Raw genomic sequence first — 87318 nt, forward strand, 5'->3', positions numbered from 1 at the left:
AAATAGAACCGCCATTAGTTCCTACCATTGTAGGGAATTTCCACGCATTTCCAAGTCCAACTGCAGAACCTGCCATCGCTAAAATAAAGCCAATTTTAGAAAATTGTTCTCTCATTTTTATCCTTTAAATTTAAAATACACAATAACAAGCACAGCAATAGGTGCAACAAATCTTGCAAAAAATATCCATATTTTAAAACCAAGTTCACCCATATAAGGGATAAAAGTTTCTTTTAAATCTTGCTTGCTAATAAAAAACCCAACAAAAATTGCAGCCATAAATGAGCCAAAAGGCATAATGATATTTGAGCTAACATTGTCTAAAATATCAAAGAAATTCATTCCAAAAAATGTTAAATTATTTTTATAAGCTTCAATGCCTGAAAATATACATAAAAGCCCTAAAATATACACAACTACCCCAATTAAAACAATAGCTTTTATTCTTGAGAAATTGAATTTATTTATTAGATAAAATACAAAAGGCTCTATCATTGAAACCGCACTAGTAATCCCTGCAAAAAATAAAGCTATAAAAAATGTAACAGCTAATATTTTGCCTAAAAGTCCAAGTTTTGCAAAAAGCGAAATCAAAGAAATAAAAATAAGCCCAGGACCTTGTGCGCTAGGGTCAGCATTAAACTCAAAAATAAAACTAAATACAATAAGCCCCATCATAAGACCTATTAAAAGATTTATAAAAATTATATAAAAAGTTGAACTTACAAAATTAGTTCTTTCAGGTAAGCTAGCTGAATAAGTAATAATGCTACCTGCTCCAATACTTAAAGAAAAACAAGCAAGTCCTAAAGCGTCTAAAAAAGAATCTTGATTAATCTTGCTAAAATCAGGCATAAATAAGAAATTAAAAGCATCTTTAAAACCATCTTGAGTAAAGCTATAGCAAAGCATTAATAAAAGCATTATAAATAATGTTGGCATCATAAATACATTTAGCTTTTCAATACCATTTTTAACACCTTTTGCCACCGTATAAAAGGCTATAAAAAACACTATACTAAAACATATTATCAAAGCACTTAAATTAGTTTCCACTAAATTAATAAAAAGCTCTTTATTATCAGCGATTTGAGTGCTAAGTGTATTTATATTAAAAATAGTAGATAGTGAATAATAAATATAATAAATTATCCAGCCAATAATCACACTATAAAAACTAACGATTAATAAAGCCCCAATCATTGTAAAGCCTACTAAAGACCAAGGTTTTTTATACTTAGGTGCTAAAAAATAATAAGCACTAGCAGGGTCTAGCCTTGATGCTTTACCGATATATAACTCGCACAAAAATATAACAAATCCAACGCCTAAAGTAAGCAAAATAAACAGCATTACAAAGGCTGAACCACCATTAGTTCCTACCATTGTAGGGAATTTCCACGCATTTCCAAGTCCAACAGCAGAACCAGCAACTGCTAAAATAAATCCAATTTTAGAAAATGTATTATTCAAAATAAGCCCTTTTTTTGGTTTTTTAAGGTTAAAACTTTCATTCTATAATAATTTTTAAAAATTTGTATAAATAAAAATTAAAAATATATAAAAAAAGGCAAAAATTTGTGTAAAAATACTAAAGAATTTACATACAAACTAATCTTAAGCTATGATGGTTCAAGATTTTTTGGTTCAGCAAAGCAACCAAATTTAACTTGCGTTCAAAATACACTTGATAATGCTTTAAAATGTGTTGGGGTATTTAAACCTAGTATATTTGCTAGTAGGACTGATAAAGGAGTTCATGCAAATTGTAATGTGGCAAGAATTAGTTCAAGTTATAAATTAAATAAAGATTTTGTATTAAAAAAACTCAACAATACTCTAAATGGTATTTATATAAAACATATAAAAGAATGCGAATTTGAACCTAGATTTGATGCAAAACTTAGAAGCTATAGATATATAATCTCGCCTTATTTTAACGCCTTTAATAAAGCATATTGCTGTGATTACTCAAAAGAAATTGATATAAAATTATTAAAAAACGCTTTAAAAGTATATGAAGGAGAGCATGATTTTGCTAATTTTTGTTTAAGCCTTGATGATGATAAAAATAGCATTAGAACTATTTATAAAACTAGAATTTATAAGTATAAAGATTTGGTTGTTTTGAACTTTTTTGCTAATGGATTTTTAAGGGGTCAGATTAGATTGATGGTTGATTTTTTACTTAAAATAAATGAAAAAAAATTAAGTATAGATGAATTAAAAGAACAATTAGCTTGCAAGGAAATTCACTCAAGAACCCTTGCAAAACCAAGCGGACTTTATCTTAAAAGCATAATGTATTAGAAGTTGTATCCTATACCAACTAATAGATTTGAGTTAGAAAAATTACTTCTACCTTGATAGCCTAATTTAGCATTTACATATAAGCTCTCATTAATATCATAAATTCCCTCAACACCAGCACTAATATATGTGCTATTTAAATCTTTAAAATCATGATGCAAAAATATTTCTCCACCTGCTGTTACATTATCAATAATTTTTACAGAATAATGCACTCCAGCTTGAATACCAAATCCATTTAAAGTAGAGCTTGAAATACCATCATATTTTGGCTTTATTGAGTAATAATAAGCTCCAGCTAATATATTTAACGCATCATCTAATTCTTGATAAGGTAAGCCAATCGCATAACCACCTAAAGCACCAAATGAATAAATGTTATATTTATACTTACCATAATAAGTTTTGCTCTCTTGCTTTGATACGCTTATATTTGCACTATATACTAAATCATCTATATTGTTATAATTTTTATAATAAATATTAGAATTTAATACATTATCACTTCCCACACCAAACTCAATTCCCGTATGATTGTAAGCGTTAGCATAAGAACTTAAAAACCCTAAAGTTAAAACAGAATATAAAATCTTTTTCATAATCTTCTCCTAAAATAAAAAAACGATGAATACTAAATATTTTTAGACAATAAACAGCTATATTTTTTAAAAAAACTAGTAAAAATATATTATTTTTTGTATTATTAAATCACATTTTAAATTCCTTATATTTTGAGTTATCATTTTGTAACCAAAAATAGGAATAATTTTGTCTTATTTTTAAAAAAGGAGATTTTATGAAAGTTAATTTTAAAGGTAGCCCTGTTGCAATTAGTGAAGCAATTAAGCTAGGAGATAGTATTAAAGATGCTAAAGTAGTAGGTAAAGATTTAAGCGTAATTAATCTAAATGAAGACGCTATCATAGTAAGCGTTCCTAGTATTGATACAGGTGTATGTGCTAAAGAAGCTAGAGAATTTAATGTAAAAGCTAACAAACTTGGAATGAAAGTTTATGTTGTAAGTATGGATTTACCTTTTGCTTTTGCAAGATTTTGCACTGCTGAAGGCTTAGAAAATATAATTCCAGTTAGTGATTTTAGATACGGCGAATTTGTTAAAAACTACGGCTGTAGAATACAAGAAGGTGCTTTAGAAGGACTTACAACTAGAGCTGTTTTTGTTCAAAAAGGTGGAAAAATAGTTTATAGCGAAGTTTGTGCTGAAATTACAGAACTACCTAATTTTGACGCTTTAGAAAAAGCTCTAGCGTAATTAATAAATATCTAAATCTTAGGATTTAGATATTTAAATTCCTATTTTAAATTCCTTAGAATTTCAAGCAAATTAATTTGAATTTTATCTTATTGTTATTTTATAAAGATACTTTATCTACTATTAAATGATTATTTTTTATCGTAAGGTAGTTTTTTTAATTCTACTTGTTTATTCAATATAAATTTATTAAAAAAACTTTCTAAATACGAAAAATCGCTTTTTATATTATTTTTAATATTCTCATAGTTAGCCAAAACTAATGCGTCTCTAAAATACTTTGAGTTGTTTTTGAAAATATCATTATTAGCTTCAAAACCTTTGCTTTGTAGATATTTGATTGCAAAAACAGCGATTGTTCTAGTATTACCTTCACGAAATGGATGAATTTGCCAAATATCACTTATAAATTTTGCTATATTTAAAACTTGCTCTTCTTTACTCATTAGAAGATAATTTTTCTTTTTTTCCTTATCAAAATCATATTCAAGAGTATCGCTAATCTCATTAAAATCAACATATTCTACGCTTTTATCTCCCCCTAAAATATCTTCATTTTTAGCAATATTTACATCTCTAAAAACACCAACATATTTTTCAAGCCCTTGAACAAAAGCATCTTGAAATATATTTTTATGAATAATTTTTAAAGCAATCGGAGAAAATCTAAAGCTATTATTGTCTAAAAACTTAGCAATATTTATAGATACCAAATCGCATTCTTTTTCACATATTTGTTGAATATCAAGTTTTTTATTTTGATAATATGTTTTAACACTAATTTCTAATTCTTGATATGTTTTTGCTGTTGTTAAAGTTTGTTTAAAATATTCAGATGGTTTAAGATTATCAACCAAGCTAAGCCCAATGCCTATTTCAATATAATCTTTATTTATATTTTCTTTATTTTGTATTTCCGTATATTGAGCTACCATTTTTTATCCTTTTTTCTTATTTTACAATAATTTTTTGTATTGTTAATTTTATAAAGCGATATATAACTTCTTAAATGACCTTTACAATTTAAGCCCTTTTTTCTCTAAAGTAATTTATAAAATATACAAATTCAAAATTAATCACTAAAAAAGATAATTTGACATAAGAATTTCATTTTTCTTAAAAAGGTTTTTTTAATTTTTTATATTTTTATAATTCATATTTTAAATTCCTTTAAAATTAAAGTGAATAATAAAGGAATTTAAAAAAACGAATTTTAGATTTAAATTCCGTGCCAAAAAGCACGAAATTTATAAATTATTAGTTAAATTAAAAATGAAAACCTAAACCAAGATTTATATAAAGGTTATTATTCTTTTGTGAAAATAAATTATCTTTAACACCCACTTTAGTGCTAACATAAGGGCTATAACGAGATGGTGTAGTATTAAACAACATACCTAAAGATATATCATAAGCATTTCTATTCTTTTTCACACCAAATTCATTTTGAACATCTCTAAAATAATTATTACTTAAATAAAAATTATAATAAGCATCAAGAGTTACCATATATTTTTTTGTATCAAATGGTTTTGATAAGGCACTTAAACCAAATTTTAATCCCTTAATATCATAAATAGCACCGCCTCTAATACCCATATTATGATACGCAAGACCACCCATTAAGTTCAAACTAAGCTCATCTTCATATTCATCATTAACATACATTCCATAACCAATCAAAACACTAAAATCAAATTGATTATTTCTTATAATTGGAATTAAGTCATCAAATCTATCTTTGTAATTATTCCAAAAATAATTAGCCTCAAAACTCCAAACAAATTCAGAATCTCTTTCGTGCTCTTTATAAGTTCTAATATAGCCATTAATATCCCAATTATTATTGCCTAAATATTCTTTATTATTGATAATAAACATTGTTTTTGAAGTAGATAAAAAGCCAAAATTAATACCAGAATAAGTTCCCGCATTAGCAGCTACACCTAAAGCACCTAAACAAAGTGTTGAAAACAATAATTTCTTCATTTATTCTCCTTTTTTGATAAAAAAGAAAATAATACCCCCCCCATTCTTAAAAAATACTTAATATTGTAAAAATTTATATGATTTGTTTAAGAATTAAAACAAATTAATCAATATTATCTTTAACACTAAATTTTTTTATCATATAAGAACTAGCAAAATTAACACCTTTTAGTGTTACTAATGCACCTTTTTCTTGAAATCTATCTTTTATCTTATCAAGCATATAAATAGCACTAATATCCCAAAAATGTGCGTTGCTAACATCAATTAATACATTTTTACAATTTTCATTAAAATCAAATTCACTATAAAATTTATCAGCACTTCTAAAAAATATTTGCCCGTAGAATTTATAAACTCTAATATCACCATTTAAAGTTTTTTTGCAATTTAAAAAATACGAAACTTTATTTGCAAAAAATAAAGCTTCTAATAAAACCCCAATTAATACACCTATAGCAAGATTATGTGTCAAGATAGTAGCAATAACGGTAGCAATCATTACAGCATTTGCTGAAAATGGAAATGATTTTAATTGCCTAATAGATATAAAATCAAATGTGCTTATAGAAACCATTATCATAATACCAACTAATACTCCCATAGGAATATAATTCACAAAATCAGCACAAAATAATATAATCAAGCATAAATATACCCCTGCTAAAAATGTAGAAAGTCTAGTCCTTGCACCTGATTTTACATTTATCATAGATTGACCAATCATTCCACAACCTGCCATTCCACCAAAAAATCCCGTGCTAATATTTGCTAAACCTTGCCCTATACATTCACGATTTTTATTGCTTTTTGTAGCGGTTAATTCATCTAATACATTAGAAGTCATAAGACTTTCCATTATCCCAACTACTGCAAGGCTTAATGAATAAGGTAAAATAATTTGTAAAGTTTGTATATTTAATGGAACATTAGGTATTAAAAAATGTGGTAATTCACTTGGCAATTCACCTAAATCCTTAATCATTCTAACATCAAATCCAGCATTTATACTAATAATAGTAAGTATTATAATCGCTACCAATGAGCTTGGAATAATTTTGCCGATTTTAGGAAGTAATGGAAATAGATAGATTATGCCTAAAGCAACGCACATTATCACTAAACCAAGTAAGTTTGATTTAAAAATTTCATCAAGTTGAGCCATAAAAATTAAAATCGCCAAAGCATTAACAAAGCCAACCATAACCGAGCGTGGGATAAAACTCATAAATCTAGCTATTTTTAAAACACCAAAAAGAATTTGAAAAATCCCTGCTAAAATCCCCGCTACCATTAAATATTCAAGCCCATAGCCTTTAACTAAATCAATCATAAGCAAAGCCATTGCACCCGTTGCAGCCGAGATTAAAGCAGGTCTTCCACCCGCAAATGCAGTTACTAAAAGTATGCAAATACTAGCATATATTCCTACCTTAGGATTAACTCCTGCAATTAGACTAAAAGCTATTGCTTCAGGAATTATCGCAAAACCTACTACAAGCCCTGCTAAAGCTTCTTTTGTAATATTGTTAAGATTAAATAAATATTTTTTTTGCAATGTTTGTCCTTAAAAAGTTAATATAAATAAAATGGAGTGTAACAAAGTTATGTTATTTAAAGTAATAATATTAATTAAACAATTTTTAGTATCAATTAAGATTAAAAGTTATTTTTAACTTTATATCATTAAAGCTAATTAGGAATTAGCTAATTCCTAATCTTGCCTTAGAGTTATCACTAATTTTCATTAATTCATCTAATAATTTATCTTTTTCTTTATCAAAATCAAATTTAAAGCTTTGTTGCATTAATTTTTCTTTATCTACAAATTCATCCATTGAAATTCCATGTTTGTTAAAAATAGCTTGTAATTTAGGGTGGTCAAGCCCTACGCTACCTGATGGTAAATCAAATTTATTCATAAATTCTTTTGATGATTTTTTAGCAAATTCAATTATTTTTAACTCCAAATCAGGTGTGATTTGATAGTTCTCTATGATTTCTTCTGCTACTTTTAAACCTTCATAATCTAAATTATTTTTAACTGATTCTAGTTTTTTAGTCTCAACTATCCCACAAGCTTCTAAAAACATCATTACCCCTACATCTTCTTTAGGTAATCTTGCCATATAATCATCTGAAGTCTCTTTATCTTTTCTAGGAGTATGCCATTCTGTGGGAAAAAATAAACAATTTCCATAGTGCATCCAAGCAAAATCATCTTTAGAATTTGATATACACTTATTAATTAATTCATCATTTATATTGCTTGCTGCTTTACTTTGAGCTTGTAAAGCTTCTTCAAATGAAGTGTTTTTATTATCTTTTAAATTATTTGTCTTAGTAAAAGAACTAAGAACAATCCTATCATTTATTAACATTTGCTCTCCTTTAATTTATAATAATTAAACAAGAGCAAAATGTGTTCCAAAAACTTGAATAATTATTAATCTCTATTTATAAAAGTTTTTGCTTTTGTTTCACCCCAATATCTTACCTCAAAAAATCCAGAGCTATTTCCCGCTAAAGAACAACGATATTGAGTTCCTGTTAAATAACCTGTAATCCTACTAAAAAGACCATAAGGTTTGCAATTTATGCTAGAGTTATTATAAATTACTGTAACTCCGGTTAAATCTTGCCCCATTACTGTTGCAACCCCTTCTCTAGCCGTACTACCCGCTACACTAAAGCTAGTAGGACCATAAGCAGGACCTGCAAATACCAAAACCGACAACACTGAAACAAACATAAGTTTTTTCATAAAATCTCCTTTTAAATAAAATACATTTTATTATATAAAATATATTAAAATTTTCTAATAAAAACATATATTATTTTTATTTATTGTTTATTTTTGTAACATTTTTATATTTTACTTAAATTTTCATATCTAAATATTTAATATTTTAATTCATTCAATAGTAAGTATTTAATTAGAAATTAATTCATAAATCAATATAATTCAAATTATTTTTAAGGAGAGTTTATGAAAAAGATATTATTAAGTTTAGCTTTAATTTCAGGCTTATTTGCTGTTGATATTAGTAATATTGATAAAGCTTGTAAAAATCAAGACCAATCAAATTGTGCTTTTGAGCTTGATGAATACTGCAAAAAAGATTTGAAAGCTTGTTATCAATACTCAAAAGATTTATGTGCTAAAGATAATTTTAGTGGTTGTTTAATGACAGCTATTGCTAATGTAAAATTAGTGAAAGAACAATTAATTGATATTAAAGAAGCCTATATTGATGCTCAAAAAGCTATAAGTAAATTATGCGAATTACCAAATATAATAGTAAAAAACGAATCATCTCATAACAAATTTTGCGTTGTAGCAGGAGATGGATTGGTTTTAAAGGATGGTAAAAATTATGGTTTAGAAACAAATCCACAAAAAGCCTTAAGTTATTACAAAAGAGCTTGTGATGCTCAATCTAGTGTGGGTTGTGAAAGATATAATAGTTTAAAAACTTTTTTAAATAAATAATTCTAAAATTATCAAGGAAATGGCTTAAAAAGTCCTTTCCTTTTAAATCTTATTAATATTTACACTTATAAAATGCTTTTTGTTTTATTGCTTGATTGTTGTTGTTATATCCTTGATAATACTCATCTTTAGAATACTCAAAAAACTCAAGATAAAAATCTATATGCTTATTTTGTGTTTTTATATTTTTCATCATATTACAAATTTCATTGCTTGTAGTTCTATCTACATTGTTATAAATATTTAAATAAATATTATTAAAAGACGAATCGTATAGAATATAAGTTCTACTAATACAATCTTCTTTAGAATTGCAATAATTATTTTTAATAAGTTTTTCTTCTATTTTATCAATTGATAAGCTAACAATACTTATGATATTGCTATCAGCTTTGCCGTAACTTAAAAAAACTAAAAAACCAATAATAAAAAATATTAAAAAAATCATTATATAAAATATTGTTTTTAGCATTTTAAAGACCTTTCTAAGCTTTTAAATCTAGTAATTTATAAGCCTTTAGCTCATCAATTAGCTTTATGCTAAACTCGCAAAATTCTTCTAAATTATTTTTGTCTTTTAATTCTTTTTCTTTATCTTCATTTATTTTTAAAGAATTTGAGTTTTTAAATAATTTTATATCTTGCTTTAGTTTTCTTATGTGATTGTTTTCTTCATTAATAGCGTATTCTTTTAGCTTTAAATCTATTTTAGGCTTTTTATCAATCTGATTTTTTTCAGTGTATTTATATAGATTTTCTAATTCTTCTAAATATTTTTCTTTACTCTCATTTAACATAAGTTCATCTAGTGTTAATGAACCATCTTTATTTTTATCCTTTAAAATAGTATCACTTAAATCCTTTGAAATAGTATTATGAGCTTCATACATTTCATCGCTAATATCATCTCCTTTAGCATTAAGTTCTACGCTAGTAATTTGCAATAAATTATATTCATTTATCTCGCCATCAAGCCTTACTCCTAGCCTTGAGTTTAACATCTCTTCTTTACTAAGCACTGCATTTTGGCTAACTTCTAAAAATTTATTAGCAATCTCACTAAACCAACCTGCTACATAATTAGCAGCGTCGCCTTTTAAAATAGTTTTTCCATTTTCTTCTAAAAAATCATTTTTATTAAAAAAGCTTTTTAAATCTTTTAAAGTATCTTTATCTAAGCTAATCCCTACGCTTTTATTATCAAGGCTAAAAAATACATTTAATTCTTTATCACTTGTTTTATATTCAAAATTATTTGTTTTTATATCTTGTCTTATTTGGCTTAGATTAATAGTGCTATTTACATCAGCTTTTTTACTAATACTTGTATTTATACAAGAGCTTAAATCTACATAAAATCCATCTATTTTTAGCATTATTTCTCCTTTAACTTAAAGAATTAATTAAGCTTTTAAATCTAGTAATTTATAAGCCTTTAGCTCATCAATTAGCTTTATGCTAAACTCGCAAAATTCTTCTAAATTATTTTTGTCTTTTAATTCTTTTTCTTTATCTTCATTTATTTTTAAAGAATTTGAGTTTTTAAATAATTTTATATCTTGCTTTAGTTTTCTTATGTGATTGTTTTCTTCATTTATTGCGTATTCTTTTAGCTTTGGATTGGCTTCTATTTTTTCTTTTTTATTTTTTAATTCTTCTTTTGCTTGATTTAAGTTTTTAAAATACTCACTTTCATCTTCAATATATTGCTCTTTTACTAAAATTTCTCCATCTTTATCTTTATCAAAAAATATTCTATTATTAATCATTTTTGAAATAGTGTTTATATTTTTTTCGCCAACTTGACTTAAATATTCTTCATTTGCTTTTTCATTTAAAACTATTTTATCTAAAACATATATTCCATTTTTTTGTTGATTAAAATAAAGCCCATTAGTAAATGTATTTATTAATTCATCACTATTTAGCACCCCATTATTATCGCTATCACTTTCAAGATATTTTAAATCAAAAGCAATCTCACTAAACCAACCTGCTACATAATTAGCAGCGTCGCCTTTTAAAATAGTTTTTCCATTTTCTTCTAAAAAATCATTTTTATCAAAAAAGCTTTTTAAATCTTTTAAAGTATCTTTATCTAAGCTAATCCCTACGCTTTTATTATCAAGGCTAAAAAATACATTTAATTCTTTATCACTTGTTTTATATTCAAAATTATTTGTTTTTATATCTTGTCTTATTTGGCTTAGATTAATAGTGCTATTTACATTTTTTATTTTATGTAGGCTAGAATTTAAAAACCCACCCATATCACAAATATTTAAATCCATATTTAACTCTCCTTTAACTAAACTTATATCGGTTAATTTTCTTTTTCTTTAAGAGTTTTTAGTAATAATTTACTAAATTTTAAAAAAAGGAGAGATTATGAAAAAATTATTATCAGCTATTTTATTATTATTAGCTTTGTCATCTATTGCTGATGCAAGAACAAGACCTTATAATCACTGCACGATTACTTGGTATGGCAAATTATATTGCAGCCCACATATCAATGATTAATCAAAAGAATTACGAATTTATTCGTAATTCATATATAAGTTTTACTGCATTTATAAAATACAAAATTATTAAAAATTAAAAGAATTTAAATCTATTTATTTTTTATAAATATATCTAAACCACAAATTAGCATAATCAATCAAAGCACTTCTTTTATTTTTTGCAAAAAACTCATCATATTCATTGATTTTTACATATACGCTTTTAATGAATTCTCCATTATCAACGCCGCCACCAACTCCTACAATATCATCATCACTAACCCTAGCAAAAAATAAATGTTGAGTATTTACCCCACTACCAAATCCTGTATAAAATTTATTAATATAAAATAATTTTTTAGGCTTAAATCCTAATTCTTCTATACATTCATCTAAGGCGATTTCTTCTAAGCTTTTGTTTTTATCAATTATCCCACTACATAATTCAACCGAAAATCCACTCTCATAATCTTTACAATTTTCGTAATAATATAAAGGTGCTCTAAATTGTTTTACAAATATAAAACTATCCTTGCTCTCGTGATATAACATAATACTAACAGAATCAAAAGACTTTATAAAATCCCAATCTACCTTATGCTCGTTTATAACAAAACTAGCTCTTAAAGGTTTTATAAAATCTGATTTTTTAAACTCAACTATTTTAAAATCACTTATATCAATTTTCATTCAAGCTCCTTTAAAACCTTAAGCCCTATTTCATCAAATTGTTTATTTTTATAATGATTTTGCATTAGATTATCAATACTTGCAGCAAAAATCATATAAATATATGACAAATCTTGAGTATTTAATGCTTTATAAAAATACTCATCATCAAGCCCACTAGCTATAATATCTATAGCTTCTTCGTAATTATTAAACTCATAGCCTAATAGTTCTAAAAATCTTTTAGCATTTGAATTAACCACAAAAATAGGCTTTTTTAAAAGAAAATTACTAAGCATTAAAGCCGTATCAAAACCAATGCCTTTAATATCCATAATCCAATCAAAACTAGCATTATTAATAAAATCATCAAAACTGCTAAAATCATTCACAATTGCCTTTGCTAAATCGCTAATTTTTTTTGCTTTTGTATTATAAAATCCACTTGCTTTTATTAACTCGGCTAGTTCTTTTACATCAATTAAAGCAAGTTTGTTTATAGAATTTGAAATAGGAATTTCAACATTTTTTAATGCTTTTTGAGTGTTTTGCCACTTGGTATTTTGACCTATTAAAAGAGCTAAAAATTTTGAAAAATCATCATAATTTTGCCATTCATAAGAACCTTGTAAATTATGTTTTAATAACGCTTTAAAAATACTAGCTCCATTAATCATTCAAATCCTTTTTTAGTTCATAAAATTGTTTAGCGATACGACCATTTTTTGTGCCTTTTAAATTTGCAAATTCTAAAGCCTTAGCCTTTATCTCATCACTAAATTCATCTTTAAATAATGATTTTACAATGCTTAAATACTGCTCTTGGCTCATTGAATAAAAATTAAGCCATATTCCAAATCTTTCTTTTAAAGCAAATCTATCATCGCTTTCATCTTTAAAATCAGCGTCTTGATAATTTATATTACTTGATTTTAAAAGATTTTTATAATTTGAACTTAAAATAAACATTATATTATCACTTAATTTCTCGCATCCACCATCTAAAATCGGCTTTAATGCCTTAAAACTATCATCATTTATACTAAAGCTTATATCATCTAAAAATATTACGAATTTGTATTCTAATTCGCTTAAATCATCAATAATATATCTTAAATGCGATAAATCTTCTTTAAAAACCTCAACTATTCTTAAATCACTTTTAATAAATTCATTAAAAATAGCCTTGATTAAACTAGATTTGCCACAACCTTTTGCACCGGCTAATAAACAATGCTGATAGGCTTTGTTTTGTAAAAAATTATTCATATTATTTTTTAAGATATTAAATTCTTTATCCAAAAACAAAAGGTCTTTAAAATCAACCAAATCAAGGTTTTTAATAGGCTTAAAGCTACTAGTTCTTGCTCTATAACTAGCAGCTTTAAATTCTTTAAACAATGCTATCAAAACTAACTTCTTTTAAATCAGCCACACAAGCAATGTGCTTATAAATGCTATAAACTAATGCTAAGCGATTATTTTTAATCTCTAAATCATCAACATTTATCATAACATTATCAAAAAACTCATCAATGATAGGTTTAAGTGCAAAAATCTTACCTAAATTATCACTCACATCATCACTAAAACTAATATCTTTATAAGCTTTATATAATTTAATCTCATATTCATTACTTAATTTGCTTTCATCACAATATAAATCTTTACTATCTTTTATGATATTTGCAAGTCTTTTAAATGTTGAGATTTTGCTCTCATAATCTTTATCTTTTGCTAGATTTATAAGTGCTTTTATATTCTCATCAATTACTACTAAATCATTATTATTCACATTTAAAACTGCTTTTATAAAAGATGAATTTACGCTATATAAAGCATTAAATCTATCTGTAATAAAATTAAGCAATTTAACTTTATCATAATCTTTATAAAGACCTTTAAACTCGTTTAATAAATCTAATAAATTAAATTTAACGCCTAAATCAATTAGAATTTTAATAATACTTAAAGCTGCTCTTCTTAATGCGTAAGGGTCTTTATTACCACTTGGAAGCTTGTTTATACTAAATAAAGCCATTAAAGTATCAAGTCTAGTTGCTAAGATTACAATTTTACTTAATTTTGTGCTTGGGATAACATCATATAAATATTGCTCTTTAATAGCAGTGCAAACTTCACTAGAATACCCCATATTAGCAGCATAATATGAGCCTACAATTCCTTGTAATTCAGGGAATTCGCCTACCATTTGTGTCCTTAAATCAGCCTTGCTAAGCGTGATTGCATCTTTTATATTTTTTGTATTGTCATAAGCAAATAATTTTGCTAATCTTAAAGCAATTTCTTCTTCTCTTTGTTCTTTTTGTGCTATTGTGCCTAATTCTTGCATATAAATTGTATTGTTTAATAATTCAGGTTGTAAGCCAAGTTTTAAGTCATTTTCCCAGAAAAACAATGCATCGCTAAGCCTTGCTCTTAACACCTTTTCATTACCTTTTTTTATAGTTTCTAAATCAGGATTGAATGAATTTGTAATTGTTATAAAATTATTACTTAAAGAATTATCCTTATATACTGCAAAATAGCGTTGATTTTCTTTCATTGAAGTAATTATTACTTCAGGTGCAACTTGTAAAAATTCTTTATCAAAACTACCTAAAAGCGCTGATGGATATTCAGTAATTGCTACAACTTCTGATAATAATTCTTCATCAATTTCAGCTTTTAAATTCCATAATTTTTCAATATTTCTTATCTCACTTAAAATGATTTCTAATCTATCTTTAGGATTTAAGATAACTCTGCCTTCTTTTAAAGTCTTAAAATACTCATCTTGGGTATTAAAAGAGATTTTATCCATACTAATATTTCTATGAACGAAAGTGCTTTTACTTGATTTTAAGTTAAACAAACTTGCATTAATTAATTCATCATCCATCATAACGCATAGTCCAGTAATTGGGCGAATAAAACTAAAAGTATTTGCACCCCAACGCATACTTTTACCAAAATTAAGACTTGTAATAAAGCTTTCTAAAATATCATTTATTAATTCGCTAAATAATTTACCTTTTTCTATTTTTTCTACATATAAACAAACTTTTCCTTTAATTTCTTTAAAGTTAAGTTCGTTTTCACTAATATCTGCTTTTGCTAAAAAGCTCTCACCAGCTTTACTTAATTTCCCATCTTTATAGGCTACTTCTTTAGGAGCTCCGATTAATTCTATAACGCTATCGTTTGCTCTTTCGTTTGCTTTAAATGTAAAAACAAATCTTCTAGGAGTGTATAAAAACTCTAAATTACTAAATTCAATATTATTTGCTTTTAAAACCACTTCTAATTTATCTTTTATATTTGGTTCTTCTTTTAAAAAAGGAATTGCAGGTAATTCTTCTGTAGTTATTTCTATTAAAAACTTTCTCATTTTATCTCCTTAAATGTAAAACCTTGCTCTTTAAGAATTTTTCCAACTTCTTCTTGATGAGCTTTGCCTTTAGTCTCAAGTGTGATTGTAATATTTGCATCACCAAAATCAGTGCCTAATCTATCATAATCAACTTTTATTATGTTTGCTTGTGCGTCTTTTAAAGCCTTAGTTAAATCAAGTAATGCCCCTGCTTTATCAATTAAAGTTACGCATATTTGCATTTTTCTATAACTTTTAATAAGACCTTTTTCAATAATATTATTTAGCATTGTAATATCTATATTCCCACCACTTAAAATACAAACTACATTGCCACTTAGATTAGGAATTTTGCCGTGCATTACAGCAGCTACACTTGCTGCTCCTGCACCTTCAACTACTTGTTTATGTTGCTCTAATAAAAATAAAACCGCATTAGCTATTTCTTCATCGCTAACCATAACCATATCATCTACATTATTTTTAATTATATTAAAGCTATCTTCATTAACATCTCTTACAGCTATACCATCAGCTATTGTTTTTACCTTGTTTGAGTTTATGATTTTACCTTCATTAAAGCTATTTAGCATAGCACTAGCACCCTTGCTTTGCACTCCTATTACTTTAATATTTGGATTAATTTGTTTTGCTGCACTAACAATACCGCTAATTAAACCGCCACCGCCTACTGGAACGATGATATAAGAAATATTGTTTAATTCTTCAATTAGTTCTAAAAATATAGTCCCTTGTCCTGCCATTACAAACGGGTCAGCAAATGGGTGAATAAAGGTTAGATTTTTAGTCTTTTCTAACTCTTTTGCGTAAGCGTAAGCTTCATCAAAATTATCGCCTTTAAGTATTACATTAGCACCTAAATTAGCTGTGCTGCTTACTTTATTTACTGGTGTTGATTCTGGCATTACGATATGAGCTGTTATACCAAACTTTGAAGCAGAAAATGCTACCCCTTGAGCGTGATTTCCTGCACTTGCTGCAACTACTCCTAGTTTTTTTTGCTCTTCATTTAAACTTGCAATCTTATTATAAGCGCCCCTTATTTTATAAGCTCCAATTGTTTGAAGATTTTCACATTTTAAATATATATTATATTTATCATTTGATAAAAATCTTGAATAATTAAAAGGCGTTTTAATTGCCACATCATATACTTTTTCTTTAGCCGCATATATTTTGCTAAGCTCTATCATCTTTCTTCCTTTCTAGGTAAAATCCACACTCTAAATGCTCTGAATTTATAAATTGGTCAAACAAAACAAATCTTTTTAACTCGTGAGTTTTGTATAATTTTTCTAAATCTATTTTAGCCGTTAATGGATTGCACGAAATATAAATTATATTATCATAGTTTTTTACTAAATTAACACATTCGCCTAAGCCACATCTTGGCGGGTCTATTAAAATATGTGAAAAACAAAAATCATCTAAATTTAAATCTTTTAGCCTATTAAAAGCTCTTACCTTATTAAAAGCGTCTTTTACTTCACTATCTTTTAGCCTTGCTGTAAAAATATTATTTACATTATTTAATTTGCAATTTTTATTTAAAAATGCCACATTTTTTTTACTAAGTTCTGTTGCAAAAACTTTTTTAAAAAATGGTGCAAGTGCTAAGGTAAAATTACCATATCCACAATAAAGCTCTAATAAATCATCGCATTTTTTATCTTTAAGACAAGATTTTGCAAACTCAAGCATATTTTCATTCATACTTAAGCTAGGTTGGATAAAACACTCATCATTAAACTCATACTTAATACCATTGCTAAAATGCTCTAAAATATCGCTTGGATATGATATTCTTTGTTTTCTTGATTGCATTATTAAATTAAGCTTTAAATTAGTTAATTTGCTTAATTTTTCGTAATAATTTTCTATTTTAAATTCTTTTATGTCTTTATGATATAAAAGCAAAACATTTAAAGTATAAAAGCTCTTAAAAAATCTAATCTCAAATAATTTATCTTTTAAAACTTCATCTAAAGCCTTAAGCAATTTAGGCATAAATTCTCTTATCTCATCACATATAAAAGAAGTATCAAAATCAGTTATTTTTACCTTATCTTTAAACATAGCATAAGATATTTCGCCGTTATTTTTATATAAAGCAAAATTAACCCTAGTTCTTAAGCCATCTTTATAAATCTTCTCGCAAGGAATTTGAAATTCCTTGCAAACTAAGTCAAATTTATTCAACTTTTTTTCCTATTAAGCGAAGTGCTAAGCTCATCATAACAACACCTAAAATAATTGTTAAATACACATTTAAGCCAAGACTTACAGGAATATATCCAAAAATTACGCTAATAGCACATACTAAAAGAGCATAAGGCATTTGAGTTTTAACATGCGCACTTAATTCACATTTTGCACTCATTGCACTTAAAATTACGGTATCAGCTATCGGAGAACAATGGTTTCCAAAAATAGCACCTGTTAAAACACAAGAAATATTTATAACCATATATTCATGAAGCTCATTTCCACTCATACCAGCTTCAAGACCAACTGCGTGTGCGAGTGGGATTGCTAAAGGCATTAAAATACCCATAGTTCCATAACTTGTGCCTATTGCAAAACTCATAGCCGAGCCAATTAAGAAAATTAAACTAGGAAGTAATACATGCGGAGTTGAGCCTGATAGTAATTGAACTATGTATTTATGAGTGCCTAATTCTTTTACAATTGCAGCTAAGCTCCAAGCAAAAAGTAGCATTGCAATTGTAAATATCATACTCTTCCAGCCATGTAGCCAAGTCTCTACTGCTTCTTTGTGATTAATTTTTTTGCGAACTAGACCTAAAATAACTGCTACAACACTAGCAAATAATGCAGCTTGAAATAATGCCAAGCTTGAGTTTGCTTCACCTAAAGTAGTTCTTATCGCATAAAAACTTAAATAATTTTCTTCAATCTTACTTAAAATGTCTGCTTTATCAGGGTCATCTATAATTGCATTTAAACCACTAAAATAAAAACTTGCTAAAGCTGTAATAATAAGAGTTAAAATAGGAATTAAAGCATCACTAATTTTATGCTCTACTCCATCATTTGGTTTTAATTCACGCTCAAGTTCAGCTCCAACATCAAGTGCAGCTTCACTTACTATTCCTGCACGAGCATTTTTTTCAGCTATATACATTGAGCCAAATTCTCTTTGCTGAATAGCTGTTAAAACAACGAAAATTAGCATAAAGATATTATAAAATCTATAAGGAATTGTTTGCATAAATACTCCAAAAGCATTTACATCGCTAATTCCTACTAAAGAATAAGCAGTTTTAATAAGTCCAACTTCAATACCTATCCAAGTAGAAATTATCGCAATTCCTGCAACAGGTGCAGCGGTGCTATCAAGTATGAAGCTTAATTTCTCACGAGAGATTTTAAACTTATCAGCAATTGGTCTCATAATAGGACCAACGGTTAAACTATTTGCATAATCATCAAAGAAAATACAAAGCCCTATAAGCCAAGTGCTAACTTGAGCTGAAACAGGACCTTTTACAAAACGAGTAAGCGCAAGTGCAACTGCGTTTATTCCACCCATTTTAGTAATTAATGCAACCACACCACCTATACAAAATACTTGTAAGATTACTCCTGCATCATCGCTATCTATCATAGCATCTAGCAAATGTTTTACTATATTTGAAAATGACGCTAAAAATAAATTTACCCAATCCATAAAAGATGGATTATTATAAGTAAATGTATAAGTATCATTTACAATATTTGCTGTGTAAAAATTAGCAAAAGCTAGAAGAAAAGTCCCCGTAAAAACACCTATAAATAAAGATAAAATTACTTCACGAGTAATAAAAGCTAAAATAATAGCCATTAAAGGCGGTAAAAGTGTTAAAACGCCATATAATTGCATATTGCTAACGCTTGTATCAGCTGCGTTTGCAAATATACTAAAAAACATTAAAAACAAAAATCTCATTTTAAATTCCTATTTTAAATTCTACATTCTTTTTGATACTAAACAAGCCGTAATAAAGGCAACAAATGCTACTAAAACTATATAAGCTCCACCACCGATTTGATATAAAAATGGTGGATTTTCACCAATTGCAACTTTGTTTAAAAACGGCAATAATATAGGAGTTATAAATCCTGCTATTGCGTAAGCTAGGTTGTAGCTAAAGCTAATTCCACTATAACGAATTTTTGCAGGGAAAATCTCAACCATAATTAAAGGCGTAAAGTTCATAAGTCCTGCACTAAGAGTTGCTAATAAATAAAAACTCACAAGTAAATTAATATCCTTGCCTATATACAACTCATAAAAATACAACGCACCAAAAACACCCCAGAGAATGGCAAAAATCTTATAAATCCTACTAATTCCAAATTTATCACTTAAAAATCCTGTTAAAACACAACCAATCATCATAGCAAGTATTCCATACATTTGAAAAAGGGTATTATCAACAGGGTCTAATTTCATAACAGCTTTTACGAAATTTGGAGCAATTAATAAAAATACAACCACACAAGCAGTTAAAACCCAAGTAACTAAAATAGAAATAAATATCCCAAATCTATGATTTTCTATAACATCTTTTATAGGAAGTTTTACTAAAGAATCGCTTTCTTTCATCTTTTTAAATACAGGAGTTTCATTTAAATAGCGTCTAAGATATAAAGAGATTATTCCAAAAACACCACCTAAAGCAAATGGAATTCTCCAACCCCAATCCTTTAGCTCTTCAGTCGTAAAATTAAGCTGCATAATAAGTGCAACCAAACAACCAAGTAAAATTCCACCAACAACGCTTGAAGTTAATAAGCCTATAAATAGACCTTTTTTGTTATCTTCACTATGTTCTCTTACGAATACCCAAGCACCAGGTAGCTCTCCACCTATTGCCATACCTTGAAAAATACGAACAAATAAAAGTGCAATAGGGGCTGCATATCCAATTGTCTCATAGGTCGGAATAATAGCAAGTGCAAAAGTAGGAATTACCATAAGCAAAATACTTAGCATAAACATATTTTTTCTACCAAATTTATCTCCAAAATGTGCCATCACAACACCGCCTAAAGGACGAGCTAGATAAGCTGCTGCAAATGCTCCATAAGTATTTAGCTCTTGCCAAAACGGGCTAAGCGTATTTGGGAAAAAATGATGTGCAAAATAAGATGAAAAAAATACAAATATAATAAAGTCATAAAACTCAAGAGTGCCACCAAGTGAGCTTAAGGCTAGAGTTTTTACTTCTTCTTTGTTTAATTTTTTTGTCATATATCTCCTTTTTCGTAATTTAATTTATCTCTATTAATAGCCAATTCTTCATAAGCTTCGCTAATAAATTTATTTATTTGATAATCAAATGATGAAGTATGAGATAAACCTACAATTACTTGAACTTTAGCACCTTTTACTCCAAAACGATTTTTCATAGCTTCTTGCTTAACTTCATCTATATAACTTTTAACAACAACCTCATCTTCATTAATAATAAAAACCAAAAACTCATTACCACTCCAGCGAGATATGTATTTTTCGTAGTTTTCGCTATGCTTTCTAAGAATGTATGCAAATTCTTTTAAAACTTCGTTACCTAATTCTGTTGTATATTCTTCGTTAATTTTTCTTAAGTTATTAATCTCTATTACTATTACACTAGCTTGAGTAATTACATCTTCATCAGCATTATGCTCAAGTTTTGCATTCATAATTTCTAAGAAAGAATATTTATGATAAGTTTCAGTTAAGGTATCAAAACTAGTAAGTCTTTTTAAATGATTTTTTCTGTTTTCATCGTTTACAAACCTAATAACCTGACCTAATTCCATAATAATTTGAGTAAAAAATATAGCACTAATTACAAAAATAATATTAATAACATAAATAATTACTTGACCTGGCTCTTGATAAGCCTTACTGCTATAAAAGAATATAAATAAATATATTACAAAATAAACAAAAGGGAAAAGAAAAATTAAAGGGGAATATTTTCTTAAATTAAGATAATAATACGATGTAAGCATTATTAAATATAAATCAAATCCATAGCCCCAACCTATACTTAAAGAAAAATAAGTAGCTGTAAAAATTGATTCTAATTGAAATAAATACCAAACATAATGCCTTACACTAATAAAATTAACTCTAATAATTTTTTTAAATAATGATGATTTAAAAGATTTTTTACCATTTAAAATTTTTCTATATTTATTATAAAAATAATTTTTCTCTCCAAAACTTCTATAAAGTTTCCTACCTATGTATAATAAAATTAAAAAAGCTAAATAAAATATAGCTAAAAGGAAAAATTCATAAGCAGTGCTTGTAAAATTATTATAATAAAAAACTAATCCAGTAAAAAATCTAGCGAAAAATAAAAAAAGACTATTTACTAATATTAAAACCTCATATTTAACCACTTTAAACCTTTTAAATTATATCGTCATATCCACTTTTGTATAAAATATATTCACGACCCATTGTTTTTGTTTCATACTTTAATTTAATAGTTTCGTTTATTTTTTCTAATAAAACTTTAGGTCGTTTTTGAGTATCAATAAACTTATGATATTTTGCAACAATTTTTAAATAAATGTCAAAATTATCCTTTTTCTTTCTAATCATTTTATCAAAATCTTTGCTTATTGATTCAAGTAAAAAATAAAACTTAGAACTTTCTTCTTCTAAAATTAATACAAAAGTATTTAAATCCCATTTAATTATAATTTCATCATTAGGATAATAAGCTCTTAAAAGACTTAAAAACTCTTTCATTACTTTGTTTTGATAGTAATAATCCGTTCTAAAAAAAGAATCTTGGTCTTTTTGAAAAAAAGTTATTTCAAAAATACACACATTAAGATTATTATAATAATTTTGTTGTCTTTGTAAAAGCAATTGAGTAAAATCTTTTTTATCAATTAAATTAAATTTAGTATGAACTTGTTTTGTGATTTTGGCATTATTTTTATTAGCTGATAATTTTTCTATATCTTCAATTGATTTTAGACCTACTACATAATTGCTAAATACAATACTAGAAAACACAACAACAACAGAAATTACAAATAATAAATTAGAAAAAAAACTTTCTTTATGATAAGAATGCCAAAAATAATAATCAATTAAAAATACAATTACAAATGTCAAAATTAAAGCAACATAGGTTATATTTGCTATTAATAATCTCTTTTTAGAATCATTAATAAACATTATATAAATTAAGGTAGCTAATAAAATAATGTATAAATGAGCCCCGCCTGCCATAGAATATAAATATATATTACAACAAATAGCAATGATTATACATACTCCACCACCCATAAAGCTAAACCAGTCAAGATACCTTGCTACTGATTTTTTCTTTCTATTTAAAAGTAAAGCATAAAACAAACAAGCACAAATAATATATAGACTTGATATAAAAAATTCTTTGGCAAAAAGCATAGTAATACCTAAAAAGCCAAATGTAACAATAATAGTTAGTATTAAAATTACATAAATTCTTTTTAGGGTAATATTATGGTTTTTTATATCTTCATAAGTATCATAAAGTTCTTGTATAAATTCTACTTTTTGACTATCGTATTCTCGCATTATGCCTCGTCATAACTATAATCATCGTCATCATACATATCTTCATCATATATATTATATTCATCAAGACTGCTTAATTCATCATCAAAATCTTGCTCAAATTCGTCATCAAACTCATCTAACTCATCATCAAATTCGTCTAATTCATCATCAAAGTCATCATATTCACTAAAGCCATCTAACTCATCGTCTTCGTAATCTAAAAACTCATCATCATCGTAAGCCATATAATTTTCCTTAATAAAATTAAAAACGCTAATATACCATTTTATTTATATTATTTGTTAAAATCTAAGCAAAAATAAAGGAAAAAAATGCAACTTACACACATAAACGAGCAAAATAATCCTACTATGGTTGATGTTAGTGATAAACAAATTACTAAAAGAAGAGCTTTAGCAAGTGGCAAAATCACAATGAACGAAGAGGCTTTTAAAGCAGTTTTAAACGGAAATGCTAAAAAAGGAGCGGTAATAAATACAGCTATTGTTGCAGCTGTTATGGGAGCTAAGCAAACATCAAATTTAATTCCAATGTGCCATCCACTACCAATTAGTAAAGTTGAAGTAGATATTGAGCCAATTGAGAATGAATTTGCTTTTAGACTAAATGCAGTGGTAATCACCGAAGGAAAAACAGGTGTAGAAATGGAAGCTTTAAATGCTGTTAGTGTAGGCTTATTAACGATTTATGATATGGTTAAAGCAATTGATAAAACAATGGTTATTGATGATATAAAATTATTAGAAAAAGACGGAGGCAAAAGTGGTCAATTTAGAAGAAATTAAAGCTGATTTAAAGATAGAATATCCTTGCAACTGGAGCTATAAAGTAATACTTGATAAAGATGATGATATAAATGAATTAGTAAAAAAACTAGATATTAAAAATGCAAAAATTGAAAGTTCAAAATCTACAAGTAATTACAAAAGCTATAACCTAAGCCTAGAAGTGCCAAATGAAGCTTATAGATTAGAATTATTTTCTACTCTTAAAAAACATTCTAAATTTGTTTTATAAGGAAAAACTATGAAAAATATATTATTTAATGAAATACAAGAAAAAGCAAAAAAAGAATTTATTAATTCAAACGATGATGGATTAATCGCTAGATTATATACCAAGTATTGTGAAGAGCTAGAGAATTTAGAAGCACTTACAAATGAGAATAAAAATATAGTTTTAAAAGCCCTTTTAAGAGCAAAAATGTCTATAAAAGAGCAAGAGATTTATACTCTTACAAATGAGCTTGAGATGATTAGAAAAGAGATAAAATCAAAAGAATTAGAGCTTTATAATATTACAAAATCAAGTTTTAATGAGCTAAGTAAGGTAGTTCAAAATGATATTCAAAAAGAATACCTTGAAGAACTTATGTTAAATGAAGCAAACTCATTGCAAATTCTTTACGAAACTTCTCAAAATGCTTTTATAAATGTTCTTGAAACAAATATAATGATAGAAGAAAGATGCTTTTTAATAAGTAATTTTATGTTAATTAATGCACTTGAATATGCTAAGTTTAATAAGGATAAAATAATTAATGCAGCTGAACTTATCTTAAAAGCAGCACTTGAACTAGCAAATGAATGGCAAAGCTATGCTGAAGAGCTTTTAACTGGGGTTTTAAATGGACTTTTAGAAGGTATATTTGCTATCTTAGAAAGGCTTAAAAAGGATTTAGAAGTTAGCTTAAGTGATAATGAACTTGATAATATGAAATTATCTCTTCTAAGCCTTGAGAGTGATTTTATAGCTATGATTAAGACAAATCTAAATAACGATGCTTCAGGTAAGGCTCTTGAAAATATTTTAAACAATAAACTTGATAATAATTTTGCTAAATTTGCAAGATTAGTAAGAGAAAACAAGCAACTACTAAATATAAAATTAATTAAATTTCAAAATAGCGAACTAAACGAAAAAATCAAAAAAGAATTAAATACTTTAGAAAAAGCTTATAATGAATTTGATGTAAAAAAATTAGCTTCAAATATTTTCACAAAGTTTAAGAAGAACTAAAAAAAGAATTTGAAACTCTCGTTTCAAATTCTAAAAATTATTTAACTTTTATATTACTAAAAATTGCTGGAGTATAATTTACACCCATATTAAATACTTTTTCATCAACCTTTTTAGCATATTCATTTTTTCTATCTTGGTCAATTTTTTTGTATTCAACACCATCTTGATAATATTTTCTTAATATTGCGATTTTTTCTTCATCAGTTTTAGCTGTTTTGATTTCATCAAAAATATTAAGCGATTTATCTAAAGCATTCTCGTGCATTGGAAGTGGAGTTAAAACAAATTTAATATTAGTTTTTTTCAAATCTTCTTCTATATTTTTTAAATGTTCTCTACAATAAGGACAATCAGGGTCACTAAATACTACCATTGCAGTATTGCTATTTTGCTTTCCTAGATTAATAATCATATCAGGATTTTCTTTAACAAAATCTGTTAATAATAAGCTTAATTTCTCTTGTTTTTCTTTTTCTTTTTTAGCCATAAAACTAGCTTTTAAATCTATACTTTCTTTCATATTAAGCATAGTTGGTGTTCCATAAACTCCATCACTAAAGAAAACATCAGAGCCAACTACAACTCCATCTTTTAATAAATTAAACTCTACCATTTCAAATTTTGAATCAGGAACTTTATCAACTTTTACTAATTCTACTTGAATATTTTCTGGTGTAATTGTTTTTACAAATTCTATAACTTTATCACTAATTTTGCTAGCACTTAAAGCGCTTACAACCGACATTGCTAATATTATTTTTTTCATACTAATCTCCTTAAAAAAATAAAAGTTTAATTTTGCATTAAATAGCGTTTATTGTCAATATTTTTTACACCCTTTAAAGTGTCTAAATACTCAAGTAAAGCAATGGCATATTTTCTACTTAAGTCATATTCATTTTTAAGTTCTTGCACTCCTACACCTATTTTTAAAATAGGGCTTATGTTTTTTACAAATTCTTCAAGTGCTTGTGTGCTAATAAAATAATTATGTGCTAGTCTTTTTACCTTATTTTGAGAACATAATTTCTTCATAATATCATCGCCACTTTTTCTATCTAAATTAAGCTCATCATAGATATTATAAGGAGCTTTTGGGGTTAGGCAATTTAATTCATCATATATTTTTTCTTCATTATTTTCTAATAATTTTTCTAATTTTTCGCCTTTTTTATAAAAAAGACCATTATTAAATTCTAAAAAATCTAAATCTTTTAAAGCCAAATCACACAAAAATTCATCAATTCCTAATGATTTTTCTAAGCTTTTTGCACTTTGTAATGAATAAGGGTTTTTAGTAAAAAGCTCTTTTATATTATTTTTTGTATCTTCTAGGGCTTTTTTTGAATATACACAAGCACCATTTAAATCTACTATCTCGCCTACTTCTTGAGCATATTCTAAGGCTTTTTGCGTGCTTAGATTAAATCTTTGCGGCGCACAAAAAAGCCCAAAACCTGAACTATGATTTTGATTTAATAAAGCAAAAGCACTTTTAAAATCTTTTTGCTCTAAAGCATTTAATAATTCAATCATTTTTGATTTTTTAAGTGGCTCTGTAAGTGGATTTAACACCACTCCACCAGCAACAGCACGAGCATTTTTTAAGATTATAAAAGGCTCATTAAAACTTAGAGCAATTGGTTTTTTTAATACAAATTTTGCAAATCTATCGTATTGTAAAAATTTCGCTTCAATTTGCTTATTAGCAGCACAAAACAATACATTTTCATCGTGCTTTAATTCACCTTCTAAAGTAGTATAAATCTCATTTGCACTTCTTAAATAACCCTTAGAATAAATGATATTTCCTACTTTTAAATTCCCTTTAAAGACAAAAGCAACCCTAGCAGGTGCTACTACGCTTTCTACATTTTTATGCTGAACTTCAATTGATTTTATTTGAATATTTTCTAATTCATCGCTTAAATAAGTTTTGCATTCTAATTTGCCACTTTTTAAAATACCCGTTGCTACAAGACCAATGCCTTTTACATTAAATACTCTATCAACATTGATTTTTAAAGCAAAATCTTCATAATTTGGAACTTTTAAACTCAATAAATATTTTTTAAGCTCATCTATGCCTAATTTGTTTTTAGCACTTACTAAAAATACTCTAATAGGCGTAAAATCAAGTTGCTTTAAAATCTCTTGCTTTTTAGCATCAATATCTTGGCATAAATCAATTTTATTTAAAACTAAAATTATATTCTTTACACCCATAATTTTTAAGATAAAAATATGCTCTAAAGTCTGTGCTTTTAGCCCTTCGTTAATATCTACAACAAGCATTGCGTATTCACTTTGAATACCACCTATCATTGTCTTAACCAAGCTTTCATGACCTGGCACATCAACAAATGAGATATGCTCTAAGTGTGAAAAACTCAAATCAATAGTAATCCCACGCTTTTGCTCTTCAGGTGTATTATCTCCATCAAAATCATTTAAAGCTTTAATTAATGAAGTTTTGCCGTGGTCAATATGACCTGCGGTTGAAATTATTAACATTTATAAAGTCCTTCCTTTCTCCATAGTGCGAAATTTTTTTCATATCCTATGCCGTAATCTTCGTAAAATTTAGGGCAATTAATAGCCATTTCTTGAGTTTTGTTTGGCTCATCGTGTGGATAAATATAGTATTTTTCTTTATCAGGATGATTATTATCTAAATATGTTGGTATTTGCAAGGCTTCATTGTTATTTACAAATTCTAAGGCTTTATTGATTGCTTTATAAGATGAATTTGATTTTTTAGAATTAGCTAGAAAAACTACACATTGAGAAAGTGTAATCCTTGCTTCAGGTAAGCCAATGTCTTTACATATTTGCAAACACGAATTAGCTATTACTAAAGCATTTGGATTTGCATTGCCTACATCTTCACTAGCAAATATACAAAGCCTTCTAGCAATGTATAAAATATCAATACCTGCATTTATCATTCTAGCAAGGTATAAGATTGCTGCATTTACTTCACTTGCTCTTAAGCTTTTAATAAGGGCTGAAGTTAGTAAAAACTCATCTTCTTTATTGCTAATATAATTTGGTCTTAGTGCTTTTAGCTTTTCTAGGCTGATATTTTTAAAAACATTTGCGTATCTTAAAAGATTTAGCATCGCTCTTGCATCGTTTGAGCTTGATTTGATTAAATAATCTTTTATTTCTGTGCTTAAATTAGGTTGAGCTTTTTCTAAAATCTCTTTTAATTCATCATAACTTAATGGCATAAACTCAAAAAACAATAACCTAGAGCATAAAGCCTTATTTAGTGAATACAAAGGATTATGAGTGCTTGCAGCTAAAAAATAAAAATTATTTTCTTCTAAAGGTTTTAATAATACATCTTGAACGCCTTTATTTAAACGATGAATTTCATCAATAAATACAACAGGCTTAAAAAGGCTATCTTTTTTAATAACTTTTCTAAGTTCTTCAACGCTAAAGCTAGCACCATCAAACTCATAAAAATTAGTTTTTAATTCTTTTGCTATAAATCTTGCAAAAGTGGTCTTACCTACCCCGCTTGGACCATAAAAAACACTATGCGGAATTTCTTTTGCTTTTATAAACTCATCAAAAATTTCTCTTACTTTATCCTGCCCTACCATTACTATCCTTTAAGGGCATTGTAATGATTTATTTTAAAAACTTAGCAAAGCTTAAAGCAAAATTAATATATTTTCCAAATCCAAATTCTTTTAAAATAAACAATGATATTTCTTTTAAAATATCAGGTTTTACTTCTTTAACTTCTACTTCTTTTTTAGGCATAAATTTATTCACTAATTCACTTGCCTTGCTTACAATTACTTGAGTTTTTGTAGCTTTTCTAGGTTTTTTAAAAAGTGCAAAAATTGATTTTGCAAGTTTTTTAATAAACGAAAACATTTTCCAACCTTTATTGATAATAATTTTACAAATTATAATTATTTTTGATTAATAAAGTGATATTATTTTTCATAATCTTTATTGAAATTATTTTTAAATTCATTTTTAACTTTAATTTACTAAAATAAGCGTTTTTTTAATTAAGGAAAGTATATGCAAAATAAACTAAAAGAATATGCAAAATTAGTTGGTAACACGCCTTTAGTTGAAGTTGAATATTTATATAAAAATAAAAAATCAAAAAGCTATTTTAAACTAGAATATTTTAATCCAAGTGGCTCTATTAAAGATAGAATGGCATTAGAAATTATGCAAAATGCTGTTAAAAATAATGAATTTAAAGCTGGTATGAGTATAGCCGAAGCAACTAGTGGAAATACAGGTATAGCTTTTTCTGCTTTAGGTGCTTTTATAGGTGCTAGTGTTGAGATTTTTATGCCTTGCTGGATGAGTGAAGAGCGTAAGAAAATAATTAGAAGTTACGGAGCAAAATTAAGAGAAGTTAGTGCTTGCGAAGGTGGATTTAGTGGTAGTGTAAGACTTGCTGATGAGAGTGCAAAAAATGGCAATGTATTTTTACCTCATCAATTTGAAAACGAAAGCAATGTAAAAGCCCATGAAAAAACTGCAAATGAAATTCTAAACACTCTAAAAAAACACAACCTAAAGCCAGATTGCTTTGTAGCAGGAGTTGGAACAGGTGGGACTATAATGGGAATTGGCAAGGTATTAAGACCACTTGGAGTAAAAATATGCCCATTAGAGCCTGAAGGTTGCGCTAGTATGAGTAATCCTGGAGAAAATTCAGAGCATAGAATTCAAGGCATAGGAGATGGTTTTGTGCCTGATATTGTAAAGCTAAATGAATTAGATGATATCATCATAGTAAATGATATAGATAGCGTTATAATGGCACAAAAACTAGCTAAAATCGGACTTGGAGTTGGAATTTCTAGTGGGGCTAATTTCTTAGGTTGTATTAAGGCTAAGGAGCTTTTTGGAGATTGCGTAAGCGTTAGCGTGTTTGCTGATGATAATAAAAAATATCTAAGCACTGATTTAATGCTAAATATGCAAGATGAAGAAAGATTTTTAAGTAATAAAATTGAATTAATCGGATTTAAAGTATTATAAGGAGAAGATATGAAAAAATTAATTTTACTAAGCATAATTTCAAGTATTGCAATGGCAGATTGCTCTTATAAAATCAACAAATTAGAGCGTGAATTAAGCTATGCAAAACAATATGGCAATTTTAATAGAGTTAGAGGTTTAGAAAACGCTTTAGCAAATGTAAGAGCACATTGTGGTGGCGGTAGTGTTTATAATAATGATTATTACACTAGAAAAAATGAGATTAAAGACACTATTGAAAGATTAGAAGATGAAGCTGAGCGTAAGATTGATAGGATTGAAGACAAGCTTGATGAATTAAATGATATGAAAAATAGTATGAGTAAAGACGAATACAAAAGAAGAAAAGCAGAATTAAAAGCTGAAAAAAATCGTATAAAAGACGAATATAAAAGACAAAAACAAGCTTTAAAAAACTCTTATAAATATTAAAAAAAGCCTAATTTTTTTAGGCTTTAATTCTTTAATAATTGCTTAATCGCTAAAGATGATAATAAAAGCCCCATAGAAGCAGTCATTCCCATAAAAGACCCTAGCCCAACACACATTGGCTCTTCTTCGCTATAAGCCATTTTAAATTTACCTTTAAATCTGCGTTTTTTAAGTTCAAGTCTAACGGCTTTTGCTAAAGCACACATTTTGGTCTTATCCCAATTTGCAACCTTTAATTTTAAAGGGTCAATTCTTTTTGCAGCTCCACCACTGCTAATAAAACTAATGCCTTTTTCATAAGCAATTTCAGCTATATCGCATTTAGCTTTAACATCATCAATACAATCAATTATTAAATCAAATTCTTTATCTTTTAAAAACTCTAAAAAACTTTCTTTAGTAATTAATAACTCATAGCAATTTGCCTTATAAAATTCAGCAAAAACACTAGCCTTACTAAGTCCAATATTTTCAGAATGTAATTGTCTATTTTGATTACTAGCTTCAAAATAATCCTTATCAATTCCACTTACATTAATACCAACTCTAGCAAGTGAGCTAAAGCACATACCACCAACTCCGCCAAGCCCACAAATTAGCACTTTTTTTGAACTCAATTTATCATAATTATCTTGAAATAATAATCTAGCTCTTGCAAATCTCTCACTCATTTTCTAACCATTTCTTTACTTTTTTTAATTCTTTTTTAGCCGTTAGATTTAGCTTAATTGGAGTAATACTTGCATAACCTTGTCTTACATAATCAATATCATCATCTTTTGCTTTTACCTTGCTTAAATCATACAAGCTATCTAGCCAATAATACTCTAATCCTCTAGGGTTTTTACATATTTTACTTGAGAATTCATATCTCATTTTACCCATTTTACAAACTTTATAACCTTTATAATCACTCTCACAACTTGGATAATTTACATTTAAAAATCTTCTTTTTTTAAGTGGATTAAGCTTAAGTAATTTTAAGATTAATTTAACAGCAAGTTTACTTGAACGCTTAAAATCTATATCTTTTTCATAAAGTTGAGAAAAAGCAATCGCATTCACTCCACAAAGCACACTCTCCATACAAGCAGCCGCCGTGCCTGAATAGGTTATATCTTCAGCTAAGTTTGCTCCATTATTAATCCCACTTACTACTAAATCAGGTAATTTATCCTTAAAAATAGTGCAAAATGCAAGATTTACGCAATCACTTGGAGTGCCGTCTTTTAAGGCATAATAATTTTTCTTAATTTTTACAAAACTTAGTGGATGATTTAGTGTAAGCGAATGCGCACAAGCACTCTTATTGCTCCAAGGAGCAACTACAAAAACCTCTAAATCTTTAATCTTTTTAAGTCTTTTTCTAAGTGCTAGAAGACCTGGTGCATCATATCCATCATCATTGGTTAATAATATTCTCATTTTTACCTTTTCATATCAAAATCTATAAATAATTTTATTTTTTTATCATTATTAAATAATTCTAATCTATATCTCATAGTGCTTAATAAACAAGTGCTTACCACAAACTCACTTTCATAATCTCCGTTATCAAGTCTAATAAGCTCGGCATTTATAACACCCATATCCATATTAAGCCCATATAATTTAAGATTTAGATTATCGTATTTAGGTAAGCCTTTAATTATTAATTTAGTTTCTTCCATAAATCTTATCGGACGATTAATAATTTCAAAACTAATTTTTCTACCTTTGAAATCTTTTTCGCATATATCTTTATTAATAGAGCATTTAAGTGGAGTGTTTAAATAATTTTCATCAATTTTTTCATCATCACAAGCTATGAAAAATAAAGCTAAAAATATTAACACAACTCTCATTTTAAATTCCTTCTAATAGCAACTAAACTAAAGATTGTTAGGATAATTACGCTAATTATTAGCCATAATGGGCTTTCAAAATTGCTCTTTTCTCCTGCGTAAGAATGCTTACCTACTAAATAATAATTCACTCCAAAATAAGTCATTAAAATAACGCCAAATCCCCACATACTAAGCAGTGCGTATAATAGTTTTGATTTTAATTTTAAATGTACCAAAATTGCATATATTAATATACTTATTAAAGACCAAGTCTCTTTGCTATCCCAGCCCCAGTATCTTCCCCAAGACTCATTAGCCCAAATTCCGCCCAAAAAATTCCCACAAATTAATAATAATAAGCCTAAATGATTTGCTAAATATATTTGAATATTTGCCTTATCGTAAGGTTTTTTAAATATTACGCACGATAAATAAGAAAAGCTAATTAAAGCACTTAAACCAAAAAATCCATAAGAAGCAGCAATTAAGCTTACATGAATACTAAGATAAGGAGAATTTAAAACAGGCATTAGATTTGTAATTTGTGGATTAATATCATTAAGATGTGCTGTAAATAATGTAGCAACGCTAAACAATAAACACAAGCTAAGTAATAGATTTTTTCTAAAAACAAGTCCAGCAAAAACAGAGCTTAAAGCAATATAAATTAAACTCTCATAAGTATTAGTAAGCGGAGTAAATCCTGCTACAAAACCCCTTAATCCAATGAGAATTAAATGGATTAAAAATAGTATTAAAGTAAGATAAAAAATAATTTTAGTATTTTTATTTATCACAAATAAAGAAAGTATAAAAAGCACTAAATAAGCAAAACACAAACTATAAAAAGCATCATATTTGCTTAAAAATATTTGAGTTTTAATCTGTGCTTGGCTAGGTAAAAAATCAAACTGATTTTGCAAGTTTTTAATCTTAGATAAAATCTCATTAGCCTTGCTATAATCATTAGTTTTTTTAGCAATTACTAAAGAGCTTAAATATTCATTAATTAGCTTTTGATTATCCAAGCTTATATTATTTGCAAATGGGCTTTGCAAGTGGTTTTCATTAGGAATTATCTTAAATAATTCTGCTGTAAAAATTAAATATAAAATATTCACACTCTCATCAACTCTAATCAAATCCTTATCATAATCATTAAAATTCGCTTCTCCTTTAGCATATATTTTTTTAATTTCATCTTTTAATTTATAGCTTGAACCATCGTAAAAATCACTAAATTTTGCTTGTTTTTCACAATTTAAAAATTCTCTTAATTTAGGATTTTTGACCCTAATTAATCTAGCTTCATTTACATAAGTAACATCGGTAATTAATCTAAATATCTCTTCACTTGCAGCGTTTTTATTAGGACAACCAATTTTATTGCATAACTCTAGTGAAAAAGTATAAAATGGCAAAAATCTATCATTTAAATCTTGAATAATTAAAGAATTTAATTCATTTATATGAGAGTTAAAATCATTTGCTTTTAAATTTGGACTAAGAATTACTATAAAAACAACACTTAAAGCCTTAAAATATTTTCTAGTTTTTAGACTAAATAAATTTAAAAAACACCCAATAAATAATAAAGCATAGCCAATATAAGTAGGAGTTTTGCCTAAATCTTTATTAGCACTTAAAATCGTGCCTTTTAAATCTTCATCATAAGAATGCTGAAAATACCTAATACCTTTATAATCAAGCACTTTATTCATAGCTATTTTTACATCTATTTTTTGATTATTATCTAAGATTAATAACTCACTTTCATAATCTTTTGCACTCTTGCTACCTGCGTGGGTTATTAAATTAAATCGTTTTAGATAAATATCAAAATCAAGCTTTAAGCTCTCTTGCTTCCAAGAAATATCATAATCATTTATCTTAATATTATCGTTTAATGCAAGGATTAGTTTTTCTTTTGAAATTCCTGATTCAAATTCCACTCTAATCGCTTGTAAATTACCCCCGCTCATACTAAGTGCGTCTTTTGAATGAACTAAATAATTTAAAGCCGAAAAAGAAAACTCATCTAGCAAATATATACCATCTTTTAATTTAAAATCACTGCTTAGAATTTGATTTAAAAATTTCATTTCTTGATTAGTATTTATATAAAACTCATTATCTTTTATATAAAAATTAACATAATTAGTGCTTGTTTTGTTAAAGCAAAAATCAATATTAGCAACACTAACGCATTCATTATAATTAATCTCAACATCACTATATCCATTATCAAAATTAAATCTTAATTTTAAATAACTAGGGTCGTTTAAATCATCACTTTTTACCTTAGTAATCCCTGCTTCATTGCTAAAATCAACAAACCTTAAACTTGCATTATCAAGTTTTATAATCTCATTTAAATTACTAGTTTTACTGATTTTATCATTGTGTTTTAAGACTAATTCAGTTTTTGTGCTTTTTATCTCATTTGCTTTATTATCAACCCTTAAATGAATAATGCCTTCAAAACCAAAAAAATGAGTTAAAACAGCACCAATAAATATAAAAATAAAAGAAATATGAATTAAAAATAATGAAATATTTTTATAAAGTTTGTATTTAAAAATCGCATAAATCACACTTAAAAACAATAAAACCATAATCAAGTGAAAATACCAAGCATTATAAACTAAACTCATAGCATAACTTGTGCCTTTTGCACTCTCAATAAATGTAGCAACCCCACAAAAAATAGCAAAAATTAGCATATAAACTAAAGAAATCTTTAAATTTAAAAATTTATTTAAAAACATTATTATTAAAACTACTTTCTTTTAAAATCATTCTTAATTGATAAAATTTATTATCTAAACTTAAAGCTATATTTTATAATAAAAGCCTTAAAAAATAAGAAAATTAATTAAAATTATTTAATACATTTTTTCTCCTTTTTGAATTATTTAAATTATATTTTATTTTTTATATTTTTTTAAGAAAGCTTTAAATGAAATTGGATTACACTTCATTGTTGTAATTTTAATTTTAAGGAGAAAGCTATGAAACGCTTGTTAGCACTAGGTAGTGCCTGTATTATGTTATATGCTAATAATATAACACCTCAAGCTGATGGTATCGAGCCTAGAACTCTTCACGATTATGTAAATCAAGAAACTGATTTTATAGAGTTCTTAAAAGACCGCCATCCTATGTTTAAATACGAAAAGGAAGGAAATTTAGTTGGAAAATATTCTATTTCTAATCGCCAAGAAGAATTCGTAGAATTCGGTGGGCACGGAAATTACGAAAAAGACACAGGTCGTTCTGCATCAATTACATATCGTCTAGGTATGGAAAGTATTTTAGATTATCCAAATAAATTCGTAGGACCTAAAAAATGTGGTGAATGTCACCCTGCTCAATATGAAGCTTGGAATCGCTCACGCCACTCAAAAGTTATTCGTTTTCCTGATGAATTAGAAGAAGCTGGAGGAGACCCTAAAAAGCCTATGTATGGAAGCAGCGAAGCTACAATTTTACCAAAAGGTGTTGAAGCTGATGATGTATTTGTAATCGTAGGAACTCCTAGAACAAAATATGGTTTTATTGATAAATGGTTAGTTCGTGGAACTTATCACATTGAAGATGGAAAATTAGCTGATGGAACAGGTAAAATGGTTGCTGGAGGTAATCAATTCTCACGCCTTTGGGTTGAATCACTTACACCTGAAGTTGCGAAAAAAATCGCTGAATTCTCACCTGGCTTTCCTACAAAATTAGAAGATTTTGGCAAACAAACTTCAAGCGTTTGGGGAATAAACTCTTATGGTTCTACTTATAAAGAAAAAATGATGTTTCAACCTGCATCTGCATATTGTGAAGTATGCCATAGCTTTAAATTTGACTTTAAATCTAAAGAAGAATTCTTAGCAGCAATTGGAAATAAAGACGAGCTTAGAAAACACGCAATTTCTAAAGGAATTAGCTGTGAAGAATGTCACGGAGCTGGAGCTCACCTTTATGGAGCAAGGGGTGCTGGTATGCCAAGTAATTGCGAAAGATGCCATCAAAGATTTGCTTATGATAGCGAAGATGCGAAGATTGACCCAAGAAAGCCATTTAATAGCTACTTTAAATCAGCGTGTCCATCTTGTGGAACTGAAGGCTCACAAATGTATAATACTATGCACTATGATAAAGGTATGAGATGTTCAACTTGCCACGACCCACACGAAGTTACTGCAAATGATTGGAAAGACCCTTATACAAAAGTAGGACTTAAAAAAACTTGTAGTGATTGTCACGAAACTCAAGCTGAAATGTTTAAATACGGCGGAGCACACGCTAAAGATAATTGCACAGGCTGTCATATGCCAAATATGATGAGTTGTGAAAACTTTGCGAGCGTTCAAAACCCTGATAAAGGTGGATTTGACAATGTTCGTGCAAGTCATATATGGAAAATTTATGTAGATAAAGATGCAAAAACTCTAAACCCACCAGAAGGAAAACCAAGAGACCCACAAACAACTAAAGGTTGGACAATTGCTAGAAAAGATGGCAAATTCTTTGTGGATTTAATGTGGAGTTGCGGAAGAACTAGCTGGAGTGATGTAAATCTAGTAGGACCTGGGGCAAGTGGATGCCATAGTGCTGTGCAATCAACTTTACCAAAAGAATTACACTTCACAGACCAAGAGCAAATCTATGATAAAGTTATGGAATGGCAATTACCTGTTAAAGAAGGCTTTAAAAAACTAGAACTTGCAATTCGCAAAATTGATAGAGAACAAGCAAAGATGGATAATCTAAGCACAAAAACTAAATCAGAAATTATCCTACTTACAAAAGAAGCAAGAGCAATTTATGAAAAAATTGAAAAAGATGGAAGCTGGGGCGTTCATGGTCCAAAATATGCTCTAAAACTAATAAATGAAGCATTAGTTTATGTAGCACAAGCTCAAGATTTATTAGATGGTAAGAAATAATAAAAGGTTAGGAAAAATCCTAACCTTAGTGAAAGGATAAAATATGTTGCTAAGACTTATTTTTGCCATCTTTTTAAGCTTTAACCTTTTTGCATCGGAAGGCGATTTTGCAGTAGTTGAAGGAGTAATTCCTATATCTATGGCTGATGTAGAAAAAGAATTAGGTAAAAAAGATGTATATATATTTGACGCAAATACAAAAGAAGAAAGAATAAAATACGGCTATTTAAAAGGCTCTATTTTTATTAATACACCTGAATGGGTAAGTTTATTACCTAGCAATAAAGACGCTAAGATTATTTTTTATTGCTTAAATAGAATGTGCTATGCAAGTAGCGATGCTGCATTAAAAGCACAAAAACTAGGATATACAAATGTTCGTGTAATGCTAGATGGAATTGAAAGCTGGATTCTTAGTGCAAGACCTATTGAAAAAGGCGGCATAAAACCACTTGTAAAAAGCCATGATATTAATAGTTGGCACGAAGGAAATGAAGTAAGTAGTTTTAAAGATGAATTACATAAGAATTTAAGATTTGGTAATCTTCCTGCTTGTAGAGATTGTCATGGTGCTAGCGGAATTATCAATGATTTAGCAAACGATAAAGACAATGTAAATGCAAACTGCACTAGTTGTCATAAAGAAGTTAAGGCTGAATTTAGCGGAAGTGTGCATGATAAATTCACAAATCCAAGAGAAAAATCTCCATCATGTTCGGATTGTCATAATGTGCATGATAAACAACAATTAACCTCTTTAGCTGTTAAAAAATTAAGCGATGTAAAATGTGGAAGTTGCCATGAAAAAGAGCAAAAACACTATCACGAAACTTTCCACGGAAAGGCTATGGTTTTAGCAAAAGATGGTGAAAGCAAAAAAATAGCTGCTTGTTTTGATTGTCACGGGGCTCATAACATTCATAAACCAAAAGATGAGAAATCAACTTTATATGGTGAAACTAGAATAAAAACTTGTGAAAAATGCCACGAAGGAGCTAATGATAACTTTAGTGATTTTATAGCTCATGCTGACCATACTGATAAAGAGAATTTCCCTTTACTTTATTGGGCTTATGTGTTTATGACAGGGCTTGTAATATCAGTATTTGCATTCTTTGGCTTACACACATTCTTGTGGAGTATGAAACTAATTTATATGAGTATTAAATATAAAGATGAGTGGCGTGCAGCAAAAGAAAAAATGCATAATGACAAGGTAAATATTAAACGCTTTAGCACCTTGCATAGAATTCAGCATTTCTTTGTAGCTTCAAGCTTTTTAGGATTAAGTTTTTCTGGCTTACCGCAAAAATTCTATACCGCTCCTTGGGCTCAAACTATGATTGATTTAATGGGCGGAATTGTAATGGCTACTAAAATACACCATTTTAGTGCGTTTATTATGATTGCAGTATTCTTAAGCCACATTGCTGAAGTAGTTTATAATTCTTGGACTAAGCGTGATGCTATTCGTGATAATAATGGAAAGCTAAGCTTTAAATTATTCTTAGCAAAATTATTTGGACCTGATAGTTTAATGCCTAGAATGCAAGACTTAAGAGATGTTGTAGCTCATTTTAAATGGTTTATTGGAAAAGGCGAAAGACCTAAGTTTGATAGATTTACTTACTGGGAAAAATTTGATTATATAGCAGTATTTTGGGGTATGTTTATCATTGGCTTTAGTGGTTTAGTATTATGGTTTCCGGTTGAATTTACGAAGATTTTACCTGGCTTTATGCTAAATCTTGCAACGCTTGTGCATTCTGATGAAGCACTTTTAGCTACAGGATTTATTTTTGCGGTGCATTTTTTCAATACTCACTTTAGAGCTGATAGGTTCCCTATGGATATGGTTATCTTTAGTGGAGAACTAACCGAAGAAGAGTTAAAGCACGATAGACCTGAATGGTATGCAAGGCTTAAAGCTAGTGGAAAATTAGACGAACTTAAAAACGAAAGCAATTCTTTTGCTAAGTATTTTTATTTTGCAAGAGTTGTTGGATTTTTAATGTTATTTACTGGACTAATTTTTCTGTTCTTAATAATTTATGCCTTTGCTGATATGTTGATAGGATAAGAGTATGAAAAATAAAGATGCTAATATGATTTTAAGTTTTACGGCATCAAGTTTAATTGCTGCAGCACTAATTCTTAGTGCTTGCGGCAATGAAGCTAAAGAGCCTGAAGCTGTGGTTAAAGACTTTGTGCTTTTATGTGAAGCTGGGAAAATGAGTGATGCTGCTAAATTACTTGCTAGTAAAAATAATGTGGATTATTTTAAGAAGTTTCAAGATAAAGGTAAGGATATGATTTTTATAGATTATGATTATAAAGGTAATGATGATACTATAGAAATGAACTTTACTAAAAAGAACAAAAGTAGCGAAATAGCAATAGTTCAAGTAGATACAAACTACAAAATCCAGCAACATAAATTCAGTAAAGATGTGATTTTACACAACGAAAATGGCGAGTGGAAAATCTATGAATACCCAAGCTTATATCCTGTAAAGGTCAAATAAGTCTAGTTAACTAGACTTATTTAAATTCTTTTTAATTGCTTTTAAAATTACTTGAAAAAATGAAAATATCAAAATAAAAATATCAAAAAAACAATCATTTATATTATCAATGCCTAAGATAAAAGATATTGCTAAAGATAGCAAAAATAAAATTGATAGAATTTGATTTAGCAAATACGAAATTATAAAAATTACAAAAATTATTAAATAATTTAAAAAACCATTTTCATAATAAATATCAAAAGCAATAATATTTAAAAATGATAGAAAAAATAAAAGATTGATAACAAAAATATAAACATAAGCCCTAAAATCAAGCAATTTGCCTTGATTAAAAATTATTAATAGCAAAATTAAAACACTAAAAATACTAAGATTAGAAAATATACTATAAGTATAATCATTCAAACTCAAACCATTAAATATAGATATATTTGTCAAAAAAATTATCGCTAAATATATAAAAATTTTCTTCTTAATTGTAAGTTTTTGAAAAATACTTGCAAAAATTGATAAATAAAGTAAAGTATAAATAAAGTGCATTTTTAATCCTTTTTGTTAAATAAAAATTGTTTGTATTGAATAAAATCACGATTATGTGTGTATGTAATATGAGCTTTATTATCGCTAATAAATACACTTGCGTAGCTCATTTCTTTACCTTTATCAATATCTAAAATCCTATGAAAATCATTATAATCTTTCATAATAGCAAGGCTTAAAGTATTTCTTGAACCATCTTTATCGCTATTAAAAAGCAAGAAAATATCATTATTTACTTTGAATAAATTAATAGAATTATCATAATTTTTTAGATTTGTTTTTGTTAAATCATTGCAGTTTAAAAGATTATCACAAGTCATAGTATAAAAATCATAATTAGCACTTTTGCTAGACCTAAAAGCAAATAAAGCTAGTTTATCATTAATAGCAACGACACTTGGCTGAAATAAATCTTTAGCATTAGTGAGTTTTTTGATTTTTAAAAGTTCGCCTGAATTATTAAATACTAAAGCTAAAGGATATTTATTGGCTAATTCGTGATAAATTGGGAGTAAAAAGCCAAATTCTTTACCTAAATTAATATAAATAGCATTAGCTCTTACAAGATTACTAATATTTGCAAAAGGGCTTAAATGAAGGACTTTTTGGAATTTAAAATCAATAGTATCAATACTGCTAATATAATGATATATTTTGCTATTTGCCCAGCCGCCAAAACTAACTCCTACAACAAATAAATGGATTTTATTATCTGTTTTGACTAAGGTTGGATTTCCGATTTTTTTAATATATTCTTTGCTATCTTTCATAAGCTTTTCTCTAGTAATTAATGCAAAAGGCTCTAAATAATTTGTGCCTTGATAAATACTCGCATAAATTGCTACATCTTTTGCACCTTCTTTAGAACCTGCAAAAAATACGCTAAGCAAATAATCATTATTAAGAGATATTGTGCTTGAAGAATGTGCTGATAATACACCTTGTTTCATTGGTATAGAAATGCTTTTTAATTCTTGGATTGTTTGGGTTTTGTGGTTGGTTGGTTTGGTTAAATAAGTAAAATTTATATCTTTGTTATTTAATAAATACCCCCCCCCATAAAAATAAACTAAATAAAAATAATGTGAGTTTTTTCATCTTTGTCCTTTGTGGTTTTTAAAATCATAACTAATATTCATAAATTAATAATTTTGAAGTTTTATTTTTTCTGAAATTAAATCATTGAACCATTCAATATTTTTTTGTATATCTACTTTTCCATTTGTTATTTTTGCAATTAATTCATAATTTTTAGTGTTATCATAAACCAAAATCTCATCACACAACGGCATAATTTTTAAAAGATTTTGCATACTTTCGTAATATCTTTTATCTATTAAATGTGGTTCTATATCATGTCCACCTTTACTAACTCGTATTTTTACACGCTCTTTTGCTGTTTGTGGGCTATCAAGCCCTACAAAGCGTAAATTTATTTTGTAATTATTCTCTTTTAATTCATCAAATAGATTTAATATAGATTTTCCACAAAGTGTAGTTTCTTGATTGAAATTAAGTTTATCATCTATGTAAACCTTACGCATTTTTATAGCTATTCTTGAGGCACGAACTTGAGTTTGTCTATCTCTATAGTCTCCAATACTTTGAGCTATTTCATCTACATTTATACGATAGCCTAAATTTATTCCTTTTTCTAGTGTTAAAAAATATAAAGTGGTTTTTCCTGCACCATTTACACCAGCAAAAATAGTAACTATAGGTTGATTTATCATAAATTTTCCTTATATAGATTTTAAGTAATTATAATAAAAATTAAATAATTTTATTAATATAAAAAACTAAAAATATTTTATATTTATTTATATCTTTTTTATAAATTTTTAAAAACAATTGCTAACCCGAATACTTAGAATTTAAAAAAAAATCAAATTAAATTCCAAATCCAAAAAAATATCAAAAATAATAATTTATACCTATTTTAAATGTTTCGTTTTTGTGAAAATATTTTTGAAATTCAGCAAAAATCGCAGTGTTTTTATAAATCTTAAAATGAGTTTTGATACTTAAAATATCTTCTAATAAGCCGTGCTTATAAAAATTCTTATGATAACTTAAACTAAGCTTATTTGCTTTATAAGATAGGCTTGTAATTATTTGATTATTAAAGCTCAAACCATCTTTATAAACTCTAAAACCACTTAAAAATGATAATAAAAAATACTCATTAACAAAACTAATCCCACCTAAAAGCTCCATATTTGCTAATTTATCATCTAATACATCATCATAAGCTAATTTAAACAAAAAACTTGGCTTATGATTTATATAGTTAAAATCACTTAAACTTGCAAGTCTTAGCAGGACAAACTCATCTAATTTAGGCTTTTTATCATAATTAATAGTAGTGCTTAAAAATTCTATCCCTATACCTTTATCAAAACCCAAATCATCTTCATAAATATCGTGCAAGGCTGGTCTAATTGATAATAAAGCTTTCTTTTTTGTATCATAAGCAAATGATATTTTGCTAGGATAATTAGCCTTAATTATGCTTTCCTTTGGAGTTTTTAAAGGAAGCTTTGCTATTTTGCTTTGAGATAAATTACTAGATATTTTATGAGTTATTTTTTTGTATTCATCTACACTAAGCTCATTTTTACTAGCATAATACTGACTAAGCTCGTTCGCTAAGGCTAAAATAGAATAATCATAATTTGGCTCAATTTTACCTAAAGCTATATTTTTTGCTAGATTTATCTCATCAAAACTCAAATCTTTTGCTTGATTTAAAATGGTATTTAACTTTGATGCTCTATAGTGATAATCACTAATTAGATTAATGTCGTTGATTTTTTGTATAGTATTGCTTGGGATTACGCTATAAATAAATTTATTTCTTAATTTAATATCAGGATTTGCATTCTCAAGTAACCACAAAATATTATAAGAACAATTTTTATCAAAAAACAAATAAACCGAACTACTATCCTTAATCTCCCATAAATGCAAAATCAGTCTATTTACTTCTTCTTCATTTAATTTTAAATCATACTCGTAAAGGTCTCTATTTTCGCTATCTTTGTATGTTTTTAACATATCATAATAAGGCTTTAAAGAATACTTGCCAATGTATCCGCCAAACAAACCTTTAAAGGCAAACTTTAAGCCATTTTCATCTTTTTCATCAACATCGGCAGCATAATTAATAGCGTAAGATAAAAGCCTTGAATTGTAATTAGAATTAATTAGCAAAAATGTATGCCCAAACATTGAAGCTGGGGAATTTAAATAAGCAGCTGGAAAAACTATGCTAATTGATTTAGGGCTAATATATTCTAAGAAATTATTCAAATCAGAACAATTTAAATCCTGATTTTTAGTAAGTTTTAGAGATTTTTCTATGTATTTTGCCCTTAAAGGAAACTTGCAAATAAAGTGCAAATTATCATTATCGTTGCTAAAAGTTATAGCAGAATCTTTTTGATTTAACTCTTCTTTTTTGCCTAAATATATTTCTTTTTTTAAAAAATACATATATAAATTAAGCTCAAATTCTGATTTTAAATTCCTTTGATTTGAATAAAAAAATTCTTTATTAATTATCTCGCTTTTGTTGTTTGTAAAGTGAAGGAGATTTTTCCATTCTATTGTGTTAAAAACTTGTTTTTGATTAGCTTGTTGAATAATTTCTAAAAACTCATCTTTAGAAATACTTAATTTAGAAAAATCAAGATTTAATAATTCATTATCTTGTGCCTTTGCAAAAATACAAAAGCACAATAAAAATAAAAACTTTTTCAATTATAAAGCAGAAGCTCTATCTAAAACTTGAGCACCTACAACATCGCTTGAATTATAAATAGCTAAGTAATTTGCTCTTAAATTAGCTTTAAATAAATCAGCATCTTTTACTTCTAAAAGTTCAGCTAAAGTATCTAAATGCTCGCCCATTCCTAAAGCAGCTTCATTTGATAAGGCGTCAAGATTTGCATTTACGAAATTAATTGCTTTTTCATTATGAACTAATCTTGTTTCTTGGCAATTTAGTGTTCCTGTAGTAATACCAAAAGTTTGATTACCTGAAGTTCCGTTTGTAGTAGCTTGTAAAGCATACATAATTGCTGAATCAGGGTTTTTAATAATTATAGTTCCAAGTCCGCAACCTGTTTGAGTATTTGCACCTGCAAATAAAGAAGTGCTAATCGCACCAACAACTACCAATGAAGAAAGTAATTTTCTCATTATAACTCCTTTTAAAGTATTAAAAAAACAAATTATAAAACTATATATTAACAATGAGTATGAATGGTGCGCCCGAAGGAATTCGAATCCCTGACCTTTTGAACCGCAATCAAATGCTCTATCCAGCTGAGCTACGAGCGCATAAAATAAGTTTTTGAAATAAAGTGGCGGACAGAGAGGGATTTGAACCCTCGAGCCCCGATTAAGAGCTGCACCCTTAGCAGGGGTGTGGTTTCAGCCACTCACCCATCTGTCCAATAAGTAAAACGCATATTATATATTTTAAAAATTAGATTTAGCTTAAATTATTCCAAAAGTTGTAATTTTTCATCACATAAATTTTTCCAATCACCACTTTTGCATTCTTTTAAAGTTTCTTTTGCTTTTTCAAATTCTTTATTTTTAATTAGCATACTAGCTTCTAAATATTTTGCATTGCTGTATTCTTCTTCGCTTAATTTTAATTTATATAAATCTATAAATATTTCTTTAGCTTCTTTTATATTATTTTTATTAATTAAAGCATTTAAAGTAATTAACTCTATCTTAGGACTATATAAATTAATACCTAAATAATTTTGTATATTAATTGCTTTTTTACCATAAGTAATAGCTGAAATATCAAGATTATTGTTTTTAAAGTAATTCAAAAATTCGTCATAAACCTCAACTAATCTTAATCCATTACCGTATTTTTCAAGCTGTTTTAATGAAAAAATAGCATCATTGTATTTGTTTTGCTTAATTAATGATAATGATAAATAATAATATATCTCAAAATATTCTGGTTTTTTAATATTAAATCGTTTATTTAAAATAGATTTGATTATATTTTCCACATCTTTATACTGCTTATTTAAATATAAAAGTTTTGCTTGTTTGATTTTATAAAACACCAAATCTTCATTTTCAAACTTAATTGCAAAATCTAAAGCTAATTTATTTTCTTTTTTTCTCTCTAAGCACTCTAAATATTTCATTTTATTAATGACTTTTTCATCACTTATAAAATTATTATTTTTTATGTATCCTAAAACTTCATCGCAATCATCATCATCTAATGCAATATTTAATAAATTAATCAAGCTACTATCATATAAAGAAATTAGCTCTTCATTTTCACTATCTTTTATTTTCTTTTCTAGTTTTAAAATCTTTTCATAATCTTTTTCTTTATACAATAATTTAACTTCTTCATAAAGAGCTCTTTTTGATATATTATTATCATATTTAGCCATTAAAAAATTATAATATTCGTGCAATTTAAAGCTATCTTGTTCATCTTTTTCAAAATATAAACTATCAATAGTTTCATCAATGATATTCATATATTCGCCATTTGGAAATAGCTTTTTATATTCATTTAAATATTCATCAGCCTTTTTATAATCATTATTTTTAGCTAAAGAAACACCTAAATTTTTTAACACTCTTTCATAATAAGGGTCTAATTTATTTGAATTTTTAAATAAAAACTCATAAATAGGAGCACTAATATCATACATTTTTTCCTTGAAAAAATCATCAGCTAAACCTAAGGTTTTATCCTTATCTTCTAATAAATATTGCTCATTTGCATTAAAGACTTTTAATACAAATTCCTTAGCTTCCTTTGCTTTATTATGACTAATATTGATTTTTGCTAAAGATATTGCAGCTTTACTAGCCAAAATCGCATCATCTGAACTAAATAAAATATTATTATAAATAATAGTAGCAGCATCTCTTTTGCCGTGAGATAGTAAAAAATCAGCATAGTTTAAACTTGCCAATTTTGTGTAATAAGAATTTGGATGCTCGTTATTTAAAATATCTATAAAATATTCAGCATCACTTCTTTGTTCTAATTTTAAATAAGTTTTTACCATCATTTGCAATATTTCAGTGTAATTCTCATCACTTGGAAAAACCCTTACATAATCTTTTGCACTTGAAATAATTTCTTCGCTTAAAGTGGTATTTTCATTTAGCAAATTAAACATAGCTCTAATTCTATACAAATAAAACTCGCTTATAAAAATACTATTTTTATATTTTTCTAAAGACATATTGCATAAATCTAATAGCTCTTTATATTGCTTATTATCGTAATATTTTTTAATACTCAAATAAGAATTAATATCACTATTATCGCTAATATTTACAGGATTTTGGTCTAAATCAAGCCCTTCTATAAAAGGAGTTTGCAAATCAGGAAAAATCACATCAAAATCAAGTCCATTAGGACTTAACACTCCTTGAGTATATGGAAAAAATATAAAAGTAAAATTTTTAGAAACTTTTTTGCTAGATGCAAAAACCACATTAGTATCATATAATTTTTGCTCGCTATCAACAATACTAACATTTGTTTTAGGGTAAATATATATATCTAAAGTATCTTTTGAATTTTTAAATTCTAATTTGAATAAAGTTAAATCTTGATTTGATAATAACCTTGATTTACCCTTCACACTACATTTAAAATAAAGTTTTAAATTCTCATCTTGTAATTTATCACAAGTTATATCAGTATTGTTTTTAATATGTAAAACTGATATATTTTTATTTATTTCCTTGCCAGAGTTTATATATAGTTCAAAAGAATATAAATAAACGCAAAAGCAAAGAAATAATATTTTTTTCATTATTTAATATAATCTAATCCAACGCTTGCAACAAAAGAAGCAATAACTGCTAAAATTAAAACTATTTTTTGAGCGTTATTAAAATATAAAAATCCTATTTCTTTATCTGCAAAAATTGCTTTTATAAATCTTAAATAAGCAAATAGCATAATAATTGAGCTAAGTGCCATACAAATTGCTGCATAAATATTAACATTTAAAGCTATATTAATTACACCAACCTTAGCAAAAAATACACCAAATGGTGGCAATGCTGCAAGATTTAACAATAATACAACAATACAAATTCCTAATAAAGGATATTTCTTAAACACCCCTTTTAAATTCTCATAATTTGTGTCTTTAAACGCACCTAAAAACATAAATAATGCGATATTTACAAATGCAAATGTTAAAAAATAATATAAAAACATTTGGCTTGATAAATGAAAAAATGCAAGGGTTGAATAAGCAAACGATGAATGTGAAACAGAGCTATATACTAACATTGATTTTGCATTATCTTGCTTTAATGACATAACACTAGCAAAAAGCATAGAAGCACAAGCAATAATTAAAATAATCTCACTTACATTGAAGAAATTTTCAAATGAAATCATAAATCTATATGCAAATACCATCATAGCTATTTTTGGAACTATTGAAATAAATCCAGCTAAACTTGAATCAGCCTTTAAATACACATCTTTAAGCCACATATGAAGCGGTGCTACTGATAATTTAAATAATATTGTAATTCCTATCATAACAAAGGCTAAAATACTAGCCGTGCTAATTGTAGCTAATGAGTTTAGTTCTAAACTTGCACTATCAAAATAATACATTGCAGAACCCATAGCAAAAAATGCTGAGCCTAGCATTCCGTAATTAAAGTATTTAATAGCACCTTCAATTGCTTTTTTCTTAAACGCTATTAAGCTATAAAGTGCTAAAGAAGAGCCTTCAAGAGTTATAAAAGCTACTATTAAATTATTAGTGCTTACCATAAAATTTAAACAAGCTATCATCATTAAAAATAATGCAAAAAACTCACCTTCATCAGCTCTTTTATTAGCAAGTAGAAAATAAATAGCTGATAGATTGATTAATATACTTGAATATTTTGCTAAATTATCAAATATAAATAAATCAAAAAAACTCTCATCATAAGGGCAATTAAATTGGCAAATAATAGCAATTATTAAAGCCACAATACTAAGCCCTTTTAAAGCTCTTAAATCAAATTTATAAAATAAATTAGCAACCAATATAAAACAAGCAAAAACTATCAAAGCAAGTTCAGGTAAAATAAGTAATACATTTAAATCAAGTTGCATTCTATCTCCTTATACCGCAAAGTTGATATAATCTAAAATTATATTAGGATTTACTCCAAATACAATTATAATCAAAGCTATGAAAGATAAAATTATTATCTTAGATAAACTAACCTTTATGTCTTTAGCTTCATTTTCTTTACTTAAAAAGCTATTTCTAAACATATTGAGCATATAAACAGCTCCAAGTATCACAACTAAAGTAGCAAAAACTCCAGCCATCTTACTAGCTGCAAATACTCCATAAAGAACCAAAAACTCACCTGCAAAGCTTATAGTAAGTGGTAAAGAAATTGATGAAAATAATAAAACTCCAAAAATAAATGTCAAATAAGGCATATGTTTAGCTAAGCCCTTTAACTCACTTAGATTATAAGTTTTGTAATTATCTTTTAAAATTTCAGCGTAAAAAAACATTGCCCCACTTACAATAGCATGAGCTACCATATAAACAACAGCTCCACTTAAAGCAATTGGATGCATAGAAAAAATACCTAAACAAATAATTCCTAAGTGTGATATTGAACTCATTGCACTTAATTCTTTATAATTTTTCGCATTGCTTGCTAGAAGTGCTGCATAAATTGCTGAAATTATACATAATGTATAAATTATCCCACTAAATTCATTAATACTAACAGCAAATAAAGGAAGGCAAAACTTAATCATTCCAAAAGGCGCCATTTTAAAACTTGCAAGCATTACAGAAACAAAATTAGGTGCTTTTGAATAAGTTTTAATAGCCCAACTATGAAATGGAAAAATAGGAGCTTTTATAGCAAATGCTAGGAAAAATCCTATAAATAATAAAGTATTTTCAATAGGACTTAAATTTGTAGTTGAGAAATAACTAATGTCAAAATTTAAAATCGCATCATTAACTCTTGCATTATAAGCTAGATAAATCATAGCAAGTAGCATAAAAATTGAGCCTAAAAATGCAAATACAAAAAATGACCTAGCTAGTTTTGCTTCATTGTTTTTAACCATTAAATATAAAAGTGGAAATAATGAAACTTCCCAAAAAATATAAAATAATAAAGCATCATTTGCTAAAAATAAACCATTCATACAAGCACTTAAAATCATAGCACTTATTAAAAAGTCTTTTGTTTGTTTAGAAAAAAAGCACATTGACAAAAATAGCATAAGATTTGCCACAAAAGCTAAAGTAAATGCTATCTCATCAGCTTTTAAATTAATCCCAAAATTAAAAGCTTTTATTAAAGTATAATTAAATGTATGAATTTCATCAATTATCACATAATAATTAAGGCATAAAATTATAAAAGAAAATAAAATTCCACTAATTTTAGAAGCCTTATCATTTATAAAATATGCACTAACCCCAAAAATTAAAGGTAAAAATATCAATAAACTAAGCATATATCACCACCATTGTTAAAAGTAAAAACACACAAAATGCACAAATAAACACAATGTGAAGAGTTAAGTTATTGTTTTTGTTCTCACAAGAAACAAGACTTAAAAGCTTTTTAGGACATTCAAAAATAAATGAATATAGACCTTCTTCAAATCCTGTTAATACTTTAGCTAAACATTTATAAGGTTGTATGAAAATAATCTCATATAATTTAGGTATGTAATATTCATTTTCTAAAAGCTTTTTATATTTACAATTGCAAGTTTCTTTTGCACCATTTTTATAAACTACTATAGCTAAAACAATTCCTACTATAGCAACCACTAAAGAAATAGCAATTAATACATAATTATGGTGTAATTCTTGCATAGGAATTCTAATAAATTCAAAGAATTTACTATCCCAAAAACCTGCAATAATTGCTAATATTGCTAAAGGTAGCATTGCAATTAATGCTATAGGTTTTGCTTCGTGTGGATGGATTGTGTGATTTTTTGGAGCAAAAAATACCATCATTAATAGTCTAAAACTATAAAACGCTGTTAAAAACGCTGTAAATAATAAAACAGAATATAAGCCAAAATGCTCTGTTACAAATGCAAAATCTAAAATCTTATCTTTTGAGAAAAATCCTGCGAATGGATAAATACCACTTAAAGCTAAACTTGCAATTATCATTAAAACTGCTGTAACTTTCATAGGTTTATACAATTTACCCATTTTGTAAATGTTTAATTCATCGTGCATTGCGTGCATAATATTTCCAGCACCTAAGAATAATAATGCTTTAAAAAATGCGTGAGTTACTAAATGAAATAATGCTATTTTATAAGCTCCTAAACCACAAGCTACGAACATATATCCAAGTTGAGAAAGTGTAGAAAATGCCACAATTCTTTTTAAATCTTTTGCAGCAATTGCCATTGAAGCAGCAAATAAAGCTACAAAAGCACCTAAACAAGCTATAAAATAACTTACATTTGGAACTTGCGAAAATAAATCGTGAGAGCGAATTACCAAATAAACACCAGCAGTTACCATCGTAGCAGCGTGGATTAATGCTGAAACTGGTGTTGGACCTGCCATCGCATTTGCTAGCCAAGTATGGAATGGAAATTGAGCTGATTTACCCATAGCACCAACAAATAATAAAGCAGCAATTAAAGTTAATAAATTAGGATTTAACATTTCGTGAAAGCTTAATATAGCAAATACTTCTTTATAGCTTAAAGTTCCGAAATTAAAATATATTAAAAATATTCCTAAAAGCATTGCAAAATCGCTTATTCTATTCATAATAAAAGCTTCATTTGCTGCTAATGAGAATTTTTCATTTTGATACCAAAAGCCGATTAATAACCAAGAGCATAGACCAACGCCTTCCCATCCAACAAATAATAATAAGAAATTATCACTCATTACTAAAATTAGCATACAAAATACGAACAAGCCTAAAAATGCAAAGAATTTATTAAAGCCTTCATCGTGTTCCATATAATAAATACTATAAAAATGCACACAAGTAGCAACTAATGTTACAACGCACATCATAGTAAGGCTAACAGAATCTATTAAAAAGCCGAAATTAACATTTAAAATTCCTATCCAATGACCCAAACTAATATACAAATTCTTATCTGCTAAATAATATAAAGATATAAAAGCAAAAATACAAGCTAAAAGCATTAAATAAGAACAAAAATAACCTATTACTTTATTTTTTGGAGAAAAAGAATAAATTCCTGCAAAAATTGCACTTAATAATGGTAAAAATAAAACACATAATAAACTCATTTGCACTCTCCAAAATCTAGACTTTTATCGCGTCTATATTTAATCACACAAAAGCTAAGCCCAATAGCTACTTCGCAAGCTGCTATTGCCATAATAAAAATAGCAAAAACTTGCCCATCTAAAGCATTGTGCATTTTTGAAATTGCTACAAAAGCTAAATTTGCAGCATTTAACATTATTTCAGTAGATATAAAAAACATTATTAAATTCTGTCTTTTTAATACTCCTACTAAACCAATCAAAAACAATACAATTGATAATAATAAATAATTCATTGTTCTTCCTTTATCTTCTTTGCTACTAGCACAATAGCTGCTATTATTACCATTAGTAAAACCACTGCAACTATCTCAAAAGCTAAAAGGTATTTTGTAAATAAAATAATCCCTAAACTACGAGTATTTTCAAGCTCTTCGCTAACCAATAAACTTGATTGAGATAAATTTAACTTAAATCCTAAAGTCATAATTATCATAAGAACACTCGCTAAAATACTTAAACTAAAAAAAGTTTTTTTATGTTTTAGCTTTTCTTTTAATTCTTTGCTTAAATCAAAAAACATCATAGCAAAACTATAAAGCCCTAAAACAGCCCCACTATATACTATAATTTGAGCAGCACCCAAAAACTCTGCTCCTAATAAAAAATAATGAGCGCTTAAAAATACCATTCCGCAAGCAAGAGAGCTAAGAGAATATAAAATATTTTTAGAACTTACCGCAATTATAAAAAATCCCGCAACTAAAGCAGCGAAAATATAAAATATAATTAACTCAAACATCTTTTGCCTCTTTATTCGTTTTATCTTCTTTTGTATCGCTAGAATTTGAAACTGAAGCTTCACTTTCTCTTGCCTTCATTACATCATAATAATTTGGCGTAACTTTTACAAAGTCATCAGCATCAGCTCTTAAACTTCCAGCACCTTCAAATTCAACTTGATTAATTAGATTATCAATTGGAGTTAATATATCTTTTTTATGTGCAAAATATGACCTTTGCTCTGCTGCATTTTCATATTCAACACCATGCACAATAGCAAGTTCAGGACAAACCTCAGCACAAAATCCACAATAAATACAACGACCAAGATTAATAGAATAATTACTTACTAATTTTCTACCATCATCGCCTAATTTTGTCTCCATTCTAATACAATTTGAAATACAAATTTTTTCACACAACCCACAACCAATACAGCGTTCATTTTCGCTTTCAATAAATCTTTGCAATCTATGCACAGCACGATAACGATTATCTAATTTGATTTTTTCCATTGGATATTTAATAGTTGCTGAATTACCCCTTTTTAAGGTTTCATTAATTATAAATGCTAAACCGCTGATTAAATCAGTATTTAAACATCTTTTAACACTTCTTATAAATTTTTCATAAGGAGTAAGAATTAATTTTCTTTTTTCATCTACTACATAATACTTTTTCATATATTCTCCTTATAAAGCCAATAACGCAGTTATGATTAAATTAGCACCAGCAACAGGTAATAATATCAAATAGCTCATTCTCATAACTTGATCAGCCCTTAAATGTGGGAAAGTCCCCCTAGCCCAAAAATACCAAGAAAATACAAAGCATATTTTTAAAATCATAGCAATAGCGCCTGGTATGAAATAAAAATCGTTATATCCACCTAAAAACAATAAAGTAATCAAAATTGAGCCTAAAATCATACTAGCATATTCGCCTATAAAAAACATTCCCCAGCGAAGACCACTATATTCAGTGCCATAACCTGCAACTAATTCAGGGTCGTTTTCTGCTAGACATAAAGGAGTTCTATTTGTTTCAATAAAAATTGCTATTGTAAATAAAATAAATGCAATTGGTTGTTTAAATACTAACCAAGATAAAATTCCACCTTCTTGATAAGCGTTAATATCAACTAAGCTCATAGAACCAGTTAATAAAACAACAGCTAATAAGCAAAGACCACTAACGCCTTCATAAGATATGATAGTAACAAGCCCCCTAGCACCACCTATTAAAGGATATTTACTAGAACTTGACATACCACCTAAAAATATAGCATAAGCACAAAGTGATGAGCATCCAGCAATGTATAAAACCGCTATATTTACATCAGCAATAATTGGTTTTATCGTATGCCCAAATAATGTAAATTCAGGAAAAATCGGCACAGCAGCAAAAGCCATAAAAGCACAAATTGCTGATACTAAAGGAGCTACTTTAAATACTTTACTATTTGTCATATATGGGATTAAATCTTCTTTTGTAAATAATTTAATCATATCAGGAACAATTTGTAAAACACCAGCAGGTCCTACCATATCAGGCCCAAGTCTTCTATGAACATAACCTAAAACCTTTCTTTCTAAATAAGTTGCAAATCCAGCTAATGAAGCAAAAATTGCAATTACTAAAAGACATTTAATCAGCGTAACGATTATAAAAAACATAGTCTCACTCATAGCTAATTTCCTTTATATTTAACGCATAATAGCGTCTTGTTTTAAAGAATTTATAAGGATTAATCTTATCATCAAAAGTAGGTAAATAAGCACCATTTTCAATATTCTTATCTAAAACTACTTTTATAATAATTTCATCTTTATCATCATAAATCTTAACCATAGAATTTTCTTTTAAATTATGTTTAGCTAGATAATCTTTACTTGCGTAAAGTGAAGCACATTCGTTAAAAAAGCTTGATTTATTAGTATATTTTGATAGATTTCCAATTGGATTTGCAAGTATTACAATATCATCTTTTTTACATTCGCAAGTTGATTTTATATTTTGTGGAATTTGATTATCTTGTTTTAAATTCTTTACAAACTCACAAGTATCAATTAAATACCCACGATGATTATTTCCTGCATTATCATAATGATTTGTCAAATCATCAAAAGCAATATTTAAAAAGCCTTTATCTTTAGGTAATTGCTCTGTATATTCAATCGTATAAAGTGCATCTAATCCAAGAGCATTTGCTAAATCATTTAAATAATATCCTTTAAATTTAAGTGCAGCATTCGTAGGAACAAGCCTTTTATCATAATTTACAAATGTTCCTTCTTGCTCAAGTAGATTTGAACTAGCAAGATTATTATGCTCATCATTTGAGAATGAGAAATCTCCACGCTCATTATATCCTAGCGTAAAACCATCACTAGCTTTACTTAATTTGCATAATAAACTTACACCTAAAGTATTAGTGCGTGGTGGGATTAACATAACTTTAAAATCAGTTAATTTTTGAATATTTGCAAGTAAATACGCTAAATATTTTGCATTTTCATGGTAAAAATAATCATTTCCGATAATTAAAGTAAAATTAGCTTTTTTAAGTAATAAATCTTTTAATTTATCTTCATCAAATCCTAATTCTTTAGCTAGGCTTGATTTTTTGATTGTTTCTTGCTTTTTCTCTTTAATCTCATTGCCTTCAGCATCTTTACTTTTAACTTCTACTTCAATTTGTTCTTCATAAAAAGCGTCTTTGATATATGCTAAATCCTGCGGCAAGTCTTTTGCAAAATATTGTAAAATAAATTCTAAAACTTGAGCTTCTTTACCATAATCACAATTTACACTTACGAAATTCTTAGCAATTTTTGAAAATTTTGTATCTTTAATAGGATGAAAATAAAGTCCAGCACCCTTATTCATAACAATTGCATTATTTACCTTATAAGATAAAGTAGGATTATCGTGTCTTAAAAAACTTCCTGCAATTACGATAAAATCAGATTTTTTAACATCATCACTACTTGCATTATAAAAACTACCTGAATGAGCGCAAAAAGTCTTTAAGAAATCTTGAAAACATAAAGCTTCATTATTTACTAAATTAAAGCCATATTTTTGTCTAAGTAATTCTAAAATATATGCTTCTTCATTTGTTATATAGCTATTAAATTTCACATTTTTAATTTTATTATCTTTAAATAACGATACTAAGCGATTAAACTCTACTTCATCTTTACCTTTACAATCACTTGCTATATCATAAGCAAATCTTGCAGCCTTATTTAAAGTAGTAAAATGAAAATCATTTGAAACTCTATAAACCATCTTAGTATTATCTTTAATACTTCTTTGTTTAACATCATAATACATAAGCTCACAATCACTACTATGTGGATTACTAGCAGGTATGCGAGTAAGTTCCCAAGCATTTGAGCGATATTGAAAATTCTTATTAATAATTGCACCAGTCGGACAAACACTAACACACTCAGCACATTCTTGACAATCTAAAGTCGTTCCATTTTGTGGAGCTATTAGTGATTTTTGAAATTTTGTCCAAACTGCATAAGCATCTTTACTCATAGTATCTTTAAAATCTTTATCAGGCGCATCTCCACCACGAGCTATAGTTTTTAACTCACTATCTCCGATTTTGTCCTTACATACGGTAATACATCTTTCACAAACTATACAAAGACTTGGGTCATATTGTAAAGCACCCCAATCTTGATGTCTTCTATCTATTTCTTTTATCCAATGATTTTGAGTATCTACTTGTGCTTTATGCGTGAAATTCTGTAATTCACATTCTCCACTTTTATCACAAACTCCACATTGTAATGGGTGATTTATGCAATAAGTTTGCATAATAGCATTTCTTTCGTCCCATAATTCTTTAGTATTGCTTAATACCTGCATTCCATCTTTTACTTTAGTATTACAAGCGTATGAGCGTTTGCCATCAATTTCAACCATACACATTCTACAAGCTAAAGTTGGGCTGCAATCATTTAAATAGCAAATTGCAGGTATGAAAATATCATTAGCACGAGCAACTTGTAAAACATAATCGCCATCATTAGCTAAGCATTCTTTACCATTAATGTTAATTTTCATTGCTTACTCCTTTAACCACACAAGGACTAAACGCATAAGCATTATCTTTTTTACTTAATGCAAATAATCCTTTTAAACTATTATCAATTTTTACTTTCTTTTTTAATGTTTTAGTTTTTGTTTTAATTTCTACTAAATCAAATTCTTTAATTTTTGCAAGATTTGCAAAAGCTGGACTTACTATAAAATCATCATTATCTAAACATTCATATAAAATAAGCCCATTATTATCATCTAATTCAACCAACTCAACATCTTTTAATTCATAATCAAACATAAGTTTTAAATCAAAATGTTTAGCCAATTTACTTGCAAAATAATATATACTTTTGTCTTTATGATAAAGCAAATTACTATCTAATAAAATTAAATCAGCACTCTTTAAAAATTCTAAAATCTCACTAGCTTCTTCTTCTCCAAAACAACTCTCAGCACTAAGTTCGCCTATATCAAATTCGCTTAAATTAAGCATAGTGCAAAACAATGCTAAAACATAGCTTTCGGTTCCTAGTTCGCATTTATAAAATTTTTGTTTTAATCTCTCATCGTAAAAACTACCGATATTTACTATCTCATCTTGGCTAAAATGACTTAAGACTTCTTTACTTGCATAATTTAAGAAGCTTAATATTTTCATTTTGCTTCCTTTTTAATAACTATAGTCCAATCACTTTGATTAAACTTAAGTGAGTTCATCATCTTACAATTATTATTAGCTACAAATTCATAAGATTTATCAATATTAGAAAAATCTCCGATTTCAAATAAAACAACCAAAACTTCATTAGCTTTAGCATTATCAATATGAGTTTTTAAATCAGCAAATAAATCTTTACTTTTTCTAAGGTCAATTCTTCTCATCTATCAATCTCCCCTAAAACAATATTTGTTGAACCCATAATAGCCACAACATCAGCCACATATGTTCCAACCAAAAGCTCTTCATAAAACGAACAATGCCAAAAACTAGGAGTTCTAGCTTTAAGACGATAAGGTCTAGTTGAACCATCACTTTTAATAAAATATCCAAGCTCTCCTTTAGGACTTTCTGTTGGCACATATACATCTCCAACAGGTGGGCGAAGACCTTGAGTAACTAATACGAAATGCTGCATTAAAGAATAATTTTGGGTCATAATTTGTTCTTTACTTGCACTTACAAATTCTTTATTGTTGCAAATTAATTCAGGAGAACTCTCTCTATACATAGGCACTAATTGTCTAAGTATTTTTACACTCTCACGAAACTCTTGCATATAGCATTTATATCTTGCGTAAGTATCTCCTTGGTTTGCAAAAGGAACACCAAATTGAACTTCATTATAAAGTAAATATGGTTCTTCTTTTCTAATATCCCATTCAATTCCACTTCCACGAAGCATTACGCCGCTACAACCCCAGCTTAATGCTTGTTCTTTTGTAACAACCCCAACGCCTTCTGTTCTAAGACGCCAAATTCTATTATCATCAAGTAAGGTTTCATAATCTTTTACATCGTTTAAGAATTTATCACAAAATGCTAATAATTCTTGAGTGAAATTAGCTGGTAAATCAAGCATTGCACCACCTATTCTCATAGATGAATGTGTAAGTCTTGCACCACAATATTTTTCTATTAAATCCATAACATATTCACGCTCTCTAAAGCAATATAAAAATACAGTCATTGCTCCAATATCAAGTGCGTGAGTTGCAAGCCATAATAAATGACTAGCAAGTCTATTTAATTCTAATAACATCATTCTAATGATTTGAGCTCTTCTGGGAATTTCTAAACCACAAAGCTTCTCAACAGCTGCTACATAAGCATAGTTATTTGCACTTGCTGCTACATAATCCATTCTATCAGTAGTTGGAATAAATTCTTGATAAATCATATTTTCAGCCATTTTTTCCATACCACGATGCATATAACCAATCATTGGAGTGCATTTAACTACTTTTTCCCCATCAAGCTCTAACACTAATCTTAAGTTTCCGTGTGAGCTTGGGTGCTGAGGACCAAGATTTATAATCATTCTGCCATCTTCTTTACTAAAGGCTACATTTTCATAATAAGGTTTTAACTTTGATGGTATTTGCATTATCTTCTTCCTTCTATGAATTTTGAATCAGCACGCTTAACTTTCTTAACAAACATTACGCCTTCATCTTCTTGATATTCTTGTTTATAAGCAATACTAATAGGCTCAGCTCCTTTTGGAACTTCATGATAAATTCTAGAAAAATTATTTGTATCATTACAATCAACTCTTCCTGAATCACGATTTTCAGGCCCTACAACTTCACGATATTCCTTACCAAAAATTCTATCTATTTCATACCATTTGGCAAATTCATCTCCTTCTAAAGGATAAGATTTTTTAAGTGGATAATCAAACCAATCATCAGGCATTAATAGTCTTTTTAAATTAGGGTGATTAATAAAATTTACACCTAACATATCATAAGCTTCTCTTTCAGACCAATTTAAACCCTTAAATACACAAACTCCACTTTCAATAGTTTCATCTGCCTTACAGGTTGTAACTATTCTAAGCCTTTGTTTTTTATTCATATTTAATAAAAGATATTGAACTTCATAAGAATTATCTTTAGCTAAATAATCAGAACAAATCAATTCAGTAAAAGTTGTAAAACCTAAATCTTTAGCCTTTCTTAAAGCCTTTAAATTATCTTCTTTATTGATTATAAAAACTGCAATATCAAGCTCAATAAAAGAATTTAAAACAGAAAAATTATTATTAAACTCATCAAATAAATATTCAAATTCACTACCTTTTATATCAATTTTAGTAGTTTGTGGTGCGTGATAAAATCTATCTTTGTAGTAGTCTTGCTTTTGCGCATTAATCTTGTCTTTATATTCTCTCATTACACCAACCTTTTTGCTGCTATTTTTTTAGATATTTTTTCTTTTCTAATTTTCTTTTGAAGTATCATTAAAGCAAACTGAAAACTTTCAGGGCGTGGAGCGCAACCAGGAACATAAATATCAACAGGAACTATCCTATCAACACCTTGAACTGTTGAATAAGTATTAAACATACCACCAGTGTTTGCACAACTACCAACAGATATAACCCACTTTGGATCAGGCATCATATCGTATAATCTTCTTGTAAATTCTGCATGTTTTTTACTAAGAGTTCCAGCTACAAGCATTACATCGCTATGTCTTGGACTTGCTCTAAAAATAGTTCCAAATCTATCAAAATCATACCTTGAACCACCACCAGCCATCATCTCAATAGCACAACAAGCAAGACCATAAGAAAATGCCCATAAAGAGTTACTTTGACCCCAACCAACTAACTTATCTACCGAAGTTAAAGCTATTGGCATTCCATTTGTGTTTAATTGATGCTCTGCCATTGTAACGCTCCTTTTTTATACGCATAGATAAAACCAACTAAAAGTAAAACAAAAAAACAAACCATTTCAATCAATGCAAAAAGTCCTAATTGCTTATACATTAAAGCCCAAGGATACATAAAAACAACTTCTATATCAAACAAGATAAAAATTAAAGCAAAAATAAAAAATTGTGAATTTATTTTAACTGCTTGTTTTTGCGGTAAAGGTCCGCACTCATAAGGTCCTAAGCCTAATTTTTTTCTATTTTTTCTAGCTAAAGAATTTCCTATTGTTTTTGCTAAAAAAACTAGTCCAAAAAATAAGCCTGTAGCAATAACTAACATTGCTAAAATGCCGAAATACTGAATATCCACATCTGAACTAGACATTTTAATTCCTTTCAAAATTTTTTTGGATTTACTAAAAAATAATTCGTAAATGATAGTGAAAAAAACTTAATTATTTCTTGTTCTCAATTAAGGTTAAAAGTATTAAAACTTTTTTAAGAAAAATATTATATAATCACGACTTTTTAATAAATTTTTTGAAAGGATGAAACGTGCCTACCATAAATCAATTGGTTAGAAAAGAACGCAAAAAAGTGATTGTTAAATCAAAATCACCAGCGTTAAAAGATTGCCCACAAAGACGTGGCGTTTGTACAAGAGTTTATACTACAACTCCTAAAAAACCTAACTCAGCGTTAAGAAAAGTTGCAAAAGTTAGATTAACAACAGGATTTGAAGTTATTAGTTATATTGGTGGTGAAGGACACAACCTACAAGAACACAGCATCGTTTTAGTGCGTGGCGGAAGGGTTAAAGACTTACCAGGTGTTAAGTATCACATCGTTCGTGGTGCTTTAGATACTGCAGGTGTTGCAAAGAGAACAGTTTCAAGATCAAAATATGGAACAAAAAGACCAAAGCCAGGTCAAGCAGCAGCTCCTACAAAAGGCAAAAAATAAAAACGAGTTTCACAGATTTGCAGCTTAGATATGCGGCATAATTTGAGTAAATTATAATTTAAAGTTGAAGAGGAAAAAATGAGAAGAAGAAGAGCACAAGTTAGAGAAGTTCTAGCTGATCCTATTTATGGTAGTAAAGTAATTACAAAATTTATTAATTCATTAATGTATGATGGTAAAAAATCTGTTGCTACTGAAATTTTATATGGTGCGATTGATTTAATATCGTCTAAAAATAGCGAAGTTAAAGGTATAGATATATTTAATGATGCTATTGAAAATGTAAAACCTGTTTTAGAAATTAAAGCACGCCGTGTTGGTGGTGCAACTTATCAAGTTCCTGTTGAAGTTCGCCCTGTTCGCCAACAAGCACTAGCAATTCGCTGGATTATTCTAAACGCTAGAAAAAGAAGCGAAAGAACAATGATTGAAAAATTAGCAGGTGAGTTAATGGATGCAGCAAATAGCAAAGGTGCAGCATTCAAGAAAAAAGAAGATACTTACAAAATGGCAGAAGCAAACAAAGCATTTGCACATTATAGATGGTAAAAAGGAGTTAAAATGGCAAGACAAACTCCTTTATCTCGTGTTAGAAATATTGGTATTGCTGCGCACATTGACGCAGGTAAAACTACAACATCAGAAAGAATTTTATTCTTTACTGGTATGAGTCATAAAATTGGTGAAACTCACGAAGGTACAGCTACAATGGACTGGATGGAGCAAGAAAAAGAGCGTGGTATTACAATTACTTCAGCTGCTACAACTTGCTTTTGGAAAGACCACCAAATCAACCTAATTGACACCCCAGGCCACGTTGACTTTACTATTGAAGTTGAGCGTTCAATGAGGGTTTTAGATGGTGCTGTATCAGTATTTTGTTCTGTTGGTGGAGTTCAACCACAAAGTGAAACCGTATGGAGACAAGCAAATAAATATCATGTTCCAAGAATAGTATTCGTAAATAAAATGGATAGAGTTGGAGCAAATTTTTATAATGTTGAAGCACAAATTAAAAATCGTTTAAAAGCTAATCCAGTTCCAATTCAAATTCCAATTGGTGCTGAAGACACATTCCGTGGTGTAGTTGATTTAGTAAAAATGGTTGCTTATGTTTGGGATGATGATAAAAAACCAACAGATTATACAGAAATTGAAATTCCAGCTGACTTAAAAGAAAAAGCTGAAGAATATAGAACAAAATTAGTAGAAGCAGTTGCTGAAACTAGTGAAGAACTAATGGATAAATACCTAGGTGGAGAAGAATTAACAAACGATGAAATCTACAAAGGTATCAAAAAAGGTTGCCTTGATTTATCAATTATTCCTATGTGCTGCGGAACTGCATTCAAAAACAAAGGTGTTCAACCACTACTAGATGCTGTTGTAAAATATTTACCAGCTCCTGATGAAGTTGCAGATATTCGTGGTCAATATGAAGACGGCACAGAAACAAGTGTTAAATCAACTGATGATGGCGAATTTGCAGGATTAGCATTCAAAATTATGACTGACCCATTCGTTGGACAACTTACTTTCGTTCGTGTTTATCGTGGAAAACTTGAAAGTGGTAGTTATGCTTACAATGCAACAAAAGATAAAAAAGAAAGAATTGGTCGTTTATTAAAAATGCACTCAAACAAGCGTGAGGAAATTAAAGAACTTTATGCTGGAGAAATTGGTGCTATCGTAGGTCTAAAAGATACACTAACAGGTGATACTTTAGCAAGTGAAAAAGATAAAGTAATTTTAGAAAAAATGGATTTCCCTGATCCTGTTATTAGTGTTGCAGTTGAGCCAAAAACTAAAGCTGATCAAGAAAAAATGGGTATCGCACTTAATAAACTTGCACAAGAAGATCCAAGCTTTAGAGTTTCAACTGATGAAGAAAGCGGACAAACTATTATTTCAGGTATGGGTGAATTACACCTTGAAATTATCGTAGATAGAATGCTTAGAGAATTTAAAGTTGATGCTGAAGTAGGTAAGCCACAAGTTGCTTATCGTGAAACAATCCGCCAAAGCGTTGAGCAAGAATACAAATATGCAAAACAATCTGGTGGTCGTGGTCAATATGGACATGTATTCTTACGCCTTGAACCACTTGAGCCAGGTAAAGGATACGAATTCGTTAATGATATTAAAGGTGGGGTTGTTCCAAAAGAATATATTCCTGCAGTTGATAAAGGTATTCAAGAAGCATTACAAAATGGTGTTTTAGCTGGATATCCTGTAGAAGACGTAAAAGTTACACTATTTGATGGAAGTTATCACGAAGTTGACTCAAGCGAAATGGCATTTAAATTAGCTGCCTCAATGGGCTTTAAAGAAGGTGCTAGAAAAGCTGGTGCTGTAATACTTGAACCTATTATGAAAGTTGAAGTTGAAACACCTGAAGATTATATGGGTGATGTAATTGGAGATTTAAATAAACGCCGTGGTCAAGTAAATAGTATGGATGAGCGTGGTGGAAATAAAATCATCGCAGCATTCTGCCCACTTGCTGAAATGTTTGGATATTCAACTGACTTAAGAAGCCAAACACAAGGTCGTGCTACATATTCAATGGAATTTGACCACTATAGTGAAGTTCCAAGAAATGTTTCTGAAGAAATCATCAAAAAAAGAAATATGTAATATCTAAACTAGGGATTAAAATCCCTAGTTCTTCAAAAAATAATAATCAAATCTTTTAGTCCTCATAGCTCAGCTGGATAGAGCGTAGAATTCCTAATTCTAAGGCCACAGGTTCAAATCCTGTTGGGGACACCACTTAATATTTATTTGAAAATATATTTAAGCTTCTAAAGTATTTTTTATAATTATTATATATTTTTATCTTTACTTATAAAAACATATAATAAGACTTAAAATATTTAAAAAATTACTAAGAAACAATCATAAATAAATAGCGAGTGATAAAGCATAAAATATAAAAGGCACAAAGAAAGCGTTTCTGCTATATTTATGTGAGAACAAATTATAACCAATCTAATAATTTAACTAGATGTATAAGTTATTTTGCATTCTCTTTATTAACTACTATTAAAAAATTCTCTTAATATTTTAAAATATTAATTCTAATATATTTAATCGTATTTAAGCACTAATTTTAAGCTTAATATATTGATTTGTATACTAAAATTGCAAATGCTAATGCAGTATAATTTATGTATTTTAATTCTAAAATGTTTAAATATGTCATTTCCAATTAACTAAACTTGCAATTATCAATAATCTTAAATATTCACGGATAAGACTATGATTATTAAATGTAACCAAGATAGAGAAAATAATATTGTAATTATTAGCATATAAATTAAAGCTTTATACCATAAGTTTAAATAAATATAAGAGTAATTGCAACACTTGAAATAAAAAAGCCTTTATTACCAATAAAAAGCATATATTATAAATTTAATACTACAAACCTTATCATTATTTTATAAATACTACCACTATACTTTTCTAATTTATAACATATACTTAAAATAATTATCTATATATTATTTATAAATAATTTAAAATAATACTTTTAAAATTTTATAAAATAATATATAAAAAATATATATTTGTTTAAATTAATAGTATGAAAAACAATATTAATTTATTCAAATAAAATTAATAATTTAGGTAATTAATTAATAAATATTATTAAAAGATAATATATTTTATTTAATTATTAATATTAGTTAGTATAATTCAGTTTTAATTTATTTTTAAGGAGATTTTATGACTTTTACAAAACCTAGCGATAGGCGTTTGGCTTTATCTTTTTGGATTGGAATTCTAGCTGGAATATTCGGTGCTATTGTTAAATGGGGCTGGGAAGTGCCATTTCCACCAAGAAATCCTAATTTTGTTTGGCCTCTTGATGCATTAGAAAGAACAACTCCACCTAAAATATTTTTAGAACAAATTGGTATGCCTACTGATTTTACTTATATGTTTTCAGGTATGGATATGCCTTTATCAATTTTCATTGTTCATGTTGGATTTTCAATTGTATTTGGTGTTATGTATTGTATGATTGCAGAAATTTGGCCTCGTATTAAAATGTGGCAAGGTGCTGTATTTGGATTCTTCGTATATTTATTCGCGCATGTAATTGTAATGCCTTTAATAGCACAAGTTCCACCTTTATCACAAATTCCATTTGATGAACATTTATCAGAAATATTTGGACATATTGTATGGCTATGGGGAATGGAAATAGTAAGAAGAGATATAAGAAATAGAATTACAAAATCACCTGATATTGAATAAGCTTTACACACCTTTTTTAGGTGTGTAAATTAATTTTTATTTGCACTAGCTTTTATAGCTTTTATAAAAGCACTTCTAACAGCTTCATCTTCTAAAACATTAACACCTTTTATACTAACTCCAGCTGGAGAGCATACACCTTCTTTAATTAATGCTGGATGATTATTAGCAATTAAACTCTCAAAACTAGCAAATAATGATTTTACCAACTCATAAGATTTATCGTTTTTAAGCCCTATACTAACTCCACCATTAGCTAAAGCTTCAGCAACTAACGCTAAAAACGCAGGGGCACAACCATTAATGGCCATAGCTAAATTAAGCTCATTTTCATTCTCACATTCTATTGCTACCCCAAAACCTTTAATAATATTTAAAGCTAAATCAAAATATTTATGAGTTTTATCTCCTACATAAGTAGTGCAAGATTTATTGTATTCAGCAGCAATATTTGGCATAATTTTTAAATAATATTCAGATGCAATTACTTTTAAACTATCAATACTAATTCCTGCTAAAGGACTAATGATAATTTTTGCAGTTTTACCTAAAAATTTTTTACTAACTTCATCTAAATTATATGGCTTAAAGCATAAAATACAAATCTTATTAGTAATATCAAATTCTTCATAAGAAATACAATTTTTAATACCTACATTTAATTTATTTCTTACTACAAAAACCACATTAAAATTTGAATTCTCTAATCCTTTAGCAATAGCTTTCGCCATTTTGCCATTGCCAAGGATATAAATATTTTCATTCATTGCTTTAGTTCATTCATATTTTGTTGTAAGAAATTTTTAATCTTTTCTGTTGGATGATAGAATGGATATTGAGTTGGGTCTAAAATAATTTGTGCCATAGTGTTATTATCGTGGTTTAAAATCACTGGAGCTAACATATTTATAGTAGATTCTTCAACGCTTTTATTTAAAATCAAAATATTATAAATTTCAATATTTGAACTAGCTGTAACTTCAAGTAAAGCTTTGTAAGAAAGTGGCATATCAAATTCGTATTCTTTACAAATAGCATAAGGATTTAGCATAGTAAATGTAAAACCTCTACCATCAACACTCTTTAATCTCGCGAAACAATCATACATTTTTTCTAACTCTACTTTTGTAGTATCTTCAAAACCTAATATAGGAAACTTAACTTCAAATATCATTATTTCTCCTTTAAAAAAATATCCTAAGTATATAATAAATATTTAACATTAGAACTTATAATCGCCTTTTTAAAGGAAAATAAATGAAAAAACTTAATATTTTTTTACTAATTTTAACGATATTTTTTAGCGCTTGTGCTAGCAATAAAAAAGATATGTTTGATGATTATAATTTAAGCGATAGTGCTTGGTTAGAAAAAATCATTGAAAGTGTAAAAAAGAATGATTTAGAAAAAGCAGATAGTGATTATATATCTTTGTATAGCGAGCATATAAATAGCCCACTTTTAGCAAGTGCTATGCTAATTTTATCACAAGCACACGCAAATGAGCACGAGTATTTGTTAGCAAATTATTACATAGATGAATATATAAAGCTATATGGTAATAGCCAAAATTACGAATGGCTAAATTACCTTAAAATTAGAAATAATTTTTATGCTTTTTCATTGCCTAATAGAAATCAATATTTACTTTTAGATTCAATTAAAGATGCTGATATTTTCTTATCTACTTATAAAAATTCAAAATATACGCCTTTAGTAAATAGCATTAAGACTAAATTAAATCTTACTCAAATTATGCTAGATACTGATATTAGGAATTTATATAGAAGAATGGGGCATGATATAAGCGAAGAAATCTATGATAAAAAGATTAAAGATAGTGATTTAAATGATATTAAATATATAAAACCAAGACTTCCTTGGTATAGAAGATTATTTGAAAGCAGCTACGCACTTTGATTTAGGAATTTAATTCCTAAATTTTATTTAATTAAAATTCCTTAACACAAAATCATCATTAAGTCTATCAAAATCAATCGTTTTAATGCTTTGCTTTAGATTAGCAATATTTGGCACTTCTAGGAATTTTTGCAAATAATATTTATTTTTATAACCTTTTTTTCTTAAATACTCATTCATCTTAAGCACTTCATCAACACTAAGCAAATCAAAATGCCAAGTAGTTCTTATTTCAAATTCTGCTTTAAAATCTAGCAAAATATCTAAAGTCTTATCAAACTCATCAAAATAATCAAGCCCCGTAAGAGCTTTTAATTTCTCTTTAGGAGCTTTAAAATCAATAGCAAAATAATTTGCTAAATCATTTTCTAAAATATTTTTAATTACCTTAGGATTTGAGCCATTGCTATCAATTTTAATTAAATAACCTAAGCTTTTTGCTAATTTTATATAATCTAATAAATTAGCAGAATTAGTGCATTCTCCACCACTAAAAACAACCCCATCAACCAAACCTACTCTACTTTCTAAAAAGCTTTTTAATTGATTTTTACTTACATTAGAAAAACCATTGATAATATGCTCGTTATAGCAATATTTACACCTTAAATTACAACCTGCAATCCACACTATGCAAGAGATATAATTAGGATAATCAATCACACTAAAAGGGGTAATATCATAAATCATTTGATAACAAACATTTTCCTTTCTTTATGTTCGCCTTTTTTGCCTAGATTAAAGCTTTCTACGGGTCTGTGATAACCCATTACTCTAGTATAAACCATACATTTTGTTCTTTTTTCATTATTTTTCATTCTTTCTCCTTTAATAATTCATCACATTTAGGGCAATACTCATGCTCTCCTGCAATATATCCATGTATTGGACATACGCTAAAAACAGGCGTTATTGTAAAATATGGCAAACGATAATTATTCGCTATTTTTTTAACCAATCTTTTACAAATTTCTTTGTTTTCTAATCTTTCTTTCATATAAAGATGAAGAACGGTTCCACCCGTATAAGCACACTGCAAATCATCTTGCATATTGAGTGCAAAAAATGGATCATCAGTGTAATTTACAGGTAGTTGAGTGCTATTTGTATAATAAATCTCATCGCCATTTCCTGCTTGGATAATATCTTTAAATCTTTTTTTATCTTCTTTAGCAAAACGATAAGTCGTCCCTTCTGCTGGAGTGGCTTCAAGATTATATAAATTACCTGTTTCTTTTTGAAATTGCTTAATTTTTTCTCTAATATAATTTACTAATTTAATGCAAAAATCTTTTCCTATTTCTGAACTTATATCATAAGCATCATTGCTAAAATTCCTAAGCATTTCATTAGCCCCATTTATCCCTATGGTTGAAAAATGATTATTAAAACTTGGCAAATACCTTTTAGTATAAGGATAAAGCCCCCTATCATACATTTTTTGAATGAAAGCCCTTTTTAATTCAAGACTATCACGGGCTAAAACTAATAACTCATCTAAGCGTTTATAAAGACCCTTTTCATCTGCTTTATACAAATACCCCAAACGAGCTAGATTGATAGTAACTACGCCAATACTTCCTGTCATTTCAGCACTTCCAAAAAGTCCACCGCCACGCTTTAACAATTCTCTTAAATCAAGCTGAAGCCTACAACACATAGAGCGAACCGCATTTGGTTTATAAGCATTTTCATCTTCTACTTTATTGCCAAACTCATCTAATTTATATTGTGAGCCTAAGAAATTTTGAAAATATGATGAGCCCATTTTTGCTGTATTTTCAAAAATAGCATCGGCTACTTCATTGTCCCAGTCAAATTCTTCAGTAAGATTTATAGTAGGGATTGGAAAGGTAAAGGGCTGATGATTTTTATCGCCTTCGCTTAAAACTTCATAAAATATCCTAACAATTCTTTGCATTTCTTCTTCAAAATCACCATAAGTTAGCTCTTCTAGTGAGTTTTTGCCACGCATTTTTGCCTTTTGCTCTAATTCATCATCTTTTATGCCCTTAAAAAAATGAATATCATTAGTGGTTGGAAATTGATTTTTTAAATCTTGTGGACAAACTATGTCTAAAGTAATATTAGTAAATGGACTTTGTCCCCAACGAGCAGGAACATTTAGGTTATAAACAAAACTTATTAAAGCCTTTTTAATCTCTAAATCACTCAATTTATCTTTAAAAACATAAGGAGCAAGATAAGTATCAAAGCTTGAAAATGCTTGTGCCCCAGCCCATTCGCTTTGTAAAATACCCAAAAAATTAGCCATTTGCCCTAAAGCTTCTTTAAAATGCCTAGGAGCTTTGCTTTCAACCCTACTTCTTACCCCATTAAATCCTTCATTTAATAATACTCTTAAACTCCAACCCGCACAATATCCACTAAGACAATCTAAATCGTGTATATGAAAATCAGCATTCCTATGTGCTAAGCCCATTTCATCACTATAGACATTATCTAGCCAATAATTTGCAATAACTTTTCCTGCAGTATTATTTATAAGTCCTGCGTGAGAATAGCCTGTGTTTGAATTAGCATTAATTCTCCAATCGCTTTTGTTTATATATTCGCTTATTGTATTTGAGCAGTTAATATAAGTGCCATATTCTAGGTCTTTTTCACGACGAAGTTTTCTAGTGTGTCTATAAAGCATAAAGCTTTTCAATACTTCAAATTCTTTTTCATTAAATAGTGTTTTTTCAATTTTGTCTTGTATTTCTTCAACGCTTACTAAGTCTTTATTCTCACACTCTTTAATAACTAAAGATATTAAAGAATTTGAAGCTTCTTTATTGCAACTTGCATAAGCTTTTTTGATAGCATTTTCTATCTTATAAGGTTTAAAAACTTCTTTTAATCCATTTCTTTTAAGTATCATTTTGATTGTCCTTTTTATAATGAATATTTTCATTTTATTTTTAAAAGTTAAAGAAAAGTTGCTACTAAGTTAAGCCAAAATCAAACTGAAACTTTAAAGTAATTAATAATAATTTTAAAATATTTAAAACATTTATCGTATCGGACTTTGTTTGATTTTGATAAAAAGAATTTAAAATAAGAATTTTTTAAAAATTGTAATTATTTGACTATTTTAATAATAATTATTATAAATAGTCAAATATGTTACATATTGTAATGATTTTAATTAATTTTTTACTTTATCTGGGTAATTTTGACACATTGCAATAATACCACCTGATAAATTAAGAGCGATTTTTTCTTTTTGATTTAAAAACTCACATAAAAATGCACTTCTTGCTCCACTTCTACACATAATTACTAATGTTTTAGAATTATTTTTAATAATCTCATCAAAGTCTTTTTTGATAATTTCTTCATCAGCTGAATTAAAATCTATAGGATAAAGTAAAGTATCTTCTAAACTAAATTCATCTATTTCTTCTTGAGTTCTAATATCTACTATTAAATGTTTGTCAAAATCTATATCTTTTGCATTGATATTTATATTCATATTTTATCCTTTGTGTAAATTCGTAACATTTTTTATCTAATTTATCATTAAAAATTATCAAAAAAATATTTTTTTGGTTATTATGAGTGAATATTATCTAAAAAAGGAAAAAAAATGAGCAGGTATTTTAAAAGCCTTATTTTTTGGGTTATTGTAGGATTAATCCTAGGAATTGTTGTTGGAGCCATGCCTCCTATTAAAATAGAAGCACTTGGAATAGAAAATCTAGCTATTTGGTCTAAAGTGTTTATTGATATGTTTATTAAAGCATTAAAGCTTTTAATTGGACCTATCATTTTTGTAATGATTATTCTAGGAATAGTTGGACTAGGAGATATTAAAAAAATCGGCGGAATTGGTGTTAAAGCTGTAATTTACTTTGAAGTAGTAAGCACACTTGCTCTAATAGTAGGTATATTTATGGCTAGAATTTTACAACCTGGAGTTGGTATGAATCTTGATATCAATGCTTTAGATGCGTCAAGTGTTGATAAATATGTAAAAGCTTCTCAAGGTAGTGAAAGTAGTTTTTGGGGAGTTTTAAAAGGAGCAATTCCACAAGATTTAGTAAGCCCATTTACAGATGGAAAAACATTGCAAGTTTTATTTATAGCATTATTTACAGCATTTATTGTAATAACTTTAAAAGAGCAAGATAGAGAATATATCAAAAAAGCTTTAGAAGTATTCCAATCATTTGTATTTAAAATTCTTACTTTAATTATGTATTTTAGCCCACTTGCTACATTTGGTGCTATGGCTTATCTAGTATCAAAATTTGGCTTAAGCTCACTTGTAAATATGGGATATTTATTATTTGTTATGCTTGCTGCTTGTTGTGTATTTATATTTGGAGTTTTAGGAATAATTTGTTATGTGGCTAAAGTAAATATATTTAAATTCATTAGATTTATAGCTAAAGAATTATTAATCGTATTTACAACAAGCTCAAGCGAGAGTGCATTATTACCACTTATGAAAAAATTAGAAAAAGCAGGAATTGATAAAAGCTGTGTTGGTTTAGTTTTACCTACTGGATATAGCTTTAACTTAGATTGTACAAATATTTATCTAGCTATGGCTGTAATATTTTTAGCACAAGCATTTAATATAGATATTAGCTTATGGCAAGAAATTACAATTTTACTTATATTAATGGTTACTAGTAAAGGTGCTGTTGGAGTAACAGGAAGTGGCTTTATCGTTTTAGCAGGAACTCTTAGCTCATTAGGAGATAATTTAATCCCTGTTGCAACAATCACCGTTTTATTAGGAGTTGATAAGTTTATGAGTGAGATGAGAGCGTGTGGAAACTTATGCGGTAACTCTGTTGCTTGCTTAATAGTTGCTATATGGAATAAACAAATAGATATGGAAAAATTCCGCTACGCACTAGACCACCCTAATGATTTTAAAATACAAGATTAGGAATACTTTTTGCTTTTGATATCCTGCAATATGAAAGGATATCAAATGCAAGTGTTAGAACAAGCTTTTTCTTTATTTGCTGTGCTAGTTTGCATAGCAACAATTTTTATTAAAAAAAATAATGAAAACCAAGAAAAATAAGGTTTTACCTGAATTAAGGAATTTAAAAAGGATTTAAATTCCTTAAAAATTAGAATAAATTATATATCTTCTTAGCCATTTCATTCTCAAGTATAGGTAATACTTCTTCAAGCTTAATATTTCTTTGTTTTGCTTTTGCATTAATTATTGTTGAGTTTTCAATGAAATCACTTTCGTAATTTTGAGATTTTGAATTGTTTTGTAATTTTAAAGATGAATTTGAATTTTTTATATCATAATTATTGTTTTGATTGATTACCTTATTTGCACTTCTTTGCTTAATATTAACATCAGCTTTTAATTCTATTGTATATTCTTCGCCAGTAATATTATTTATAATAGAACTTGCAAAACTTTTATTATTAGCAAAAGCAGCAAATGCTGGATTGATTGATTTTAAAGCATCTTGCTTTAATTCTTCTTCGCTTTTTTTAGAGCATTCAACAATATTAGTGCTTACAATAAAAGTAGCATTAGTAGGTTCATTTAATATTGTATAGCCTTTATTTTTTAATCCTTCAATTAGTTTTGATTCAATATTTACATTACAATCACTAGTATTTTTTGCAAATACAAATATACTTTTTTTGCTTTTAGCAACTGGTTCAATAAAAATACTATTATTTAATTTAGTATCAAGCTCTAAAGAATTACTAGCACAAGCACCAAACATAAAACCAATACCAACAATACTTAACATTGTCTTTTTCATAAAAGTTCTCCTAAAATAAATTAAACTTTTATTATATGGGGGGGGGTTCTTAATATAAGCTTAAAATTTCTTTTAATAAATAGTTTTTTAAAGATATGATTAAATTAGATTTATAAAATGAAGTTAATAAAATAATTTAGGAATTTAAATAATAAAAAGCTCCAAAATTGGAGCTTTTAAAAGTGGTATTACATCATACCAGGCATTCCGCCCATACCACCCATACCGCCACCCATTGGCATTTCAGGTTTATCTTCTTTAATATCGCTTATTGTAGCTTCTGTTGTAAGTAGCATTGAAGCAACGCTTACAGCATTTTGTAATGCTACACGCTCAACTTTAACAGGGTCAATTATTCCTGCTTCATACATATCTACATATTCGCCACTTGCAGCATCAAATCCTTTATTTTCATCTTTGCAAGTTTCAATTGTATTTACGATAACTCCTGCATCAAATCCTGCATTTTCTGCAATTTGGCGAATTGGAGCTTTGATTGCACGGCGAACGATATTTGCACCGATTAACTCATCGCCTTCAAGATTTAGATTAATTCTATTTGTAGCGTGAATTAGTGCAGCACCACCACCAATTACTATACCTTCTTCAACAGCAGCTTTAGTTGCACTTAGCGCATCATCAACTCTGTCTTTTTTCTCTTTCATTTCAGTTTCAGTTGCAGCACCAACTTTAATAACAGCAACACCACCACTTAATTTTGCTAAACGCTCTTGTAATTTTTCTCTATCATAATCGCTTGTAGTTTCAGCAATTTGAGCTTTGATTTGATTAATTCTTGCATTAATTGCGTCTTTGCTACCTGCACCATTTACTATTGTAGTATTATCTTTATCAATTACGATTGAGCTAGCACTTCCTAAATCAGCTGCGTTTGCACTTTCAAGTGTTCTTCCCATTTCTTCGCAAATTACCGTTCCACCTGTTAAGATTGCAATATCTTCAAGCATTGCTTTTCTTCTATCGCCAAAACCAGGAGCTTTAACTGCAGCTATATTTAAAATTCCTCTTAATTTGTTTACAACTAAAGTTGCTAATGCTTCGCCTTCAATATCTTCAGCAATGATTAAAAGTGGGCGACCATTTTTTTGTGCAGTTTCAAGCACAGGTAAAATGTCTTTTAGATTTGTGATTTTTTTATCATAAAGTAAAATTAATGGATTGCTTAATTCACAATTCATTTTATCAGCATTTGTGATAAAGTATGGGCTTAAATAACCTCTATCAAATTGCATACCTTCAACAACGCTTAATTCATCATTGATTGATTTTGCTTCTTCAACTGTGATAACGCCATCTTTGCCTACTTTTTCCATTGCATCTGCAATTAATTGTCCGATTTTTTCATCGCTATTTGCTGAAATTGTAGCAACTTGTGCGATTTGCTTTCTATTTCCTGCAACTGGTTTTGCTAAAGCTTTTAGTTCAGCTATAATTGCTTCGCAAGCTTTATCCATACCACGCTTAACTTCAATTGGATTTGCACCAGCTGTTATATTTCTTAAACCTTCTTTAAAAATTGCATGAGCTAAAACGGTTGCAGTTGTAGTTCCATCTCCTGCTTGATCAGCAGTTTTACTTGCAACTTCTCTTACTAAACTAGCACCCATATTTTCTAAAGTATCTTTTAATTCAACTTCTTTTGCAACGCTAACACCATCTTTTGTAATAGTTGGAGCACCAAAACTTTTTTGAATTAATACATTTCTGCCACGAGGCCCCATAGTAACTTTTACAGCGTCGCTTAATTTTTTAACGCCTTCATATAATTTATTTCTAGCTTCATCTGAATAAAAAATTTCTTTTGCCATTTAAATCTCCTTATAAAATTCCTAAAATATCTTCAAAACTTAAAATTAAATATGTTTCATTATCAATTTTTAATTCGCTACCTGCGTATTTACCAAATACTACTTTATCGCCAATTTTAATATCGCTAATTTCTTTAGCAACTGCTACAACTTCGCCTTGTTGTGGTTTTTCTTTAGCATTGTCAGGTATAATAATTCCTGAAGCTGTTGTTTTTGTTTCATTTGCGCATTTGATTAATACACGCTTATTTAGTGGAGTAAAATTCATTTTTTCTTCCTTTCTTGTGGTTTATCACTCTAATTCTTTGAGTGCTAAATTATAATTAAAATAAGTTAATCAAATCACTAAATGATAAAAAATAACTAAAGAAACTTTAGTGAAAATAGCTCAAGTTTATTTATGAAGAAAACGAAAGGTTGTATTATGAAAAAAGTTATTTATTCGCTCCTTGCTTTGATTTTAATAATTGTTATAGGGGCTTATTGTGTGTTATTTACAAGTTTTGGAAATAATTTCGTAAAAAATATAGCAGAGAAAAAAATCAATGAAAATTCAAACATAGCAGTTAAAATTGAAGAATTTGAATTGAGATTTTCAACTATTAATTTAAAAGTTTTAGTTAATGGAATGCTTGAAGCAGCAGTTAATGGAGATTTTTCACTATTATCTCGCAATCTTAATATAAATTATGAATTAAATGGAAAAAACTTAGAAACCCTAAAAATCACCGACCCTTTAAACATTAAAGGCAATATAAATGGTAGTTTTAATAATTTTAACATAGATGGAAAAGGTGTTATTTTTACTAGCCCACTTACACTTGATGCAAATATAAAAGATTATTTTCCAACTAAACTAAATCTTAATGCTAATAATTTAGATATAGAAAAATTAAGCAAAATCGCAAATGTTGATTATGCAAGTGGATTTATCAACCTAAATGCAAATGTTGATGAATTTGATAAAGACAAACTTGATGCAAAAGCTTTAATTAATATTTATTCAGAACTTAAACTAAAACCAAGTATCACAAAAGAATTTGGAATTGACATTTCAAGATTTGGTAAAGTTATAATTGATTCTAAAAATACTTATAAAGCTAATGAAATTACTCCGAATATCAATGTAAAATCAAATATTTTAAATATTACAAGTGATTTTAAACCTATAAATCTTAATAAATTAGAAGTTCAAGGGCAATTAGTTACAAGCCTTACTGAATTAGCTTTCATAAATCCTAATTTAAATTCTGATTTGAAAATCACTTCGCAAATTGATTTTAAAAATAAATTAGCAAATATAAATTCTATAGTTAGTGGTAAAAATATAAATGCAAAAGATTTAAAAATCACTCACGATTTATCTAATAGCAAAACTGCAATTAATACTGATTTAAGAGCTAACGCAGGACTTTTAAAACTTAGTGGCGATGAGATAATAAATCTTAAAGCTAGTGCTAATTTAGATAAAAATGGTTTAGAAAATGCGAATGTAAATGGTTTATTATTAGGTGCAAAATCAGATATAAAAATGGGTAGAAATGATTTAGTAGCTAATATTGAAGGTCTAAAATCTCTAGCTTTATTAGGCTTGCTAAATCAAGATAAAATGTTAGATGCAAATATTAATATAAACGCAAAATTAAGCGATTTAAAAAACCTAATAGGCTCGGCAAATCTTAATATAAACGGAAAAACAATCCCAAGTTATTTCAAAAAAGAATATGATTTAGAACTTAATTCAAAAGTATTAGCAAACGCTGATGTTAAGCTAAATGGTGCTGATAATATCAGTTTTGACGCTAAATTAAATACTGATTTAGTAGATAGTTTTAATGCAAATGGTAATTACAAAAAAGGCGTAGCAAACGCAAATTATGATGCGAGTGCAAATCTAGCTAATTTTAATGCTTTACTTAATAAAAATATGAGCGGAAATGTAAAAGTTGATGGGAATTTAACTTTTGATAAGATATTAAATCTTACTTTAAACTCAAAAGAATTCTTTGGCGGTTCATTAGCTGCTAAGCTAAATGGGGATAAATTTAACGCTAATTTAACTAGCGTAGCTTTAGATAATCTTGCAAAATCTTTTGATTTAATTGATATTTATAAGGCAAATATCAATGGGAATTTAGATTATGATTTAAAAAATGCTAATGGAAAATTAGTTGCAAATCTTGGAAAAGGACATTTAAAATATCACAAAACTATAAAATTAATTAATACAATTTTAAATACTGATATTACCCAAGTTATTTTTGATAAAGGCGATGTATTAGTAAATATTAATAAAAATCTAATTGATTATAATGCAAAAATTAGTGCAACAAGTGCAAAAATTGAAGTAAATAATGGAACATATAATACTCTTACAAAAAGTATCAATGCACCTGCTCTTGTAGCATTTAATAATAATGAAATTAAAGGAACATTTTCAGGTGTAAATGATGATGTTAAATTCATTCCTGATACAAAAAATACTATAGAAAATGCTGTAAAAGTATTAGATAAAATAACAGGCAAAAATAATAGTGAAAAAATAAATGAAACATTAAAACCTGCTGAAAATCTTATTAAAGGATTATTTGGAGGTAAAAAATGATTGCAAGATATTCAAACCCTGAAATGTCAAGTATTTGGAGTGAAGAAGCTAAATTTAATGCTTGGCTAGAAGTTGAGCTTGCAACTTGCAAGGCGTTTAATAAAATAGGTGTAATTCCTAATGAAGATTTAGAAAAACTATATAAAAATGCTAAATTTGATATAGTAAAAATAAAAGAAATAGAAGAGCAAACCAAACACGATGTAATAGCATTTACAAGAGCATTATCACTTAATTTAGGCGATGAGAGAAAATGGGTTCATTATGGACTAACAAGCACTGATGTAGTAGATACTGCACAAGCAATTCAGCTAAAAAAAGCAAATGAAATAATAAAAGCTAATTTAGAAAATCTTTTAGATATTTTAAAAGAAAAAGCAAATCTTTATAAATATACTCCACAAATAGGAAGAACTCACGGAGTTCATGCAGAGCTTACTACTACTGGGCTAAAATTTGCTTATTTTTACGAAGAAATCAAAAGAAATTATGAGCGTTTTATAAACGCTAGCGAAGAGATTAGAGTAGGAAAAATTAGCGGTGCAGTAGGCACTTATGCAAATGTTCCACTAGAAGTAGAGCTTGATATTTGTAAAGAGCTTGGATTAAATGTAGCAAATATCAGCACTCAAGTTTTACCTAGAGATTTGCACGCAAATTATATAAGCGTGTGTGCGTTGATTGCAAGTGCACTTGAGCGATTTGCTACAGAGATAAGACACCTTGCAAAAACTGAATGCGTAGAAATGCTTGAATATTTTAGTGAAAATCAAAAAGGCAGCTCTGCAATGCCACATAAGAAAAATCCAATAGGAAGTGAGAATATTTGTGGTCTTAGCCGTGTGATTAGGGGGTATTTAATAACTGCTTATGAAAACATAAATCTATGGCACGAGCGTGATATTAGCCACTCAAGTGCAGAGCGAATTATGCTTCCTGATGTAACGATTTTGCTTGATTATATGCTAAAAAGATTTAGTTCTATTGTAAAAAATCTTATGATTTATCCTGAAAATATGAAAAGTAATTTAGATAAATCTTATGGATTAATCTTCTCTCAACAAGTGCTTTTAGCCCTTATTCAAAAGGGTTTAAGTCGTGAGATGGCATATGATTTAGTGCAAGGACTGACTAAAAAGGCTTGGAGCGAAAAGCTTCAATTTAAAGAATTATTAAAAAATAGCAAAGAAATTTGCGAAATCTTAAGCACCGAAGAGATTGAAAATGCTTTTTTAGTTGATTATCATCTTAAAAATATTGATAAGATTTATGAGCGTTTGGGATTGTAAAAAATAATAGGAATTTCAAATTCCTATTATTTATCTCATTTTAAAACTAATTTTTAGCTTTATTTGTTTCTTTAATAACTTTTGATAATTCTTTATATATTCTTATAAATATAATTTGTGAATTATTATTTTTCATTCCTATCTCTTACTTGCTTCATTTAATAAAAAGCTTAACTATGCTTACATTTAAAATATATTCATTACTTTTATCATCATAAAAAATACAAAAATTTAAAAAATATATATTTTGCTTAATCATTTAAATGATATTATATAAAAAATATATTTGTATTAAGGATATGATATGAAAGTAGAAGAAATAAAAACATTTTGTAAAGAAAACAATCTAACCTACAAAGAATTAGCAGAAAAAATTGGAATGAGTGAAGGGAGTTTAAGAATTGCAATTGCTACAAATAGAATAAGCACAAGAACCATAGCTGCTATGAATTTGCTAAAAAAAGTTTATAAATTAGAAAATGAATTAAAAGACTTCAGAAAATTAAAAGAAATCCTATCACGCTAATAACATTAAAATAATCTTAGAGTTTAAATTCCACTAAAAGATTAAACCAGCATTTAGCTGGTTTAAATTAGATTTTAAATTTACCCAATTCTTCATCAAGTTTAATAGTCATCTTAGATAAATGCTCACTTGCTCCTGCTACTTCTTCTACGCTTCTAGCATTTGAATTAGCGATTTTGTTAATTTGCTCAATTTGAGTTATAACACTACGAATAGTCTTAGCTATATCTTTATATTCATTTACGCTATTTTTATTAGCACTAATGCTTGTTTGAACGATTAAAGAGTTTTCATTAACCACTTCTTCTAATTGAACGCTAGATTTTGAAATATTTGAAATATCTTGAGCGTTCTTTTCCATTTCTCCACACGCATCATTTACTGATTGAACTACCACACCTATTGTTGTATTTATTTCTGCAAGGCTTTTTTGCGTTCTTTCAGCTAATTTTCTAACCTCATCAGCAACCACAGCAAATCCACGACCATGCTCACCCGCACGAGCTGCTTCAATAGCCGCATTTAATGCTAATAAATTAGTTTGGTCTGCTATATCGTTTATAACATTTAAGATATTTTTAACTTCTTCTGTGTGTTGGCTAGTTTGATTTAATTTATTTGATAATTCAGTAGTTTGTAAAGATTGATTTTCTAGCACTGAAACAAGTTTTAATATTTGATTTTTAATAATATCTAAATTATCACTAGCTGTTTCAAGTTGTTTTGAACTCTCTTCGGCGTGTTCAACGGTAACATCTATATCTTTTAATATAGCTTCTCCTGCCTTAGTAGCACAACCTATTATTGTAGTTTCTTCTTCTACTTGCTTACCTACTGCTAGTGAAGTTGAGCTTAATTCTTGAGCTACACTTGCATTTTCTGTTGAAGTTGATTTTGAATTAGCGATTAAAGTTTGGATTTTTTGTATAAAAGTATTTACATGCTTTCCTATTTGAGCTATTTCATCATTACCATTAATCGCAACTCTTTTTGTTAAATCACCTTCACCTACTGCTAAATCTTTCATCATTAAGCCTAGTCTATCAAATGGTCTAAACAAATAAACTAAAACCAATATAACAATACCAATAGTAACCACAATAGCTAAAACACTTGCGATTATTAGCGTTTTAAACTGATTGCTAACATCTTTAAATGCTATTTCTTTATTTATCGCAGCAGCAACTTTCCAGCCAGTTTCAGGAATAGTGCTAAAATCCATAATTTGCTTTACTCCATTTAATTCAAATTCTAATTTTCCACTATTTTTTGAATACATTTCATCAAGCATTGGTTTTAAATTAGGAAATACTTCTACTAATTTTTTACCTATTAATTGTTGGTCAGGATAACCAATAATCATTCCATAATTATCTAAAACATATAAAGCTCCACCTTCAATTCCAGCATTTTTAGAAAAATCAGAAACTTTATCTAAAGTAACATCAGCACCTAAAGCACCTTTAAAATTAGAGTTTTTATCGTATGTTGGAGAAACTACTGACATAACTAATTTTTTAGTTTGAGCGTCTTCATAAACATCAGTTACAAAAGTTTTATTTAATTGTTTTGCTTGTTTATACCAACCTCTTTGGGTTGCATCAAAAGGTGCTTTCCAACCTGTGCCATCATACATAGAGCCATCTTCAAATGCTAAAAATACCATAGGAGAATTTAAAACTCTAGTTTCATTTTCTAAGTAAGGCACAAAAGCTTCTTTAGAATTTGAATCAAACTTAGATAAGGTTTTAGCAGTCTCTTTAATGCTTTGTTCTGTTATGCTAATGAAATTTTGAATGTAATTTAAATTTTTATCTACAATATCATCTAAATAGCGTTCAATATTAGAAGATATGGTTTTACTACTAGTGCTATAACTAATGTAAGTTAAAACTGAATATCCAATAGCCAATAGCACAACTAAAGTTAAATAAATTTTATTTTTAAAACTCATTTTTTTTCCTTTTTTTATTAAAAATTCGGCGAGATACTAACACAAAAAATATAATAAAAATATAATTAATTGATAAATATAATTAAAATATTTATAGGTATTTGAGTAGTTTTTACACAAAAACTAGATAATTTTTCTCCTAATTACTATTTGTAACACTTCTTTAAGTCTTAATAGCTAAGATTTTTAAATCTTTTCAAAAAGGAATTAAATTGCAAGAATTATTAAAAAATTTATGGAATGATGAATTAGGAAATCTTGATTTTAACTATGAAGAAAATATTTTTAATCCCGAACTTGCCGCATTAATTTTATGTGCTAATGAATTAAATTATAAAGAATTATTAAATCTAAAAACATACAAACAATACCTAAATACTGATAGTTTTTTTGAGCTTAAAATGAAGCAAATTGCTGTTTTAAATTCTATTCACAATAATCTTTTAAATCCACTTGAAATAATCTTTTATCTTGAAAAATTAAAATTATTAAAAATAAAAGAAAATATCTTCACTTATCTTCAAAATACAAAAATAAATTCATCAAAAGAATTTAATAATAATTTTAAAAAAAGCCAAGATAAACTTGAAAATATTTATAAAAATTTACAACAAATTCTAAGCAATGAGCTTAAAGATAAGCTTGATGAGTTTTATACTCAATTAATTAGCAAAGATTATAAAATAGCTTTTAGCGGGATATTTAACGCAGGAAAAAGTAGCCTAATAAATGCTTTATTAAATCAAGATTTTTTAGGCGTATCAAACGCACCTGAAACGGCAAATCTTAGTGTAATTAGCTATGATGAAAATGAAAAAATAAAAGTAAATTTTTATAATGAAGCAGAATTTAATGCCTTAAAAACTCAAGCTAGTTTGAATGAAGAATTAAATAAAATCTTTAATATTGATTTTGTTGAGCATAAAAGCGTTGAAGTTAAAATCAACGAATTATACGATTATACAAGTGCAAATTCTAGCATAAGTATTTTTGTAAAAGATATTGAAATCCATCTAAACAACGAGTATTTAAAAAATAAAATAAATATAATAGATACTCCTGGTCTTGATGATGTAGTAATTAGTAGAGAACAAAAAAGCTTAGAGTTTTTAAAAACTGCTAATTGTGTTTTATACCTTATGACTTGCACTCAAGCACTTAGCATTAAAGATTTAGAATTTTTAACAAGTTTTGCTAAAAATAATCCTAATTCAAAGCTAGTTTTAGTGCTTACAAAAAGTGATTTAATAAGTATTGATGAACAAATTAAATTAAAAGAATATGTCAAAAATCGCTTTAACAATGAGCTTAAAAACCTAGATATTACACCTAATTATGAGCTATTTTGTGTAAGTGCTAGTGAATTTAAAAAAGACAATTCAAAAGGCGAAATAAATGCTTTAAAAGCTTATTTAAACGATGTTTGCTTTAATTCTACTAGCTCACAAGAATTTATAAATAGCATTAGCGAAAAATTTAAAAATCTAATTGATTTAGAAATTACGCTTTTAACCAATATAAACAATTCTTTAAAGCTAGATAAAAACGAATATATGAAAAATATAGAAAATCTACAAAACGAAAATGCCAAAAAGCTAGCCTTAAAACAAGAACTTGAAATATTGCTAAATGAATACTTAAATAAAGACTACAAAATCCAAGCACATGAATTAAGCTTTTTAGCAAAAAATCAAGCTGCTAGGATTTTTGATGAATTAAATTATGACAAAAATTACTCAAACGAAAAGGTAAGAAATGTAATTTTTCAAGGTTTTAAAGACTTATTAAATGGGCTTAACTCAAGTATGAGTAATAAATTCTTAAACGATTTTAATGAAATTAAAGCAAAGCTAAATATTACTAAAGATTATGAAATCATTTTTGATAAAAATAAATTACAAGAAATATTTGAAGAATTTGAAAAAATCATAAATAAACTTGATTTGCTAAGTGATAAAAGTGAAAATGCAATCAATAATAAATTAAATGCGATTTATTTAAATATAAATCTTAATTTTTTTAATTTTAGCGAGCAAAAACAATTAGCTAATGAGTTTTTGAAAAATGAATTTTTTAGTATTTATCATATTGAAAAAATCAATATAAATGAATTTAACGATGAAAATCTATTGAGCTTAAATACACAAAAAATAGAAAAATTATTAGAAATAAAAGAGAATTTAAAATGATAAAAAGTGTCTTAAAAGAATATAATGAAAAATATAATATAAGTTATGAAAAAGGCTTTTTAGGAGATTTAAAAACCTTAAAAAACACTCTAAAAAATCCTAATTTAATGCTTAGCAATAAACTAATTAATAATATTGATAATTTATGTAAGCATTATAATCTACCATTACAAGTTGGTGTGATAGGACAATTTAGTTCAGGTAAAAGCTCACTTTTAAATCTGCTTTTTAAAAAAGATATTTTAGCTACAGGGGCAAGACCTGTTAGCGTTGTTGCTACTTATATTAATTATGGTTTAAATGATTTAGTTTTAGCAGAATTTGAAAACGGCTTAAGCGAACTTACAAACAATATTGTAAATGACCAAAACGAAGAACTAAATGGGCTTAAAAGTATTAATATTTTTACAAATAACGAACTTTTAAAAGATATTACACTAATTGATACTCCAGGACTAAATGCAAATACTACCGATGAAGAATTTTCTAAAAATTTATTTAATTCTTTTGATGCTTTAATTTGGCTAAGTTTAGCTGAAAGTGCTGGTAAAGCTAGTGAAGAAAAGGCTATTAAAGAATTAAAACCAAATATAAAAAAGATTTGTCTAATTAATCAAAAAGATAAATTAAACGAAGCCGAGCAATTAAGATTAAAGAATTATTTAAATGAAGTTTTTGCTAAGTATTTTGAAAAAATTGAGCTAATTTCTTGCAAACAAGCAAGTGAAAATAATCCTGATTCAAATATTTTGGCCTTTTATGATTTTTTAAAAAATCTAAATAAAACAAGCATTAAAGAAGATAATATAAAAGCTTCTTTAAAAACATTAAATAATGAGCTTTTAGGAATTATTAGCGAGATTAAACTAAGCCTTGAAGAATTAGAGTGTAAAATTAAAAATTATTTAGAAATACTTGCAAAAAATGAATTTGATTATAGTGGCTTTAATGATGAGATTTTAAATGCTTTAAAGAGTATAGCAAGGACGATTGCTAATGAATTTATGACTAATTTTAAGGTAAAAAATGCTTATTTTTATACCCAAAATGATGGGGTGTTTCATAAAAATTGCTTTAATAAAAACGAATATTCATACAAAACTTTAAATCCTGATGATACATTTTTAAGTATTTTTTACAACAAAGATACGATTAATAAGCAATTTTTAAAAATTAGAAAAGAAATAAACGAGCAATTTTTAAACCTTTTAGATAATTTTCACAAGCCTTTAAAAGAATTTAAAAATGTTTTAAATATTGCTAAAACAAAAGAATTAGATAAAAACTACAATGACCTTGTAAATGCTGATTTTTACGCAATAGCAGATGATTTTTATAAAGCATTAGATGAGCTTATTATAAATGATTATGAAAAGGCTTTAAATAATTATGAGCTTAAATTAAATAAGCTTTTTGAAAAAATAAATATAAAAGCATTAAATAATTACGAAAACGCGGCTAAATTAAGCCTATCATTTTTTTATGAAAAGATTAATGCAAGTCGTGAATTTTATGAGCTAGATAGCAAACAATTTAAGCTTTATTTGCCTAGTGAAAATGAAATTTATCAAAGATTGCTTACTGATTGTAGTTTTTTTGAATTTGAAGAACTATTGATAAATAAAAAAGAAATCATAAAATTAAAAAATGAATATCTAAACGAGTTAAATACAATACTGCTAAAACATACAAGAAGCCTAGATAATAGACAAATTAAGCTAGATAATATTAAAGATATTATTTCAAATTCTTTTTTAACTTTTGGCATATAAATCATATTTTAAGTATAAATTCCAATATTTATACTTAAATTTTTAATGTAGTATTTTGTAGATTTGCAAAGAAAAAATCTAAAAAATAAGCAAAATTTCTTAATTATTAAATTTATTTTAATTAAAAAAACTAATTAGATAATCTAAAAAATTTACCTTTATTTTTCTTTTTAATGTAATATAAATGTAATAAATAAAGTAGGTGGTAAAATGAAAAATTACATTAGAGCTATTGAAATATTAAAAGAACTTGAAACATTACTTGATAATGATAGTGTGTTTTTGCAGAGTGAAGAAGATAGAATTAATGATGAAAAATTTATCAAAAAGGTAGCAAAAGATTTCCCAAATACTCCTTACGAGCAAATAAAACAAGAAATAATCACGCTATTAACAACACAATGTAACGAACAATATATTATATATCACAATAAAAGATATTTGCTATTAACACCTAGTCTAAAAGTGATTACATATATTTTTAGTTGTATTAATCAAGACAAACTAACTAATGTCAAAAAAATAGATTTTGAAAATGATGAAACTACTAATTTTTTAAATATCTGCATAGATATTGCTAGGAAATGTAGTGAAGAAATAAAATATAGAAATGATAAATTAAGAAGTTTATTAGGAGAATTAGGTCAAATCTAACTCCCCTAAAAATTATTATTTTCCTTGAACTGCTTTATCGTAAGTATCTTTAACTAATTTATGTGCTGCAGAAGTATTTACATATTTTAAAATATCAGAATCTACGTTATGATTAGCTCCATTTATAACAACATTACCTTTTAATATAGCTCCAACTTTATCAGCCTTCACTTCAAAATTATAATCATTATTGCTATCGCCTACTGTTAGTGTATAACCTGAATTTACATCTCTAATACTATTTATATTAAATTTTTGAGAATGTTTAACATCTTGAACCACTCCATTAGTTCTTTTAACATAGGTAGCATCTCCGATATTTTTATCAAAAGTTATCCTATAAATATTACCTTTCCCACCTCCATAAACTACATAACTATCTACTTCTTGCTTAGCGGGATTTAATTTAATTGAGCTTCCACTACCTGCATAAAAATATTCCTTATCTTCATCAGCACCTAAATATTTACTTTTATAAGTATCTTTATATTTATCAAATTCATTAGAAAAGTATTGAAATCTATTTTGCGGGTCTAATTGAGTATCCATCAAACTAGAAATTACACTTCCAAAATTAATTTCTGCTTTATTTTTATCTGCTTTTAAAGCAAAATCTTGATTTTTAATGCCATTAGAAGCATTTGCTTGTATATTATAAGTAGATGAGCCGTTAATAGGTGATATGGTTTTGTTATATACATCATAAGTTTGCTTATCATAAAAACTTCCTGAACTCTTTGCGTTTTCGTAATATATTTGATTTGCATATTTAAAATCAGCATAAAGTTTTTTAGCTTCATATGCATCTGCATAATAATAAGCAATAGATGAATTTTTAAGATTTAACTGCATTGCAGCTTTATTTGAACCATAATAAAATACCTTATTTAAATCTGATACATTGAAATAATCCTTATTTTTTTCAAATAATGTATTTGTAAAATTACCCCACTCTTTATCTATAGCATTATAATTGGAATTTGTGCTTGTGTCTTTTAACATAGAAAAACTATCATCTAAAATATTTGCTTCTAATTTTTCTTTATTAGCAGTATAACTTACTTTTCCATCATTAGCACTAAATTTTAAATCGCTATATCCATCTAAACCACTAATTGTAGTATCTGTTAAACTATATGAAAAATCTTCAACACTATTAGCATCATTTGTAGTTTTTAATATGTTTAGCTGATTATTTGTAACGCTAATTTTTTTAAAATCTGTAATATTATTACCGCTTTTAGTATTACTAAGGATATTTAAACTACCTTTTTTCACATTAAGCTCTGCAGCGTCTTGTCTAACATCGCCACTTCTTAGGCTAGTATTTGATGAATAATAATAGTTTTTATTGTCTGCATTTGAAAAATATTTATTATAAACAGGCTCACTAGGAACTATTGGCATATCTGGTTTATTTGTGTCATTATCATTATTTTCTTCATCTTCTTTATTATTATCAGAATTTTCATCATCTTCTTTTTCTAATAAAGCCACTACTTTATTATTAATTTCTTCTTTAATTTCAA

At 27.6% G+C, this 87318-nt stretch carries 85 protein-coding genes, 3 tRNA genes and 1 pseudogene; 25 read left to right on the top strand and 64 right to left on the bottom strand.

Annotation, left to right across the window (positions count from 1 at the left end; genetic code table 11):
- Nucleotides 1-115 (bottom strand): hypothetical protein (locus tag AVBRAN12637_RS05450; RefSeq protein WP_336615490.1); only part of this gene is annotated, 115 nt, incomplete at its 3' end.
- Nucleotides 116-117: 2 nt separating this feature from the next.
- Nucleotides 118-1473: a sodium-dependent transporter gene (locus AVBRAN12637_RS05455; RefSeq protein ID WP_214120249.1), complete on the bottom strand. Its 1356-nt coding sequence runs from the start codon at nt 1471-1473 to the stop codon at nt 118-120.
- Between the two features lie 105 nt (nt 1474-1578).
- Between AVBRAN12637_RS05455 and truA the strand changes: the two genes are divergently transcribed.
- Complete coding sequence (truA, locus tag AVBRAN12637_RS05460) at nt 1579-2310, top strand: tRNA pseudouridine(38-40) synthase TruA (protein WP_239803335.1); 732 nt, start codon at nt 1579-1581, stop codon at nt 2308-2310.
- On the opposite strand, the gene AVBRAN12637_RS05465 is transcribed toward truA, so the two are convergent.
- Nucleotides 2307-2909, bottom strand: a complete 603-nt coding sequence (locus AVBRAN12637_RS05465; protein ID WP_214117429.1) for a hypothetical protein — start codon at nt 2907-2909, stop codon at nt 2307-2309. The genes truA and AVBRAN12637_RS05465 overlap by 4 nt on opposite strands.
- Nucleotides 2910-3106: 197 nt before the next feature.
- Here AVBRAN12637_RS05465 and tpx point away from each other — a divergent pair, with 197 nt between their 5' ends.
- On the top strand, nt 3107-3583 hold the full coding sequence (gene tpx / locus AVBRAN12637_RS05470; RefSeq protein ID WP_336615465.1) for a thiol peroxidase: 477 nt from the start codon (nt 3107-3109) through the stop codon (nt 3581-3583).
- 131 nt (nt 3584-3714) lie between these two features.
- Here tpx and AVBRAN12637_RS05475 read toward each other — a convergent pair whose 3' ends face one another.
- The 5 genes from AVBRAN12637_RS05475 to AVBRAN12637_RS05495 all read right to left on the bottom strand — a co-directional run bounded on the left by AVBRAN12637_RS05475 (nt 3715) and on the right by AVBRAN12637_RS05495 (nt 8336).
- Nucleotides 3715-4518, bottom strand: coding sequence for a Fic family protein (locus AVBRAN12637_RS05475; protein WP_336615466.1), 804 nt, complete (start codon nt 4516-4518; stop codon nt 3715-3717).
- A 331-nt stretch (nt 4519-4849) separates the two neighbouring features.
- Nucleotides 4850-5572, bottom strand: a complete 723-nt coding sequence (locus tag AVBRAN12637_RS05480; protein WP_214117432.1) for a hypothetical protein — start codon at nt 5570-5572, stop codon at nt 4850-4852.
- Between the two features lie 103 nt (nt 5573-5675).
- On the bottom strand, nt 5676-7130 hold the full coding sequence (locus AVBRAN12637_RS05485) for a SulP family inorganic anion transporter (RefSeq protein ID WP_239803334.1): 1455 nt from the start codon (nt 7128-7130) through the stop codon (nt 5676-5678).
- 145 nt (nt 7131-7275) lie between these two features.
- On the bottom strand, nt 7276-7953 hold the full coding sequence (locus AVBRAN12637_RS05490) for a hypothetical protein (protein WP_336615467.1): 678 nt from the start codon (nt 7951-7953) through the stop codon (nt 7276-7278).
- Nucleotides 7954-8018: 65 nt separating this feature from the next.
- Nucleotides 8019-8336, bottom strand: a complete 318-nt coding sequence (locus AVBRAN12637_RS05495; protein ID WP_336615468.1) for a hypothetical protein — start codon at nt 8334-8336, stop codon at nt 8019-8021.
- 225 nt (nt 8337-8561) lie between these two features.
- Here AVBRAN12637_RS05495 and AVBRAN12637_RS05500 point away from each other — a divergent pair, with 225 nt between their 5' ends.
- Nucleotides 8562-9065: a hypothetical protein gene (locus AVBRAN12637_RS05500; protein WP_336615469.1), complete on the top strand. Its 504-nt coding sequence runs from the start codon at nt 8562-8564 to the stop codon at nt 9063-9065.
- A 52-nt stretch (nt 9066-9117) separates the two neighbouring features.
- Here the strand turns inward: AVBRAN12637_RS05500 and AVBRAN12637_RS05505 are convergent, their stop codons facing one another.
- From AVBRAN12637_RS05505 to AVBRAN12637_RS05515, 3 genes are read right to left on the bottom strand one after another with little or no spacing between them, the layout of a single operon-like run.
- Nucleotides 9118-9537, bottom strand: coding sequence for a hypothetical protein (locus AVBRAN12637_RS05505; protein WP_336615470.1), 420 nt, complete (start codon nt 9535-9537; stop codon nt 9118-9120).
- Between the two features lie 13 nt (nt 9538-9550).
- Entirely contained in the window at nt 9551-10441 is an 891-nt protein-coding gene (locus tag AVBRAN12637_RS05510; protein ID WP_336615471.1) for a hypothetical protein, read from the bottom strand.
- A gap of 27 nt (nt 10442-10468) precedes the next feature.
- A complete protein-coding gene (locus tag AVBRAN12637_RS05515; RefSeq protein ID WP_336615472.1) occupies nt 10469-11356 on the bottom strand; it encodes a hypothetical protein in 888 nt (295 codons plus the stop codon).
- Between the two features lie 97 nt (nt 11357-11453).
- On the opposite strand from AVBRAN12637_RS05515, the gene AVBRAN12637_RS05520 reads away from it, so the two are divergent.
- Complete coding sequence (locus AVBRAN12637_RS05520) at nt 11454-11588, top strand: hypothetical protein (protein ID WP_336609439.1); 135 nt, start codon at nt 11454-11456, stop codon at nt 11586-11588.
- Between the two features lie 95 nt (nt 11589-11683).
- Here AVBRAN12637_RS05520 and AVBRAN12637_RS05525 read toward each other — a convergent pair whose 3' ends face one another.
- From AVBRAN12637_RS05525 to AVBRAN12637_RS05575, 11 genes are read right to left on the bottom strand one after another with little or no spacing between them, the layout of a single operon-like run.
- Entirely contained in the window at nt 11684-12259 is a 576-nt protein-coding gene (locus AVBRAN12637_RS05525; RefSeq protein WP_442862432.1) for an NUDIX hydrolase, read from the bottom strand.
- On the bottom strand, nt 12256-12915 hold the full coding sequence (locus AVBRAN12637_RS05530) for a hypothetical protein (RefSeq protein ID WP_214149658.1): 660 nt from the start codon (nt 12913-12915) through the stop codon (nt 12256-12258). The genes AVBRAN12637_RS05525 and AVBRAN12637_RS05530 overlap by 4 nt, the downstream gene beginning before the upstream one ends.
- Nucleotides 12908-13648, bottom strand: coding sequence for a DUF815 domain-containing protein (locus tag AVBRAN12637_RS05535; RefSeq protein WP_336608504.1), 741 nt, complete (start codon nt 13646-13648; stop codon nt 12908-12910). Before AVBRAN12637_RS05535 ends, AVBRAN12637_RS05530 begins: the two co-directional genes overlap by 8 nt.
- Entirely contained in the window at nt 13632-15629 is a 1998-nt protein-coding gene (gene glyS / locus AVBRAN12637_RS05540) for a glycine--tRNA ligase subunit beta (RefSeq protein ID WP_336615473.1), read from the bottom strand. Before glyS ends, AVBRAN12637_RS05535 begins: the two co-directional genes overlap by 17 nt.
- Nucleotides 15626-16825 carry a threonine ammonia-lyase gene (gene ilvA, locus AVBRAN12637_RS05545; protein ID WP_214120479.1) on the bottom strand — a complete coding sequence of 400 codons (1200 nt, stop codon included), beginning with the start codon at nt 16823-16825 and terminating at the stop codon, nt 15626-15628. Before ilvA ends, glyS begins: the two co-directional genes overlap by 4 nt.
- Nucleotides 16812-17831 (bottom strand): tRNA (uridine(54)-C5)-methyltransferase TrmA, encoded by a 1020-nt coding sequence (locus AVBRAN12637_RS05550; RefSeq protein ID WP_336615474.1) that lies wholly within the window; start codon nt 17829-17831, stop codon nt 16812-16814. Before AVBRAN12637_RS05550 ends, ilvA begins: the two co-directional genes overlap by 14 nt.
- On the bottom strand, nt 17824-19581 hold the full coding sequence (locus tag AVBRAN12637_RS05555; protein ID WP_214117446.1) for a Na+/H+ antiporter NhaC family protein: 1758 nt from the start codon (nt 19579-19581) through the stop codon (nt 17824-17826). The genes AVBRAN12637_RS05550 and AVBRAN12637_RS05555 overlap by 8 nt, the downstream gene beginning before the upstream one ends.
- A gap of 21 nt (nt 19582-19602) precedes the next feature.
- Complete coding sequence (locus AVBRAN12637_RS05560) at nt 19603-20889, bottom strand: MFS transporter (protein WP_336609441.1); 1287 nt, start codon at nt 20887-20889, stop codon at nt 19603-19605.
- Nucleotides 20886-22034: a GGDEF domain-containing protein gene (locus AVBRAN12637_RS05565; RefSeq protein WP_336615475.1), complete on the bottom strand. Its 1149-nt coding sequence runs from the start codon at nt 22032-22034 to the stop codon at nt 20886-20888. Before AVBRAN12637_RS05565 ends, AVBRAN12637_RS05560 begins: the two co-directional genes overlap by 4 nt.
- Nucleotides 22035-22044: 10 nt before the next feature.
- The gene (locus tag AVBRAN12637_RS05570) at nt 22045-23211 is read right to left on the bottom strand and encodes a hypothetical protein (protein WP_336615476.1); all 1167 of its coding nucleotides are present in this window, start codon (nt 23209-23211) and stop codon (nt 22045-22047) included.
- Nucleotides 23211-23438, bottom strand: coding sequence for a hypothetical protein (locus AVBRAN12637_RS05575; protein ID WP_214117450.1), 228 nt, complete (start codon nt 23436-23438; stop codon nt 23211-23213). Before AVBRAN12637_RS05575 ends, AVBRAN12637_RS05570 begins: the two co-directional genes overlap by 1 nt.
- 87 nt (nt 23439-23525) lie before the next feature.
- On the opposite strand from AVBRAN12637_RS05575, the gene moaC reads away from it, so the two are divergent.
- The 3 genes from moaC to AVBRAN12637_RS05590 are packed head-to-tail and all read left to right on the top strand — an operon-like array spanning nt 23526 to nt 25233.
- Complete coding sequence (moaC, locus tag AVBRAN12637_RS05580) at nt 23526-23999, top strand: cyclic pyranopterin monophosphate synthase MoaC (protein ID WP_214117451.1); 474 nt, start codon at nt 23526-23528, stop codon at nt 23997-23999.
- The gene (locus tag AVBRAN12637_RS05585; protein WP_214117452.1) at nt 23977-24231 is read left to right on the top strand and encodes an HP0495 family protein; all 255 of its coding nucleotides are present in this window, start codon (nt 23977-23979) and stop codon (nt 24229-24231) included. Before moaC ends, AVBRAN12637_RS05585 begins: the two co-directional genes overlap by 23 nt.
- Nucleotides 24232-24240: 9 nt before the next feature.
- Complete coding sequence (locus AVBRAN12637_RS05590) at nt 24241-25233, top strand: hypothetical protein (RefSeq protein WP_336608070.1); 993 nt, start codon at nt 24241-24243, stop codon at nt 25231-25233.
- 37 nt (nt 25234-25270) lie between these two features.
- On the opposite strand, the gene AVBRAN12637_RS05595 is transcribed toward AVBRAN12637_RS05590, so the two are convergent.
- Genes AVBRAN12637_RS05595 through AVBRAN12637_RS05610 form a run of 4 tightly spaced genes read right to left on the bottom strand, consistent with a single transcriptional unit; the run spans nt 25271 to nt 29130 of the window.
- A complete protein-coding gene (locus AVBRAN12637_RS05595; RefSeq protein ID WP_214117454.1) occupies nt 25271-26002 on the bottom strand; it encodes a thioredoxin fold domain-containing protein in 732 nt (243 codons plus the stop codon).
- Between the two features lie 26 nt (nt 26003-26028).
- The gene (gene selB, locus AVBRAN12637_RS05600; protein WP_336608069.1) at nt 26029-27750 is read right to left on the bottom strand and encodes a selenocysteine-specific translation elongation factor; all 1722 of its coding nucleotides are present in this window, start codon (nt 27748-27750) and stop codon (nt 26029-26031) included.
- Complete coding sequence (locus AVBRAN12637_RS05605; RefSeq protein ID WP_336615477.1) at nt 27744-28850, bottom strand: AAA family ATPase; 1107 nt, start codon at nt 28848-28850, stop codon at nt 27744-27746. The genes selB and AVBRAN12637_RS05605 overlap by 7 nt, the downstream gene beginning before the upstream one ends.
- A gap of 28 nt (nt 28851-28878) precedes the next feature.
- The gene (locus tag AVBRAN12637_RS05610; RefSeq protein ID WP_214117457.1) at nt 28879-29130 is read right to left on the bottom strand and encodes a hypothetical protein; all 252 of its coding nucleotides are present in this window, start codon (nt 29128-29130) and stop codon (nt 28879-28881) included.
- Nucleotides 29131-29283: 153 nt separating this feature from the next.
- Between AVBRAN12637_RS05610 and AVBRAN12637_RS05615 the strand changes: the two genes are divergently transcribed.
- The gene (locus tag AVBRAN12637_RS05615; protein ID WP_214119760.1) at nt 29284-30264 is read left to right on the top strand and encodes a PLP-dependent cysteine synthase family protein; all 981 of its coding nucleotides are present in this window, start codon (nt 29284-29286) and stop codon (nt 30262-30264) included.
- Nucleotides 30265-30273: 9 nt separating this feature from the next.
- The gene (locus AVBRAN12637_RS05620) at nt 30274-30696 is read left to right on the top strand and encodes a DUF1090 family protein (protein WP_214117459.1); all 423 of its coding nucleotides are present in this window, start codon (nt 30274-30276) and stop codon (nt 30694-30696) included.
- Between the two features lie 23 nt (nt 30697-30719).
- Here AVBRAN12637_RS05620 and AVBRAN12637_RS05625 read toward each other — a convergent pair whose 3' ends face one another.
- The 4 genes from AVBRAN12637_RS05625 to AVBRAN12637_RS05640 are packed head-to-tail and all read right to left on the bottom strand — an operon-like array spanning nt 30720 to nt 35290.
- The gene (locus AVBRAN12637_RS05625) at nt 30720-31367 is read right to left on the bottom strand and encodes a tRNA threonylcarbamoyladenosine dehydratase (protein ID WP_214117460.1); all 648 of its coding nucleotides are present in this window, start codon (nt 31365-31367) and stop codon (nt 30720-30722) included.
- Nucleotides 31360-32121 (bottom strand): 5'/3'-nucleotidase SurE, encoded by a 762-nt coding sequence (surE, locus tag AVBRAN12637_RS05630; protein ID WP_214117461.1) that lies wholly within the window; start codon nt 32119-32121, stop codon nt 31360-31362. The genes AVBRAN12637_RS05625 and surE overlap by 8 nt, the downstream gene beginning before the upstream one ends.
- 2 nt (nt 32122-32123) lie before the next feature.
- Entirely contained in the window at nt 32124-32540 is a 417-nt protein-coding gene (locus tag AVBRAN12637_RS05635; protein WP_214117462.1) for a hypothetical protein, read from the bottom strand.
- Nucleotides 32537-35290, bottom strand: a complete 2754-nt coding sequence (locus AVBRAN12637_RS05640) for a cytochrome c biogenesis protein (protein WP_336615478.1) — start codon at nt 35288-35290, stop codon at nt 32537-32539. Before AVBRAN12637_RS05640 ends, AVBRAN12637_RS05635 begins: the two co-directional genes overlap by 4 nt.
- 243 nt (nt 35291-35533) lie before the next feature.
- On the opposite strand from AVBRAN12637_RS05640, the gene AVBRAN12637_RS05645 reads away from it, so the two are divergent.
- Genes AVBRAN12637_RS05645 through AVBRAN12637_RS05655 form a run of 3 tightly spaced genes read left to right on the top strand, consistent with a single transcriptional unit; the run spans nt 35534 to nt 39987 of the window.
- Complete coding sequence (locus AVBRAN12637_RS05645; protein WP_214117464.1) at nt 35534-37462, top strand: multiheme c-type cytochrome; 1929 nt, start codon at nt 35534-35536, stop codon at nt 37460-37462.
- 43 nt (nt 37463-37505) lie between these two features.
- Nucleotides 37506-39542, top strand: coding sequence for a rhodanese-like domain-containing protein (locus AVBRAN12637_RS05650; RefSeq protein WP_214119755.1), 2037 nt, complete (start codon nt 37506-37508; stop codon nt 39540-39542).
- 4 nt (nt 39543-39546) lie between these two features.
- Nucleotides 39547-39987, top strand: a complete 441-nt coding sequence (locus AVBRAN12637_RS05655; RefSeq protein ID WP_214117466.1) for a DUF4878 domain-containing protein — start codon at nt 39547-39549, stop codon at nt 39985-39987.
- A gap of 6 nt (nt 39988-39993) precedes the next feature.
- On the opposite strand, the gene AVBRAN12637_RS05660 is transcribed toward AVBRAN12637_RS05655, so the two are convergent.
- The 22 genes from AVBRAN12637_RS05660 to AVBRAN12637_RS05765 form a co-directional block, all read right to left on the bottom strand.
- Complete coding sequence (locus AVBRAN12637_RS05660) at nt 39994-40530, bottom strand: hypothetical protein (protein WP_239803324.1); 537 nt, start codon at nt 40528-40530, stop codon at nt 39994-39996.
- A 2-nt stretch (nt 40531-40532) separates the two neighbouring features.
- Entirely contained in the window at nt 40533-41480 is a 948-nt protein-coding gene (locus AVBRAN12637_RS05665; protein ID WP_239803323.1) for an exo-alpha-sialidase, read from the bottom strand.
- A gap of 192 nt (nt 41481-41672) precedes the next feature.
- Complete coding sequence (locus AVBRAN12637_RS05670; RefSeq protein ID WP_239803322.1) at nt 41673-42263, bottom strand: zeta toxin family protein; 591 nt, start codon at nt 42261-42263, stop codon at nt 41673-41675.
- Nucleotides 42264-42444: 181 nt separating this feature from the next.
- Nucleotides 42445-44292 (bottom strand): Lnb N-terminal periplasmic domain-containing protein, encoded by a 1848-nt coding sequence (locus AVBRAN12637_RS05675; RefSeq protein ID WP_239803321.1) that lies wholly within the window; start codon nt 44290-44292, stop codon nt 42445-42447.
- A complete protein-coding gene (locus AVBRAN12637_RS05680) occupies nt 44293-44733 on the bottom strand; it encodes a DUF3015 family protein (protein WP_214117471.1) in 441 nt (146 codons plus the stop codon).
- 64 nt (nt 44734-44797) lie between these two features.
- Nucleotides 44798-44874: transfer RNA gene (locus tag AVBRAN12637_RS05685), tRNA-Arg, on the bottom strand.
- Nucleotides 44875-44898: 24 nt separating this feature from the next.
- Nucleotides 44899-44989: transfer RNA gene (locus AVBRAN12637_RS05690), tRNA-Ser, on the bottom strand.
- Nucleotides 44990-45038: 49 nt separating this feature from the next.
- On the bottom strand, nt 45039-47360 hold the full coding sequence (locus AVBRAN12637_RS05695; RefSeq protein ID WP_239803320.1) for a tetratricopeptide repeat protein: 2322 nt from the start codon (nt 47358-47360) through the stop codon (nt 45039-45041).
- Nucleotides 47360-48676 carry an NADH-quinone oxidoreductase subunit N gene (locus AVBRAN12637_RS05700; RefSeq protein ID WP_214117473.1) on the bottom strand — a complete coding sequence of 439 codons (1317 nt, stop codon included), beginning with the start codon at nt 48674-48676 and terminating at the stop codon, nt 47360-47362. Before AVBRAN12637_RS05700 ends, AVBRAN12637_RS05695 begins: the two co-directional genes overlap by 1 nt.
- Before the next feature lie 9 nt (nt 48677-48685).
- Nucleotides 48686-50062, bottom strand: coding sequence for a complex I subunit 4 family protein (locus AVBRAN12637_RS05705; RefSeq protein WP_214117474.1), 1377 nt, complete (start codon nt 50060-50062; stop codon nt 48686-48688).
- Nucleotides 50055-51860, bottom strand: coding sequence for an NADH-quinone oxidoreductase subunit L (gene nuoL, locus AVBRAN12637_RS05710; protein WP_442862226.1), 1806 nt, complete (start codon nt 51858-51860; stop codon nt 50055-50057). The genes AVBRAN12637_RS05705 and nuoL overlap by 8 nt, the downstream gene beginning before the upstream one ends.
- Nucleotides 51851-52129: an NADH-quinone oxidoreductase subunit NuoK gene (nuoK, locus tag AVBRAN12637_RS05715; protein ID WP_214117476.1), complete on the bottom strand. Its 279-nt coding sequence runs from the start codon at nt 52127-52129 to the stop codon at nt 51851-51853. Before nuoK ends, nuoL begins: the two co-directional genes overlap by 10 nt.
- Complete coding sequence (locus AVBRAN12637_RS05720) at nt 52126-52635, bottom strand: NADH-quinone oxidoreductase subunit J (RefSeq protein WP_214117477.1); 510 nt, start codon at nt 52633-52635, stop codon at nt 52126-52128. Before AVBRAN12637_RS05720 ends, nuoK begins: the two co-directional genes overlap by 4 nt.
- A complete protein-coding gene (nuoI, locus tag AVBRAN12637_RS05725) occupies nt 52628-53299 on the bottom strand; it encodes an NADH-quinone oxidoreductase subunit NuoI (protein ID WP_336607172.1) in 672 nt (223 codons plus the stop codon). Before nuoI ends, AVBRAN12637_RS05720 begins: the two co-directional genes overlap by 8 nt.
- Before the next feature lie 9 nt (nt 53300-53308).
- Complete coding sequence (nuoH, locus tag AVBRAN12637_RS05730; RefSeq protein ID WP_336615479.1) at nt 53309-54304, bottom strand: NADH-quinone oxidoreductase subunit NuoH; 996 nt, start codon at nt 54302-54304, stop codon at nt 53309-53311.
- Entirely contained in the window at nt 54297-56702 is a 2406-nt protein-coding gene (locus AVBRAN12637_RS05735) for an NADH-quinone oxidoreductase subunit G (protein ID WP_336615480.1), read from the bottom strand. The genes nuoH and AVBRAN12637_RS05735 overlap by 8 nt, the downstream gene beginning before the upstream one ends.
- Nucleotides 56692-57339 (bottom strand): hypothetical protein, encoded by a 648-nt coding sequence (locus tag AVBRAN12637_RS05740; RefSeq protein WP_214149678.1) that lies wholly within the window; start codon nt 57337-57339, stop codon nt 56692-56694. Before AVBRAN12637_RS05740 ends, AVBRAN12637_RS05735 begins: the two co-directional genes overlap by 11 nt.
- Nucleotides 57336-57563 (bottom strand): NADH-ubiquinone oxidoreductase subunit E family protein, encoded by a 228-nt coding sequence (locus tag AVBRAN12637_RS05745; protein WP_214117482.1) that lies wholly within the window; start codon nt 57561-57563, stop codon nt 57336-57338. The genes AVBRAN12637_RS05740 and AVBRAN12637_RS05745 overlap by 4 nt, the downstream gene beginning before the upstream one ends.
- Complete coding sequence (nuoD, locus tag AVBRAN12637_RS05750) at nt 57560-58786, bottom strand: NADH dehydrogenase (quinone) subunit D (protein ID WP_214117483.1); 1227 nt, start codon at nt 58784-58786, stop codon at nt 57560-57562. The genes AVBRAN12637_RS05745 and nuoD overlap by 4 nt, the downstream gene beginning before the upstream one ends.
- The gene (locus tag AVBRAN12637_RS05755) at nt 58786-59577 is read right to left on the bottom strand and encodes an NADH-quinone oxidoreductase subunit C (RefSeq protein WP_214119743.1); all 792 of its coding nucleotides are present in this window, start codon (nt 59575-59577) and stop codon (nt 58786-58788) included. Before AVBRAN12637_RS05755 ends, nuoD begins: the two co-directional genes overlap by 1 nt.
- Entirely contained in the window at nt 59577-60077 is a 501-nt protein-coding gene (locus AVBRAN12637_RS05760) for a NuoB/complex I 20 kDa subunit family protein (protein WP_214117485.1), read from the bottom strand. The genes AVBRAN12637_RS05755 and AVBRAN12637_RS05760 overlap by 1 nt, the downstream gene beginning before the upstream one ends.
- Nucleotides 60059-60448, bottom strand: a complete 390-nt coding sequence (locus AVBRAN12637_RS05765) for an NAD(P)H-quinone oxidoreductase subunit 3 (RefSeq protein WP_214117486.1) — start codon at nt 60446-60448, stop codon at nt 60059-60061. Before AVBRAN12637_RS05765 ends, AVBRAN12637_RS05760 begins: the two co-directional genes overlap by 19 nt.
- Nucleotides 60449-60618: 170 nt before the next feature.
- Between AVBRAN12637_RS05765 and rpsL the strand changes: the two genes are divergently transcribed.
- The 5 genes from rpsL (at nt 60619) to AVBRAN12637_RS05790 (ending at nt 65292) form a co-directional block, all read left to right on the top strand.
- Complete coding sequence (rpsL, locus tag AVBRAN12637_RS05770) at nt 60619-61026, top strand: 30S ribosomal protein S12 (RefSeq protein ID WP_214117487.1); 408 nt, start codon at nt 60619-60621, stop codon at nt 61024-61026.
- A gap of 78 nt (nt 61027-61104) precedes the next feature.
- A complete protein-coding gene (gene rpsG, locus AVBRAN12637_RS05775) occupies nt 61105-61575 on the top strand; it encodes a 30S ribosomal protein S7 (protein ID WP_214117488.1) in 471 nt (156 codons plus the stop codon).
- A gap of 12 nt (nt 61576-61587) precedes the next feature.
- The gene (gene fusA, locus AVBRAN12637_RS05780; protein WP_214117489.1) at nt 61588-63663 is read left to right on the top strand and encodes an elongation factor G; all 2076 of its coding nucleotides are present in this window, start codon (nt 61588-61590) and stop codon (nt 63661-63663) included.
- Between the two features lie 58 nt (nt 63664-63721).
- Nucleotides 63722-63798, top strand: a tRNA-Arg gene (locus AVBRAN12637_RS05785).
- A 960-nt stretch (nt 63799-64758) separates the two neighbouring features.
- Complete coding sequence (locus AVBRAN12637_RS05790; protein ID WP_214117490.1) at nt 64759-65292, top strand: YagU family protein; 534 nt, start codon at nt 64759-64761, stop codon at nt 65290-65292.
- Nucleotides 65293-65321: 29 nt separating this feature from the next.
- Here AVBRAN12637_RS05790 and AVBRAN12637_RS05795 read toward each other — a convergent pair whose 3' ends face one another.
- Nucleotides 65322-66059 carry a pyrroline-5-carboxylate reductase gene (locus AVBRAN12637_RS05795; protein ID WP_336609453.1) on the bottom strand — a complete coding sequence of 246 codons (738 nt, stop codon included), beginning with the start codon at nt 66057-66059 and terminating at the stop codon, nt 65322-65324.
- Nucleotides 66056-66466, bottom strand: a complete 411-nt coding sequence (gene fliW / locus AVBRAN12637_RS05800) for a flagellar assembly protein FliW (protein WP_214117492.1) — start codon at nt 66464-66466, stop codon at nt 66056-66058. Before fliW ends, AVBRAN12637_RS05795 begins: the two co-directional genes overlap by 4 nt.
- 83 nt (nt 66467-66549) lie before the next feature.
- Between fliW and bamD the strand changes: the two genes are divergently transcribed.
- Complete coding sequence (gene bamD / locus AVBRAN12637_RS05805; protein WP_214117493.1) at nt 66550-67212, top strand: outer membrane protein assembly factor BamD; 663 nt, start codon at nt 66550-66552, stop codon at nt 67210-67212.
- Between the two features lie 27 nt (nt 67213-67239).
- Here the strand turns inward: bamD and AVBRAN12637_RS05810 are convergent, their stop codons facing one another.
- The 4 genes from AVBRAN12637_RS05810 to AVBRAN12637_RS05825 all read right to left on the bottom strand — a co-directional run bounded on the left by AVBRAN12637_RS05810 (nt 67240) and on the right by AVBRAN12637_RS05825 (nt 70690).
- Entirely contained in the window at nt 67240-67902 is a 663-nt protein-coding gene (locus tag AVBRAN12637_RS05810) for an anaerobic ribonucleoside-triphosphate reductase activating protein (protein WP_336615481.1), read from the bottom strand.
- Nucleotides 67899-68030, bottom strand: coding sequence for an anaerobic ribonucleoside-triphosphate reductase (gene nrdD / locus AVBRAN12637_RS05815; protein ID WP_214117495.1), 132 nt, complete (start codon nt 68028-68030; stop codon nt 67899-67901). The genes AVBRAN12637_RS05810 and nrdD overlap by 4 nt, the downstream gene beginning before the upstream one ends.
- Nucleotides 68027-70096, bottom strand: coding sequence for a ribonucleoside triphosphate reductase (locus AVBRAN12637_RS05820; RefSeq protein WP_442862433.1), 2070 nt, complete (start codon nt 70094-70096; stop codon nt 68027-68029). The genes nrdD and AVBRAN12637_RS05820 overlap by 4 nt, the downstream gene beginning before the upstream one ends.
- Nucleotides 70097-70363: 267 nt before the next feature.
- Complete coding sequence (locus AVBRAN12637_RS05825; protein ID WP_214117496.1) at nt 70364-70690, bottom strand: rhodanese-like domain-containing protein; 327 nt, start codon at nt 70688-70690, stop codon at nt 70364-70366.
- 114 nt (nt 70691-70804) lie between these two features.
- On the opposite strand from AVBRAN12637_RS05825, the gene AVBRAN12637_RS05830 reads away from it, so the two are divergent.
- Nucleotides 70805-72118, top strand: a complete 1314-nt coding sequence (locus tag AVBRAN12637_RS05830) for a cation:dicarboxylate symporter family transporter (RefSeq protein ID WP_336615482.1) — start codon at nt 70805-70807, stop codon at nt 72116-72118.
- 190 nt (nt 72119-72308) lie between these two features.
- On the opposite strand, the gene traT is transcribed toward AVBRAN12637_RS05830, so the two are convergent.
- From traT to groES, 3 genes are all read right to left on the bottom strand, one after another.
- Nucleotides 72309-72971 carry a complement resistance protein TraT gene (gene traT / locus AVBRAN12637_RS05835; protein WP_336615483.1) on the bottom strand — a complete coding sequence of 221 codons (663 nt, stop codon included), beginning with the start codon at nt 72969-72971 and terminating at the stop codon, nt 72309-72311.
- Nucleotides 72972-73159: 188 nt separating this feature from the next.
- Complete coding sequence (groL, locus tag AVBRAN12637_RS05840) at nt 73160-74800, bottom strand: chaperonin GroEL (protein ID WP_239803310.1); 1641 nt, start codon at nt 74798-74800, stop codon at nt 73160-73162.
- Nucleotides 74801-74810: 10 nt separating this feature from the next.
- A complete protein-coding gene (gene groES, locus AVBRAN12637_RS05845) occupies nt 74811-75068 on the bottom strand; it encodes a co-chaperone GroES (RefSeq protein ID WP_214117500.1) in 258 nt (85 codons plus the stop codon).
- A 156-nt stretch (nt 75069-75224) separates the two neighbouring features.
- Here groES and AVBRAN12637_RS05850 point away from each other — a divergent pair, with 156 nt between their 5' ends.
- The 3 genes from AVBRAN12637_RS05850 to AVBRAN12637_RS05860 all read left to right on the top strand — a co-directional run bounded on the left by AVBRAN12637_RS05850 (nt 75225) and on the right by AVBRAN12637_RS05860 (nt 79220).
- Nucleotides 75225-77405, top strand: coding sequence for a hypothetical protein (locus tag AVBRAN12637_RS05850; protein WP_336615484.1), 2181 nt, complete (start codon nt 75225-75227; stop codon nt 77403-77405).
- Nucleotides 77402-78694: an adenylosuccinate lyase gene (purB, locus tag AVBRAN12637_RS05855; protein WP_336615485.1), complete on the top strand. Its 1293-nt coding sequence runs from the start codon at nt 77402-77404 to the stop codon at nt 78692-78694. Before AVBRAN12637_RS05850 ends, purB begins: the two co-directional genes overlap by 4 nt.
- 304 nt (nt 78695-78998) lie before the next feature.
- The gene (locus tag AVBRAN12637_RS05860) at nt 78999-79220 is read left to right on the top strand and encodes a transcriptional regulator (RefSeq protein ID WP_336615486.1); all 222 of its coding nucleotides are present in this window, start codon (nt 78999-79001) and stop codon (nt 79218-79220) included.
- A gap of 67 nt (nt 79221-79287) precedes the next feature.
- Here the strand turns inward: AVBRAN12637_RS05860 and AVBRAN12637_RS09815 are convergent, their stop codons facing one another.
- Together AVBRAN12637_RS09815 and AVBRAN12637_RS09820 are read right to left on the bottom strand one after the other, a co-directional pair.
- Nucleotides 79288-79878 (bottom strand): methyl-accepting chemotaxis protein, encoded by a 591-nt coding sequence (locus AVBRAN12637_RS09815; protein ID WP_442862227.1) that lies wholly within the window; start codon nt 79876-79878, stop codon nt 79288-79290.
- Nucleotides 79879-80145: 267 nt separating this feature from the next.
- A pseudogene (locus AVBRAN12637_RS09820) lies at nt 80146-81174 on the bottom strand (cache domain-containing protein); the annotation flags it as partial.
- A 212-nt stretch (nt 81175-81386) separates the two neighbouring features.
- On the opposite strand from AVBRAN12637_RS09820, the gene AVBRAN12637_RS05870 reads away from it, so the two are divergent.
- From AVBRAN12637_RS05870 to AVBRAN12637_RS05880, 3 genes are all read left to right on the top strand, one after another.
- Nucleotides 81387-83363 carry a dynamin family protein gene (locus AVBRAN12637_RS05870; RefSeq protein ID WP_336615487.1) on the top strand — a complete coding sequence of 659 codons (1977 nt, stop codon included), beginning with the start codon at nt 81387-81389 and terminating at the stop codon, nt 83361-83363.
- Complete coding sequence (locus AVBRAN12637_RS05875) at nt 83360-85135, top strand: dynamin family protein (RefSeq protein WP_336615488.1); 1776 nt, start codon at nt 83360-83362, stop codon at nt 85133-85135. The genes AVBRAN12637_RS05870 and AVBRAN12637_RS05875 overlap by 4 nt, the downstream gene beginning before the upstream one ends.
- A gap of 210 nt (nt 85136-85345) precedes the next feature.
- Nucleotides 85346-85789 (top strand): hypothetical protein, encoded by a 444-nt coding sequence (locus AVBRAN12637_RS05880; RefSeq protein WP_239803308.1) that lies wholly within the window; start codon nt 85346-85348, stop codon nt 85787-85789.
- A 15-nt stretch (nt 85790-85804) separates the two neighbouring features.
- Here the strand turns inward: AVBRAN12637_RS05880 and AVBRAN12637_RS05885 are convergent.
- Nucleotides 85805-87318, bottom strand: a 1514-nt coding sequence (locus AVBRAN12637_RS05885; RefSeq protein WP_336615489.1) for a hypothetical protein, incomplete at its 5' end; no start/stop codon positions are given.

Source organism: Campylobacter sp. RM12637, from assembly GCF_020137645.1.
Classification (GTDB): domain Bacteria; phylum Campylobacterota; class Campylobacteria; order Campylobacterales; family Campylobacteraceae; genus Campylobacter_E.

Coding starts and splice junctions, on each gene's coding strand:
- AVBRAN12637_RS05465 (WP_214117429.1), bottom strand. CDS start 2,909: ATGAAAAAGATTTTATATTCTGTTTTAACTTTAGGGTTTTTAAGTTCT.
- tpx (WP_336615465.1), top strand. CDS start 3,107: ATGAAAGTTAATTTTAAAGGTAGCCCTGTTGCAATTAGTGAAGCAATT.
- AVBRAN12637_RS05475 (WP_336615466.1), bottom strand. CDS start 4,518: ATGGTAGCTCAATATACGGAAATACAAAATAAAGAAAATATAAATAAA.
- AVBRAN12637_RS05480 (WP_214117432.1), bottom strand. CDS start 5,572: ATGAAGAAATTATTGTTTTCAACACTTTGTTTAGGTGCTTTAGGTGTA.
- AVBRAN12637_RS05490 (WP_336615467.1), bottom strand. CDS start 7,953: ATGTTAATAAATGATAGGATTGTTCTTAGTTCTTTTACTAAGACAAAT.
- AVBRAN12637_RS05495 (WP_336615468.1), bottom strand. CDS start 8,336: ATGAAAAAACTTATGTTTGTTTCAGTGTTGTCGGTTTTGGTATTTGCA.
- AVBRAN12637_RS05500 (WP_336615469.1), top strand. CDS start 8,562: ATGAAAAAGATATTATTAAGTTTAGCTTTAATTTCAGGCTTATTTGCT.
- AVBRAN12637_RS05505 (WP_336615470.1), bottom strand. CDS start 9,537: ATGCTAAAAACAATATTTTATATAATGATTTTTTTAATATTTTTTATT.
- AVBRAN12637_RS05510 (WP_336615471.1), bottom strand. CDS start 10,441: ATGCTAAAAATAGATGGATTTTATGTAGATTTAAGCTCTTGTATAAAT.
- AVBRAN12637_RS05515 (WP_336615472.1), bottom strand. CDS start 11,356: ATGGATTTAAATATTTGTGATATGGGTGGGTTTTTAAATTCTAGCCTA.
- AVBRAN12637_RS05520 (WP_336609439.1), top strand. CDS start 11,454: ATGAAAAAATTATTATCAGCTATTTTATTATTATTAGCTTTGTCATCT.
- AVBRAN12637_RS05525 (WP_442862432.1), bottom strand. CDS start 12,259: ATGAAAATTGATATAAGTGATTTTAAAATAGTTGAGTTTAAAAAATCA.
- AVBRAN12637_RS05530 (WP_214149658.1), bottom strand. CDS start 12,915: ATGATTAATGGAGCTAGTATTTTTAAAGCGTTATTAAAACATAATTTA.
- glyS (WP_336615473.1), bottom strand. CDS start 15,629: ATGAGAAAGTTTTTAATAGAAATAACTACAGAAGAATTACCTGCAATT.
- ilvA (WP_214120479.1), bottom strand. CDS start 16,825: ATGATAGAGCTTAGCAAAATATATGCGGCTAAAGAAAAAGTATATGAT.
- AVBRAN12637_RS05555 (WP_214117446.1), bottom strand. CDS start 19,581: ATGAGATTTTTGTTTTTAATGTTTTTTAGTATATTTGCAAACGCAGCT.
- AVBRAN12637_RS05560 (WP_336609441.1), bottom strand. CDS start 20,889: ATGACAAAAAAATTAAACAAAGAAGAAGTAAAAACTCTAGCCTTAAGC.
- AVBRAN12637_RS05570 (WP_336615476.1), bottom strand. CDS start 23,211: ATGCGAGAATACGATAGTCAAAAAGTAGAATTTATACAAGAACTTTAT.
- AVBRAN12637_RS05575 (WP_214117450.1), bottom strand. CDS start 23,438: ATGGCTTACGATGATGATGAGTTTTTAGATTACGAAGACGATGAGTTA.
- moaC (WP_214117451.1), top strand. CDS start 23,526: ATGCAACTTACACACATAAACGAGCAAAATAATCCTACTATGGTTGAT.
- AVBRAN12637_RS05590 (WP_336608070.1), top strand. CDS start 24,241: ATGAAAAATATATTATTTAATGAAATACAAGAAAAAGCAAAAAAAGAA.
- AVBRAN12637_RS05595 (WP_214117454.1), bottom strand. CDS start 26,002: ATGAAAAAAATAATATTAGCAATGTCGGTTGTAAGCGCTTTAAGTGCT.
- selB (WP_336608069.1), bottom strand. CDS start 27,750: ATGTTAATAATTTCAACCGCAGGTCATATTGACCACGGCAAAACTTCA.
- AVBRAN12637_RS05605 (WP_336615477.1), bottom strand. CDS start 28,850: ATGGTAGGGCAGGATAAAGTAAGAGAAATTTTTGATGAGTTTATAAAA.
- AVBRAN12637_RS05610 (WP_214117457.1), bottom strand. CDS start 29,130: ATGTTTTCGTTTATTAAAAAACTTGCAAAATCAATTTTTGCACTTTTT.
- AVBRAN12637_RS05615 (WP_214119760.1), top strand. CDS start 29,284: ATGCAAAATAAACTAAAAGAATATGCAAAATTAGTTGGTAACACGCCT.
- AVBRAN12637_RS05620 (WP_214117459.1), top strand. CDS start 30,274: ATGAAAAAATTAATTTTACTAAGCATAATTTCAAGTATTGCAATGGCA.
- AVBRAN12637_RS05625 (WP_214117460.1), bottom strand. CDS start 31,367: ATGAGTGAGAGATTTGCAAGAGCTAGATTATTATTTCAAGATAATTAT.
- surE (WP_214117461.1), bottom strand. CDS start 32,121: ATGAGAATATTATTAACCAATGATGATGGATATGATGCACCAGGTCTT.
- AVBRAN12637_RS05635 (WP_214117462.1), bottom strand. CDS start 32,540: ATGAGAGTTGTGTTAATATTTTTAGCTTTATTTTTCATAGCTTGTGAT.
- AVBRAN12637_RS05640 (WP_336615478.1), bottom strand. CDS start 35,290: ATGTTTTTAAATAAATTTTTAAATTTAAAGATTTCTTTAGTTTATATG.
- AVBRAN12637_RS05645 (WP_214117464.1), top strand. CDS start 35,534: ATGAAACGCTTGTTAGCACTAGGTAGTGCCTGTATTATGTTATATGCT.
- AVBRAN12637_RS05650 (WP_214119755.1), top strand. CDS start 37,506: ATGTTGCTAAGACTTATTTTTGCCATCTTTTTAAGCTTTAACCTTTTT.
- AVBRAN12637_RS05655 (WP_214117466.1), top strand. CDS start 39,547: ATGAAAAATAAAGATGCTAATATGATTTTAAGTTTTACGGCATCAAGT.
- AVBRAN12637_RS05660 (WP_239803324.1), bottom strand. CDS start 40,530: ATGCACTTTATTTATACTTTACTTTATTTATCAATTTTTGCAAGTATT.
- AVBRAN12637_RS05665 (WP_239803323.1), bottom strand. CDS start 41,480: ATGAAACAAGGTGTATTATCAGCACATTCTTCAAGCACAATATCTCTT.
- AVBRAN12637_RS05670 (WP_239803322.1), bottom strand. CDS start 42,263: ATGATAAATCAACCTATAGTTACTATTTTTGCTGGTGTAAATGGTGCA.
- AVBRAN12637_RS05680 (WP_214117471.1), bottom strand. CDS start 44,733: ATGAGAAAATTACTTTCTTCATTGGTAGTTGTTGGTGCGATTAGCACT.
- AVBRAN12637_RS05695 (WP_239803320.1), bottom strand. CDS start 47,360: ATGAAAAAAATATTATTTCTTTGCTTTTGCGTTTATTTATATTCTTTT.
- AVBRAN12637_RS05700 (WP_214117473.1), bottom strand. CDS start 48,676: ATGCAACTTGATTTAAATGTATTACTTATTTTACCTGAACTTGCTTTG.
- AVBRAN12637_RS05705 (WP_214117474.1), bottom strand. CDS start 50,062: ATGCTTAGTTTATTGATATTTTTACCTTTAATTTTTGGGGTTAGTGCA.
- nuoK (WP_214117476.1), bottom strand. CDS start 52,129: ATGAATTATTTATTATTATCAATTGTATTGTTTTTGATTGGTTTAGTA.
- AVBRAN12637_RS05720 (WP_214117477.1), bottom strand. CDS start 52,635: ATGTTTGAGTTAATTATATTTTATATTTTCGCTGCTTTAGTTGCGGGA.
- nuoI (WP_336607172.1), bottom strand. CDS start 53,299: ATGAAAAAGTATTATGTAGTAGATGAAAAAAGAAAATTAATTCTTACT.
- nuoH (WP_336615479.1), bottom strand. CDS start 54,304: ATGAGTGAGACTATGTTTTTTATAATCGTTACGCTGATTAAATGTCTT.
- AVBRAN12637_RS05735 (WP_336615480.1), bottom strand. CDS start 56,702: ATGAAAATTAACATTAATGGTAAAGAATGCTTAGCTAATGATGGCGAT.
- AVBRAN12637_RS05740 (WP_214149678.1), bottom strand. CDS start 57,339: ATGAAAATATTAAGCTTCTTAAATTATGCAAGTAAAGAAGTCTTAAGT.
- AVBRAN12637_RS05745 (WP_214117482.1), bottom strand. CDS start 57,563: ATGAGAAGAATTGACCTTAGAAAAAGTAAAGATTTATTTGCTGATTTA.
- nuoD (WP_214117483.1), bottom strand. CDS start 58,786: ATGCAAATACCATCAAAGTTAAAACCTTATTATGAAAATGTAGCCTTT.
- AVBRAN12637_RS05755 (WP_214119743.1), bottom strand. CDS start 59,577: ATGAGAGAATATAAAGACAAGATTAATGCGCAAAAGCAAGACTACTAC.
- AVBRAN12637_RS05760 (WP_214117485.1), bottom strand. CDS start 60,077: ATGGCAGAGCATCAATTAAACACAAATGGAATGCCAATAGCTTTAACT.
- AVBRAN12637_RS05765 (WP_214117486.1), bottom strand. CDS start 60,448: ATGTCTAGTTCAGATGTGGATATTCAGTATTTCGGCATTTTAGCAATG.
- rpsG (WP_214117488.1), top strand. CDS start 61,105: ATGAGAAGAAGAAGAGCACAAGTTAGAGAAGTTCTAGCTGATCCTATT.
- fusA (WP_214117489.1), top strand. CDS start 61,588: ATGGCAAGACAAACTCCTTTATCTCGTGTTAGAAATATTGGTATTGCT.
- AVBRAN12637_RS05790 (WP_214117490.1), top strand. CDS start 64,759: ATGACTTTTACAAAACCTAGCGATAGGCGTTTGGCTTTATCTTTTTGG.
- AVBRAN12637_RS05795 (WP_336609453.1), bottom strand. CDS start 66,059: ATGAATGAAAATATTTATATCCTTGGCAATGGCAAAATGGCGAAAGCT.
- fliW (WP_214117492.1), bottom strand. CDS start 66,466: ATGATATTTGAAGTTAAGTTTCCTATATTAGGTTTTGAAGATACTACA.
- bamD (WP_214117493.1), top strand. CDS start 66,550: ATGAAAAAACTTAATATTTTTTTACTAATTTTAACGATATTTTTTAGC.
- AVBRAN12637_RS05810 (WP_336615481.1), bottom strand. CDS start 67,902: ATGATTTATGATATTACCCCTTTTAGTGTGATTGATTATCCTAATTAT.
- nrdD (WP_214117495.1), bottom strand. CDS start 68,030: ATGAAAAATAATGAAAAAAGAACAAAATGTATGGTTTATACTAGAGTA.
- AVBRAN12637_RS05820 (WP_442862433.1), bottom strand. CDS start 70,096: ATGATACTTAAAAGAAATGGATTAAAAGAAGTTTTTAAACCTTATAAG.
- AVBRAN12637_RS05825 (WP_214117496.1), bottom strand. CDS start 70,690: ATGAATATAAATATCAATGCAAAAGATATAGATTTTGACAAACATTTA.
- AVBRAN12637_RS05830 (WP_336615482.1), top strand. CDS start 70,805: ATGAGCAGGTATTTTAAAAGCCTTATTTTTTGGGTTATTGTAGGATTA.
- traT (WP_336615483.1), bottom strand. CDS start 72,971: ATGAAAAAGACAATGTTAAGTATTGTTGGTATTGGTTTTATGTTTGGT.
- groL (WP_239803310.1), bottom strand. CDS start 74,800: ATGGCAAAAGAAATTTTTTATTCAGATGAAGCTAGAAATAAATTATAT.
- groES (WP_214117500.1), bottom strand. CDS start 75,068: ATGAATTTTACTCCACTAAATAAGCGTGTATTAATCAAATGCGCAAAT.
- AVBRAN12637_RS05850 (WP_336615484.1), top strand. CDS start 75,225: ATGAAAAAAGTTATTTATTCGCTCCTTGCTTTGATTTTAATAATTGTT.
- purB (WP_336615485.1), top strand. CDS start 77,402: ATGATTGCAAGATATTCAAACCCTGAAATGTCAAGTATTTGGAGTGAA.
- AVBRAN12637_RS05860 (WP_336615486.1), top strand. CDS start 78,999: ATGAAAGTAGAAGAAATAAAAACATTTTGTAAAGAAAACAATCTAACC.
- AVBRAN12637_RS05875 (WP_336615488.1), top strand. CDS start 83,360: ATGATAAAAAGTGTCTTAAAAGAATATAATGAAAAATATAATATAAGT.
- AVBRAN12637_RS05880 (WP_239803308.1), top strand. CDS start 85,346: ATGAAAAATTACATTAGAGCTATTGAAATATTAAAAGAACTTGAAACA.